Annotated in this window: 93 protein-coding genes, 7 tRNA genes and 1 pseudogene (1 of these 101 running past the window's edge); 78 read left to right on the plus strand and 23 right to left on the minus strand. The window is 53.9% G+C overall.

Annotated features, from left to right (window positions below):
• The 5 genes from HPY65_08940 to HPY65_08960 all read left to right on the plus strand — a co-directional run.
• Nucleotides 1-295, plus strand: the end of a protein-coding gene (locus HPY65_08940) for an N-acetylmuramoyl-L-alanine amidase (GenBank protein ID NPU84605.1). 392 nt of this gene lie to the left of the window's left edge; the window shows 295 of its 687 coding nt (coding positions 393-687); its start codon lies beyond the left edge, outside the window; its stop codon occupies nucleotides 293-295.
• A gap of 41 nt (nucleotides 296-336) precedes the next feature.
• Nucleotides 337-1,059: a ribonuclease PH gene (gene rph, locus HPY65_08945; GenBank protein NPU84606.1), complete on the plus strand. Its 723-nt coding sequence runs from the start codon at nucleotides 337-339 to the stop codon at nucleotides 1,057-1,059.
• Nucleotides 1,056-1,658: an XTP/dITP diphosphatase gene (locus tag HPY65_08950; GenBank protein NPU84607.1), complete on the plus strand. Its 603-nt coding sequence runs from the start codon at nucleotides 1,056-1,058 to the stop codon at nucleotides 1,656-1,658. The genes rph and HPY65_08950 overlap by 4 nt, the downstream gene beginning before the upstream one ends.
• Nucleotides 1,659-1,667: 9 nt before the next feature.
• Nucleotides 1,668-1,744: transfer RNA gene (locus HPY65_08955), tRNA-Pro, on the plus strand.
• A 217-nt stretch (nucleotides 1,745-1,961) separates the two neighbouring features.
• The gene (locus HPY65_08960; GenBank protein NPU84608.1) at nucleotides 1,962-5,105 is read left to right on the plus strand and encodes a PAS domain S-box protein; all 3,144 of its coding nucleotides are present in this window, start codon (nucleotides 1,962-1,964) and stop codon (nucleotides 5,103-5,105) included.
• Between the two features lie 117 nt (nucleotides 5,106-5,222).
• Here the strand turns inward: HPY65_08960 and HPY65_08965 are convergent, their stop codons facing one another.
• Nucleotides 5,223-5,501, minus strand: coding sequence for a hypothetical protein (locus HPY65_08965; protein ID NPU84609.1), 279 nt, complete (start codon nucleotides 5,499-5,501; stop codon nucleotides 5,223-5,225).
• 477 nt (nucleotides 5,502-5,978) lie between these two features.
• On the opposite strand from HPY65_08965, the gene HPY65_08970 reads away from it, so the two are divergent.
• The 10 genes from HPY65_08970 (at nucleotide 5,979) to ubiG (ending at nucleotide 14,843) form a co-directional block, all read left to right on the plus strand.
• Nucleotides 5,979-7,478, plus strand: coding sequence for an NAD(P)/FAD-dependent oxidoreductase (locus HPY65_08970; protein ID NPU84610.1), 1,500 nt, complete (start codon nucleotides 5,979-5,981; stop codon nucleotides 7,476-7,478).
• A gap of 284 nt (nucleotides 7,479-7,762) precedes the next feature.
• Nucleotides 7,763-9,271, plus strand: a complete 1,509-nt coding sequence (locus HPY65_08975; GenBank protein NPU84611.1) for an NAD(P)/FAD-dependent oxidoreductase — start codon at nucleotides 7,763-7,765, stop codon at nucleotides 9,269-9,271.
• Nucleotides 9,272-9,292: 21 nt separating this feature from the next.
• Nucleotides 9,293-9,442, plus strand: coding sequence for a hypothetical protein (locus HPY65_08980; protein ID NPU84612.1), 150 nt, complete (start codon nucleotides 9,293-9,295; stop codon nucleotides 9,440-9,442).
• Nucleotides 9,443-9,534: 92 nt separating this feature from the next.
• Nucleotides 9,535-9,744: a hypothetical protein gene (locus HPY65_08985; protein NPU84613.1), complete on the plus strand. Its 210-nt coding sequence runs from the start codon at nucleotides 9,535-9,537 to the stop codon at nucleotides 9,742-9,744.
• 143 nt (nucleotides 9,745-9,887) lie between these two features.
• Nucleotides 9,888-10,631 carry a FadR family transcriptional regulator gene (locus HPY65_08990; GenBank protein NPU84614.1) on the plus strand — a complete coding sequence of 248 codons (744 nt, stop codon included), beginning with the start codon at nucleotides 9,888-9,890 and terminating at the stop codon, nucleotides 10,629-10,631.
• Between the two features lie 289 nt (nucleotides 10,632-10,920).
• Complete coding sequence (locus tag HPY65_08995; GenBank protein ID NPU84615.1) at nucleotides 10,921-12,255, plus strand: butyryl-CoA:acetate CoA-transferase; 1,335 nt, start codon at nucleotides 10,921-10,923, stop codon at nucleotides 12,253-12,255.
• A gap of 262 nt (nucleotides 12,256-12,517) precedes the next feature.
• A complete protein-coding gene (locus tag HPY65_09000) occupies nucleotides 12,518-13,096 on the plus strand; it encodes a class I SAM-dependent methyltransferase (GenBank protein NPU84616.1) in 579 nt (192 codons plus the stop codon).
• A gap of 114 nt (nucleotides 13,097-13,210) precedes the next feature.
• Nucleotides 13,211-13,660, plus strand: coding sequence for a MarR family transcriptional regulator (locus tag HPY65_09005; protein ID NPU84617.1), 450 nt, complete (start codon nucleotides 13,211-13,213; stop codon nucleotides 13,658-13,660).
• Nucleotides 13,661-13,673: 13 nt separating this feature from the next.
• Nucleotides 13,674-14,021 carry a DUF4405 domain-containing protein gene (locus HPY65_09010; protein NPU84618.1) on the plus strand — a complete coding sequence of 116 codons (348 nt, stop codon included), beginning with the start codon at nucleotides 13,674-13,676 and terminating at the stop codon, nucleotides 14,019-14,021.
• 12 nt (nucleotides 14,022-14,033) lie between these two features.
• Complete coding sequence (gene ubiG, locus HPY65_09015) at nucleotides 14,034-14,843, plus strand: 3-demethylubiquinone-9 3-O-methyltransferase (GenBank protein ID NPU84619.1); 810 nt, start codon at nucleotides 14,034-14,036, stop codon at nucleotides 14,841-14,843.
• Between the two features lie 75 nt (nucleotides 14,844-14,918).
• Here ubiG and HPY65_09020 read toward each other — a convergent pair whose 3' ends face one another.
• The 9 genes from HPY65_09020 to HPY65_09060 form a co-directional block, all read right to left on the minus strand.
• Entirely contained in the window at nucleotides 14,919-17,915 is a 2,997-nt protein-coding gene (locus HPY65_09020; protein NPU84620.1) for a GAF domain-containing protein, read from the minus strand.
• Between the two features lie 81 nt (nucleotides 17,916-17,996).
• The gene (locus tag HPY65_09025) at nucleotides 17,997-18,605 is read right to left on the minus strand and encodes an OmpA family protein (GenBank protein NPU84621.1); all 609 of its coding nucleotides are present in this window, start codon (nucleotides 18,603-18,605) and stop codon (nucleotides 17,997-17,999) included.
• Nucleotides 18,605-19,084, minus strand: a complete 480-nt coding sequence (locus HPY65_09030; protein ID NPU84622.1) for a hypothetical protein — start codon at nucleotides 19,082-19,084, stop codon at nucleotides 18,605-18,607. The genes HPY65_09025 and HPY65_09030 overlap by 1 nt, the downstream gene beginning before the upstream one ends.
• A 130-nt stretch (nucleotides 19,085-19,214) precedes the next feature.
• Nucleotides 19,215-21,356, minus strand: coding sequence for an adenylate/guanylate cyclase domain-containing protein (locus HPY65_09035; GenBank protein ID NPU84623.1), 2,142 nt, complete (start codon nucleotides 21,354-21,356; stop codon nucleotides 19,215-19,217).
• A 210-nt stretch (nucleotides 21,357-21,566) separates the two neighbouring features.
• Nucleotides 21,567-21,788: a hypothetical protein gene (locus tag HPY65_09040; GenBank protein ID NPU84624.1), complete on the minus strand. Its 222-nt coding sequence runs from the start codon at nucleotides 21,786-21,788 to the stop codon at nucleotides 21,567-21,569.
• A gap of 71 nt (nucleotides 21,789-21,859) precedes the next feature.
• Nucleotides 21,860-22,489, minus strand: a complete 630-nt coding sequence (locus tag HPY65_09045) for a TetR/AcrR family transcriptional regulator (GenBank protein ID NPU84625.1) — start codon at nucleotides 22,487-22,489, stop codon at nucleotides 21,860-21,862.
• A gap of 151 nt (nucleotides 22,490-22,640) precedes the next feature.
• Nucleotides 22,641-23,546 (minus strand): GGDEF domain-containing protein, encoded by a 906-nt coding sequence (locus tag HPY65_09050; protein NPU84626.1) that lies wholly within the window; start codon nucleotides 23,544-23,546, stop codon nucleotides 22,641-22,643.
• A gap of 21 nt (nucleotides 23,547-23,567) precedes the next feature.
• Nucleotides 23,568-24,110: a cation-binding protein gene (locus HPY65_09055; GenBank protein ID NPU84627.1), complete on the minus strand. Its 543-nt coding sequence runs from the start codon at nucleotides 24,108-24,110 to the stop codon at nucleotides 23,568-23,570.
• A 28-nt stretch (nucleotides 24,111-24,138) separates the two neighbouring features.
• Nucleotides 24,139-24,837: a Crp/Fnr family transcriptional regulator gene (locus HPY65_09060; protein ID NPU84628.1), complete on the minus strand. Its 699-nt coding sequence runs from the start codon at nucleotides 24,835-24,837 to the stop codon at nucleotides 24,139-24,141.
• A gap of 89 nt (nucleotides 24,838-24,926) precedes the next feature.
• Between HPY65_09060 and HPY65_09065 the strand changes: the two genes are divergently transcribed.
• On the plus strand, nucleotides 24,927-25,715 hold the full coding sequence (locus tag HPY65_09065) for a 4Fe-4S binding protein (GenBank protein ID NPU84629.1): 789 nt from the start codon (nucleotides 24,927-24,929) through the stop codon (nucleotides 25,713-25,715).
• Here the strand turns inward: HPY65_09065 and HPY65_09070 are convergent.
• Together HPY65_09070 and HPY65_09075 are read right to left on the minus strand one after the other, a co-directional pair.
• Nucleotides 25,668-26,588: a radical SAM protein gene (locus HPY65_09070; protein ID NPU84630.1), complete on the minus strand. Its 921-nt coding sequence runs from the start codon at nucleotides 26,586-26,588 to the stop codon at nucleotides 25,668-25,670. The two genes, HPY65_09065 and HPY65_09070, sit on opposite strands and share 48 nt — an antisense overlap.
• 26 nt (nucleotides 26,589-26,614) lie before the next feature.
• A complete protein-coding gene (locus HPY65_09075; protein ID NPU84631.1) occupies nucleotides 26,615-26,827 on the minus strand; it encodes a hypothetical protein in 213 nt (70 codons plus the stop codon).
• Nucleotides 26,828-27,009: 182 nt separating this feature from the next.
• On the opposite strand from HPY65_09075, the gene HPY65_09080 reads away from it, so the two are divergent.
• The 12 genes from HPY65_09080 to HPY65_09135 all read left to right on the plus strand — a co-directional run bounded on the left by HPY65_09080 (nucleotide 27,010) and on the right by HPY65_09135 (nucleotide 35,007).
• The gene (locus HPY65_09080) at nucleotides 27,010-27,369 is read left to right on the plus strand and encodes a winged helix-turn-helix transcriptional regulator (protein NPU84632.1); all 360 of its coding nucleotides are present in this window, start codon (nucleotides 27,010-27,012) and stop codon (nucleotides 27,367-27,369) included.
• 79 nt (nucleotides 27,370-27,448) lie between these two features.
• Nucleotides 27,449-28,504 carry a permease gene (locus HPY65_09085; GenBank protein NPU84633.1) on the plus strand — a complete coding sequence of 352 codons (1,056 nt, stop codon included), beginning with the start codon at nucleotides 27,449-27,451 and terminating at the stop codon, nucleotides 28,502-28,504.
• A 9-nt stretch (nucleotides 28,505-28,513) separates the two neighbouring features.
• Nucleotides 28,514-29,020, plus strand: coding sequence for a thioredoxin family protein (locus HPY65_09090; protein NPU84634.1), 507 nt, complete (start codon nucleotides 28,514-28,516; stop codon nucleotides 29,018-29,020).
• Nucleotides 29,020-29,253, plus strand: a complete 234-nt coding sequence (locus HPY65_09095; GenBank protein NPU84635.1) for a thioredoxin family protein — start codon at nucleotides 29,020-29,022, stop codon at nucleotides 29,251-29,253. The genes HPY65_09090 and HPY65_09095 overlap by 1 nt, the downstream gene beginning before the upstream one ends.
• A gap of 56 nt (nucleotides 29,254-29,309) precedes the next feature.
• Nucleotides 29,310-30,422 carry an arsenic resistance protein gene (locus HPY65_09100; GenBank protein NPU84636.1) on the plus strand — a complete coding sequence of 371 codons (1,113 nt, stop codon included), beginning with the start codon at nucleotides 29,310-29,312 and terminating at the stop codon, nucleotides 30,420-30,422.
• Nucleotides 30,423-30,458: 36 nt separating this feature from the next.
• Complete coding sequence (locus HPY65_09105; GenBank protein ID NPU84637.1) at nucleotides 30,459-31,376, plus strand: universal stress protein; 918 nt, start codon at nucleotides 30,459-30,461, stop codon at nucleotides 31,374-31,376.
• Nucleotides 31,369-31,761 (plus strand): zinc-binding protein, encoded by a 393-nt coding sequence (locus HPY65_09110; GenBank protein ID NPU84638.1) that lies wholly within the window; start codon nucleotides 31,369-31,371, stop codon nucleotides 31,759-31,761. The genes HPY65_09105 and HPY65_09110 overlap by 8 nt, the downstream gene beginning before the upstream one ends.
• Before the next feature lie 39 nt (nucleotides 31,762-31,800).
• Nucleotides 31,801-32,160, plus strand: a complete 360-nt coding sequence (locus tag HPY65_09115) for a thioredoxin family protein (protein ID NPU84639.1) — start codon at nucleotides 31,801-31,803, stop codon at nucleotides 32,158-32,160.
• Between the two features lie 14 nt (nucleotides 32,161-32,174).
• Nucleotides 32,175-32,879 (plus strand): cytochrome C biosynthesis protein, encoded by a 705-nt coding sequence (locus tag HPY65_09120; GenBank protein ID NPU84640.1) that lies wholly within the window; start codon nucleotides 32,175-32,177, stop codon nucleotides 32,877-32,879.
• 9 nt (nucleotides 32,880-32,888) lie between these two features.
• A complete protein-coding gene (locus HPY65_09125; GenBank protein ID NPU84641.1) occupies nucleotides 32,889-33,626 on the plus strand; it encodes a sulfite exporter TauE/SafE family protein in 738 nt (245 codons plus the stop codon).
• A 29-nt stretch (nucleotides 33,627-33,655) separates the two neighbouring features.
• On the plus strand, nucleotides 33,656-34,072 hold the full coding sequence (locus tag HPY65_09130) for an arsenate reductase ArsC (GenBank protein ID NPU84642.1): 417 nt from the start codon (nucleotides 33,656-33,658) through the stop codon (nucleotides 34,070-34,072).
• A 149-nt stretch (nucleotides 34,073-34,221) separates the two neighbouring features.
• Entirely contained in the window at nucleotides 34,222-35,007 is a 786-nt protein-coding gene (locus tag HPY65_09135) for an NAD(P)-binding domain-containing protein (protein NPU84643.1), read from the plus strand.
• 26 nt (nucleotides 35,008-35,033) lie between these two features.
• Here HPY65_09135 and HPY65_09140 read toward each other — a convergent pair whose 3' ends face one another.
• Nucleotides 35,034-36,023 (minus strand): cation transporter, encoded by a 990-nt coding sequence (locus HPY65_09140; GenBank protein ID NPU84644.1) that lies wholly within the window; start codon nucleotides 36,021-36,023, stop codon nucleotides 35,034-35,036.
• Between the two features lie 217 nt (nucleotides 36,024-36,240).
• On the opposite strand from HPY65_09140, the gene HPY65_09145 reads away from it, so the two are divergent.
• From HPY65_09145 to HPY65_09165, 5 genes are all read left to right on the plus strand, one after another.
• Nucleotides 36,241-36,480 (plus strand): hypothetical protein, encoded by a 240-nt coding sequence (locus tag HPY65_09145; protein NPU84645.1) that lies wholly within the window; start codon nucleotides 36,241-36,243, stop codon nucleotides 36,478-36,480.
• Nucleotides 36,477-36,740, plus strand: a complete 264-nt coding sequence (locus HPY65_09150; protein NPU84646.1) for a carboxymuconolactone decarboxylase family protein — start codon at nucleotides 36,477-36,479, stop codon at nucleotides 36,738-36,740. The genes HPY65_09145 and HPY65_09150 overlap by 4 nt, the downstream gene beginning before the upstream one ends.
• A 22-nt stretch (nucleotides 36,741-36,762) precedes the next feature.
• Entirely contained in the window at nucleotides 36,763-36,960 is a 198-nt protein-coding gene (locus HPY65_09155) for a hypothetical protein (GenBank protein ID NPU84647.1), read from the plus strand.
• Between the two features lie 3 nt (nucleotides 36,961-36,963).
• Nucleotides 36,964-37,506, plus strand: a complete 543-nt coding sequence (locus HPY65_09160; protein NPU84648.1) for a sigma-70 family RNA polymerase sigma factor — start codon at nucleotides 36,964-36,966, stop codon at nucleotides 37,504-37,506.
• Between the two features lie 168 nt (nucleotides 37,507-37,674).
• On the plus strand, nucleotides 37,675-38,754 hold the full coding sequence (locus tag HPY65_09165; GenBank protein ID NPU84649.1) for a thioredoxin domain-containing protein: 1,080 nt from the start codon (nucleotides 37,675-37,677) through the stop codon (nucleotides 38,752-38,754).
• A 119-nt stretch (nucleotides 38,755-38,873) separates the two neighbouring features.
• Here HPY65_09165 and HPY65_09170 read toward each other — a convergent pair whose 3' ends face one another.
• The 4 genes from HPY65_09170 to dprA form a co-directional block, all read right to left on the minus strand.
• Nucleotides 38,874-39,692: an EamA family transporter gene (locus tag HPY65_09170; GenBank protein ID NPU84650.1), complete on the minus strand. Its 819-nt coding sequence runs from the start codon at nucleotides 39,690-39,692 to the stop codon at nucleotides 38,874-38,876.
• A gap of 77 nt (nucleotides 39,693-39,769) precedes the next feature.
• Nucleotides 39,770-41,080, minus strand: coding sequence for a methylenetetrahydrofolate--tRNA-(uracil(54)-C(5))-methyltransferase (FADH(2)-oxidizing) TrmFO (gene trmFO, locus HPY65_09175; GenBank protein NPU84651.1), 1,311 nt, complete (start codon nucleotides 41,078-41,080; stop codon nucleotides 39,770-39,772).
• Nucleotides 41,081-41,114: 34 nt separating this feature from the next.
• Nucleotides 41,115-43,481 (minus strand): type I DNA topoisomerase, encoded by a 2,367-nt coding sequence (topA, locus tag HPY65_09180; GenBank protein ID NPU84652.1) that lies wholly within the window; start codon nucleotides 43,479-43,481, stop codon nucleotides 41,115-41,117.
• A 3-nt stretch (nucleotides 43,482-43,484) separates the two neighbouring features.
• A complete protein-coding gene (gene dprA, locus HPY65_09185; protein NPU84653.1) occupies nucleotides 43,485-44,684 on the minus strand; it encodes a DNA-protecting protein DprA in 1,200 nt (399 codons plus the stop codon).
• 152 nt (nucleotides 44,685-44,836) lie between these two features.
• On the opposite strand from dprA, the gene HPY65_09190 reads away from it, so the two are divergent.
• The 4 genes from HPY65_09190 (at nucleotide 44,837) to HPY65_09205 (ending at nucleotide 46,925) form a co-directional block, all read left to right on the plus strand.
• Nucleotides 44,837-46,576 carry a hypothetical protein gene (locus HPY65_09190; protein NPU84654.1) on the plus strand — a complete coding sequence of 580 codons (1,740 nt, stop codon included), beginning with the start codon at nucleotides 44,837-44,839 and terminating at the stop codon, nucleotides 46,574-46,576.
• Nucleotides 46,577-46,664: 88 nt separating this feature from the next.
• Nucleotides 46,665-46,741 (plus strand) — tRNA-Arg (locus tag HPY65_09195).
• A 10-nt stretch (nucleotides 46,742-46,751) separates the two neighbouring features.
• Nucleotides 46,752-46,828 (plus strand) — tRNA-His (locus HPY65_09200).
• A gap of 20 nt (nucleotides 46,829-46,848) precedes the next feature.
• Nucleotides 46,849-46,925 (plus strand) — tRNA-Arg (locus HPY65_09205).
• A gap of 121 nt (nucleotides 46,926-47,046) precedes the next feature.
• On the opposite strand, the gene HPY65_09210 is transcribed toward HPY65_09205, so the two are convergent.
• The 3 genes from HPY65_09210 to HPY65_09220 form a co-directional block, all read right to left on the minus strand.
• A complete protein-coding gene (locus HPY65_09210; protein ID NPU84655.1) occupies nucleotides 47,047-47,553 on the minus strand; it encodes a hypothetical protein in 507 nt (168 codons plus the stop codon).
• Nucleotides 47,554-47,781: 228 nt separating this feature from the next.
• Complete coding sequence (locus tag HPY65_09215; protein ID NPU84656.1) at nucleotides 47,782-48,816, minus strand: PAS domain S-box protein; 1,035 nt, start codon at nucleotides 48,814-48,816, stop codon at nucleotides 47,782-47,784.
• Between the two features lie 77 nt (nucleotides 48,817-48,893).
• Nucleotides 48,894-49,235, minus strand: a complete 342-nt coding sequence (locus tag HPY65_09220) for a hypothetical protein (GenBank protein NPU84657.1) — start codon at nucleotides 49,233-49,235, stop codon at nucleotides 48,894-48,896.
• 169 nt (nucleotides 49,236-49,404) lie between these two features.
• Here HPY65_09220 and HPY65_09225 point away from each other — a divergent pair, with 169 nt between their 5' ends.
• From HPY65_09225 to HPY65_09400, 36 genes are all read left to right on the plus strand, one after another.
• A complete protein-coding gene (locus HPY65_09225; GenBank protein NPU84658.1) occupies nucleotides 49,405-50,922 on the plus strand; it encodes a hypothetical protein in 1,518 nt (505 codons plus the stop codon).
• Nucleotides 50,923-51,102: 180 nt separating this feature from the next.
• A tRNA-Lys gene (locus HPY65_09230) sits at nucleotides 51,103-51,178 on the plus strand.
• A gap of 656 nt (nucleotides 51,179-51,834) precedes the next feature.
• Nucleotides 51,835-53,160, plus strand: coding sequence for a PAS domain S-box protein (locus HPY65_09235; protein NPU84659.1), 1,326 nt, complete (start codon nucleotides 51,835-51,837; stop codon nucleotides 53,158-53,160).
• 297 nt (nucleotides 53,161-53,457) lie between these two features.
• A complete protein-coding gene (locus tag HPY65_09240) occupies nucleotides 53,458-53,946 on the plus strand; it encodes a response regulator (GenBank protein ID NPU84660.1) in 489 nt (162 codons plus the stop codon).
• A 214-nt stretch (nucleotides 53,947-54,160) separates the two neighbouring features.
• Nucleotides 54,161-54,772 (plus strand): hypothetical protein, encoded by a 612-nt coding sequence (locus HPY65_09245; protein NPU84661.1) that lies wholly within the window; start codon nucleotides 54,161-54,163, stop codon nucleotides 54,770-54,772.
• 13 nt (nucleotides 54,773-54,785) lie between these two features.
• The gene (locus HPY65_09250; protein ID NPU84662.1) at nucleotides 54,786-56,060 is read left to right on the plus strand and encodes an outer membrane beta-barrel protein; all 1,275 of its coding nucleotides are present in this window, start codon (nucleotides 54,786-54,788) and stop codon (nucleotides 56,058-56,060) included.
• An 18-nt stretch (nucleotides 56,061-56,078) separates the two neighbouring features.
• Entirely contained in the window at nucleotides 56,079-57,539 is a 1,461-nt protein-coding gene (locus HPY65_09255) for a hypothetical protein (protein NPU84663.1), read from the plus strand.
• A 2-nt stretch (nucleotides 57,540-57,541) separates the two neighbouring features.
• The gene (locus HPY65_09260) at nucleotides 57,542-58,456 is read left to right on the plus strand and encodes an AAA family ATPase (GenBank protein ID NPU84664.1); all 915 of its coding nucleotides are present in this window, start codon (nucleotides 57,542-57,544) and stop codon (nucleotides 58,454-58,456) included.
• A gap of 6 nt (nucleotides 58,457-58,462) precedes the next feature.
• Nucleotides 58,463-59,362 (plus strand): polysaccharide biosynthesis tyrosine autokinase, encoded by a 900-nt coding sequence (locus HPY65_09265; GenBank protein NPU84665.1) that lies wholly within the window; start codon nucleotides 58,463-58,465, stop codon nucleotides 59,360-59,362.
• 92 nt (nucleotides 59,363-59,454) lie between these two features.
• A complete protein-coding gene (locus HPY65_09270) occupies nucleotides 59,455-60,597 on the plus strand; it encodes an exopolysaccharide biosynthesis polyprenyl glycosylphosphotransferase (GenBank protein ID NPU84666.1) in 1,143 nt (380 codons plus the stop codon).
• A 73-nt stretch (nucleotides 60,598-60,670) separates the two neighbouring features.
• The gene (locus tag HPY65_09275) at nucleotides 60,671-61,675 is read left to right on the plus strand and encodes a Gfo/Idh/MocA family oxidoreductase (protein ID NPU84667.1); all 1,005 of its coding nucleotides are present in this window, start codon (nucleotides 60,671-60,673) and stop codon (nucleotides 61,673-61,675) included.
• Nucleotides 61,676-61,724: 49 nt separating this feature from the next.
• A complete protein-coding gene (locus HPY65_09280) occupies nucleotides 61,725-62,201 on the plus strand; it encodes an N-acetyltransferase (GenBank protein NPU84668.1) in 477 nt (158 codons plus the stop codon).
• Between the two features lie 36 nt (nucleotides 62,202-62,237).
• Nucleotides 62,238-63,266, plus strand: coding sequence for a GNAT family N-acetyltransferase (locus tag HPY65_09285; GenBank protein NPU84669.1), 1,029 nt, complete (start codon nucleotides 62,238-62,240; stop codon nucleotides 63,264-63,266).
• Nucleotides 63,267-63,442: 176 nt separating this feature from the next.
• Complete coding sequence (locus HPY65_09290; GenBank protein NPU84670.1) at nucleotides 63,443-64,717, plus strand: nucleotide sugar dehydrogenase; 1,275 nt, start codon at nucleotides 63,443-63,445, stop codon at nucleotides 64,715-64,717.
• 63 nt (nucleotides 64,718-64,780) lie between these two features.
• A complete protein-coding gene (locus tag HPY65_09295) occupies nucleotides 64,781-66,943 on the plus strand; it encodes a glycosyltransferase (GenBank protein ID NPU84671.1) in 2,163 nt (720 codons plus the stop codon).
• A 17-nt stretch (nucleotides 66,944-66,960) separates the two neighbouring features.
• Nucleotides 66,961-67,857, plus strand: coding sequence for a glycosyltransferase family 2 protein (locus tag HPY65_09300; GenBank protein NPU84672.1), 897 nt, complete (start codon nucleotides 66,961-66,963; stop codon nucleotides 67,855-67,857).
• A 7-nt stretch (nucleotides 67,858-67,864) separates the two neighbouring features.
• Nucleotides 67,865-69,040 carry a hypothetical protein gene (locus tag HPY65_09305; GenBank protein NPU84673.1) on the plus strand — a complete coding sequence of 392 codons (1,176 nt, stop codon included), beginning with the start codon at nucleotides 67,865-67,867 and terminating at the stop codon, nucleotides 69,038-69,040.
• 5 nt (nucleotides 69,041-69,045) lie between these two features.
• The gene (locus HPY65_09310; GenBank protein ID NPU84674.1) at nucleotides 69,046-69,918 is read left to right on the plus strand and encodes a hypothetical protein; all 873 of its coding nucleotides are present in this window, start codon (nucleotides 69,046-69,048) and stop codon (nucleotides 69,916-69,918) included.
• A gap of 56 nt (nucleotides 69,919-69,974) precedes the next feature.
• Complete coding sequence (locus tag HPY65_09315; protein ID NPU84675.1) at nucleotides 69,975-71,810, plus strand: hypothetical protein; 1,836 nt, start codon at nucleotides 69,975-69,977, stop codon at nucleotides 71,808-71,810.
• 246 nt (nucleotides 71,811-72,056) lie between these two features.
• Nucleotides 72,057-73,058 (plus strand): hypothetical protein, encoded by a 1,002-nt coding sequence (locus tag HPY65_09320; GenBank protein NPU84676.1) that lies wholly within the window; start codon nucleotides 72,057-72,059, stop codon nucleotides 73,056-73,058.
• A 90-nt stretch (nucleotides 73,059-73,148) separates the two neighbouring features.
• Nucleotides 73,149-73,224: transfer RNA gene (locus tag HPY65_09325), tRNA-Glu, on the plus strand.
• Nucleotides 73,225-73,264: 40 nt separating this feature from the next.
• A complete protein-coding gene (locus HPY65_09330; protein NPU84677.1) occupies nucleotides 73,265-74,350 on the plus strand; it encodes a hypothetical protein in 1,086 nt (361 codons plus the stop codon).
• Between the two features lie 31 nt (nucleotides 74,351-74,381).
• Entirely contained in the window at nucleotides 74,382-75,059 is a 678-nt protein-coding gene (locus tag HPY65_09335; protein ID NPU84678.1) for a GNAT family N-acetyltransferase, read from the plus strand.
• Nucleotides 75,060-75,131: 72 nt separating this feature from the next.
• Entirely contained in the window at nucleotides 75,132-76,280 is a 1,149-nt protein-coding gene (locus tag HPY65_09340; GenBank protein NPU84679.1) for a hypothetical protein, read from the plus strand.
• A gap of 6 nt (nucleotides 76,281-76,286) precedes the next feature.
• Nucleotides 76,287-76,362: transfer RNA gene (locus HPY65_09345), tRNA-Glu, on the plus strand.
• 36 nt (nucleotides 76,363-76,398) lie between these two features.
• The gene (locus HPY65_09350; protein ID NPU84680.1) at nucleotides 76,399-77,757 is read left to right on the plus strand and encodes a hypothetical protein; all 1,359 of its coding nucleotides are present in this window, start codon (nucleotides 76,399-76,401) and stop codon (nucleotides 77,755-77,757) included.
• Between the two features lie 125 nt (nucleotides 77,758-77,882).
• Nucleotides 77,883-79,223, plus strand: a complete 1,341-nt coding sequence (locus HPY65_09355) for an O-antigen ligase family protein (GenBank protein NPU84681.1) — start codon at nucleotides 77,883-77,885, stop codon at nucleotides 79,221-79,223.
• A gap of 27 nt (nucleotides 79,224-79,250) precedes the next feature.
• Nucleotides 79,251-80,750: a lipopolysaccharide biosynthesis protein gene (locus HPY65_09360; protein ID NPU84682.1), complete on the plus strand. Its 1,500-nt coding sequence runs from the start codon at nucleotides 79,251-79,253 to the stop codon at nucleotides 80,748-80,750.
• 165 nt (nucleotides 80,751-80,915) lie between these two features.
• Nucleotides 80,916-81,920, plus strand: coding sequence for a hypothetical protein (locus tag HPY65_09365; protein ID NPU84683.1), 1,005 nt, complete (start codon nucleotides 80,916-80,918; stop codon nucleotides 81,918-81,920).
• Between the two features lie 33 nt (nucleotides 81,921-81,953).
• On the plus strand, nucleotides 81,954-82,883 hold the full coding sequence (locus HPY65_09370; protein NPU84684.1) for a glycosyltransferase family 2 protein: 930 nt from the start codon (nucleotides 81,954-81,956) through the stop codon (nucleotides 82,881-82,883).
• A 159-nt stretch (nucleotides 82,884-83,042) separates the two neighbouring features.
• On the plus strand, nucleotides 83,043-84,092 hold the full coding sequence (locus HPY65_09375) for a hypothetical protein (protein ID NPU84685.1): 1,050 nt from the start codon (nucleotides 83,043-83,045) through the stop codon (nucleotides 84,090-84,092).
• Nucleotides 84,093-84,181: 89 nt separating this feature from the next.
• On the plus strand, nucleotides 84,182-84,673 hold the full coding sequence (locus HPY65_09380) for an acyltransferase (GenBank protein NPU84686.1): 492 nt from the start codon (nucleotides 84,182-84,184) through the stop codon (nucleotides 84,671-84,673).
• Nucleotides 84,674-84,679: 6 nt separating this feature from the next.
• Nucleotides 84,680-85,513: a hypothetical protein gene (locus HPY65_09385; GenBank protein NPU84687.1), complete on the plus strand. Its 834-nt coding sequence runs from the start codon at nucleotides 84,680-84,682 to the stop codon at nucleotides 85,511-85,513.
• 18 nt (nucleotides 85,514-85,531) lie between these two features.
• Nucleotides 85,532-86,464: a metallophosphoesterase gene (locus tag HPY65_09390; GenBank protein ID NPU84688.1), complete on the plus strand. Its 933-nt coding sequence runs from the start codon at nucleotides 85,532-85,534 to the stop codon at nucleotides 86,462-86,464.
• 91 nt (nucleotides 86,465-86,555) lie between these two features.
• Nucleotides 86,556-87,659, plus strand: coding sequence for a DegT/DnrJ/EryC1/StrS family aminotransferase (locus tag HPY65_09395; GenBank protein ID NPU84689.1), 1,104 nt, complete (start codon nucleotides 86,556-86,558; stop codon nucleotides 87,657-87,659).
• A 188-nt stretch (nucleotides 87,660-87,847) separates the two neighbouring features.
• Nucleotides 87,848-88,897, plus strand: coding sequence for an outer membrane beta-barrel protein (locus tag HPY65_09400; GenBank protein ID NPU84690.1), 1,050 nt, complete (start codon nucleotides 87,848-87,850; stop codon nucleotides 88,895-88,897).
• A 148-nt stretch (nucleotides 88,898-89,045) separates the two neighbouring features.
• On the opposite strand, the gene HPY65_09405 is transcribed toward HPY65_09400, so the two are convergent.
• From HPY65_09405 to HPY65_09415, 3 genes are all read right to left on the minus strand, one after another.
• Nucleotides 89,046-90,143, minus strand: a complete 1,098-nt coding sequence (locus HPY65_09405) for a hypothetical protein (GenBank protein NPU84691.1) — start codon at nucleotides 90,141-90,143, stop codon at nucleotides 89,046-89,048.
• Nucleotides 90,144-90,327: 184 nt separating this feature from the next.
• The gene (locus HPY65_09410; GenBank protein ID NPU84692.1) at nucleotides 90,328-91,692 is read right to left on the minus strand and encodes an aminotransferase class III-fold pyridoxal phosphate-dependent enzyme; all 1,365 of its coding nucleotides are present in this window, start codon (nucleotides 91,690-91,692) and stop codon (nucleotides 90,328-90,330) included.
• A gap of 114 nt (nucleotides 91,693-91,806) precedes the next feature.
• Nucleotides 91,807-94,089 (minus strand): tetratricopeptide repeat protein, encoded by a 2,283-nt coding sequence (locus HPY65_09415; GenBank protein ID NPU84693.1) that lies wholly within the window; start codon nucleotides 94,087-94,089, stop codon nucleotides 91,807-91,809.
• Nucleotides 94,090-94,242: 153 nt separating this feature from the next.
• Here HPY65_09415 and xrt point away from each other — a divergent pair, with 153 nt between their 5' ends.
• From xrt to HPY65_09440, 5 genes and pseudogenes are all read left to right on the plus strand, one after another.
• Nucleotides 94,243-95,106 (plus strand): exosortase, encoded by an 864-nt coding sequence (gene xrt / locus HPY65_09420; protein NPU84694.1) that lies wholly within the window; start codon nucleotides 94,243-94,245, stop codon nucleotides 95,104-95,106.
• A 106-nt stretch (nucleotides 95,107-95,212) separates the two neighbouring features.
• Entirely contained in the window at nucleotides 95,213-97,372 is a 2,160-nt protein-coding gene (gene prsK / locus HPY65_09425; protein ID NPU84695.1) for a PEP-CTERM system histidine kinase PrsK, read from the plus strand.
• 52 nt (nucleotides 97,373-97,424) lie between these two features.
• Nucleotides 97,425-98,780 carry a PEP-CTERM-box response regulator transcription factor gene (gene prsR, locus HPY65_09430; GenBank protein NPU84696.1) on the plus strand — a complete coding sequence of 452 codons (1,356 nt, stop codon included), beginning with the start codon at nucleotides 97,425-97,427 and terminating at the stop codon, nucleotides 98,778-98,780.
• Between the two features lie 293 nt (nucleotides 98,781-99,073).
• Nucleotides 99,074-99,910, plus strand: coding sequence for a PEP-CTERM sorting domain-containing protein (locus HPY65_09435; GenBank protein NPU84697.1), 837 nt, complete (start codon nucleotides 99,074-99,076; stop codon nucleotides 99,908-99,910).
• 166 nt (nucleotides 99,911-100,076) lie between these two features.
• A pseudogene (locus tag HPY65_09440) lies at nucleotides 100,077-100,250 on the plus strand (group II intron reverse transcriptase/maturase).
• The last annotated feature ends 31 nt before the right edge of the window (nucleotides 100,251-100,281 follow it).

A 100,281-nucleotide genomic window follows, 5' to 3' on the forward strand; every position in this document is an offset into this window, starting at 1 on the left:
CGGGAACGGCGGAGACTCGAAGGCGATCCTGAAAGACATGGCGAAGAACAGGTACCTGAACGAAAGCGTTCGCCTGGCGCGGGCCATCGAGAAGAATCTCTCCACGGTTTTCCCGAAGGCCAACCGGGGCCTCCGGGAGGCTCCCGTTCCCCTGCTGGAAGGCCTGACCGTGCCGGCCGTGGTGGTGGAGATCGGGTTTGCCACCCATCCCGAAGACAGCAAGCGGCTCCTCGAAGACGGCACCCAACAGGCCATAGCCGCCGCCCTCGCGAAGAGCATCCGCGAGGTCCTCTGAGAAGAGGGACGGCGTAATAAACTGATGGAAGCGAATTGAATATGCGAACAGACGGCAGAAAACTCCTTGAATTGCGTCCGGTCCGCATGACCGTCGGCTACCTGGACCACGCGGAGGGTTCCGTCCTCATCGAGATGGGGGCCACGAAGGTCCTCTGTACGGCCTCCCTGGAGGATGGCGTCCCGCCGTTTCTGAGGAACACCGGGAAGGGCTGGCTCACCGCCGAGTATGCGATGCTCCCCATGGCAGGGACCACAAGGACACCCCGTGAGTCGACCCGCGGCAAGGTCGGCGGGCGCACCCACGAGATCCAGCGGCTCATCGGCCGGTCGCTCCGGGCCGTGACCGACCTGAACGCCTTCGGCGAGCGCACGATCTACATCGACTGCGACGTTCTCCAGGCCGACGGCGGAACCCGTACGGCCTCCATCACGGGGAGCTTCGTGGCCCTGGTGGAGCTGTTCCGGAAGATGAAGGAGCGGGGCCTGGTGGACCGTATCCCAGTTGAAGATTCTGTCGCGGCGGTCAGCGTGGGCGTGCGGGACGGCGAGATCCTCCTGGACCTGAACTATCCCGAGGATTCCCGGGCGGACGTGGACATGAACGTGGTGATGACCGGAAGCGGGCGATTCATCGAGGTACAGGGAACGGCGGAGGAGTCTCCCTTCGAGCGGGAGCTTCTGGATCGCATGCTGGAGGCGGCCTCCGGCGGAATCCGGGCCCTCGTCGATGCGCAGCAGGCGGCCCTGGGGGACCGCCGTTGAAGACCGTTGTTTTCGCATCCCGCAACCGGGGGAAGATCCGGGAAATTCGGGCCCTCCTGGCAGGACTGCCGATTTCGCTCCTCTCGCTGGACGATTTCCCCGATGCCCCGGACGTAGAGGAAGACGGCGAAACCTTCCTGGCGAATGCACAGAAAAAGGCACTTGCCATTGCCCATTATACCGGCCATCCGGCCCTGGCCGACGATTCTGGCCTTACTGTGGACGCCCTGGACGGCGCCCCGGGAGTCCATTCGGCCCGGTATGCCGGGGAGAATGCCGACGATGCAAGGAACATCGAAAAGCTGCTCCGGGAGATGAAGAACGTTCCGAAGGAGGGAAGAAACGCCGCCTTCCGGTGCATCCTGGTCATCTGCGAGCCCGACGGATCCTGCGAATCCTATGAAGGCGCCTGGGAGGGGATAATCGCGGAGACACCCGATGGAGACGGAGGGTTCGGGTACGATCCGGTATTTTATGTTCCCGCCCTTGGGAAAACGGTGGCTCGCCTGTCTCTGGAGGAAAAGAACCGTCTCAGCCATCGAGCCCGGGCCTTCGGCAAATTCAGGGAGGCCCTTGAGAGGCGGCTTCAGAACCGCTAGCAAATGAATCGGGGCGTAGCGCAGCCTGGTAGCGCGCTTGCTTTGGGAGCAAGATGTCGCAGGTTCGAATCCTGCCGCCCCGACCATATGAACGAAGAAAGGCTGCAAGTCACCTTGCAGCCTTTCTTCGTATGGCCGATCCGTCCCGTCGGGTTTGCAATCATTATTGATTTGACGTTCCCGGCCCATAGGTTTAAAAAGTCAATATAGACGGCTGGTTTCACGGATCGACAATCTGATGGGGGAAACGAGCGCGCAGCGATGCACCGGCCGGCAACGTGGATCGCAAAGGGAGGACATCCAGTGACAGATCAGGGTCTGCTCAGAGAGAACGCCCTGCTGAGGCAGCGGATCAAGGAGCTGGAACAGTCGGAATCCATCCTCCGGCGGGCGGAGGAAGCACTCCGTGCATCGGAGATCAAATTCCGCATGCTGCACCGGAGCATGATCGACGCTTTTGCCGCCGTTGACATGCAAGGCCGTATTCTGGATTACAATCCCACCTTTCTTCGCATGCTCGGTTATGCACCCGACGAGATCAGAAGGATGACCTACGAGGACATCACGCCCGGGAAATGGCATGCGATGGAGAAGGCCATTATCGAGAGCGAGGTACTCACCAGGGGCTATTCCGGTATTTATGAAAAGGAGTACCGCAGGAAAGACGGGACGGTCTTCCCGGTGGAGCTGCGGACCACGCTCCTGAGGGATGCGGATGGCGACCTTTCCCTCATGTGGGCCATCGTCCGTGACATCTCGGAACGCAAGCGGACGGAAAAGGCCCTCCGGGAAAGCGAGGAGCGGTTCAAATCCTTTGTATCGACGAGCCAGGACTGGATCTGGGCCATCGATTCCGAGGGGCGCCATACCTTCAGCAACGATGCGCTGGATCAGATCCTGGGGTATCGCCCCGGCGAAATCGTGGGGCAGGACCTGCTCCATCTGCTTCACGAAGACGACTTTGCCCATGTCCGGGAAACCCTGGACCGGTGCCGTGCAGAGAACACCGGCTGGAAGAGTCTCGTTTTGCGCTGGAGGCATCGGGATGGAAGCTACCGCTACCTGGAAAGCAATGCGGTTCCGATCCTCGACGCCGCGGGAAGCCTGCAGGGCTTCCAGGGTTCCGACCGCGACATCACGGAATGGAAGCGGGCGGAGGCGACGCTCCTCGAGAGCGAGGAGAAGTTCTCCCGCGTGTTCCGCATGAGTCCCGACATCATGACCATCACCCGGCTCAGAGACAGCGTCTATGTCGATGTGAGCGACGAGTTCACCCGGCAGACCGGCTATGCAAGGGAAGAAGCCATCGGCAGGACCCCCTTTGACCTCGCCGTATGGATCGATCCGTCGGACCGCGAACGCGTATTGGAAAGCCTGCGTGCCGATGAGGAGATGCAGGCGCGGGAATACCGGTTTCGACGCAGAAACGGGACAATTTTCACCTGCGAGATGACGGCCCGCATCATCACGATCGGCGGTGAACGGTGCCTTCTCGGCATGTACCGGAATGTCACGGAAAAAATCGAGGCTGAGAGAGCCCGGCGGGAGAGCGAGGAAAAATTCCGGTCCGTGGTCGAAAAGTCCCTGGTCGGGATCGCCATCATCGACGACGCCTCCCGATATGCATACGTGAACGAGGAGTTCTGCCGTCTTTCCGGGTATTCGGAACAGGAGCTGCTGGGCAGGCACTCCGATTTTTCACTGACGGAAGAAAGCCGGAAAATGATGACCGAGCGTTTAGAGCGCCGTCTTCAGGGGGAGGACGTCCCTTCCCATTACGAATTTTCTTTCTTGCGGAAAGATGGTGCAAAGCGTACCGGCGAGGTGCGCAGTGCGTTGTATTTGGATTCATCGGGCCGTATGAAAGCGATCATTCAGGTCATCGACATCACGGACCGGAAGAACACGGAGGAGTCGCTTCTCCTGATGCAGTTCGCAATGGACAACGCCCCGGACAGCATCTTGCTGGTGGATCATGACGGCGGCATCGAATACGCGAACAATGCCGCCTGCACCTCCATGGGCTATTCCCGGGAAGAACTGCTGGGGATGACGGTGTTCGACATCGACCCGGATTTTCCCATCGAGGGGTGGGAGCAGCATAAGATGGATGTCCGGCGCCTGGGCAGGATGACCTTTACCAGCAACCATCGGAAGAAGGATGGACAGCTGTTCCCCGTCGAAGTGAACACGAATTATTTTGATTACAAAGGCAATTTTCTTTCCATCGCCTTTGACCGGGACATCACCGGGCGCAGGCAGGCGGAGGAGGAGAGGCGCCTGCTGGAGGAGCGGCTGAACCGTGCCGAAAAGATGGAGGCCCTGGGAAAGCTGGCGGGAGGCGTCGCCCACGACCTGAACAACACCCTGGGCGTCGTCATCGGGTACACGGAGCTGCTCCTGAACAGCCTCGACGCCGACAGCCCGGTCCGATCCCGCCTCACGAGCATCATGCAGGCCGGCGGCCGGGCCGCGGCGATCGTCCAGGATCTCCTGACCCTGGCGAGGAGAGGAGTGACCGGGAAGGAGGTCCTGAATCTGAATCGGATCGTGGGTGATTTTCAGAAATCCCCGGAGATCGAAAACCTGGCCTCCCATCATCCCGGCGTTCGTTTCCGCATCGACCTCGAACCGGACCTGCTGAACATTTCTGGATCATCGGTTCATCTCGCCAAGACGCTGTTCAACCTCGTCTCGAATGCCGTCGAGGCCATGCCGGGAGGCGGTCTGCTGACGGTCATGACGGCCAATCATTGTCTGGACAGGCCGCTTTTCGGATACGAGCAGGTCCGGGAAGGGGATTACGTGGTTCTTGCCGTCTCCGATGCCGGGGAGGGCATTTCAGCCGCCGACCTGCCGCACATTTTCGAGCCGTTCTATACAAAGAAGGTCATGGGGAGAAGCGGAACGGGCCTGGGGCTGTCAGTGGTCTGGGGCACGGTGAAAGATCACGACGGCTTCATCCATGTCCAAAGCGGGGAGGGGAAAGGCAGCACCTTCACCATCTACTTTCCCGTCACAAGAGAGGAACTGCCGGTCGCGGCCGTATCCACGCCCGTTTCCGAATACATGGGCCGGGAGGAGTCGATCCTGGTCGTGGATGATGTCAGGGAGCAGCGGGAGTTGGCGGCGGAGCTGCTCAGGAGCCTCCGCTACCACGTGGATATCGTCTCCAGCGGGGAGGAGGCTATGGATTACCTGCGGGAGAACAGAGCGGACCTGGTGCTCCTGGACATGATCATGGACCCGGGGATGGACGGGCTGGACACCTACCGGCACATCCTGGAGATCAACCCGAAGCAGAAGGCGATCATCGTGAGCGGCTTTTCGGAGACGGACCGCGTGAACGAAGCCCAGGCCCTCGGCGCGGGCGAATATGTCCGCAAGCCCTATGTCGTCGAGAAGCTCGGCCTGGCGGTCAGGAGAGAGCTGGACCGGACCGCGTGACGCCTGGAGTGCTTCTGTCCGATCCGGCTGCGTGCCATCCCTTGTGACGGCAGGCCCGCCCGGATCAGAGCGTGATCAGCAGGAACATGATGGTGTAGTAAAGAATCTTCATGGTGTTTAGAAAGGCAGTCCCCTCATCGATCCAGGTTTCGGCCCGCCATGATTGATCTCCACGAGCCTGCGGATCCAGCTGTTGGTTTTCCTGATATTCTGAAGAAGAGCCCACTTGAGGAGGTCGGATTCGGCCTGTAGCCCGCGGAGCAGAATCCCGTTCCCGTGCATGTCCTGGTACCGGACCGTCGCCCGGATGCAGTCACTGCCCCGCGCACTCTCCCTGATCCGGTCCATGCTGTTTTTCCAGATGGATGCCCTGTTGGCTAACGGTTTATCCGCCATGTACGTACGTTTCCCCTTGCCCGCTTCCTTGCCGTAACTCGCAGCGTTCGATTTTCCCCCTCGCCGGTCCTTTCCGGCGAAGGCTTTGCAGTGGTCCCGCTACTCTTTTCGGCTCGAAGACCCGATAACTTTAACGGGTATACGGGGATGGTCCGGTCTTTTCCACAACGAAGAGGAATCGGATGCCCAATCCCGGATGGCTCAAGCGAACATCCGGACCGTTCCCCCCATACAACTTCCATGGGAATTTCCTCCGAAGAGAATCAATCGGATATCATTGGGAATTATTAAATGCCGTGAAAAACCCCTTGACCGGGGGCGGATCTTTTTGTAGTTGGCAGGTGGTAATACCACAGCGTTGGCATGATGACCGGCCACAAGAAGGTCGCCGGCCATGCCGTCGTCGGAATCATGATGCTGCGGCCGCTTCGGGAGACGCGCTTCAAAGGCATGGGAACTTTCACAGGAGGCAATCAAATGGCGGATTACGATGTCATCGTCATCGGCGCCGGATGCGGCGGCCTGAGCGCGGGTGCGCTCCTGGCCAGACAGGGCCGCAAGGTGCTGGTGGTCGAACAGAGTGGTCTCATCGGGGGCTGCTGTTCGACCTTCGAGAAAGACGGCTTCAAGTTCGATCTGGGCGCATCCCTGATCGAGGACGCCGAGGTGATCAACTGGTGTTTCCAGCGCCTCGGCACGACCCTTCAGCAGGAGGTCGACCTGGTGTCCTGCGATCCCGTCTACGACGTCATCCTCAAGGACGGCACCAGGCTCAAATACCCCATCTCCAGCGAGGAATCGGCGAAGAACATCGGTGCCGTCGCCCCGGGGGACGTCAAGGGCTGGCATTCCTACGCCGAGTACATGCAGGGATTCCTCGACGCCGCCCTGAAGGGATTCTTCGTGGCGCCGGCAAACACCAATGCCGATCTCGTCCGGCTGTTCCGCAAGACCCCGCAGCTCCTGCGCTACGGCCCCATGTTCCTGAGCAGCTACCAGGGTGTGATCGAAAAGTACTTCAAGGATCCGCGCATCCGGGAGTCCATCGCGTTCCAGAGCTTCTACGGCGGCCTGCCGCCCAACACTTGCCCGGGCTACATTGCCATGGTTCCCTGGTCGGAGCATGCCGGGATCTACTACAGCAAAGGGGGCATGATCGGCATCCCCCGCGCCCTCGAGCGCTGCGGCGGGAAATTCGGCATGACCGTCCGCCTGAAGACGCGCGTGGACAGCGTGATCATCCGGAACCGGCGCGCCATGGGCGTGGTCCTGGCCGACGGCACCGAGATCACCTCCGATCTGGTCGTATCGGACATCAACGCCAAGCTGCTCTATCTCGAGATGATCGGTGAGGAGCACCTGCCCTGGCTGGCGCGCGTGGGAATCAAAAGCTACGAGTACTCCATGTCGACACCCATGCTGTACCTCGGCGTGGATTACAGGCCGCCCCTGGAGGGGCATCACACCCTGATCACCCGGCCGATGGACGAGCTGAACGACTACTGGTGGAACGTTTACAAAAAGGGCCGCTTCGGACAGGAGCATTTCGGCATCGTCAGCTGGACCTCGCATTCCGATCCCGGACTGGCCCCGGAGGGCCAACACGTCCTCGTCCTCACCCTCCAGCCCGGTCCCTACCGGCTTCGGGGAACCTCCTGGGACGAATGCAAGTCCGCCCTGATCGAGCAGGTTATCCGTTACATGTCGGACCGCTACATCCCGGGTCTGGCCGAACACGTCAAAGTGGCGGAGCTCTCCACTCCTCTCGACTTCGAGCGGCGCCTGCTGTCCCCCGAGGGGGCCATCTATGCCCTGCGGCAGGATCTCACCAGCGGCGTTACCTTCCGCCCCTCGGCGAAATCCAAGAGCATCAAGGGCCTTTACCTGGTCGGCGCCTCCACACATCCGGGCGGCGGCGTGCCGACGACCATCGCTTCGGGGATGATCGCGGCCGACCTGATCCAACAATACGAGTAGGAGGACGGCAATGAAGAAAAAGCTTCTGATCGCCGGAGCGGCCCTGGCCGTTATCATTTACCTGAAGCAGCCGGAGCGGAAAAAACGCTTCCTCAAGGAAATCCTTCGCCAGGTGCCTTTTCTCATCCCGCGCTACTTTGCGTAGGACGGGCCCGCCGCACGGCGCTGCGCGAGGGATATGGCGATTCGCCGGACGAACGCCGCACCCGGACGGCTGAAGCATTTTACAACATACGAGGTCGAAGACCCGTGCGAGACCTTATTGGAAAGGAGTTGCAGAGATTATGGCAGATTATGACGTAATTGTGATTGGTGCCGGACTGGGAGGCCTCTCCTCGGGGGCGCTTCTGGCCCACCATGGGCTGAAGGTCCTGGTCCTCGAACAGAGCGACCGCATCGGCGGATGCTGCTCGACCTTCGAGCGGAACGGCTATCGCCACGACGTCGGGGCCTCCATCGTGGAGATTACGCAGCCCATCGAAACGGTTTTCCGAAAGCTGGGAACCCACTTCGACAGGGAGGTGGAATTGCTCCCCTGCGATCCCATGTTCTCGGTCATGTATCGCAACGGCGAGCGCGTCACGATCGAGAAATCCATCGAGGCCACCGGCAGGATGATCGCCTCCATGTCGCCGGAAGACGGAAGGCGATGGTTTGAATTCTGCGATTACTGCAGTGACATGATGGATGTTCTCCTGGACACCATCCTGTGCAGTCCTGCCGACACGATGGGCGACATGGCCCGGATGATCAGGAAAAACCCGGCGCTGCTTCGCTACCTGCCCACGTTCATGACCACCTATCAGGACCTCATCCAGAAGTACTTCAAGAACGAGCGGGTCCTCGGGACCATGGCCTATCAGTCCCTTTACATGGGCATGCCCCCCGCCCTCTGTCCCGGGGCCTTCGGCATGATTCCGTACAGCGAGCATCGCGGCATCTGGTATCCCCGGGGCGGTATGATCCGCATCCCCGAGGCCCTGCTCCGGTGCGGCCGGAAGGACGGTCTCGAGATCCGGATGAACAGCACCGTGACGAGCGTGATGGTCCGCAACGGCCGCGCCCAGGGCGTCGTGCTCGCAGACGGCGGGGAGATCAGCTCGCGGATGGTGGTTTCCAACATCAACCCCAAAATGCTATACCTCGACCTCATCGGGGAGGAGAACCTGCCCTGGCTCACCCGCTCCGGTGTGAAAAGCCTCAAGTACGGAAAGGGGCTATGCATGATTTACGTGGGTGTGGACTGCAAGCCGCCGCTGGACGCGCATCACAGCTTCACGGCCGTTTCCATGCAGGAGGTCAACGATTTCTGGACCAACAACGTCGAGACGGGCGTGATGCTGCCGGCAAGCACGAATTACGGCCTGGTCTGCTGGCCTTCCCACTCCGACGACAGCCTGGCACCGGAAGGACACCATGTCATCAACGTGATCCCGGAATCCTTCTATCACCTGAAGGGGACGGACTGGGACTCCTTCAAGGACCAGTTCGTCGACGAGTATCTCGACTATATCTCCGAAAAGCTGGTGCCCGGGCTCCGGGGACACATCGTTCATGCGATCGCCGCCTCGCCCGTGGATTACGAGAGGAATCTGAACCTGCCGGAGGGATCGATCTACTGTTTCCACCAGGACGCCTCGCACCAGGCGGTCTTCCGTCCCTCCTCCAAGTCGAAATGCATCGAGGGCCTGTATCTGACGGGATCGGGGACCCATCCCGGCGGCGGCGTTCCCACGACGGTCGCCTCCGGTTACATCGCCTACAACCAGATCGTGAAATACGAGAGATTATAAGACGTCGAAAGGAGAGCACGAATGACCAAGAAAAAGAAGTTCGGCCTGATCATGACGGCGATTGTGGTGCTGGGAATCGTTTTCTATTGCGTCCTTCCCCCGCACAAGAAGCAGCAGTTGCGCTTCCTCCTCAAGCAGGCGCATTCGCTGCCCGGCCGTTACATGGTGTAGGATACGCACGGATTCTGAAACGGTACGCGGGCGCCGCGCCGGCGCAGGCAGGTCGCGGCGCCCTTTTCGGCAGACACAAGGAAGGTGGATTTATGGCGGAGCAGATATTGCCTTTTTTCTGGATGGGTGTGGCCTTGATGCTGATCGTCGCTCTGGCGGTGCTCACCATGACGCTGTGGGAGGTCCGCAAGACGGTCAAGTCCCTGTCGATCATCAGCGACCGTGTCGCATACCTGACGGACGTCAAGGCCTGGATCGGTCTCCTGACGAGCTGGAGAAGAAGGAAGGATCCGAAGAAGTGAGGAAGTGACTTTCCTTCGGGAAATCACGGTTGAATTGTGATAATTGACGGTTATCACGCTCACGCGAAGAAGAGCGGCCGCGTCCGAGCATGCCGCTTTTTTATTAACGTTGAAGAATCCTTCGTTAGCGGGTTGTTTTGTCCATGAAGACGCTGCTGTCGCCGATCCGGGCCAAAAGTCTGAAAGAGGTGTTCATCGAGCGATTCGAGTCGCTGATCCTGTCCGGCAAGCTCGAAGCGGGCCAGAAGCTGCTTTCCGAGCGCGAGTTGGCGGAAGCCCTCGGTGTCAGTCGGCCCGTCGTCCATGAAGGCCTGCTTGAACTTGAATCCCGCGGCCTCGTGACGATAAAACCCCGGGTGGGAACGGTGGTCAACGACTACCGGACCAACGGATCCCTGGCGATTCTCGACACCCTGATGAATTACTATTCGGGAGCGCTGGAGACGAAGCTGCTCGACAGCATGGTGGAAATGCGCATCCTCTTCGAGACGGAGACGGTCCGCCTGGCCGCGCTGAACCGGACGGAGGAGCAGCTCCTGGGCTTTCGTCAGTTCCTGGAAGAGTGGGAAAGCATCGACATGAACGACGTTGTCGCCACGACCAGCCTGTATTTCCGCTTTCATCACCATGTGGCCATGGCTTCGGGCAATCTCTTCTACCCGCTTCTCCTGAATTCGTTCAAGCATGTCTATGTCAACATCTCGCGACAATCCTTCATCGACGCCCCGTTCATGACCCAGGTGTCTTCCTTCCATCGCAGGATCGTCGAGGCCATCGCCGCGCAGGATTCACAAGCGGCGGTCGAGGCGATGAAAGACCTGATCGTCTTTGGCGCCGGGCACCTGAAGTCCCTGATGAATAAGGGTGAACGGGAAGAGGGGAAGTAAGGACCGCTCCTCCCGCCGGTCGATCCGTGCGTTTCCCCGGCCGTTGATTTGCCCGGCACGACAGCATAATTCCTGTTGACTGAAACGGCCGATATCCTTATATTCCCCCGCAGTAAAAAAAGTTCCTTCAAGAACCATTCTGTTATTGCTGGAAGCTCCATGATCCCCCCCTCGATTTTCCAGATGCCGCCCCGCTTTCGCGAAAACGAATCCACAAAGTGGCCGCCAAGCACAAGATTCCTGTGCTATCAGCCACTTGAATAAATAAAAAAGAGAGACGATGTGACCCATGCAAGAACTGAACAGAAAAAAGTACCGGGAAAAACTGAAAACCGCCGCGGAAGTGGCGGGAATGATCAACTCCGGGGATGAAATCTTCTTTGCGGAATTTACCCTCCGGCCGGAATCGCTCGACGAAGCCCTTGCCGCGCGCGTGGAGGAACTGACGAACGTCAGGCTCGACGGTGTCTGCATCACCAAGGTCCCCAAATTCATTGAGGCGGACCCCCATCGAAAACATTTCATCTATGACGACTGGCATATTTCCGGGGTCGGCCGGAAACTGTATCAACAGGGGCTCTGCAGCTACATCCCCCTGACCTACCATCAGGGGCCCCGGATCATCCGGAAGTACCGGGACTACGATTACGTCTTCGTCAGTGCCAGGCCCATGGATTCGCAGGGATACTTCAATTTCGGCATATGCAATTCCCTGACGTCGGCGGCCATTACAAAAGCGAAGAAGGTGATCGTGGAAGTAAACGAGAACATGCCCCACTGCCTGGGCGGAAACCAGGAGTCGGTCCACGTGTCGCGAGTCGATTACATCGTGGAGGGGAAGAATCCGCCGATTCTCGAGGTTCCTCCGGCCCCCCCGACGGAAACGGACATCCAGATCGCCCGGCACATCATGAAAGAGATCGAGGACGGTGCCTGCCTGCAGCTGGGCATCGGCGGACTGCCCAACGTCATCGGCGCCATGATTGCCGACAGCGATCTCTCCGACCTGGGCATTCATACGGAAATGCTCGTCGATTCCATGGTGGATCTCTACAACACCGGAAAGATCACCGGCAACCGGAAGACGACGGACCGCTTCAAGATGGTTTACACGTTTGCCATGGGGACGAAGAAGCTCTACGACTTTCTCCACAACAACCCGGCCTGCGCCTCCTATCCCGTGAATTACACCAATGAACCCCGGGTCATTGCCGTCAACGACAAGGTCGTCGCCATCAACAACGCCATCGAGGTCGACCTGTTCAGCCAGGTCTGTTCCGAGTCTTCGGGGACTACGCACATCTCCGGAACGGGCGGACAGTTCGATTTCATCTTCGGCGCGTTCAGTTCCCGGGGCGGGAAGGGGATCATCGCCCTGAGTTCGACGTTCACGGATAAGAAAGGCAGTGTTCACTCGCGTATCGTCCCCACGCTCAAACCGGGGTCGATCGTCACGGTTCCGCGTTCCTGCGTCCAATACATCGCCACGGAGTTCGGCATCGTACAGCTCAAGGGGAAATCTACATGGCAGAGGGCGGAGGCCCTGATCAGCATTGCCCATCCCATGTTCCGGGACGAGCTGACCAGGCAGGCGCGGGAGATGAAGATCTGGCTCGACCGGTAGCGGTGCGGCATTGAATTTCCGGGGCAGGCGACGATCCGCCCCGTTCGGTCAAAGAAGCGGGTTGAGCGGGCGACGCTCAATCCGCTTTTCTTATCTTCGGGAAAAGCGTAGATTCGCCTGGCGATCCATTGTGTCCATCCGTGTTTTTATGCATGCTTCAGAGGATATGCGGCGGATTCGGATTGCCGTTGAATCCCGGAAGTCGTCAGGCACAGAGCGTGGCGGCCGGGTGATCGTCCGGCGGGAAGGAAAGAGGTTTGAAATGAAGGGAATCCTCGATGTGCTTTTCGTCAGGGGCAAGCATGTATGTCCGTGGTGGCTGTGCCGCAGTTTCGACAACCCGCTCCGCCGGCTTTTCCAGGACCCGGAGAAAATCCTTCAACCGCATGTAAAACAGAGTTTTACCGTAATCGACGTCGGTCCGGGGATGGGGTATTTCACGATCCCGCTGCTCGGCCTCGTCGGCAGCGGCGGGAAGGTCGTTGCCCTCGACATCCAGAAGCGGATGCTGGATGCCCTCCGGCAGCGGGCCGATCGGGCGGGCCTCAGCGGGAATCTCGTCACGCACCTGGGCAAGCCCGGAGATCCCGATATGCCCGATTCCGCGGATTTCATCCTGATCTTCTGGATGATTCACGAAGTGCCGGACCAGCAGGCCTTCCTGTCCGATCTCAAGGCCTGTCTCCGGTCCGGTGGTCGCATGCTGATCGCCGAACCCCGCCTCCATGTCAGTGCAAAACGATTCCAGTCGACCCTGGATACGTCAGAGCGTGTCGGGCTGACCCTGGTGGCACGTCCCGAAATATCTCTGAGCCGGTCCGCTCTCTTTGCCAGGGACTGATTTCTCCATCCGATGAACCCACCCACTACTGAAGCAGTCCGTCGCATGAATTAATCGTTGACTAAGTCAATGACCTATGCAATGAACGAGGCAATGGAAAAGACAGGGGACACAATGAATCCGGAAATCCTGGAGCACAGGGGGGATGAGCTTCATCTCCTGAGGGAGCTTTATCGCACGCAGCAGGCGATGCTGAATGTCATCCCTCGGATCATCGGAATATCGTCCTCCAGGCTTGCTCTTTTGCGGCTCCTGGCCGTCGAGATGCCCAGGGAGGCCGGCGTCATGGAGATCGCCCGCCGGCTGGGCATCAACGCCGCCGCCGTGACCCGGCTCGTCCGGGAGATGGAGGAGCAGAAGTGGGTGCAGAGACGGTCCGATTCCAGGGACGGCCGCCGCAATTTTGTCAGCCTGACGGCGAAGGGAAGGCTCCAGTTCCGGAAGATCCACGAGCGCATGCATGCCTTCGAGCGCTCGGTGGGGGAGAAACTCGACCTGGAGGACGTTCAGGCGACGATCCGGGTCCTTGGAGCGCTTCGCGGCGCTCTGGACCAGTACAGATAAGGGAGAAAGGACGATGAAAACGAAAACGGAAAAACCCTTCAACAGGAGAGCCTTTGCCGCCTTGGCGGCGGCCTTCTCCGGACTGGGGCTTCCCCTCACGGGGTATGCCAATCACCTCTATCAGTTTTCCCCCGTGTCAACCCAGCGCCATGCCTGGATGGCGGCACACAACGTGTTCGCGGTCCTTTTTCTCGTCTTTGCCGTCTGGCACATCTTCCTGAACCGCCATGCCCTGCTCCGGCATGCGAAAGGGGCTGTCCGGAACATTCCTTTCCCGAGCAGGGAAGCGATTCTGGCAAGTGTCATTGTCGCCTCGGTTGTGGTCCTGTTCGTGGGGCACGCCTTCGTGGCGGGAGGATGAGAGGCGCCGGCCATGCAGGTGAACAATGAGATTTACAGCCGGCGGGGACACGCCTGGTGGGACGACGATGAAGGCGAATTCGCCACTATCCGTTTTTTCATCAATCCCGTGCGATTCGGCTATTTCCGGCGGATCCTGGAGAAGGAGAGTGACGGGAGACCGGCATTCCGGACTGTCCTCGACGTGGGGTGCGGCGGAGGGCTGCTGTCGGAGGAGTTTGCCCGAGCCGGTTATGAAGTGACCGGCGTGGACCCGGCGTGGCCGTCCATCGAGGCGGCGCGGGAGCACGCTGCCGCAGGCGGGCTGCAGATTGATTACCGTTCGGCCGCGGGCGAGCAGCTTCCTTTCGGGGGCGGGAGCTTCGACATCGTTCTGTGCTGCGATGTCCTGGAACATGTCGAAGAAGTCGGGCGGGTGATTGCTGAAATCGCGAGAGTGCTCAAACCCGGCGGGATCTTCTGCTTCGACACGATCAACCGGACGTTCCGGAGCTGGGTCGCCGTCATCAAGATCATGCAGGACTGGCCGTCGACGGCCTTCGCCGAACCGAACTCCCACGTTTGGAAGAAGTTCATCCGTCCGGCGGAATTATCCGACCTGCTTGCCCGGCATGGACTTGTCCAGCGGGACATTCGCGGCATCGCCCCCCACGGCAATCCGATCGGTATCTGGCTCAATTTCAACAGGCGCGTCCGGGGCAGGATCTCGTACCGGGAGTTGGGGCGGCGCCTGGGCTTGTGCGAAAGCGTCGATACAAGCGCTTCCTACATGGGCTATGCCGTCAAGGGGATGAATGAACGAATGGAGCCGGCAGCTTCCTGACTCCGCCCGGTGCTGACCTCTGCCGAAAGAACGAGCGGCCCCCTCTCTGTCCTGATGGTTCCCATCCCCGTTTTTTCAGCCCAGATATTGCGAAATGTCGACCTCGTCGATCTGCTCGGGTTTGAGAAAACGCTTCGCATACCGCAGATACACGCCCGAGCGGAGGAAAAGATCGAACAGCGCCGAATCGATGTGCCGGTCTTTTTTGAAAAAGGACAGGATTCTAATCGACTCGGACAACATCTTGGCCTTTTTGTACGGGCGGTCGGAAGCGGTCAGGGCCTCGAAGATATCGGCGATGGCCATGATGCGGGACGGGACGGACAGATCGCTTTCGGTCAGGCGGCGTGGATATCCGGAACCTGTCAGCGTCTCGTGGTGGGCGCCGGCGTACTCGGGAACCCTGCGCAGTTCCCTTGGAAAGGGCAGGGCATCCAGCATGGCGATGGTCTGGATGATGTGCTCGGTGATCTTGAAGCGCTCCTCTTCGGAAAGCGTGCCCCGCTCGACACACAGATTGATTATCTCACCGAAGTTATACAGGTTTTTCGGAACCTGCACTTTGAAGCCATACTTTGGATCGAAGATCCTCCTGTCGCTCCGCGGAATGATGTGGCATGGCTTGTCGGAGAGCAGGGTCTCGACCGCCGGCAGCTCGGGGGCGGGCATGCCTTCGTGGCGCCGCAGTTCCTCCTCTGACAGGCCGAGGCGGTCGTCGAAATGACGGAGCCAGGTCCGGCCGGCGATCCTCTTGATCCGCACGATGCGCTCCGGGTCCATGAACTCGCCGCCGATGTTGCATTCCGCCACGAAGGCGAAATCGTCGATCAGCCCGGCGCGCCGCTCGCGGAATTCCCTGACGGCGGCTTCCGGATCGACGCCGCTCTGGATGGCCTTGAGGCAATCGATTTCCGCGTCCCTGAGCAGCACCTCGAAACGCATGCGTATTTCGTGGATGCGGTTGTAGATCGTCTCCAGCTTGGTTGCCTTGTCGACCACGTATTCCGGCGTCGTGACCTTGCCGCAGTCATGCAGCCACGCTCCGATCCGGAATTCCCGCCACTCTTCCTCCGAACGGAAAACGAAACCAGCCAGCGGTCCCTCCGTTACACGGGAGGCCTCCTCCGCCAGCATGATCGCCAGCTCCGGCATCCGTTCGCAATGGCCTCCGGTATAGGGACTCTTGGCGTCGATGGCGCCGGCTACCAGCCTGATCAACGAATCCATCAGCACCCGCTGGGCCTGCAGCAGATTGTGATTCTCCAGTGCGACCGCCGACTGCGAGGCCAGCGCCTCGACAAACCCCACCAATTCCCGGGGAAACGGAATCACCTCCCCCGTATCCGGGTTCAGGGCGTTCATGAACTGCAGGACCCCGATCACCTCGCCTTCGCGGGGCGACATGGGGACGGTCAGCATGGAGATGGTCCGGTATCCCGTTTCTTCATCAAAGCGGTGCGACCCGCTCATGTCGAACTGTGTTTCGGAGTAGACGTCGTCGATGACGACGGTTTCATCATGCACCGCCGCGTAGACCGAGACGTATTGCTCGTTCAGTGATCCCGTGGCCGGATCGCGGAGCGGGATCTCGAACGAGGGGAGCGTATCGTCCTTTGTACGCAATGCAAATGCCATCGTGCCCCTTTCCGTTTTCAGGTACATCGTTCCGGCGTCGCAATTGCACAACTGCCTGCCGTTGAGGAGGATATGCCGGAGCAGTGCCTGTCGGTTGTGCTCCCTTGAGAGCAGGATTCCGTTCTCCACCAAGCTGGCGAGCTTTTCTTCCGCTACGGTCAGGGCCCGGGTGCGCTCGCGGAGTGTGCTCTTCATGACCCGGTGGGCCTGGTCGAGCGTGTCCACCTCATACAGGATGGAGGCGATTTTTTTAACTTCGCCGGAAAAATCCAGGTTCTTGATTCGTTCCGCGTCTCCTGCAAGGGCGGACAGGGCTCGCCCGACCCGGCGTGCGCCAAGGACGGCAAGGGGGATCACGACCAGCAGAAAGACGACCGTTACCAGGATGACTTGGTTCCGGGCCTCGACAATCAGACCGGAAAAGTCGGTCATCGGCGCAAAGGCGCCGATACGGAATTCGACCCCTGTTGCGGCGTGGTACGTGTGGTTTGCAAACACGAAGGACTCTCCCCCGACGTCGACGACCCGCGCTTCTCCCCTCTCATTCCCGCCTTGCCACGATTCCAGGACGGCGAGATGAGGACTGGCCGTCTGGGAGATCGGTGTCAGTGCAGCCACTCCTGTCAGGTTGTAGGCCCGGGATGAACTGTGGAGGGCCAGGATCCGGTTGTGGTGATCGAGAATGACGATTGCGCCGGCCGGCGTCATCGGGATTTGTGTCAGAAAATTCCGCAACCCTTCCAGGCTCAGGTCCGCCCCCAGCACCCCGATTCCACCCCGGAGGGGACTGGAAACCGTGATGCCGACTTCCCGGGATGAGGCAAATACATACGGGTCCGTGATCGCGACGGGCGGATTCGACTTTGCCCCTTCGTACCAGGGCCGCTGGGTAGGGAAATATTTGGTCCGTCCTTCCTTTGAACCGATAACCTGCCGGTCGGAGGACCAGAATTGCCAGGATTCCAATCGTTTGTCCCCGGTGGTCCGGGCGATTCTTCGCACCGCAAGCCGGGTGTTCGCAGGGGCCGACAGGGCGGCCAATATGCGAGGGTTATCGCGGACATTGATCACCTGGAAGAAGTCGTCGCTCTCGAGCCCGAAATAGACGGAATACAGGTTCTCTTCGCTCTCCAGCTCGGACATGAAAGTCACCAGCATGTCCTCGCCGTTCAGGCGTCCTCCCCGGAGATAGCTTTCGCTCCTTGCGGCAGCCTGAACTGCGACGCATCGACTTGTCCCCCCGATGAGGGTCTGGAGCCGCTCCACGCCGGTCTGCGTGATGAGGATAAAGCGCTGCTTTGCGCTGTTTTCCGCCATGGAATTGAACTTGTCGATAACGACGGTGAGAACCGAAGCGGTAAGCGTAAAAACGAAGCAGAGCAAGGCGATGACGGCCCAGTTTTGGAAACGCAGCTTCAGGTTTGAAAAGAGAGCCATGGGATTTCCTTTCTATGGCGTCCGTCATGCGGGCCGGCCCGCCTCCCGGCAGTGTCTCACCGGTAACGGGAGGAAGCAACGTCAGCGAACGGTGATCTCCACCCGGCGGTTTTTCGGTTCGGGCGTGTTGTCCGGCGTGGGGATAAGGAGATTCCGCTCACCATGGGACGTGATCGTCAGGTCGTGAACCTGCAGGCCCGCCTTCCGGATGATTTCCGCCACGGACTGCGCCCGCTGCAGCGCAAGCTTTTCATTGGATTCGCTGTTCCCTACCGTATCGGTATGGCCGATCACCGATACGTCAGGCGCCGGCCGGTTTCTCGTTGCCTCCAGGATCGCCGGGATCAGGGCCTGGGACTCACCCGTCAGCATCGTTCCCCCGGCCCGGTAGTAGAGCATGAAGCTGACCGGCAGAGGCGGCCGGGTGGCGAGGGCCTCGCCGAAATCCCTCTGGATCCGGTCTTCTCCGACCGCGTACGGGGTGGATGTCGATCCGTCCAGGTCGGCGCCGGTGCGCGGCTTGTCCAGCAGCACCTCGCCCTTTTCCCCGCTGACCGAGATCTGTCCTGACGTTCCGTCCGCGTTGTCCATCAGGACGACGTAGGACTTCGGAGCGGGCTTCGGTGCCGTCGCGCAGCCCGCCGCCAGCAGCACGATACAAATGATCAGGACCGTCTTTGAGATGCTCATCATGGCTTTTCACCTCCGTTCTGCGGCTCGACCCTGACCAGGTAGCGGGTACCGCGGATTCCGATCGTTCCCGTCGGCGTCTTCATGCGGACGGAGTTCGGCTTGAGCCTGGCAATCACACCCGAGACGACCTGCAGGCTGCCTTTCGACACGGTGGTGCCGAACTTGAGGTTGTCATTCCCCGGCGCGTAGAGATACTCGTCTACCGTCAGGGCGGTGTCGGGCCCGAAGGACATCACGGTGTTGTCCTTGAACGTAACCCCCATGCTCCCGTCGGGGCCGGTCTTCAGCGTGTTTCCCATCCTGATCGGCGTGCCCGGCGCGGCCCGGACCGGCTTCCCGCCGTCGATCACGAAGGCCCCGCCCTTGACCGTCTTGACATATCCGATGGAGTCCTGATCCCCCGCCCATGCCAGGGCCGGGAGAAGTAGGACGACTGCCATGACGAATCTCAGCATGGTGTCCCCTCCTGCATGCATTTCTTGTGTTTTCCATCCTTCCGATCCGCGCGAATATCCGCGTCACGGGATTCTGATGCGGTTGTCCTCGTCGGTTGCCAGGTGTCCGGGGATATGCCTTCCCCCGCTGCCTCTGTCATGAAGCCCGGTTCTATTTTTCCGCCAGAACGATGGTGTCTCCTGACTCGCCAGCCCGCAGGCGTTCCAGGTGAAGGCGAACGAGAGGATCGAGCGGCCTTTCGGCCGCCAGGCGCTCGAACGCCGCCCCGGCACCCGGGTCACTCCGGCGCAGCCTCTCGAATGCCTGCTCGTAGGCGCAGTCGTGCTCCGATGCCTCGCCTTTTCCGCCGGATGCCGCCAGCGGCTCATAGACCGCCAGGGGGCGGGTCTTCCCTTTCAGGACCAGAGCTCCCACGGGCCGGACCGCCGCGTCCGGGCAGCCGGCGAGGGTGGCCTCGGAGACGCAGATCCGTGTTCCCAGGTACTTGTTCACGCCTTCGAGACGGGAGGCCGTGTTGACGGCGTCGCCCAGGGCGCGGTAGTCGAACATGGTCGTTCCGCCGAAGTTCCCGACGATGACCTCGCCGGTGTGGACGCCGATGCGGGTCTGCCCGAAGGCAATGCCCTTCGCGTTGAGGTCGTCCGCGTACCGCTCCGCGAACGCATGCATCTCCAGGGCGCACTTCATGGCCCGCTCCTGGTGGTCCGGCTGCACGACCGGCGCCGAAAACATGATCGCCACGGCGTCGCCGACGATCCGGTCCAGGGTCCCGCCGTGCCGGAAGGCGGTGGTGACCATCTCATCCAGGTAGGCGTTGAGGACCGAGACGGCGTCACCGGGGTCCATCGATTCCATGAGGCTTGTAAAACCGGCGAGATCCGTAAAGATGAAGCTGCATACCCGGCGCTGTCCCCCCAGTTCCAGCTGGTCGGGGTGCTCGACCAGGTAATCGACGCGGTTGGGCGACACGTAACGCGAGAAGGCCTCCCGGACCCACCGCTGGCGCTGCTCGCTGGTCCGGTGACGGACGACGCTCCCCACGATGAAGGTGACCAGGAGCGCCAGGGCGGGAGTGACGGGGTCCAGGAGCAGGCCGTAACGGGTGAAGGCGATCCAGGCGCCCCCTCCGGCGGCCAGGAGAACGGCGGCGGTCACTCCGGCCGATACAAGGGCCTGGGTGGACAGGGCGATGATTGCGACGAGCAGGCCGCCGATGAAGATCACCAGCGCCTCGATGGCTCCCGCATGGGACGGGCGTTTCAGGTACGTTGCCGTCAGGATCTGTTCGAGGGCCTGGGCATGGGCCTCCACCCCGGGGATGATGGTTCCCATCGGACTGAACCGGAGATCCATGAGTCCCTGGGCCGATGTTCCGACCAGGACGATGTGTCCGTCGATATGCTCTTGGGACGCCTCTCCCGCAAGCACTTTCCAGGCGGGAAGGGATCGGTCCGGAACGGGCCGGGTATAATGCACCCAGATTTCCCCCTGGGGCGTCGTTGGCACGGTAACGCCACCGGTCCGGATTTCCTCCACGCCGGTTCCCTTTTGGGCTCCGGTCTTCACGATGTAATTCATCCCGCCCTGCGCTACCCGCAGCGACTCGGCGATGAGGGACGGCATCGCCTGGTCCCGCAGGCGGACCAGGAGGGGCACCCGGCGGACGACCCCGTCCGAGTCGGGGATGAACGTCAGGGCGCCGTTGCCCGCCGCCGCGCTTTCCAGGAGCGGGATTGCCGTTACCGAGCTTTCAAAGGGATGTAGAGAAGGGAGGGGGGAGGGGCCGGAAAAGACGAATCGAAAGGGTTGCGCCGGCAGCGGACGCTCCGGGCCGTCCCGTTGGGCCGCGAATCCGAGGACGACACGGCCGTGGCGGATCGTCCGGGCCAGAGCCTCGTCGTGGTCGGTCAGGCCCACCAGGCGCTGGCGGAGGTCTTCCGGAAGGTTCCAGGCGGCGGCCATGGACTTCGGCGACGTCCGGTCGGGCTCTGCGAAGATGATGTCCATGCCGATAGCTGCCGCGCCGGCCTGCTGCAGCCTTTCGATCATGTCGGCGACGTGCGTGCGGGGCCAGGGCCATTGCCCGATTCGTTTCAGGCTTTCTTCGTCGATGTCGATGATGCGAACGGGTGCAGGCTGGTAAACCCGCGGATGCCAGTGCTGGTATTGGTCGAAAACAGCGTTTCGCAGGACCTGCAGAGGGAGAGGTTCCAGGAAAAAAAGGACGGCCCCGAGGAAGATGGTGGCAAAGGGAATAATCATGACGGGAGTGATCCTGCGAAAAGGTGTCATGGTCCCTGCGGCCTTTAAAAAAAGGGAAAGGGGAAAAGATCGTATTTTCCTTTTGGCGGGAGAAGAATACAGAGAAAGCTTCTTTGTGTCAATGTTCCCATAAACCACACATTATTTGCTTATGCAGGATCCCGAGGAGCGAAACGAAAAAAGGCCGCCCCACCGGTTCGGCGAGGCGGCCCTGGGAAAGGAGAGAACAAGCAATTCTCTCTAGGCAGCTTTTCTCATCGATTTGGGGGCAACTGCATTATGAAGCGCATCCTCGTCGGACCAGACACGCTCGAAGCCGCTTTCCAGTTTGGAGGCCGACAGACCGGCTCGGACCGGCTGCTCGGTAATGCCGTGATTGGTTTCCCCGTATCCCGCCTGAGACAGCGAGTCGCTGTCTGACCACACGCGTTCCATTCCTGTTTCCAGCATCTTGATTTCCATCGTAAATCTCCTCTCTGTATCCATATATTACCGCGGTCATTATGTAACCGCGGTTAGTTGGCGGCAAAAAATTATTCCTTTTTCAAGCCCTTCAAAATCAGCTCGACTGCGGCATCGATCGTCGGTTTGCGATAGTCCTTGCTGTCGGAGTCCATTCTGTTTTCCTGATATTGGATAACGCCCATGAAGCAATTCCACAGGATGATGGACACAAGCCTGGCATCGGGACCGTGGAAAATGCCCTGATCGATCCCTTTTTGAACGGCCTGCTCCATCTGATTGAAATTGGAGCGCATCAGGCTCTTCAGGGTATCCAGGCGGTTTTTTGGCAGAAGTCTTTTGAATTCGGCGGCGTTGTAACGGGATACGAGGTGATATGAGCCTGGATTGCTGAAGAAAACATCCCGGGTGGCGTCGATGATTTTCCTGACGGTGATTTCTGCCGGTTCTTCCCTGTTTTCGGCAATTTTGATCAGGCGGCGGCTCAGTTCAGCGAGAGCCGGCTCCACGATATGATAATAGAGATCATCTTTGCTCTTGAAGTAAAGGTAGATCGTGGCTTTGGATATCTCAACCTGGCGGGCGATTTCATCCAGAGACGTTTCGGCGTATCCCTTCCTGTAAAAGAGCTCGGCCGCAGTCTCCTGAATCTGCTGACGTCGCGATTCTTTTTCTCTCAGCTTGCGCTCCGCGATGCCCATTTTGATCGTTCACCTGGAGTGAGGATGACAACGCTCTGAGTAACCACGGTCATATTGTTACTGCGGTCAGTTAACGCTCAGGGGACACTCTTGTCAAGAAGTTTTTTTTGCTCATGGAATGAAGTATCCGGAGGGCCGGCCGGTGATACGATCAGCCGGCGGTGATCGCCCGGTTTCGTCCTTCGGCTTTTGCCCGGTAAAGGAGTTCATCTACCCGGGTGATGAGGGATTCCGCCGAATCGTTCCTGCGTGCCATGGAGGCGCCCATGGAGACGGTAACCAACAGGTTGCAATTCCCAACCCGCAGAAAGGAGGTCTCCACGAGAACACGCAGCTTGTTGGCGGTAGGTTCCAATTCCCTTTCATCGAGATGCTGAAGGATCAGCAGGAATTCCTCTCCGCCCCACCGGCCTGTCGTATCGGAGGAGCGGATGTTTTCCTTCAGGGTCCTGGAGACCATTTTGAGCACTTCATCTCCGATCATGTGACCGTGCGTATCGTTGACATTCTTGAAGTGGTCGATGTCCGCGAAGACCAGGGCGAATGGGAAGCCGTGACGATGCAGATCCTCGAAGCAGGAACGGATTTTCATGTCCAGGAACCGCCGGTTGACCAGTCCCGTCAGAGGATCCAGGAGGGCCGCTTTTTTAAGGTCCTCGATGTATTGCATGACGGCCATGTCCGACGTGATCTCCCGGAAGATCTCGACGACCCCGACGGGCCTTCCCGTATGGTCCGGAATAGGGGAGACATGGACGTTTACAGGAACGCGGTGGCCTTCCCTGTGGTGGAGGAACACATCGGCCTCCCGGCTTTCGGCGTCGGTCAGCGTCTGCAGGACGGGGCAGCCGCCTTGGCAGAGCGGCGTTCCGTCCCCATCGACGTGCACCAGGATGTTGTCCCGGCAGCCGGATCCCAGAACATCGGAGGCGAGATACCCCGTAATCCGTTCCGCACCCCGGTTCCAGTAAGTGATCGTCCGGTTTGTGTCGAGGAAGTAGATTCCGTCGGACATGTTGTCCAGAATCCGCTCGCAAAAGAAATCGAGGGTCTGCATGGCCGGTCCTTCCTTCCTGGGTCAGAGCCGTCCGGCTTCGAAAGCATCCACCGCCCGGTTGTACTTTTCGTGGATCATCTTCCGGTCGAACTCCCAGAATTCCTCCAGCATGGCCTTTTGCTCGTCCTCGCTGAAATAGGAAAGGATCGGATAGAAGAATCCCTTGTCCTCCTTGGCGATGTGCTTCGGGTAGAACTCCGTCAGCCACCGGAGGCATTCGACCACCGTGGCCACGGCAGAGGTGTCACCCTTCAGGTATTGTTCCTTGGCCGCCACGAGGCGGGCTACGGTCTTCCGGCCCTGCCGGTGTTCCTCCATCAGTTCGTCCATGATCCGGGCGTGCTCGGGGGTCAGCTTTTTTTTCTTCATTTCCCGGAACAGGATGTCTTCTTCCTTGCCGTGGTGGGTCCGGTCGGCGTAGGTCCGGATGAAGTCCACCGCGACGTCCACCGCCACCGGGTTGACCGTGTTCTCGCGGTTGATCCGCTCGATCTCGACCTTTACGGCCCGGATCATCCGTTCGATGAGCCGGTGCTCCCACATCAGGGGTCCGATGGGTTTCATGGCATTCCCTCCTTTCCGGATGGTTGGTTCAGGGAAGTTTTTCTCCCTCCGAGGCGATGGCCTCCAGGCTTTCCCGGTCGAGAATCGCGATCCGGGCGCCCTGGGTGCGGATCAGGCCCCGGCGGCTCATTCGCGCCAGGATTCGTGAGAGGGTCTCCGGGATCGTCCCCAGGAGCGCCGCCAGTTGGGCCTTGGAAAGATCCAGTTCGACGGTATCCTTTGTTTCTCCACCGCTCCGATAGAGCAGGTAGGCCGCCAGCCTCCCGGGGACCTCTTTCAGGGACAGGTCCTCCACCATGCGGGTGAAGCGACGGAGCCGGACGGACAGAACCGCCAGCATCCCCAGAGCCAGGGACGCATCCCCGCGGATCAGCCCCACAAAGTCCTCCCGGGGGAAGAACAGGAAGGAGCAGGCCCTTTCCGCTGCGGCATGGGCCGGATATCCCTGGCCGGTAAACACGGCCACCTCTCCGAAAATTTCGCCGGAGCCGAACAGGTGCAGGATCTGCTCCTTGCCTTCCGGCGACAGTTTGAAAATCTTCACGCGGCCGGAAAGGATCGCAAAAAATCCCTTTCCGTCTTCCCCTTCAGAAAAGATACGCCTGCCCGCTGGAACCGTCCTGGAGACGGCGATTCCCGCCAGCGCCTCCAGGTGGGGCCGGGGCAGGCCCGCAAAGAGGGGGATCAGGGAGAGCCGGCCGGTCCGGTCGATGGCTGGTTTTTCCATGGCTGAAAAAATACCATCGCTCCTTGACTTAAGTCAAAGACGTTCTGAAAAGCGGTGGTTAAAATATATGAAAAAACGGAGGAATCGACATGAACACCACCCGGAAGATCATTCGCATCGACGAGGAGAAGTGCGACGGCTGCGGCCTTTGCGTGACCGCCTGCGCCGAAGGGGCGATCCGCATCATCGATGGAAAGGCCCGGCTGGTCTCGGACCGCTACTGCGACGGCCTGGGTGCCTGCCTGGGCGAATGTCCCCGGGGCGCCCTGGAGATCGCCGAGCGGGAGGCGGAGGCTTTTGACGAACAGGCCGTCCTGGAGCACCGGAAGCGGGAGCCGGCGGCGGAGGAAGCGCCTCCGGAAACCCTGGCCTGCGGCTGTCCCGGCACCCATCTCCAGACCTTTCTCCGGACGATCTCCTGCGAAGAGGCGAATCGACCGGTGACATCGAGCCACGAATCTTCGGCCCTCGGACACTGGCCCGTCCAGATCCGTCTGGTGCCGCCGACGGCGCCGTTCCTCCGGGGAGCGAGCCTCCTGGTGGCGGCGGACTGTGTACCCGTGGCGTATCCGGCCTTTCACCGGGACTTTCTGCAGGGCAGGGTGGTCCTCCTCGGCTGCCCCAAGTTCGACGATCCCGGACCTTACATTGAGAAGTTCGCCCGGATCTTTGCCGCCAACGAGATCCGCGACATGACCGTCGCCGTCATGGAGGTTCCCTGCTGTCAGGGGCTGCCCATGATCGTCCGGAAGGGGATGGAAATGGCGGGGAAAGACGTACCGCTGAAGAAAGTCGTTATCGGGACGGATGGAACCATCCGGGGTGAAGCGTCAAAGCCGGCGCCGCCGCTCCCGATTATCGAGGCGGTGAAGGCCTGAGTCCCGGGCGGCCCGGACGGCGGAGGCGTATTCCTGCGCCGTGATGCGGCGGTTGATGAGGGGATCCGCTGCGCCCCGCCCGCAGGGATGGTACTGGTCCATCACGTTCACATAGGTGTATGGGGAGAGACCGGCCAGGAAGGCCATGACGTCGGTCGTGCCGGCGGCCCCGCCGGGCATCACCAGGTGGCGCACCAGGAGCCCCCGGACGGCAATTCCTTCGCCATCCAGATATAGATCCCCCACCTGGCGGTGCATCTCCCGGATCGCCTCGCAGGCCCGCTCCCGGTAGTCCTTCACGCCGCAGAATCTCTCGGCCCAAGCATTGTCCCAGAACTTGAAGTCGGGCATGTAGATGTCCACGATACCGTCCAGGAGGCGGAGGGTCTCCACGCTGTCGTAGCCGCCGGTGTTGTAGACGAGGGGTACGGAGAGTCCGTGCTCGGAGGCAATCATGAGTCCCTCGAGAATCTGGGGAACCACGTGGGAGGGGGTGACGAAATTGATGTTTGGGCAGCCCCGCTCCTGGAGGCTCAGCATCATCGCCGCCAGGTGGATCGGCTCCAGGTCGTCTCCCGCCCGGCTGTGGCTGATGTCGTCGTTCTGGCAGAAGGTGCACAGAAGATTGCAGGAGCTGATGAAGATCGTCCCCGATCCGCCGGATCCCACGAGCGGCGCCTCTTCCCCGAAGTGGGCGTGGAAGCCGGCGATACGGGCCTTCCGGCCTGTGCGGCAATAGCCCGTCTCGCCGGCCAGCCGGTTCCTGCCGCACGATCGCGGACACAGGCGGCACTCCTCGAGCCCCCGGACGGCCGCCTCGGTGCGCCGTTCCAGTTCGCCCCGCCGGTAAAGCTCCCGGTAAGACGGTTCCATGTTCCCCTCATGATGCGGGTTCTATCTTACTCAGCCGGCGGCAGACGCTTCTTCAGCTCCTCGATTTCCTTCCGGAGCGCCCGCAGCTCCTCGCGGATCTGACGCAGGGCCTCGTCGCCGAGGTTGATTGTCGAGGTTCCCTGGTTGCAGGACCGGGTGATGAAACGACGAAGGATGAAAAACAGGATCCCCAGGAGCAGAATCCAGAAGAGCGGCATGATCCACCAGCCTCCATCCATACGTTTTTATCCTCTCCGGCCTTGGCGGCCTCCCTCCATATTTTTTCACGAACTGTAGCACAGCCCGCATCCGGCATGCCATGGGGAAGGTGGAGATCAGGGAAAACGTGACCGGAAGATTACGGCTTGACAGGAAATGGAGGATTCATATATTGCCAATTAGCAATATGGAGGCAGATGTTATGGAAGCGTTCGTCAGTGTGATGAAGGCCCTTTCCGACCCGAACCGGGTTCGGATCGTCAAGATGCTCCAGCAGCGGATGATGTGCGTCTGCGAGCTGCAGGCAGCCCTCCGGCTGGCCCAGCCCACGGTCTCCAAGCACCTGAAGATCCTCGAAGAGGCCGGGCTGGTGAGCCGCAAGAAGGACGGGCTCTGGGTCAACTATGCCGTTTCCGACGGCAGCCGCAGTCCCTATGCGGCGAGCATGCTGGGCAATCTCAGGCACTGGCTCTCCGAAGACCGCGAACTGATGGATCTTCTGAATACGATCGCGGACCTCGACCGGAACGTCCTGTGCGCCAGGGAGACGCCGGCCGTCTGAATAGCCTTTTAACGATTTACTGAGATTCCCGACCCCGGATCGGGAAATCCATCCGATCATACGGAGGAAATAACCAATCATGCAGTTCCTCATCGACCTGGTCGTTGCGGGGCTCCTGGCCCTGCAGGATTACGTGGCCACCCACGTCCTCACCTGCCTCATCCCGGCTTTTCTCCTGGCCGGGGCCATGGTGGCGTTCATCAACCAGCAGGCGATTCTCGAGGTCCTGGGAGAGAAGGCAAACAAGCTGAAATCGTTTTCCCTGGCCGGCCTGGCCAGCTTTTTCGTGGCCGCCTGCTCCTGCACCGTCATCCCTGTCTCCAGCGGCCTGTACTACAGCGGTGCAGCGGTCGGCGTCGCCTTCATCATTCTTTGGGTGGCCCCGTCCGCGAACATCCTGTCGCTGATCTACACAGGCAATATCCTGGGTTACGAGATTGTCGTCGCCCGGGTCGTTGCGTCCCTCCTGATGGCCTTCGTGGTAGGTTACATCATGACGGTATTCTTCGGGAAGGAGAAGCGGGAAACCGTCGCCGCCTTCCGGGCGGAGGACGCAGCTCAGGCCATTGTGGCCCGGCCCCACCTGATCCTCCTGGTCCTGATCCTGCTGTCGCTCCTGCTGCCGAACTACATCGGACAGACGGGGGCCTATCTGACCAAGGTCATCATCTGGGGAGTCGCCACCCTCGTCCTGGCAGCCTATGCATGGAAGGCCCTGTCCAGGGAGGAAATCGCCTCCTGGCTCCGGGAGAGCTGGTGGTTCATCCGGATCATCTTTCCCCTCCTGTTGGGCGGTGTCTTTCTCGTCGGTGTCATCGGGAAACTTCTCCCGGAGGAGTGGATCCGGGCCTGGCTGGGTGGTAACGGGGTCACGGCCTCTTTCCTGGCCACCATGATCGGCGCCGTCAGCTACTTCGCCACCATGACGGAGGCGCCTTTTGTCGACACGCTCATGAAACTCGGCATGGGCAAAGGGCCGGCCCTGACGCTGCTCCTGACGGGACCGGGACTGAGCCTGCCCAACTGGATCGCCATCGCCCGGGTCTTCGGCGTGAAGAAGGCCGTCGTCTATGTGATCACGATCATCATTCTGGGAACCTTCATGGGCTGGTTCTTCGGGAATTTCATTCTTTGAGGCGGTATCGTGAGCGAACGGGATATCGTCCAGGTCCGGATCGACGGTGCCCTTGTCGGGATCGTCGGCCTGAATGCGATCATGGCGGGACTGGCTGCCGACGGCAAGGGCCGGACCGATGAAGAAATGAAGGAAGAGCTTCTCCGGAGAGTCGGAGAAGGAAATTACATCCCCCGGAAGGCCGGAACGAAATACGGCGATGCGCTTCTCCGGGAATTCCGGAAGTTCCGGGGGGAGGAAGTAGAGGAAGATGCGCCGCAGGGTGTGCGCGTTCAGATCCTCGGACCCGGCTGCGCCCGATGCTGGCAGCTGGAGAGGGATGTCCGGGACGTGATGGCGGAACTGGACCTGGCGGGCGAACTGGTCCACGTGGATGACCTCAGGGAAATCGCCCGCTCCGGTGTCCTGGGAGCGCCCGCCCTGATCGTAAACGGCCGGGTGCTGGCGGTGGGAACCGTCCCGTCGAAAAGCGATATCCGGAAATGGCTTACTGAGATTCAACAGGAGGTGACGTGATGGAAATCAAGGTATTGGGACCCGGCTGCGCCCGGTGTGTACAGGTGGAGAAGCTGGTCCAGGAGGCACTGAAGGAGGCCGGCCTCACCGCCGACGTCTCCAAGGTGAAGGATATGAAGGAGATCGCCTCCTTCGGGGTCTTCGGCACGCCGGCTGTCGTCGTCGACGGGGAGGTGAAGTCCGTCGGGAAGATCCCGACCAAGGACGATATCAAGAAGTGGCTGAAGAAATAAGCCCGTCGATTGCTTGATCGACGGATCGGGAAACACGCAAACGACAAGGAAACGTGATGAGAAAATATCTGGAAAAAGTTCAGGATTTCCGGCTTCTGCCCATCTTTGTCATCGTCAGCATGGCCGTGGGCATCGCCATCGGGAAGGTGTACGGCATTTCGAACTTTGCCCTGACGCCGCCCATCGATGCCATCAAGGCCATCTTCGCGGGGACCTATTCCTTCACCCTCGCCAACAGCCTTGCCCTGGGCGTGGTTGTCGGCCTGTTCCTGATGATGTATCCGGCCATGACCAATGTCAAGGTCGAGGACCTGGGGAAGGCGGCGACCTCTCCGAAGCAACTGCTCCTGGTTTTGTTTTTCAACTACCTGGTCGCCCCATTCTTCATGCTTTTCCTGGCGAAGGTCTTCCTGTCGGGCTACCCGGATCTCTATGTCGGCCTGGTGCTTTACGGCCTGGCCCCCTGCATCGCCATGGTCATCGTCTTCACCTTCCTGTCCCTGGGCAACAACGCCCTGGCCATCGTTCTCGTGGCCATCAACTCGATCTGCCAGATGCTCCTGATCCCCGTGTACGCGAAGCTGCTTTTGGGCGAGGTGTCCTTCGACGTCTTCCTGGTCGGAGAAAGCGTCCTTCTCTATCTGGGCGTTCCTCTGGCGGCTGGATTCCTGACCCGCCGGATCGCCGTGAAGAGACTGGGCGAGGAGGGTTTCAAGCATTTCAAGACCTACCTGGATTCCCTTTCGATCATCGGCCTTCTCTTCACGCTGATCGTCATGTTCGCCCTCAAGGGAGACCTGATCCTGGAGAACCCCATGCTGATCGTCCACATGGCCGTTCCCATGACGCTGTTTTTCTGGATCATGTTTGCCGTCGTCTACCTGGTGAGCTGGAAGATGGGACTGAACTACGAGGATTCCGTGGCCGTGGCCTTCAATTCGACGGGCCGGGACTTCGAGATCGCCATCGCCATTGCCATCACGGCCTTCAACCCGGTCGTGGCCCTGGCAACGGTCATCGGCCCCCTCATCGAGGTCCCCGTCATGCTGGTACTGGTCTGGGCGGCCCGCCGGTCGAAGGCAAGACTGTTTGCCGAAGCACCGGTTGCCGTGGAGGTCGTTCCGGAAAGGGTCCGAAGCTCCAGGGCGAAAAAGAGGAAAAGGAAGTAGGACGTTTGCTGCGTTTTTCGAGAGGGGACGCACTGCGTGTTTGAAAAGGTTCTCTTTCCGGTCGACTTCTCCCGCCACACGGAGAGGATCGTACACCGCATCCCGGACCTGGAGGGGACGGGCCTGCAGACAGCCGTATTTCTACACGTGATCGATCCGGTGAAGGCGGCCCGGTGGACCGACGTGGATGAGCCTGCCCTCGAACGGTACAAAACGGAAGCGGACGACAGGCTGAAGGATCTGGTGGAACCGCTGAGGACGCGGACGACGATCCGGATCCTCCGGCTTGTCGCCGTAGGAACGACGGAGCGGGCAATCATTGATGCCGCAGAGGACCAGGGGGCTTCGCTCATCATGATGGGCGCCCACGGAAGAAGCTACATCCGGGGAGCGCTCCTGGGAAGCGTGACCAGGAACGTCCTGCGACGGACCCGGACGCCGCTCTTGATCGCCCGGTTCGAGAACCCGGAGGCCCAGGTAGAGAAGGATCCAAACTTTTTCCCGCGGGATCCCTGTGAGAAAATTCTGTACCCGACCGATTTCTCCGAGAATGCACTTCGGGCATTCCGTTCGGTCCGGACTTGCCGTCCGGGAGCCGCCAAAGAGGTAATTATCCTTCATGTTCAGGACAGCCGCTCCCTGCTGCCTTACCTGAAACACCGGATGGAGGAGTTCGACCGCGTCGACGGGGAGAGGCTGTCGGAGCTGAAGCGCCAGCTGGATTTCCTGGGGTTCGCCGTCCGCACGGTTCTGAAGACGGGTGTGCCGGCCACGGAAATCAGCCGTCTCGCCGATGAGGAAAACGTCACGATGATTGCCATGGCCTCCCATGGGAAGAGCAATGTCCGGGAAGCGCTGCTGGGTAGCGTCGCCGAGGCTGTCGTGGAGCACCATGTCCGCCCTGTCCTGGTCATTCCCAGGGAGTTGGGTCATGAAAGGAGGGAATATGGCTGAGAACTGCTGCAGCGATGGAAGCAAGCGTATGATTGTCTGGTGCGCCGGGGCCTCGAACGTAGGCCAGATGACGCACCATCTCGCCGTGGAACTGGCCGGGGAAGGGCAGGGTCGGCTGTTCTGCCTCGCCGGCATTGCGGCCCACCGCAGCGGCTTCGTCCGGTCCGCCAAGGACGCCGAGGATATGATCGTCCTGGACGGCTGTCCCGTCGGCTGCGCCGCGAAGATCCTGGAACACGTCGAGGCGCCCGTGATGAACCACTTCGTCGTCACGGCAATGGGCGTCGAGAAGGCCTTCGGTGGGGAGCTCAAGAGGGAGGACATCGACCAGGTCAAGGCGTCGATCCGGGCCGCTCTGGCGGCGAATGAAAATCCAGGCCAATGAAAGGGTAACGACTTGAAGATGCATGCACCGATTCGAACGATGGGAATCCTCGTTGCCGCAGCGGCGCTTATTTTCATGGGCATCTGCCCTGCTGCCGCCGACTTCAGGAATCTCCCGGTGAAGGGCATGGTCACCATGGTGGACCTTGGGGCTGCCTCCTGCATTCCCTGCAAGATGATGGCTCCGATCCTCGACCGGCTGGAGAAGCGTTACAAAGGCAGGGCCGCCATCGTCTTCGTTGACCTCCGGCACGAAAAGGAGGCGGCACAGAGATTCGGGATCCGGGCGATCCCCACCCAGATCTTCTTCGACGGTCACGGCAAAGAGGTGGTGAGACACCTCGGTTTCATGAGCGAGGAGGCCATCGTGGCCCAGCTCAAGGCAATGGGTGTGCAGTAAGGAAAGGTTTCTTCATGGAGTCCGTATTCCTGACGGTCAACGAATGGATGACAGGCGCACCCGCCTGGGCGGCTCTCGGCGCTTTCCTGTGGGGCATGGTCAGCGTCCTCTTCAGCCCCTGCCATCTGGCCTCCATTCCGCTGATCATAGCCTACGTCGGAGGCCAGGAGCGGCTTCTCCAGCCCCGCGAAGCAGCCGGTTACGCCGGGGTATTCACGGCGGGCCTGTTCATTACGATCGCCCTGATCGGAGCGGTCTGCGCCGTCCTGGGCCGGATGCTGGGGGATGTCGGCAGTTTCTGGCAGATTCCCGTAGGGCTGGTGCTCCTCTGGGTGGCCCTGGGCATGATGGGAGTCGAATCCTGCTCCGCTTCGAGCGGACTTCTCTATCGTCTGCGGCTTCGTGGGATCGGGGGCGCGTTCCTCCTGGGCCTCGCCTATGGTGTCCTGTCCGGCGCCTGCACCTTCGGCTTTATCGCTCCGATCCTGGCCCTGATTGCCATTCAGAAACAGATTGCGACGGGCCTCGTGCTGATCGTCCTGTTTGCGCTCGGTCACTGTCTGCCCATTGTCCTGGCGGGGAGTTCCAGCGCCTTCGTCCGGAGGCTGGTCGAAGACCAAAACTGGCAGGGGGCGGGTGCGTGGTTCCGCAAGGGAGCCGGGGCTCTCATTGCCGTCCTGGGGGTTTATTTTATCGGCAATCCGTTCTGGGGAAACTAGAGGCTGACCATGAACACGACGATCGTTATGGTCCTCGGTCTCGGGATTCTGGCCTTTGCCTCGGGAATGGTGGGGCTCGGGGTGGCCTTTTCGGCGGTGCCGTTTCTGGCCTTCTTTCTTCCAGACCTGGTCCACCAGGTTCAGCCGCTGAGTCTGCTCCTGAACGGAATCACGGCCCTGTTTGCCGTATTCGGGTTTGCCCGGAGCGGTTACGTGGACTGGCGGAAGGCGATCACTCTTTCCGTCGTGACCACGCTGGCCGCCCCATTCGGGTCCTGGCTGGCCCAGTCAACGCCGGTCATGATCGTTTGGACGGCGTACCTGACCTCGGTCATCTTCCTGGCCTACCGCCTCTTCCGGCCGGTCCAGGCGCGACCGGGGAACGAGAATTTCCGGCTGGTCCTGATCCTGGCAATACCCATTTCCGTCTTAAGCGGCCTCCTCGGGATCGGTCCCGGATTTCTCCTCATGCCGACCTTGATCCTGGTGGGGTTCGATCCGAAGAAGGCGGCCGGAATCAATGCTTTCGCCGTGACGCCCCCTTCCTTTTCGGCCCTGATTCCCCACCTGGCTACGGCCCGCTTCGATTTGGGGTTGACGTTGAGTCTGCTGTTCGCCGGAGCGGCCTGCGCCTTCCTGGGAGCGCGGCTGACGAGCCTCTATGTTCCCGGAAACCGGATCCGCCAGTTCTTTGGTGTTTTGATCGTCGTCATGACCCTGTACAAGATTTACACGCTTCTGGCCTGAAACAACCGTCTGTAATGACCGGAGGAAAGATGAAAAAAGTCCTGTTCATATGCACCCATAACGCATCGCGTTCCCAAATGGCGGAGGGATTTCTCCGGTCCCTGAGAGGGGATCGCTACGAGGCCTTCAGCGCCGGGACAGAGCCCCGGGGGATTCATCCCTATGCGGTCAGGGTCATGGCGGAAGCCGGCATCGATATGGGAGGCCAATGCTCGAAGAGTGTCGACGAATTTCAGAACTCGTCATTCGACGAAGTCATCACGGTTTGCGACTCTACCCGGGAATTCTGCCCCGTCTTCTTCGGCGGGGGGAGCCGGCGGCATCAAAGCTTTCCGGACCCGTCCCTCCTTCAGGGGACCGAGGAGGAAATCCTCGCGGGCTTCCGGTCCGTTCGGGATGCCATCCGGAACTGGATCGAGGCGGAATTCAGCGCGGATGAGGCATAAAAATACCCGGAAGGAATTCCGCCGAGGCATTGGGCCCGCCTCGAATGAAGGCGGATTGATCCATTCGGAATCGTTGTCTTGAGGGGTGCATCGTTTTCCGTATCGCATCCATGAATGCGGGTTCTGCCCGACGAAAGGAGATTAAATTCATGAAACACAGGTATGAGTCACTCGGATTCATCGGCGGGGGTAGAATTGTCCGGATTCTTCTGGGAGGGCTGTCACGAAAAGAGATGCTGCCGGCGAGGGTTATTGTCAGCGATACCAGCCCCGACGTCCTGTCGGCACTCAAGGCAGGATTCCCCGGTGTCGGGACGTCCGGGGCGGACCCGAAGCGTCCCGCCGCCGCGGATCTGGTTTTCCTTGCCCTTCACCCGCCGGCGGTCATGGGTGTCCTGGGCGGGATCGCGCCGATCCTCGGCAGGAATTCGGTTGTCGTCTCGCTGGCGCCGAAACTGACCATCGGGCAGCTCTCGAACGGACTGGGCGGATTCCGGCGGATCGTCCGGATGATTCCCAACGCCCCATCAATCGTCAACAAGGGGTTCAATCCCGTCGCCTTTGATCCCGCTTTCGATGGCGAGGAGAAAAAAGCCATTCGGAAGTACTTTGAAACACTGGGAGATTGTCCGGAGGTGGAGGAGGGGACCCTGGAGGCATACGCCGTCCTGACCGCCATGGGTCCTACATATCTGTGGTTCCAGTTGAACGAACTCCGGATGCTCGGCGAGTCCTTCGGCCTGTCGCCGAAGCAGGCCTCCCGGGCGCTGAACAAAATGGTGAAAGGCGCGGCGAAGATCCTCTTTGATTCCGGGATGTCCCCCCAAGAAGTCATGGACCTTGTACCGGTAAAGCCCATCGGCGAAGACGAGGAGGCGATCCGGAAAATCTACCGCACGAAACTGGAAGGGCTCTACGCGAAACTGAAGGTGTGAGCGGCTCATCTTTTGCTTTCGCCGGGTCACCGGATTGCCGCCGCATCGCCCCTTCCGTTCTTGCGCTGGATCTCACGCCGTTTGTCCGGCGATAGCAGGCAGCCTTCCAGGCAGTGGCCGACACAGTCTCCGTTGCATGGCTCGACGTGGATCGTGACGCTCGTCTCGGGGTATTGCCGCTCGATGAGGTTGGACAGGTCCTCCGTTATTTTGTGTGAGCTTTCAACGGACATATGAGGATCCATCTGGAGGTGAAACTCGACAAACCGGAAATGGCCGGATTTGCGGGTCCGCAGGTGGTGAAAACCGTGCACGACGGGCCTCTGCTCCAGGATTCGCCGCCGGATCCAGTCTTCCTCTTCCCGGGGGAGATTGACATCGAGAAGATCCCGCGCCGATTGCATGGTCAGGTCGTAGGCTGCCTTGATGATCAGGAGGGCGACGCCGATGGCCGCCGCCGGGTCAAGCCAGTTGAGGTTCATGTCTGGGAAGATCCAGGAAGCCAGCCAGATCAGGGCCAGGCTGGCCATGACACCTGCCGAGGTGTAGACGTCCGTCCGCAGGTGCCAGGCGTCGGCCTGAAGGGCGATGGAATCGGTCTTCCTGCCCACCTTGAAGAGCTTCTCCGAGACGACGATATTGGCGCAGGCGGACAGGAGCATGACGCCCACGCCCCATCCGATGTCTTCGATGGGCTCCGGATGCAGGATCTTCTTCACCGCTTCGAAGATGATCCAGCCGGCGGCGACGAAGATCAGCACGGCTTCGATGGTTCCGGAGATGTTTTCGATCTTGCCGTGACCGAAGGGGTGCCTGCTGTCCGCCGGCAGGCTGGAGGTCTTCACGGAAAACAGGGCGATCACCGCCGCCAGCCAGTCCACGCCCGAGTGGATCGCCTCGGAGATGATCGAGACCGAGCCGATCATCAGGCCGATCACGAGCTTCATCACGACCAGGATGGAATTGGATGCGACGGAAAGGAGCGCCACGCGCTCCTTTTGTTTCTGGGTATTCATAGCTGATCCTCCGGAACTGCGAGTCCGCGATTATAGGCACATAGGGAATATTTTCCACATATTTGTGACCCGGAAGCCGCGGGTCTGCATGGATGACCGGTGAGCCATGGCCGCTCCTGCCGAATGGAGCATCCCCGGTATAAAGAAAGTGACCGTGTATCCATTCCGTCTCCGAACCCGTCTAAGTCAACAAAATGCATGAAGGAGGTAATAAAATATGCCCGGATGGTTTGCAGAAACGTGGCCGGCAGCCGCCGGATGGTGGTGGGTGATCCCGTTGCTCTGCATGACGCTGTGCGTCCTGATGTGTCTTCTGTTCCGGTCGAGAATGGGCACGGGACGGTGGTTCTGCTGCATGGGCCCCCGGAGGGACGATCTCGAGGAGATCAAAAAAGAACTTGCCGGTTTGCGGGCGGCAATCGGCCGGACGGGCGGAGTGCCGGGAGGGGATAAATGAACGAAAGGATAAAAAAACTGATCGCCGTCGGGGCCTCGGTGGGAGCCAACTGCCATCCCTGCCTGGAGTTTCATGTCGTGAAAGCGCTGGAAATGGGCATCGACCGGGAGGAGATCGAGGCGGCCGTCGAAGTCGGAAAGGTTGTCCGGCGAGGGGCTGCGGGCAGCATGGACAAACTGGCTCTGAATCTGGTCCGGGATCGTCCCAGCGCAGCCTCCTGCAGTGCCGGGGCCTGTTCCGGCTCCGGTTGCTGCTCCTGAAATCCCATGCTATGAAATAAACATGAAAGAAGAAAACAGGGCAGTCGGCGAATATCGTTTCGAGGATATTTATCGGGAGTTCCAGCCCCGCATCCTGCGCTACCTGGCCCATATGGTCGGCGAGAGCGAGGCGGAGGACCTGAGCCAGGAAGTATTTTCCCGCGTGAACTCGGCATTGAAGGAGTTCCGCGGGGAGGCACGGATGTCCACGTGGATCTAACGGATCGCGACGAACGCGGCACGGGACAGATTCCGCAGCCGGTCCGCAGATTCCCGCAGGCAAAGCCCGTTGCCCGTCGACAACATCGAGGAAGCTGTTGAGAACCACGATCCATGGACGGGAGAAGAGCCGCGGAGCAGCGAAGGGAAGGTCATCCGGCGGGAGATGAACGGCTGCATCCGGGAGATCATCGGGACGCTCCCGGAGACCTACCGGTCGGTCATCATTCTGGGCGACCTGGAAGGGATGACGGACCGGGAAATCGCCGACGTCCTTGGAATCCGGATCGAGGCGGCCAAGATCCGGCTGCACCGCGCCCGGGCGAAACTGCGGGAGGAACTGGCCTCCGCCTGCGTCTTTTACCGGGACGACCGGAATGAATTGGCCTGCGATCGGCGGAACCCGCCGCTCCGGATCTCGGAGAAGCCCCCCGGACCGGAGGGCGGACATTCCCGGCGTGGTTCTCTTTCCGCGGTGCAGGACAAATACGGGACAAAAAACACGGGTGGACGCAAAGCCGTAACCATAAGGGAGACGAAGCGGTGAAATCATGATTCCCGATCCCGCCGCCTCCGCTTGGTCTCTGAACCATGGGATCTCCCAGAGTGGGGAGGGTCTTTACAAAAACGCCAAAACATGCGAAAAGCCACGCCTGTGAGAAGCCTGTCCAGCGATGCCGTTTCTGAAGAAAAAACTTCCTGGCGAGAGATCGCAATGCTAACTGCAAACACAATCGTTCAACAGAACGGAAGTCCGGTATGGCGGAGCATCCTGACGGTCCTCCTTGCCGCGGCGGGAATCGCCGTCATGGTTTACTACAATCTCTGCGACACCGATTGCAGCTACCTCAAGGGAGAGCTTCTGGGAATCGACCTGAAGTACCTGGGGATCGGCTTCATGGCGGTCCTCATCGTCCTGGTCATGGTTCGGCAGTCCTGGCTGATCCGGATCATGCTGGCCGGCGCCTTGGGCGGGGAGATTCATCTCATCGCCTTCCAGGCAAGGGAGGACGTCTTCTGCCCCTTTTGCCTGGCCTTTGCGGCGATTCTGCTCATTTCCTACGCCGTCCAGTACGAACGTCCGGCCGGCGGAAGCAATGCATTTCGTAAAATCCTGTATCTGCCCGGGGAGGTTGTCATGCCGTTTCTGAAGAACCTGCGCCTGCCCCTGATCGGCTTCGTGCTGGCGGGGTATCTCGTCATGATCTCCTTGTTTTCAGGCTCTGTCACGCCCGCCTACGGCGCCGAAGGCTCCCCGGTTCCCTCTTTCGGGAAGGGGAATGTTGAAGTCCTCGTCTTCACGGATTATTTCTGTCCCCCCTGCCAGGCCGTGGAAAAGGATCTGGAGCCGGCCCTGGAGGAAGTCCTGAAAAAAGGGAAGGCGATGGTGACGTTCGTTGACATGCCCATCCACGCGCAGACGCCGCTTTATGCGAAATACTTTCTTTATGCCGTTCGTGCAGGGAAAGATTATCGGGAAGCCATGCAGGCCCGCCATCAATTGTTCGATCTGGCGAAGGGAAGCGCTCCTGGATCCGATGCCGATCTGACGGGGGCTCTCCAGGCCCGTCATGTGCGTCTGGCGCCTCATGACGTGAAACCCACCCTCCAGGCCTGGGATGGGATCATCCGGCATTACCGCATCACTTCGACGCCGACGATGGTGGTCCGGTACTCCGATACGGACGTCCGGACCTACCGGGGATCGATGGAGATCCGGAACGGACTGGAATCACTTCGGAAAGCGCTGGCGCCGAAGAAGGCGCCGAGGAAAGCGAGAAGAGCAAGGGCTTGATAGTCTTCCCCCATGATCGGATGCTTGCACGAACCTCTGCCGGCCGGCAGGGGTTTTTTTTTGCCACGCTCTGCAAACAGCCGGTCCGTCCGATGCGCGCGGGGGGTGTTCTTATTTCTTTACGGTATTTTCAGGATCTGAGACTGGCGGTAACCGATGTATGTAAGGAGTCCGAGGGCGATGAGGATCAGAACCATGCCCGCCCCTTCCCATGCCGAAGGCCGCTCGCCCAGCTGGATGAAAGAGGCTGTCATGCCGATGACCGGTGTGGCCAGTGTCCCCATGCTGGCCGCCCCGGCCGGGAGTTTTTCGAGGATGTAGAACCACAGGAGAACCGCAATGGCGTTGCTGAACACGCCGCTGTAGACCAGGGCGGCGACGAAGGGCGGCGTCCAGCGGACCGGCTCTTCGGGGACGACAAGGGCAAGCACAACCAGCGGGATGGTGCCGAAAAGCATCTGCCAGGTCGTCAGCGACACGAGGTCGAATTGGGTTCTCTTCCGCATCACCTTCGTGACGATGGCACCCAGGCCCCAGGCGACTCCCGACACGACGGCCAGGATTTTCCCCAGGGCAGATCCGTGCATGTGTCCGGGATCGAGGATGATCAGGAGCCCAGCGAAGGCCAGAACGGTCGGGACCCACTGGTTCCCGCGGATCCGTTCCCCCAGGATGGGCCAGGCGAGGAGGAGCACCCAGAAGGGCATCGTGTAGACGAGAATGGCCGTCCGTCCGACCGAGCCCAGTGCCAGGGCCCAGGTGACGGCGCCGATCGTGACGGTCGTGCCGATCAGTCCCAGGAGCAGAGTCTGGAGCGGCCGGCGGGGGCGTAGGCCATGGCGGCGCCAGAGCAGCAGGCCGAAGAGGCAGACCACGCCGACAACCATCCGGAGGGCGGCAAAGTCGAAGGGGCCGGAGTACTTCAGGGCCTCCTTCATGACGACCCAGTTGTAGCCCCAGAGGCAGGAAAGGGCGATCAGGGCCGTCAAGGCGGGATTCAGCAAGATCCTTTTGATCAGAGGGATCTTTTCCACAGCTCCAGTGCCTCCAGAGCCCGCCGGGCATAGGCCTCCCCGCGAAACCGGCGGCGGAGCCTGAGGCCCAGGGGGGTGAACAGGCCGAAGTTGACGTTCATGGGCTGGAAATCCTTTTTCCCCGGTTCCGTGATGTGGTGAAGCAGCGAGCCGATTGCCGTTTCCTTCGCCGGCGGGGGGAGATCCCTTCTCTCCAGACGGAACGCGACGTTCAACCCCGCGAGCAGGCCCATGGCCGCCGACTCGATGTATCCCTCCACGCCGGTGATCTGGCCGGCGAAGAAGATTCCCTCCCGGTCCCTGAGCTGAAGGGAAGAATCCAGCAGGGAAGGGGAGTCGATGAACGTGTTCCGGTGGATGCTCCCGTACCGGGCGAACCCGGCATTCTCCAGACCGGGAATCATCCGGAAGATCCGCGCCTGCTCCGGCCATGTAAGCTTTGTCTGGAAGCCGACGAGATTGTAGAGCGTTCCCTCCAGGTTTTCACGCCGGAGCTGGACGACGGCGAATGGGGGACGACCGGTGCGGGGATCCGTCAGCCCGACGGGCTTCATGGGACCATAGGCCAGAGCCAGAGCTCCCCGTTTCGCCAGGACTTCCACGGGCAGGCATCCCTCGAAGAACCGGGTCTCCTCGAAGTCGTGGAGGGGGACTTCCTCCCCTGTCGTCAGGGCGGTGTGAAAACGTTCATACTCCTGACGGTCCAGCGGGCAGTTCAGGTAGTCCCCCTCGCCGGCATCGTACCGGGAAGCGGAAAAGACGCGGGTGCGGTCGATGGTTTCGGCCTCCACGATGGGGGAGATGGCGTCGTAGAAGTGGAGATAGCCGCGTCCGGTGAGGCGGGCGATGGATTCGGCGAGGGCGTCCGAGGTCAGGGGGCCCGAAGCGAGAATAACCGTCCGGTCCTCAGGGATTTCCGCCATTTCCCGGCGCAGAAGGCGAAAATTCTCTTCTTTCCCCAGGGCTTCCTCGATCCGGCGGGAAAACAGGATCCGGTCCACCGCCAGGGCCCGGCCGGCGGGAACGGCCGTGGCATCGGCCGATTCCATCAGGAGGGAGCCCAGCCGGCGCATCTCCTCCTTCAGGAGGCCCGGGGCGTCCTCGACACGGCCGGAGCGCAGGGAATTGCTGCAGACCAGTTCCGCCAGGAGGGGCGAACGGTGGGCCGGCGAATACCGGGAAGGCTTCATCTCCCAGAGCTCCACCGGGTGGCCCCGGCGCAGGAGCTGCCAGGCGGCTTCACAGCCGGCCAGGCCTCCGCCGACGATGATCGTGGGCTGGCGCGTCGTCATGGAGATTTCCGTCGCTCGCGCGGGGAGGACCCGGTCATGACTGCGGGGGAAGCTTCTGGATGTTCTTGCACGCCGGATAGCCGGTACAGCCGAGGAATCGTCCGAAGCGGCCCCGGCGGATGGCCATGGGCTTGCCGCATTTTTCGCAGGCGATGTCGGTAAGCTCCGGCGGCGGCGCCGGCGCAGCGGGGGCGCCCGACCGGGTCTGCCGGACGATGTTCTTGCACTCTGGGTAACCGGAGCATCCCAGGAACGGGCCGAAACGCCCCCGGCGGGTTACCATGGGCTTTCCGCATTTCTCACAGACCGGCGCCAGGGCTCCCTCCGCGGCCTCCTCCGGCCGGGCCTCGTCGCGGGGATTCACGGTGTTCTTGCACTCGGGGTAGCCGGAGCAGGCCAGGAAGGGACCGAATCGACCCTGTTTGAGAATCATGGGCTTGCCGCACTTGTCGCAGGTCTTCCCGGTCTCGACCGCTGTCGCCTCGGCGGGGACGATCTGGCCGTCGTCGCCGCGGGAAAAGTTCGTCGTGTTCCGGCAGGCGGGGTAGTTCGAGCAGGCCAGGAATTCGCCGTTTTTCCCCCACTTGATGACCATGGGGCTCTGGCATTTGTCGCAGACGACGTCCGTCGGGATCTCCTGGCCCTTGACCCGGCGCATCTGCGCGCCCGCCTGCTTCAGCTCCGCCTCGAAGGGAGAGTAGAAATTCTGCAGGATGTCGAGCCGGTTGCTCTTGCCTTCCTCGATCCCGTCCAGCTCGTTCTCCATGGAGGCCGTGAAGGCCACGTCGAGGATCCGGGGAAAATTCTTCACCAGGAGGTCCGTCACCAGCATGCCCAGCTCCGTCGGGGAAAACCGTCCCTTTTCGAGGCGGACGTATTCCCGCTCCTGGATGGTGCTCAGGATCGTCGCGTAGGTGCTGGGACGGCCGATTCCCTTTTCCTCCAGTTCCTTCACCAGGGAAGCCTCGGAGAAGCGGGGCGGCGGCTGGGTGAATTTCTGCTCTTTCCGGACGGGGGGAACCAGGTTGAGGGCCTCTCCCTGTATGACGTCCGGCAGGAGGCGTCCGTCTTCCGGCTCGTCCTCGCCGTTTCCGTTCCCATTCCCGTTTTCCTTGCCCTCGGTGTAGACGGTTGTAAAGCCGGGGAACTTCATGACCAGCCCCTGGGCCCGGAGCTGGCAGCGGCCCGCTTCCACGTCGATGATCGTCTGGTCGAAGACGGCGGGGTTCATCTGGCTGGCCACGAAGCGGTTCCAGATCAGGTTGTACAGCTTGAACTGCTCGTCCGTGAGGTACTCCCGGATGTCCTGGGGCCGGTAGGCCATGGAGGCGGGCCGGATGGCCTCGTGGGCGTCCTGGGCCGAGCCGGATACCTTGTAGGCCCTCGCCTTGGCCGGAAGGTAGGCGGGATCGTAATTTTCAGCGATGTAGGCCCGGACTTCCTTCAGGGCGTCGTCGGCGACGCGGACCGAGTCGGTTCGCATGTATGTGATGAGCCCTACGGAGCCTTCCTTTCCCAGCTCTACCCCTTCATAGAGGCGCTGGGCCACGGACATCGTCTTCTTGGCGGGAAAGCGGTGCCAGCGTGATGCTTCCTGCTGGAGCTTGCTGGTGGTGAAGGGAGCGGGAGGGGTCCGCTTCACTTCCTTTCGCTCGACCCGGGAGACAACCGGCGCATTCGCCTCGATCTCGGCAACGACCTTCTCCGCTTCCTCCGCGCTGGTCACCCGGGCCTTCTTTCCGTCGAGCCGGAAGAGCCTGGCCTCGAAGGACGCCGCCTGCCCGTTGGCGAGCGTCGGCTCCCGTTTCCGGAGGAGGGCCGCAATGTTCCAGTATTCCTCGGACACGAAGGCCAGGATTTCCTGCTCCCGGTCACAGATCAGGCGGACCGCGACGGACTGCACGCGGCCGGCGCTGAGTCCCCGCTTCACCTTGTCCCACAGCAGCGGGCTGATCTTGTAGCCAACCAGCCGATCGAGAATCCGCCGGGTCTGCTGGGCCTCGAACTTGTTCATGTCCAGCGCCAGCGGCTTGCTCAGGGCCTCCAGAACGGTATTCTTCGTCAGATCGTTGAAGAGCACACGGTAGACGGTCTTGTCCCGGCCTCCGATTTCCTGGGCGATGTGCCAGGCAATCGCCTCTCCTTCGCGGTCGGGGTCCGGCGCCAGGTAGATCCTGTCTGCCTTCTTGGCCGCCTTTTTCAGATCGGCGATGACCTTCTTCTTGCTGTCGATGACCTGGTAAGTCGGCTCGAAGCCCTTCTTGACGTCGATGCCAAGGGTGTTTTTGGGCAGGTCTTTCACGTGGCCTACGGAGGCCGCCACTTCGAAGTCATCGGACAGATACTTCCGGATGGTTTTGATCTTGGCAGGTGATTCTACAATGATCAGGGAACGGGACATCCGTCACTCCTTGCGTATGAATTTTTTCCCCGGGAGCTGTCGAATGGCTCCCTTGATTTCGAGCCCCATTAAAAGGCCCAGTACATCGTTTGCTTTCCCCCCGGATGCCCGGATGATCTCATCCGCCGGGATCGGAATGTCCGATAGAAGACCGAGGAGCGCTTCCTCCGGTCCGCTGAGGGGCGTGGGCGGCGTCTTCTGCCTTCCTTCCGGGCCGGCCATAGAAGGTTCCGGGTCCCCGGCCTTCATGGCGAATGGCCCCGGAGTTGGTTTCTTCAGGGCGGAAAGGGCGTCCGGCCCGGTTTCGCCCGGTTTTCTTCGTTCCAACTGGGGAAGGATCTCCTCCAGGATGTCGTCGACGGATTCGACGAGCTTCGCGCCTTCCTTGATGAGGCGGTTCGTGCCCTTGGAGCCGGCGGCATCAACGCTTCCCGGGACGGCGAAGACGTCTCTCCCCTGTTCCAAGGCCAGCCGGGCCGTGATGAGGGATCCGCTTTTTTCCGTCGCCTCCACGACCGTCACGCCCAGCGCCAGTCCGCTGATGATGCGGTTGCGGGCCGGGAAGTGGGACGCATTCGGAGGCGTGCCGAAGGGATATTCGGTGATTACCGCGCCCCTACGGGTGATTTCCTGAAGCAGGGCGCCGTTCTCCGGCGGATACGTCACGTCCAGTCCGCAACCCAGAACGGCGATGGTGCGGCCTTTCCCGGCCAGGGCGCCCCGATGGGCCGCCGTGTCGATTCCCCGGGCCAGTCCGCTGACCACGGTTACGCCGCGCAGGGCCAGCTCCCGGGAGAGCCGCTCGGCCGTATAGCGGCCGTAGATGCCGGCGGCCCTGGATCCCACGACCGCCATACAGGTTTCGTCCGCCTTCAGTTCGCCCTTGACGTACAGCAGGGGCGGAAAATCGTAGATCTCAAGCAGCCTCACCGGATAGGACGGGTCCGTGCAGGGCAGGATCGTGACTCCCAGGGAGTGGGCTTTCTCCAGCTCCGCCTCCACCTGGTCCCATTGCCGGAAGTCCTTGATCTGCCCGGCCGCCTTCGCTCCTACGCCGGAAAAAGCCTTCAGGGCTTCCGGGGGGGCGGAAAAGACCCGTTCGGGGGAGCCGAAGGCTTCCAAAAGCCGGATGAAGCCGATGCCGCCGACCTTTTCAACCCGGTGCAGGGCAAGCCAGTACTTCAACATTTCAGGGTGGTTCATATCTGTGAGGAGGACCCGGCTTGTCGGCACCCGGAAGGCGCGTTACGTATACAGAATGATTTTCCAGTGTCAAGTATTTTAAAAAAGGGAAAAAGCATTGCGAAATTTGCATGTTTCAGATACACAGGGTCAGTTTTCAAGAGGATCCTGCCATGGCGTCCCGTCGCTTTTTCTCAAAAATCGGTCTTTTGCTGCTGGCTGTCGGCTGGCTGTCGGTCCATTTCCTCCCCTGCATCCGGGAGGCTTCGGCTGGGCCCCCGAAATCGGCGGTTCCGGCAAGGGTGCGGACCATAGCCCAGGGACCTGTGGCCGTACCGCCACTTCTTACCGTTTCCCCCCGGGAAATCGATTTCGGCCCCATCGGTTCAGGCAGTCCGGAAACGGGCCTGTTCGTGCTGAAGAATATGGGCGGAGGATCGCTCCAGTGGACCCTTTCCCCTCCCGAGGGATGGAACTGCTCCCCCGAACAAGGACTAAGCGGTCATCTGGACGTCCGGGCGGCGGAGATCCCAATCCGGCTCAAATACGCCCGGGAGGTGGCAGAAAGCGCAGGAAATTCAGGGAAGGGGGGCCCCATGCCGCTGGCCCTGTCACTGGACTTCGGGGCGCACTCCATGACCTGCAGACGGGAAGCCGAGCCGGGTGTTCACCGCGAGATCATCCGGATCAATTCCACGGGCGGAAGCCGCAGTCTTTTTTTCCGATACCACGTGATCCATCCTGAGATGCAGCCCCTCATTCATCTAAATCCGCTCCGCCTTGATTTCGGAACCGTCGGCATCGGGGAGCGTGTCACCAGAAGGGTGGAGCTCACGAACCATGGAAAGGACGTCCTCAAGTGGTCCGTTGACCTTCAAGGGAGTCCGGCACAGGAAAGCGCCTTCTGGCCGCCGCCGGGCCGGTACGTCTCCTTCTTCAACGAAGCCGCGAAAGGTAAGGGTTCCTACGCGCCTCCGGCGACCCTGAAGGCGGGAATCGATGTGTCCGGGGCGGTCTGGATGGAAGAGGAGGGATATCCCGTTGGGACCGGCCGCGGGAACAGCCTGAAGATAAAGTTCTCGGGAACCGGCATCACGCTTTATTACTGGAAAGATCCGGACGGGGGGGATCTGAGCGTTCTCCTCGACGACCGGTTTCTGCAGACGATCCGCTGCCGGGCGGAGGAAAGAGAATCGGCGGAAACGCTTCTGGCGCAAGACCTGGCCGACGGTCCCCATACGCTGTCTTTTGTGAGCACGGCGGGACGGGCCGTCCTGCAGGGTGTGCGGATTGCAGGGAGGCAGGTCCAGAAGGGACCGGCGGGCTGGATCACCGTCTTCCCGAAATCCGGGAGAACGCTGCGGGAAACGGATTACATCAATGTGGTCGTCAATCCGCAGCATCTGAGCCCCGGATGGTATGCCGACCAGATCCTCTTCACCTCCAACGGGGGGGACAAGCTCATGGAGATTTCCCTGGAGGTGACAGCGGAGAATGTGTCCCGCCTGCTCGATGTCTATCGCTATGTCCGGGGCACGGATTATTTCCTCACGACGAATCCCCAGGCCGAGCAGTCCCACCTGCAGGCGGGGGCGTATGTGAGAGAGGGGCTCGCTTTCCGGCTCTTCAGTCCGGGAGCGCCGGGGACGACGAGCTTCTACCGGTGGTACAACCCGAGGAAGGGGGACCGCTTCTATGGTTATGACCTGCAGGGTGGCGGCAAGAACCTGCAGGGATATATATTCGAAGGATCCATCGGGAACATCGCCACGTTCCGCCTGGCCCAGTCAAGGGAGCTCTACCGATGGTATCATCCTTCCCGCGGCGTCCATTTCTTCACAACGGACCCGAACGGCGAGAGCATGCAGAAGAAGGGTTACCAGTTCGACGGCATCGCCGGATACGTGCGGTAAAGCGCCGGGGTTTCGTCTTGACAAAAAAAAACAAAGGGGGTAATGAGCATCCTCCTTTCAGAAGACCTGGAGGAAACTGCTGCCGTATGCGCCTGTAGCTCAGCTGGATAGAGCAACGGACTTCTAATCCGTAGGTCGCGGGTTCGAATCCCTCCAGGCGTACCAGATATTCGTGGTGGGTGTAGCTCAATTGGTTAGAGTGCCGGGTTGTGGCCCCGGAGGTTGAGGGTTCAATTCCCTTCACTCACCCCATTTTCCCATTTTCCCCCTATGCGCCCGTAGCTCAGCTGGATAGAGTCGCAGGCTTCGAACCTGTTGGTCGCACGTTCGAATCGTGCCGGGCGCGCCAAAAAAGCCAAGGAGATGTCGATCCGGGTCGACGTCCCCTTGGCTTTTTTACTTTCACGGCTGCCTTTCTCCCTTTTCGGGGATTTGTCCTCCGTACGTCGACGGATGCAGGAATCAGCTCTTTATTTATGGCTACCGGCCGAAATGTCGATGCGGAAGAGGTTCGCACCCAGGCAATGGGTGTAGCTGGCCTGACAACTTGATCGAGGGTATATGTCGAGGATGATGTTCAGTTCTCCGTTCGTCCCGTTGGCTCCGGTTCGAATCCGGCGCAGAAACTTACCGCCTGCATGAATGCTTTTCTGAATCCTGGGACTAAGTTTTGCATTCTTGAGGATCACGCTTATCTTTGGCTCATCTCCATCCAGCTTAAGCAGGAACGCTGGTTTCTGATAGCTGTCAAATTGGATGAAGACACTTTCCGTCCCACCCGACTCAAGTTTCATGCGGATGTTTTTCACCAGGATGGGGCCGTTTTGGCTGAACAATTTCAGCGACGAATCCTTTCCTGAAGATTTTCGATGCCCGTGAACCGGTGAAGCAGCCGCCACATCAGAGGAATTCGATGCCACGGGATGGATGGGCGCAGCGGTTGGATGGCTGGGGTCACTCTTGGCGCGGAATGTCATATTTTCTCCTCGATATCTTTGCCCTGGTTCCGTAGACCGTCCACTGTGAGGCTCCGCCGGCCGACCCACTTGCTCATGCATGTAACCCATCGAAAATAGACAAATGTACCATGCATCCGTAATGACCGCGCCGGGATTGAAACAACCAAAAGAGTGCACAAAATACTGGAAAACGATGAATGAACAATATGGAATAATATGGGATATTACATGTAGAAATAATACATATTATACGATGGATAGAAGGTAAGAGCGAAGGTTTGCTTTTGCTTTGACCAAACCAAGTTTCCTCCGGATATGATTGCGGTGTGTCTCGACGGTTACAGGGCTGATGCCCATCAGTTCGGAAATCTGTTTCGTTTTCATCCCCCCGCGAATCATCTCGGCGATCCGGATTTCCCTGGGGGTGAGGTTGCGATGTGCTGAATGGAGGGTGTACAGATAAGGAGAGGCGATGTCTTTCAGGTTCGACTCCAGGATGGCCAGATAGGCCATGCCTTTCTTGTCCATCCCGCCGGCCTTCAATTCCTCGATAATCGGAAGGATGAGGTCGTTTACGTTCAACTGGAGCCTTTCTTCAAGATGTTTCTGATCATCCGTCCGGCGATTCACCAGGATGCGGAGAGCCGTGTTGGTCTCTTCCAGGTCCGCTGTCCGCTCCCGAACGCGGGATTCGAGTTCTCGGAGCGTCCTCTGGAGTTCCTCTTCCACTTGTTTCAGGTCTGCAATATCCTGCACAAATCCTTCATAATAGCGGATTTTGCCGTCTTGATCCCGGACGATGCGCACGTTGTTCAGGATCCAGCCGATGGTTCCGTCCTTGCGTCGGATCGACGTCTCGACGGTGGCGCACTCGCGCCCATTCAGCAACGCGATGATGCGGGATCGATCCTCGGGATTTGCATACATCTGCTTTCCGATGTCCGTGACGGAACGGATGACCTCCTCCGGCGAGTCGAATCCGAAAATGCGGGCGAAAGCATGATTTACTTTGAGGTATCTTCCCTCCGGACTGCTTTGATAGATGCCCATGATCGCGTTTTCGAAGATGGCCCGGTAGTTCGATTCACTGTCCGGAGGCACGCTCCCGTACTCCTTGCGATCATTTGTATCGGTCTGAATTTTACGGCAATGCCGGGCGCCATCCGAAAGGTCTTCCTCCACCTTGCCCGGGCCGGCTGATGGATTTCGCAGGACTCGGGTCTCATCGATCAGCACTTCTCCGGTTTTGCGCTCGCCGTCCGCCATGGGCATCGCCTCCATCACCCGCTTCCCGGCTGGAAGCACGAAGCGGGGTCCAAGGAATGAAAATGAACCGTCTTGATGCTGATCCGGACTGCTCATTCAGGGTAAAAAGCGGCCGCATCGTAGAACATGCCCGCTTTTCCGGCAATGATTATTGGGAAGAATGTCCACCTGGGATTCGCGTCCATGGAACGGGAGAATGAAGCCTGCACTGCTCTCTCTGTTCCGAATGCGCCTGCAGTACGGATGCACCCGTTGCGGTTCCGGATGGAGGATTTCATGGGTACCCATCCAATGATTTCCGTCCCTTCCTTGACAGAAGCCTTTGCATCCGTTAAGAAAAAACTTCCGGTTCGGCGGGTCTCCCTGCCGACTGTCCTGATGAATCGACTTGTCGATCTCTTTTCTCCGGCGGGACCGCCTTCTGTGACGATCATGACGTTTCCCGCGCGTTCGATAATGTGCAGCCCGGTCCCTTTTTATTGATGCTTATCGCCCGCTCCTGCTTTTCATGCCGCCCCGTTGACGAGACCGGAGGCAGGGGTTGTTATTGAACGGGGACGAGGGGGCAGAACACACTTCAACATCAGCAGGAGGAAGATGCAAATGACTACACCGGTGCAGCAGAAAATCAGGGACAAAAAAAGAACACCGGAGCAGATTGCCGATATGGTCAAGTCGGGCGACTGGATCAACCATGGCAGCGTCGGTGGTGACTCCACGGTCTGCACCGAGGCGGTGGCCAAGCGACTTGGTGGTGGACTCGGCCAGTTGAAGAACATCGAATTCTGGATGTATGCGATGTTCTACCCCCACCTGGAATTACGACAGCTCGATCCAATGCAGGAATATCATGCCATCCATGAATTTTTCTTTTTCCCCTGGAATCGCAGGGCCCGCGACACACACAACGTCTCCGACTGGGCGCAGTGGGGCTGGGCCTACGGGATGTGGGCCCACCACTACCGGTTTGCAAACGTCGCGAGGGAGAAGCGGGGCATGGACTGGTGGTTCAACGCCGCCACGGCTCCCGACGAGCGCGGCTATTTCAACATGTCCTACGGGACGAATAACTGCAATATCTTCCGGCAAACGGCGAAGAAGATCGTCTTCGAAGTCCGCTCAGACTATCCCTGGGCGGAGGGCGGCCGCTTCAACACGATTCATATCGACGAGATCGACTACTGGGTCGAGGTGGACTGCGAGAAGTACCGCTGGCCGCAAATCAATGAGAAAGTCATCAAGGCCAAACCCGAAGAAGAGGCCGTTGCGAGGAACGTCATGAAGATCATGCGGGACCGGGACGTGATCCAGCTGGGCATCGGCTCGCTGCCCTCAGCCTGCGTCGCCGCCATGTCGGATGCGGGATTCAAGGATCTGGGGATCCACACGGAGATGATGAACGTCGGCCTCATCAAGCTCATGGAATCGGGGCAGGTGACAAACGCCTACAAAAGCATCGACCGGGGAAAGAGCGTCTGGTCCTTCGCCTTCCCTGTGGATGTGGACTGGTATTACAACACGATTCACCGGAACCAGGCCATGGCGGTCTATGACATCGACTACACGAACAACATGAACATCCTGACCAGGATTGACAATATGATCGCCATCGACAACTGCGTGGCCGTGGACCTGCTGGGCCAGCAGTGCTCCGGATTTTATGAAAAGCGCCCGATTTCTTCCACGGGCGGCTATTTCCAGTTCGTTACCTTCTGCGCCCAGTCCCGGGGCGGAAGGGGCGTCGCCTCCATGACCTCCCGGAGCAAGCACGGAACATCCCGCATCGTTCCGTTTCTTCCGGAGGGTTCGACCGTGGATGTGCCGGCCCAGTTTGCCAACTACGTCTGCACCGAATTCGGCATTGTGAACCTCCGCGGCCTCAGCGGTTATGAGCGTGCAGCGGCCCTTATTTCCATCGCTCATCCGGATGACCGGGAATGGCTGGAGAGGGAAGCCCGTGAAAACGGTCTCCTGCCACCGAAGTTCCCCGTCAGCATGCTTCCCGTGGAGGGCGGCGGACGCCGTTACCCGTCCTACGATGAAAGGCGAAGATACAAGATCCCCATGGGAAGCGCTGTCTGGGGCTACGATTGGGATGAGGGATTCCAGTCCGGGAAATAAGGCGTTCCCCGATTCTGCGCAACGGGTCAGGAGGCCCGGTCCGGGCCGGGCATCCAATGCTTTGGGGAGATTCGGGAAGTGCGGCGGGGAAAATGTGGCTGCCGGAAAGAGAAAGAAAAAATGCTTGCAATGCCTTTTAGATTACGTTAAAGGGCTCGTCCGTTCCGAATAAACAAACACGGGCCCTTAGCTCAGCTGGTAGAGCAGGTGACTCTTAATCACAAGGTCGTCGGTTCGATCCCGTCAGGGCCCACCATAAATACAAGGGGTTAGGCGCATAGCTTAACCCCTTGTGTTTTTTTGTGTGGGGGTCTGTGTGTGGATTTATCCGCGCCGACTGCTTCTTCGTACTTCTCAATCGCCGCACGTTTCATAGCGCCAAGGCTGTGAAAGTATATTTTGTCAATCGGCATTGAGAACACCGTAGGCATGCAATTTTGGCCCAGTGAAATTCCGGATCTTTCTCAAGATCTGATGTGATCGATTTGCCATCCCGATGGATCGATAACCGAGTTTCACAAAGGGCCTCCACAGCAAGTATCTCCCCGCAGCCCTCCTTCCGCCCGATTGCCGGCAGAGTAGAGAACGGATAGGGGTGGGTCAATTTTAGATGCCGATTACATCCAAAGGTAGATCATGATTGCATGCCGATTCACAATTCGACGAACTTATCCCCACAGCCGCTTTATCCGCGAGGGCACAAAAAAATCTCAAAAGGATACTTTACGATTCAACAGCATAAGTGAAGCATATCTACACTGACATTGGGATGTAATATTGCTGATATTTGTTGATGTTTTGACTGATTTCTGTTATGCCTCCCCTAATTCAGCATAAATTTGAATGGTTAAAGCCATCGCTATCCAATACATGATGTCACCCATATCTATCACTTTTGGAGGTCGAGAAAGCATGAAGGCATCCGGCAAAACCAAGAAGCAATTGCTAGAGGAGATCGCTGCTATGAAGATGCGGATTTCCGAATTGGAAGGAATACAAAAGGGGAGGTTGCAGCCGGACTTTGGGGAGAAGATTGGCCGCTATTTCCCAAAGGCGAACCACATGCAGGAGGCCATTTATGTCGTCTTCGACAGAAAATACGAGTTCATCAACGATCAGTTCTCCCAGATGTTCGGTTACACGTCAGAGGAGATATGCCATACCAACTTTGATCCCATGAATTTGATCGCGCCGGAATGCAGGGGCCTTATCCGGGAACAGTATCGTCAAGGGACGCGCGGCGAGTTTTCAGCCCGACAGTTCGAATACACCGGCATGAAAAAGGACGGCTCAAGAATCGAGTGTGAGTCATTTGTTCTCTTCGTTCCCTACAAATGGGGAGTTGCCATACATGGCATGCTCCGCAACATCAGCGTGCAGAAGCGAATCAGCGAAGAATTGCAACGGCACCGTATCGACTTGCAGATTGTCCTGAATTCCATTCCGACAAGCATATTCTATACAGACAAGGAGCACCGCTTTATCCGGGCCAACAAGGCCTTCTGTAAAGCTCTCGGCTTCCCGCTGGAGGAGATCCTCGGCAAGACATTCACGGATCTGTTTCCGAATCTGCCGGCAGAGCAGCTTTCGAACTTCTTTCAAGTGAATGCTGAAGTCATGTCTTCTGGAATTTCGAAACGGGGTTTCATAGCTACTTTACCCAGCATACGCGGGAGACGCTGGCTTCAGGTCGACCGGATGCCCTGCCGGGATGATGATGGGGACATCGTCGGTGTTATCTGTCTGGCCATTGACATCAGTGATCTCAAGGAAACGGAAGAGAAACTTTGGTATATGAGCTTCCACGATGTGCTGACCGGCCTTTACAATAGGACCTATTTCGACGAAGAGTTGAATCGGTTGGCAAATGGAAGGCAGTTCCCTGTCAGCATTATCACTGTAAAGGTGGACGACCTGCTTGCAGTCAATGAGAACGAAGGCATCGCCGCGGGGAATAATCTTCTGAAGCAGACTGCAAAAATCCTGAAAATCTTCCGGAACGAGGATGTGGTCGCCAGGGTTGGCGGTGATGTATTCGCAGCTCTCATGCCGTCGTCGGACCAGTCGGTCGTAGAAAATATCATCCAGAGGCTCAAGAATAGCATCAAGGAGCACAACAAGAGAAACAAGGGTGAAATGTTAAACCTATCTTTAGGATTTGCAACTGGAGAAAAAGGATGCTCACTGTTTGATACACTGGTACAGGCGGAAGCCGACATGAGCAGGAATAGAGGTTAGCGGAACGGTATATACATCTACATGAACCAATTGCCGCGTTTTTAAGAGAACCAAATTCTTAGGGCATAGTGGATGGTTTGGGATGTATTACTTAAAGAACATGACCAATCAAGTGCTCGTAGAAAACTGTCGGGCAACTCTATGAAGAGGAATATTGATTCTACCGTTGTTCTGACGGATGATCTTCTAACGAGATAACAGGAGTTAAGCCCTAAGCTACAAGAGGTATGTCTCAACGATCATATTGATTTCAGCATTGATCATAGCAACAAAAAACTGTTGCGCAGAGTCGGATATATGGCTTTTCAAAAAAAAAGAACAACCCGGGTATTGGTTGTCGACGATGAAGAAAGCATGCGGGAAATCCTTTCAGACTTCCTAAGCAGCTTAGGTTACAAAGTTGTATGTGCAACAAATGGCGAGGAAGGTTTGACGGAATATAGAGAAGATCACTTCGATGTCGTCATATCAGATCTCATGATGAGCCCAATGAACGGGCTGGAATTACTGAATCAGATCAAAATCATCAATCCGACGGCAATTTTCATTATGATCACGGGTTATCCGTCCATCGATACGGCCATGGACGCGATCAAGAAAGGTGCCAACGATTATATCATTAAGCCCTTTAACCTTGATGAGATCAAGATGAAGGTTGAACGGGCGATTTTAGAACGTTCCCTCAAAGGAAGGCTGAAAAACGTTCAGGGGATTGTCTGGTGTCTTTTGATTTCAATTCCCGTTTGGCTCATCCTCGGAATTGTCTTGGCTAGATTGCTGAAATGACGTGCCAGTCTCTCTTACATATCCTCAGCACCTCTCGTTAAAGCATGTGGACGCACATCATGCGCGGCTAACACTCTACATATCGGAAACCCCTTCATTGATTATTGTAAAATAGCAGCATTATGTTGCTGAAATAATTCTCGACTTGTAATACCGATTTTGATAATTGGTAAAAAAATTGTTCGACAAAGATTGATTTGCATTGGAGGGAATCATGAAAAAAGCATGGGCGGTCTCCCTAATCATGATAGGGGTCTTCTTGGCGACAGCGCCAACCACCAGTTTTGCCCAAGACGGCAAGGCTCCGCTACCCCCCCCGAAGGAAAAGGCAGCAGTCGCTGCCGACAGCGATCAGTATATCATCGGTCCTGAAGATGTCCTGCTGGTCTATGTTTGGAGGGAAGACTCGATCACCAAGACGGTGCCGGTGCGAATCGACGGAAAAATTTCCCTTCCCCTCGTGAACGATATCCAGGCCGCAGGTCTCACCCCTCTCCAATTGAAGGAAGCGCTGACGGATAAGCTCAAGACCTTCGTGGAAAATCCAACGGTTACAGTAACAGTCATGGAGGCAAACAGCTACAAGGCCTATGTTTCCGGAGAAGTGAAAAAACCAGGTGTTTATGTCATACGCAGTGACATGACCCTGACCAAACTCATCATCATGGCCGGCGGATTCACGGAATGGGCTAACCAAAAGAAAATCATGATCATTACAAAAGAAAAAGGCAAGGAGAAGAGAATAACGGCAAATTATACGAAGATTATCGACGGAGAAGAGCCGGATAATATGATCAAGAGTGGCGATACAGTCATCGTGAGATGAAAGGGGAGCCATCATGAATCCGAAGAAATGTATTCTGTTTTTTTTGAGTTGTTTGCTTTGGCTGAGTTCGGCACCGCTTGTCCAAGCGGCGGACCTGCTCTCGAAATTCCATCCTTACCTCAGCATCAAGGAGCAATTCAGCAATAACCTGGACCTGACATCGACGAACGAGAAAAAGGATTTCTACACCACCGTTCAGCCCGGAATCAAATTTTCCAACATGGATGAAAGGGGGGGATTGGATCTGGATTACTCCCTCGGGGCCGTGTTCTACTCGAAATACACCAACTTGAACTACATCAGCCATAAGGCCTCGATGAATGCAAAATACATGACATCGCAACATATCAATTTTTATCTCAAGGAATCTTTCATTCGTTCCGAAGATACAAGGGAAAGCGAATATTACACAACGACGGAGGAGAACAAATACGTACTGTCCACACAGAGGGAGAGGGCGGTTTACTGGCGTAACGTCTTGTCTCCGACAATTGAATACCAGTTCGGGCCGGAAAACCGCCTTGGCCTCAACTACCGCAACAATTTGTATCGAACGGACAGTTCTTCGGGTAATGACAGCCATGAAAATTTCGTCAATCCTTTTTTTACTTACTGGTTCGACAAGCGAAACGGGATCAGTCTTGACTATGGCTTTACCAAGGGAGACTTCGAGACGAGTCCGGACCTGACCGGCCACCGGGCAAGTGCCCGTTACACCAACCGTTTCAGCGAGAGAAGTTCCATCTTCGGGGAATACGCTTATTCCAAGCGGGTGTTCGATTCACCCGGTGTTGATTATGACATTCACGAACCTATCGTGGGAATAACCTATGCGCTGACTCCGACCCTGAATGCATCCGCGCAGGCTGGCTATTTCTGGAAAGTGCCGGAGAGCGGGTCCCGGAAAGACGGGTTTTCGTACAAGGCTGATCTGAAGAATATCGATCCGCGGACTACTTTCCAGATCAGTATTAAGGGCGGTTATACGGAAGATTTCTTTACCTCGGAGAATCTGGGTTTCAACCGGTATCACCGGGTGACCGGCTCTGTAACACACATGCTGGACCGGCACATCTCCATCGGTGCTTTCGGAAGTTACGAGAGGGCGGAATTCGACCAGCCGGAGCACAAGGACGATATCTGGGGGATCGGCGCCAGGGCATCGTACTCACCCCTGAAGTGGCTGACGCTTGCTCTGGAAATCTCGCGCAGGAACAGGAATTCCGACGTGTCCACATACGATTACACCGAGAACAGGGGAATGTTAACGGTTACAGCCACTTATTAATAAGGAGCGCGCAAACCCATGATCAACCCGGCCAAAGCATACACGGCAGCCGATTACATCGAGATCCTGCGGCGCCGGATCTGGTATATCGTGATTCCTTTTGTGCTGATTGTGACAGGCGCTGTGGGGTACACGATTTTCGCCCCCCGCCAGTACAAGGCCAGTACGCTGATCCTTGTTACCCCGCAGAGGATCCCGGAAGCGTTCGTTCAGGCCACGGTTACGTCAAAGGTCGAGGAGCGGTTGCAGTCGATCGCCCAGGAGGTATTGAGCCGAACCCGCCTGGAGCAGATCATCAATGACCTGAACCTTTACCAGAAGGAGCGGAAGTCTCTCTCCCGTGAAGAAATCGTCGCTCTGATGCAGAAGGACATCAAGATCGAGCTCCCGACGCGAAAGGATGAATCGAAGGGGTTCTTTACGATCAGCTACATCGGACGCGACCCGAACATTGTCACGACTGTTGCCAACCGGCTTGCCTCGCATTTTATCGAAGAAAATCTGAAATTGCGTGAACAGCAGGCCGTGGGGACGACGGAGTTCCTGACCGTCGAACTCACGGAGGCGAAGAAAAAGCTGGATGAAATGGAAGCCGCCGTCACTCAGTACAAGCAGCGCCACATGGGAGCCCTGCCCCAGCAGATGGACGCCAACCTTAAAATCATGGAGCAAATGCAAAACCAATACCAGAGACTGAGCGAAAGCCTTCGGGCCGCCCAGGATCGGAAGCTTTACCTTCAGAAGCAGATGTCCGACTTGGATTCGCCCGTCAGCATGCCGGGGGGCAGAACACCCGGCTCTGACCAGCAGTATGATTCGTCCTCCGGAGCCGTTGACAGCAGAGGTTCCTACGAATCCCAGAAGGACATGCTGACCAGACAGCTCGAAGATCTTAGGACCCGGTACACGGAAAGCCATCCTGACGTCGTCGCCACCAAAAAGAAGCTGAACGACTTGGAAAGGAAAAAGAATCTGCCCTTATATGACGTAAAGAGACAGCCAAGATACAGGGAATTGGCCAATCAACTGGCTTTGACCAGTGCGGAGATTGCGCGCGCCCAGGAAAGCGAGCGCAATCTCATGTCCGAGATCAGAAAATACCAGGGCAGGGTCGAGATGACACCGGCCCGGGAACAAGACATGGCCTCGCTCTTGAGAGAGCACCAAATGACGAAAGAGAACTACGAAAGGCTTTTGAAAAAAAGCCAGGAGGCACAGCAGGCGGAAAACCTTGAACGGAGGCAGAAGGGCGAGCAGTTCCGGATTATCGATCCGGCCCGCACCCCCGAAAAGCCTTTCTCCCCGGATATTCCCAGGATTCTCCTCATCGGTCTTGTGGCCGGCATTGTTGGTGGCTTCGGAATGGCGTTCTTACGGGAACAGTTGGATCGCTCGTTCCATGATTCCGGAGATGTCGAGGTCACCCTCGGACTCAAGGTCCTAGCAAACATTCCCAAGATTGAAGAGGGAACGACCTGATCATGTACAAGAAGTTCTACGGGTTCAGGGACAGACCCTTCGAAATAACGCCGGATCCTAAATTTGTCTATTTGAGCGAGAACCATCAGGAGGCACTCGCCCATCTGCAGTATGCGGTGCAGGAGGGAAAAGGCTTCAGTGTCATTATCGGCGAGGCTGGAACAGGGAAAACAACTCTCGTCCACATGCTTCTCAGCAAGCTCGACGGCCATGTTCGAACCTCATATATCTTCAATCCCGTATTGGATCGAGGTGATTTCCTCAACTACATTTGTGACGATCTGGGTATAAAATCGGATGGAATGAAGTCTCGGGGGCAGAGCTTGGCGGCCCTGCACAACTTCCTCCTCGAGTGCTTTGCCCGGGATGAGAAGGTGTTTCTCATCATCGACGAAGCCCAAAGCATGGAGCCGGAACTGCTCCAGGAGGTTCGACTTCTGACGAACCTGGAGACATCGAAGCAGAAGCTGCTTCACGTAATTTTACTGGGGCAGCCCGAACTGAGCAGAATCCTGGCTGAGCCGCGGTTCCGCCCCTTGAAGCAGCGAATCACAATCCGGTATCATTTGAAACCACTCAGTCTGAAGGAAACAAAGGCATACATCGAGCACCGTCTCAAGAGAGCTAGAGCGAGAAATATCCATATTTTCGATAACAGCGCGATCAAGGAAATCTATCAATATTCCAATGGTATTCCACGCTTGATCAATATTGTCTGCGACAATGCCCTGCTCACGGGATTTTCAATGGAACAGGGCCGGATCGGAAAAGGCATTATCGAAGATGTTGAAGCTGTTTTGGAGGGTTCGAAAAAGAGAAGAACAGGTAAAACGCTGTGGCTTCTTCTCGTTATGTTTCTTCTGATTGTCGTTCTGGCTTTTATTTATCAGGAATCGATCCTCAAATTATGGAGATGACCGCTCATGGGCAGAATGTTTGATGCACTTCAGAAAGTTGAACGGCAAAAGCATCAGGAAGAGCTCAAGGTAGAGCCCCCTAAGATCAAGCAGGAAGATCTTTACCTCGACAACAAACTGGTTTCTTTCTTCGCACAGTCTTCCATGGCGGCCGAACAGTTCAGGAGGCTCAGACAGCATATCATCAAGCAGGGAATCGAAGGCTCCCCGAAGACGATCATGCTCACGAGCACGGTGGCAGGCGAGGGGAAAACCCTCATCGCTACTAACCTGGCTGTCATGCTTGCTACCGAGTTGCACAGCCATGCATTGGTTGTCGATTGCGACCTCCGAAATCCAGCGCTTACGCACTGGTTCGGTTTTCGCGAGGCCAAGGGGCTCTCCGACTACCTGAAGGGAGAGGCTCAACTGACGGACCTGTTGATCAGCACCTCTATCGAAAAGCTCAGCATTCTGCCGGGTGGCTCGATTCAGGACAACCCGGTCGAGCTGATCGGATCCAACAGAATGAAATCCCTCGTGACGGAGCTGAGGTCGCGATATGCGGACCGGTATATCATCCTGGATTGTTCTCCAGTCCTGGCGACAACCGAACCGAGTGTCCTGAACGAAATGGTCGACGGCATCCTGTTCGTCATCAAATCCGGCCATACAGCCCGGGAATCGGTTCAGCAGGCCCTTGCGCTGCTGGACAGGAACAAGATCATAGGCGTGGTTCTCAATGCCATGGAGTTCAGAACAACGGCCATGACGCGCAGGTATTTCGGGACAAACCGCTACTACTACGATTACCGTTACTCGAAAACTCACCCGGAACCGACCGCTTGGTCGAAAATCCGGGCCTTGGCAGGGGACGCAAAAATGGTCTTTGGCAGGTTACGGGCCGGGAAAAAGGAAGATCTCTGAGTATTAGAGAGGAGGCCAGCAGAGATAAGTTCAATGGGATTCACCATATAGAAGGCCGACATTCAATCTCCGGATCGAAGTAAACGGTGATTATGGATCAGCAGGCAAAGCCATTCACAGCGGAATCTGACACGGTGGACAATATTTTAGCCAGCGGGGAACACGATTGTCCATTTTACAGCAAAAGCCATTTTCATCACCTCCTTCGGGTTGAAAGACAAAGAACAGAACGATCCAGGAAGCCTTTCCTTCTTATTCTCCTCGATATTTCCAAGGCTGTAAACGAACCGAACCCGAAAGAGATTCTGAACAGAATTGATTCAGCCCTGAAGTCAACCCTGAGAGAAACCGATATCCGTGGCTGGTATGATCGCAACCGGGTCATCGGGATTATTCTGACGGAAATGACATCTATGGAGGCGCCGTTGGTTGAGGGTATCATCCGCATCATCTATGGGCGGTTGAGTCAGAAGCTGTCCAGGAAACTGCTCGATAAGATTGAAATATCATTTCATGTCTTCCCGGAGCAGAAGGATGATGCATCCAGTGACGTGAAGTTTTCCAACAAGCTGTATCCGGACCTCTTAAAACGGGACCAGAATCAACAGTTTTCGCGGACAGTGAAGAGATTGATCGACGTATCCGTCAGTGCGACACTTCTTCTGTTGCTGTTACCCGTGTTTCTGGTGATTGCAGCAGCCATCAAGTGGACGTCCAATGGCCCGGTCTTTTTCAGGCAGGATCGATTGGGGTACAACGGCAAAGGTTTCACCTTTCTGAAATTCAGATCCATGTCTGCCGACAACGATCCTGCAGCACATCGGGCCTATATGAAGAAATTTATAGCCGAGCAGCAAAGCGCAGCAGTGGAACCTGGAGTATTCAAGCTGAAAGATGATCTCCGCGTCACCCCGGTGGGAAAGTGGTTGAGAAGGACGAGTCTGGATGAGCTTCCTCAGTTGATCAACGTCCTGACAGGTGATATGTCCCTCGTGGGACCGAGACCTCCTATCCCTTACGAGTGCGATCTATACGACATATGGCACAGGAGGAGGCTGCTTTCGTGCAAACCCGGGATCACCGGGCTTTGGCAGGTAACAGGGAGAAGCCGAACGACCTTCGATGAAATGGTGCGCCTTGATCTCAAGTATATCAATGAATGGTCATTGTGGCTCGATCTCATGATTCTGTTGAAAACGCCAAGGGCTGTTTTGACGGGAGATGGAGCGTACTGATCATGGCCCGCCTGTTTCTCCAATTTCAGGAGTCACAATTAGTCATTAACCAATTTGCTGGAAGGAGATTGTTATGCTTCGCATGGGCGTTATCGGTTATGGGTACTGGGGACCCAATATTGTAAGGAACTTCAGCGCTGCCAATGGGTCCATGGTCTCCATGGTCTGTGATATGAATGCCCAGACCCACAAAAAGGTCAAAAAGGCATATCCGCATATCCGGTTGACCACGGATCCCGCATTGTTGATCAAGGACCCTGAAGTCGATGCCGTCGCCATCGCCACACCGGTGTTTACACACTTTGAACTGGCCAAGATGGCGCTGCAGGAGGGCAAGAGCATCTTCGTCGAAAAACCGTTTACCTATACGGTTTCCGAAGCGGAAACCCTCATTGAACTGGCCCAGAAAAAGAATCTGAAAATCATGGTGGATCACACCTTCCTCTACACAGGCTCCGTCAGAAAGATCAAGCAGCTGATCGACGACCATGTCCTCGGGGATCTCTATTACTTCGATTCCGCCAGGGTAAATTTAGGTCTTTTTCAGCACGACGTTAATGTTGTCTGGGACCTTGCCCCCCATGATATATCCATCATGCATTACGTAATCGGCGACAAGCCGCAGGCCGTCGTGGCAACGGGAGCAGAACATTTTGGCCGCAAGCTGGAAGACATCGCTTATCTGACTATCTATTACCCCCGCAACGTCATTGCCCACATCAATGTAAACTGGCTCTCCCCGGTGAAGGTCAGACTGACGTTTATTGGCGGGAAAAAGAAGATGCTGGTCTGGGATGACGTTGAACCGGACGAAAAAATCAGGATCTACGACAAGGGTGTCGAGGTCCGGACAAAAGAAGGCCAATACAACCTGCTTGTCGCTTACCGCTCGGGGGACATGTGGGCGCCAAAGATTGAACAGACGGAGGCGCTCAAGCTGATCGCGGAGAAATTCGTTGATTACGTAAGCAATGGGGGAACCGTCGTGAATGACGGTTTGGCCGGCTTGAACGTGGTAAGAATGCTGACTGCGGCCAATGAATCACTGAGCAACAAGGGCAAAATGGTCTACCTGTAACCCAACGCACCAATTCGGGCGTTGTATTCTCATTCAAGGTGTTACGATAATGGATTACCTGTGCATATCTGAAGACGTCAAACTTGGAGAAAATGTAAGGTTATCCAAGTTCATAAACCTCTATGGCTGCACGATCGGCGAGAACACCAAAATCGGCGCCTTCGTGGAAATCCAGAAAAACGCCACTGTCGGCAGGAACTGCAAGATTTCCAGCCACACATTCATCTGCGAAGGCGTGACGATCGAAGACGACGTCTTCATCGGCCACGGCGTTACGTTCGTCAATGACTCCTATCCGCGAGCCACTGCGGCCGACGGCAGGCTGCAGACCGAAGCGGACTGGACCGTGGAACCCACCCTGATTCAGAAAGGTGCGTCGATCGGCTCCGGTGCAACGATCCTTGCCAATGTGACAATCGGCGAAGGTGCGATCGTGGGAGCCGGAAGCGTCATTACGAAGAATGTGCCGCCGAAGGCCATCGTCGCCGGCAACCCTGCCAAGGTTCTGAGGATACAGACAGAGTGATGTCGGGGCATATTCAGCGGTTGGCAGACGCAATCAATGAATGATCCGAAGGTTGTCGATCCTTCCCGGCAGAGCGACTGGAATGAGGTCCTCTGCCGGATTCCAGGGAGTTCCTTCTTTCACACATCGACCTGGGCTCACGTCCTCCAGGAATCCTACCATTACGAACCCCTTTATTTTGCGATCCGTCAGAAAGCTGACCTGATAGCCGTCCTCCCTGTAATGGAAGTAGACAGCCCACTCACGGGTAAAAGAGGGGTTTCCCTGCCCTTCACCGATTACTGCGAACCGATTGTCTCGGATCATGCACAATTCGGGGAGCTCTTTGCCGCTGCAACCGCTCTGGGAAGGGAACGCCGCTGGCGCTACCTTGAATTCAGGGGGGGGGGGCGTTTCTTGAGCGAAAAGGAGCCTTCCGAATGGCATTACAGTCACACCCTTGATCTCACTGCGAAAGATATCAAGTCGCTTGCCGATGCCACCCGCCGGAACATCAAAAAGGCCGAAAAGCAGAACCTTGACGTAAGCATCTCGACATCGCCGGACGCCATGACGACGTTCCAACGTTTGAATGCGATCACCAGAAGACTCCACGGACTCCCTCCCCAGCCCTGCCGTTTCTTTCAACGCGTTTACGACCACGTACTTTCCAAAAAAATGGGGTTCATCGTTCTGGCATCGCTGAAGGGAACGGCAATCGCTGCCAATGTCTATTTTACATTCGGGGATCAGATTCTCTATAAATACGGTGCCTCGGACCGGGCTTTTCAGCACCTTCGGGCGAGCAACCTGGTCATGTGGGAAGCCATCAAGTGGGGCCGTGATCACGGGTACCGGGTCCTCCATCTTGGCCGCACGGAGCCGGGCAACAAAGGGCTCCGGCAGTTCAAGGCGGGATGGGGTGTGCAGGAAGGGCTCATCCGGTATTACCGGTACGATCTTCGAGAGAATGCGTTTGTCAAAACACCCGAGGTCGTCAAGCCGATATACCAGAAGATATTCGGCAAGCTACCCATACCGATTTTGAACCTGCTGGGAAGCTTGCTATATCGCCATATGGGATGACGGCTTTTCTGTTGCTAAAGGTTAGATGATACTTATATACTCCGCGGCGTTGTGAACACCTTTTCCGATCATCATGAAAACAAAGACCGGTTCTTGGGTGTACCCGTGTAACTGAAAGGGCGGAGCTTTATAAATACTTTGTCAGAAAAGGGGAAAAATTGTCTCTCATCAGAAAGATCGAGAATAAGACTGCAACGATCGGCGTCATCGGCCTTGGCTATGTAGGCCTGCCCCTTGTGATTGAATTCTGCCGGGCCGGGTTCAACGTCATGGGATTCGACGTGGATGAACAGAAGATATCCATGCTCAGACAGGGCAAAAGCTACATCAAGCACATCAACCCGGCGATTCTTGTTCGTGATTTCGGGGACCGTTTCCGCCCGACGAGTGATTTTTCGTTGCTTCGCGACATGGACTGCATTCTCGTGTGCGTTCCCACACCGCTCAATCGGAACCGCGAACCGGACATGCAGTATGTTTTCAACACTACGCGAACCATAGCGACATATCTTCGTCGGGGCCAGTTGATCGTCCTGGAATCCACTACCTATCCGGGAACCACCGATGGAGACATGCGAAAGATATTGGAGACAACGGGGCTGAAAGCGGGCGAAGATTTCCATCTGGCCTTTTCGCCGGAGAGGGAAGACCCAAACAACCGTGATTTCAGTGTACGAACCATTCCCAAGGTGGTGGGGGGCTACACGAAGGAGTGTCTGGCCGTAGCAACCGCCCTCTACGGAACGATTGTCAGTCAAACCGTGCCTGTCTCCTCTCCCAAGGTGGCCGAGGCGACCAAGCTCCTGGAGAACATTTACCGTTCCGTCAACATTGCCATGGTCAACGAACTCAAGATGCTTTTCGACCGGATGGGCATCGATGTCTGGGAGGTAATCGAGGCGGCAAAAACAAAACCGTTCGGGTTCCATGCCTTTTATCCCGGTCCGGGGCTGGGCGGCCACTGTATCCCCATCGATCCCTTCTACCTCACTTGGAAAGCACGGGAATATGACTTCAGCACCAGATTCATCGAACTGGCGGGCGAGATCAACACCTCCATGCCGGATTATGTCGTGCTGAAAGTCATGAAGGCTCTGAACGAACAGGAAAAGACGATCAAAGGATCAAAGATACTGATCCTTGGCCTGGCCTACAAGGCAAACGTGGACGATGACCGCGAATCGCCTTCTTATAGCCTCATGGAAAAGCTGGAAGAGCTGGGGGCGGAGGTATCATACAATGATCCCCACATCCCCGAGATCCGAATGACCCGCGAACATCCGCATCTTGCCGGCCGGAAATCCATGGAGATCAGCAATCTCTTTGATTTGCTGCTTATTGCCACGGCCCATGACGAATACCAGGCTGTCGATTTCCAATCCCTCGGCATTCCCGTCGTTGATACGCGCAATGTAATCCGCGATAAAAGCGTTATGCTTTATAATGCATGATGATGGTCTATCTCCCATGTTATTCACACTTCTGGCTGTCGGCCCTAACTCTTTTCTGAGCATATGATACCGGACAAAACATATTACGTATTCAAACGGGTCATGCCCAGACCGCTGCAGATTTTATTGCGGAGAATCTGGATTCAAATGAAGCAAGCGAAATACGAACATGTATGGCCCATTTTAAAAAACGCGTGCATACCCCCGGAAGGATGGTCGGGATGGCCTGACGGCAAGAAGTTCGCTCTGGTCCTCACACACGATGTCGAAAACCATGAAGACCTTGAAAAATGCTCGCAACTGGCACAAATGGAAGAGCGGCTTGGATTCCGCTCCTCCTTCAATTTTGTGGCGGGGGATTACCACGTCCCCGATGCATTGAAGCTGAGCCTGACCGATAGAGGCTTCGAAATCGGCGTTCATGGCCTGCATCACAGCGAAAATCCGTTTCGCTCCGAATCGGTCTTTCGGAAGCAGGCGGTCGAGATCAACCGGACCCTGAAAGAATGGGGTGCCGTGGGTTTCCGCAGCCCCAGCATGTTTCACAACCTGGAAATGCTGCATCATCTCGACATAGAATACGATGCATCCACCTTCGACACGGACCCATTCGAACCCCAACCGGACGGGATGGAAACGATCTTCCCCTTCTGGGTGCCCAACAAGGACGGGAAAAAGGGTTACGTGGAACTGCCCTACACGTTGCCGCAGGACTTCCTGCTGTTTATCCTCATGCAGGAGAAAAGCATCGACATCTGGAAGAAGAAGCTGGACTGGATTGTAGAAAAGGGCGGAATGGCCCTGTTCATTGTGCATCCGGGATACATGAGTTTCAACGGGGTCGCGGGTCTTGACCAGTATCCGGCAAGTTATTACGAAGATTTCCTCAAGTACATCAAATCCAAATACGAGGGTCAGTATTGGCAGGTTTTGCCACGGGACATGGCTCGTTTCTGGGTGAATAAAGGAAAACTCCCGATGGCAGCGTCAGCCAGCAGTGCTTCCATGTCTATGTTACAGAAAGCTAAAGTTTTTCCCCGTTCTACCCTTCGGCCGATTCATGCCTGCATGCTCGTCTACTCATTTTATGAATCGGACAACCGGGTTATGCGGTATGCGGAGGCCCTGGCTAAGCGCGGGGATTCGGTCGATGTCATTGCCTTGGGGAAAGAAGGGGCACTCCCTTATGAGGAGATCCGGGGAGTCAAGGTCTACCGGATACAAAAGAGGATGATCGATGAAAAAGGCAAGATCTCCTATCTGTTGAAATTGATCACATTCCTGTTTAATTCTCTGGCCTTCTTAACAAGAAGGCACCTGAAAAAACCCTATGATCTGATCCATGTTCACTCTGTTCCGGATTTCGAAGTCTTCGCGACCATCTTCCCGAAATTGCAGGGTGCAAAGATCATCCTGGATATTCACGACATCGTGCCCGAGTTTTATGCAAGCAAATTCCATGAGACGAATAAAAGCATTCTCTTTAAGGCACTCGTGATGCTGGAGCAGCTTTCCAGTAAATTTGCCGACCATGTCATTATCTCCAATCATATCTGGGAGAAGACGCTCCTCTCCCGCTCCGTCAAAAGGGATAAATGTACAGTTGTCATGAATTACCCGGACGAATCCATATTTTATCAAAGGCCTCGAGACAGAAATGATGACAAGTTCGTCATGATTTATCCGGGCACGCTGGGCTGGCACCAGGGATTGGACATCGCCATCCAGGCCTTCGCAGCGATCAGAGATAACGTCCCAGAGGCGGAGTTCCATATTTACGGACGCGGACCTGAGAAAAATAACCTGGAGAACCAGATTATCGAATTGGGATTGGAAAACAGGGTGTTCATCAAAGAAACGGTCCCTATCGATCAGATCGCCAATGTGATGGCCAATGCCGATCTCGGAATCATCCCCAAACGCAACGACCCCTTTGGGGGCGAAGCATTCAGTACCAAGATTCTTGAATTCATGTCCCTGGGGGTACCTTCCATCGTGTCCAGAACCAAAATCGACCAGTTCTACTTCGATGAATCGGTCTTAAAATTCTTCAATCCGGACGATGCGAGCGATCTGGCTCAGTGCATGCTTTCCTTGAGAAATGATAAGCAGTTGCGCGACCGGCTCTCATCTGCTGCCTTTGAGTTCGTAAAGGATTACAGTTGGGAGAAAAAGCGAGGGGAGTATTTCAATCTCGTCGATGGTCTGGTTGGAAATAAGTCATAGAAAGAAAAAAGGCCTCTATGGATAACAATAATTATACATACGTCCTTATTACGCCTGCACGAAACGAAGAAGCGTTCATCGGCCAAACCATAGAGTCAGTCATCTCACAAACCATTTTACCCAAGAAATGGATCATCGTGAGCGATGGATCGACCGACCGGACGGACGAGATTGTTACCCAACATTTGGCAAAAAACCCATGGATCGAATTGTTGCGGATGCCTGAACACAGGGATCGGCACTTTGCAGCCAAAGTAAGTTGTTTTAATGCGGGCTATGACAAAGTAAAAAACATCCCCTACAATATTATTGGCAACCTGGATGCTGATGTTACATTCGACTCAACTTATTTCGAATACATCCTTTCAAGGTTTATAGAGGATCCAAATCTAGGTGTAGCTGGAACACCATATTTAGAAAGGGGTTCTCACTCTTATAAGGATAGTTATGTTGATATTCACCATGTACATGGCCAGATCCAAATGTTTCGACGGCAATGCTATGAGGATATAGGAGGTTACACACCAATCAAGGGTGGCGGTATAGACTGGGTAGCTGTGACAACGGCAAGAATGAAAACATGGAAGACATATTCATTTCAAGACAAGGTATTTATTCACCATCGTAGAATGGGAACGGGGGGAAACAGTGTATTAGAATCCCAGTTCAACTATGGTAAGAAAAATTATTTTTTAGGCAGTCATCCTTTATGGCATCTATTCAGATCTTTGTATCAGATGACCAAGAAGCCTTACGTAATAGGAGGATTGTTATTACTGGCTGGCTATAATTGGGCCTTTTTAACAGGAGTTGAAAAACCGATCAGCAATGATTTGATAAAATATTATAGAAAAGAACAAATGGATCGATTGAAAGAATTAGCATTTAGGACATTTAGATTAGACCGCAAATAAAAACGTAATGAACACACCATTAGAAAAAAGCATTTTAAAACTTGAAAAGTGGGTAGAAGATCATAACTACAAAGGTTACGATCCCGCCGACGGCCTCACATCCTACTTAAGGCCTTTGACCTTTGGCAATCTGTTTCTCGATCGTCTCCTCATGCAGCTCATCTGGCGAAGCCCAATCAACCTCCGACCGCTACTGGGCGTTAAGCCTCTCGACTCCAACATCGGCCGCGGCTACATGGCTTGGGGCTACCTGATTATGTTCCAACTGACGGGTGACCAGGCTTACAAGAACAAGGCGGTTTCATGTCTTGAGTGGCTCAGTCATAATAAAGCGCCGGGTTTTGAGCACTACAGTTGGGGTAAAATGTTTGACTTTGCCAGTCGTGGTGGCCGGCAGGGCAAATATGAACCGATCACCGTATGGACCAGCCTGATCGGGCAAGCATTTCTCGAGGCCTATGAAACCATTGGTGATGAAAAATACCTCAATATTGCCGACAGCATTTGCCAGTGGATTATAGAACGCCCCAGAAATAAGACAGATTCGGGCTTCTGCATCAATTACACACCCTTCGGTGAAGGTGATTGCACCATACACAACCAGAGCATGCTGGCTGCATCCATGCTTGCACGGACCGCTAAGCATAATCATAACAAAGAATATATAAATGTCGCTAGTGAAGCTATGAAATATACCTGTACCCGCCAATTGCCGGACGGGGCATGGTATTACGGAGAAGACCCCAAGTATCATTGGATCGACAATTTTCACACAGGATACAATCTGGATGCTTTAAAGTGTTATATTGAAAGCACAAACGATAAAACGTATGAAAAAAACTTAAAAAAAGGCTTTGATTTCTTTAGAAAAGCTTTTTTTGAACCAAACGGAAGGCCAAAATATTATCACAACAGAACATATCCAATAGACAGCCAGTGCTGTTCACAGGCAATCGAAACGTTGGCCAATTTTTCCGATAATGATCCATCGTCGTTGGAACTGGGAGTGCGCGTTGCAAGCTGGACGATTGAAAATATGCAGGATCGAACCGGCTGTTTCTATTTCATGCAATACCCGATGATGACTCTGAAAGTGCCGATGATTCATTGGGCACAGGCGACCACATACAAGGCATTGGCGGTTTTACTATTGAAAATTAAAGAGAAAGAAACCAGCAGGTAGGAAAAGTGGTTGTTAATGATAAAGAAATAAAAGTATCAGGCAAAATTATCAAGATAGCCGAATTGAAAGAAGAATGGGATGTCGATATCGAGGATCCGGAAACATTCATCAGGGATCTTAAAAGAAACGGCATCAAAGCGGATATTTTTACCTTCATGCAGAGGCTTCCTGAATCGAAACCGCGATTCAATTATTATATGGAATGGGACAGCATCGCCGCCATCCCGATTACGACATATGATTACTGGATAAAAAAGCAGGTTGTCCAGAACTCACGAAAGAAGATCGGCTTGGCCCAGAGAAAAGGTGTTACAGTAAGGCCGATGGATTTTAATGATGAACTCGTAAAAGGTATTTTGGATATCTACCATGAAACACCTTTGTTACAGGGCAAGCCCAACCGGCAGTATAGGACAGATTTTGAAACGGCAAAACGATTGAATTCTACCTTTTTGGACAGGGCACAGTTCATAGGTGCCTTCTACGAAGGCGAACTCATAGCATACATTAAATTGGTAAGAGCCGGAAAATTCATGAGAACCATGGGAATTCTGGCAAAAACAGCTCATCGTGAGAAGGGCGCGATGAATCTCCTGGTGGCGAAAGCGGTGGAAATATGTGTCGAAAAGAAGATGCCGTATCTCATCTATGCAAAGTTCAAGTACGGGAAAACGGGTAGTCTAACGCTTATGGAATTCAAGAGAAATCTTGGATTTGAGAGCATTATTCTGCCGAGATATTACGTTCCTCTAAATATTATCGGGAAAGTGATATTGAAATTAAAATTACACCGTGAGATGGTCGAATACTTACCGGAAAAAATGGTAAGAAAACTGCTTGAAATGAGAACCCGTTGGTACGAGAAGAAATATTCCTGAAAATGGAAGGTAACAAGGTCAATAGCAATCTCAATCAATAGAAGGCGGAGTTCAACGTGCCGGGCATAACAGGCATTATAAGCAAAAGCCTGCAAGAGAAAGACAAAATGGACCTGCAGCTTATGGTCGAGTCCATGTTGCATGAATCTTTTTATGTCTCCGGTACATATGTGAACGACAAGATCGGCGTATGTGCCGGCTGGATTTGCCATGAAGGTTCTTTTTCGGACTGCATGCCTGTCTGGAACGAGAAAAAGAATATTGTAATGATATTCTTTGGCGAGAATTTCACGGACCTGGAATTGTTTGACCAGCTGAAAGCAAAGCATCACCGATTTGATAATTCTAATGCCAGTTATATTATCCATTTATACGAAGAATACGGTGTCGATTTTTTGCGAATGATGAATGGCTGGTTTAGCGGGATATTGATAGATATACGGGCTGGTAAAGTTATCATATTCAATGACCGTTATGCATTGCAGAGAATCTTCTATTACAAAAGCAAGAACGCATTCTACTTCGCGTCCGAAGCAAAGGCACTGCTGAAAGTATGTCCTGAATTGAGAGAGATAGACCTGAAAGGGTTGGGTGAAATGATCAGCTGCAACTGCACCTTGGAGCATAGGTCATTATTCAGGAATGTCTTTCTGTTGCCAGGCTCCGCCGCGTGGTGTTTCGAACAGGATGGCAGCTTGAAAAAAGACTGCTACTTCGAGACGGGGACTTGGGAAAATCAGCCATGGCTTGAAAAAGATTTTTTTTATGAAAGACTGAAGGAGACTGTCTCAAAAATTCTACCCCGCTATTTTCGCTCCACGCAAAAAATTGGAATATCCTTGACCGGGGGCTTGGACACCCGCGTTATCATGGCAAATATGGACATGCCGGCCGGAAAGTATCCGTGCTACACGTTTGGCGGCATGTACCGCGATTGCTATGACGTGAAAGTGGCACGAAAGGTTGCCGAGACCTGTCAGCAAGCGCACCACACATTATATCTCGACAACCAATTCCTAGAAAACTTCAATAAGTATGCAGAAAAGACCAGTTACATTTCTGATGGATACTTTGATATCTCGAATTCATATGAGATCTACCTGAATAACCTAGCCAGAAAAATTGCCCCGATCCGCATAACGGGAAATTATGGCGGCGAAATTCTGAGAGGCATCGAGGGCATGTTGAGAGCCAGTCCTTTCAACGAAGAACTATATAGTCCTGATATAAAAAAAAATGTTCGGGATGCTGGTGATACCATAGCCGCCTTGTACCGGTCGGCAGGGCATCCCATGACAACGAATCTTTTCAGGGAAATACCTTTATTCCGCAATCATGGATTTGTATGTGAGCAGTCTCAATTAACGCCTCGTACTCCTTATCTGGATAATGATCTTGTCTCATTAATGTACAGGTTTCCCGTTTCTTTTCGAAGCACTAAAGATCTGACACTTCGACTCATCAGGGATGGAAACCAGACTTTGGGAGAAATACCTACGGATCGAGGTGTTGGTGGAAATGCAACTTTTCCGATGTCGTCATTAATGAAAGCGTATTATGAATTTCTGTTCAAAGCCGAGTATGCTTATAATTATGGAATGCCACAGTGGCTGGCCAAAATAGATCATGTATTTATGTCTATGCACTTTGAGAAGTTATTTCTTGGTCGTCATAAATTTGCCCATTTCCGTATATGGTACCGTGATGAACTGGCAGATTACGTAAAAAGTATATTGCTGGATGACAAATCGTTGGCAAGGCCTTATTTAAATAGGAAGGAAGTAGAAAAAATGGTACACGGCCACACAAAAGGTGATGCAAATTATACAACTGAGATTAGCAAGCTATTAAAATTAGAACTGATTCATAGACTCTTCGTTGAAAAGAATTGATATATTCACTTCTATTGTAAGCATGACTATAACTGATAAAACGTCACCATCATCTAGCAGTCCAAGACATCAGCCACCCAAGCCGAAGACAGGGGTTCGAATCCTTTTGGGGACGCCAAAAAAATACTTTTTCTTAAGGTTTCATTGTTTATGACAACGATGTCGAGGCTGTCTGGCAGATTGACCATAATTAGCCACAACATTTATCGGATTCTCTCCGATCCGGCGCGGAAAAGCATGCCCCAGATGGGCTGGGAATTTCTCCAGTGCAGTATAGCATCGAGAAGCATTGCCATTCATTACCTCACCAGCTTTCTATATCGACGGCACATTCACAACATTTATGACTATGTTTCCAGAAGAGAAGCGGATGAAGTTCAGGAGAAGATCAATGATCCAAAGCTCTCCGACATCGTAAGCAATAAATTGTCTTTTCTTGAGCATTTTGAAAGGGGCGGCTTTCCCGTTCCCCGCCTCCTCGGCTATAACATATTGAACAAGATGTATTTTAAAAATGATAATCAGTGGAAATCCAAAGATTTATCTTCGTCGGAGAAATTGAAGGAGTGCATGGAATGCCTTCTGGAGAATTGGAGAATTGAAGAGCTTTTCATGAAACCGATCCGCGGGAGTCAGGGATCCGGTGCAAATAAAGTCGATCGTAACAAACTTCATTCGAAAATCGATATCGAGGGCTTATTCCAATCAGTCATTTCAAATTGCTACGTGTTTCAAGAGGTTGTGGGTCAGCATCCTGATCTCTCCATTCTCAACCCGAGCTCTCTGAATACCATGCGCATTGACACATTCAGGGCACCAGGATCGAAAGCTGAGATCCTTTCCGCCTTTCTCCGTGTGGGGGGCAAGGAAAATATTGTGGATAACGTTTCAGCGGGAGGTGTGCTTGTTGGTGTCCATTTGGATAGTGGAAGACTCAAGGAAAATGCTCTGAATTTTCTTCATGGTTCGAAAACATTTGGAATATTTAAAGTCAATCCAATCAATGGGATTCCTTTTGATGGCTTTCAGGTACCCCTTTTTGATGAAGTTAAAGAAACCATCATACGAGCGGCTGAATATCTTCCATCGGCTTTGATCGGTTGGGATGTGGCTGTTTCATCTTCAGGTCCCACGCTGATGGAAGCGAATGTTCTCTACTACGGACTTACGAGCTCTGATATTGCCTATGGAGGATACAAGAAAAATCCTGTCTATCAAAAAGCTTTAGTGCATGCTAAACACATATAGAATAATGCGCTTCATCAAGTTATTATTTAACTTTCCATAGAATTAGACATCTCTAAGAAAACCAGTACTTCATGTTGATGCAATGACAATGTCCCCATCGTCTAGCGGTCCAGGACATCGGCCACTCAAGCCGAAGACAGGGGTTCGAATCCTTTTGGGGACGCCAATCATGTTTATCGAAGCTTCACAGTTTTATAGAGAAAATCATGGGTCTCTCTGAAAGACTGACCATTATCCGACACAACTTTCATATGATTCTCTCCGATCCGGAGCGAAAAAGCGTTCCCCGGATGTGCTGGGAATTTCTCCAGTGCAGTGTTGCATCCAGAAGCCTTGCCATTCATTACCTGACCAGCTTTTTATATCGACGCAGCATCAATAACATTTTTGACTATGTTTCCAGGAAAGAAGCGGATGAAGTGCAGGAGAAGATCAATGATCCGAAGCTTTCCGATATTGTAAGCAACAAATTATCATTTCTTGAACATTTTGAACGAGGCGGCTTTCCTGTTCCCCGCCTTCTCGGCTACAACATACTGGGCAAGATGTATTTGAAAATTGATCATCAGTGGGAGTCCGCCGAGTTATCCTCGCCAGAGAAGTTGAAGGAGTGCATGGAATGTCTTCTGGAGAGTTGGGGCTTTGAAGAGCTTTTCATGAAACCGATCCGTGGGAGCCAGGGATCTGAGGCATATAAAGTCACCCGAGACCACCTTCACAAGCGGACCGACATGGATAACCTGTACGATTCTGTCAGCAAAAATTATTTTGTTTTTCAAGAGGTTGTGGATCAGCATCCGGATCTTGCCATTCTCAACCCAAGCTCCCTGAATACCATGCGGATTGACACGTTCAGGGCGCCGGGAACCAAAGCCGAAATCCTTTCAGCCTTCCTCCGCGTGGGCGGTTTGGGGAACTGGGTGGACAACACTTCAGCGGGTGGTGTGTTCGTCGGTATTCATCTGGAAAGCGGCAAACTGAAAAAAGTTGCAATGAACCTCCTTCACGGATCTCAGATATTTGGAACATTTGAAGCCAATCCGGTAAATGGGTTTGTTTTTGAAGGATATCATGTGCCGCTGTTTCGCGAAGTGAAAGAAACCGTCATGCGCGCGGCCGAATATCTGCCATCGGCCTTGATTGGATGGGATGTGGCGGTCGGCCCCTACGGTCCTGTACTGATCGAAGCGAACTGCCTTTATTACGGACTCACAGGTTGCGATATGGCGTATGGAGGGTACAAGAAAAATCCTGTTTATAAAAAAGTATTGGCCTATTTAAACAAACGATGATGTGAATCGACTTTCAAATTCTAACACGAACATGAAACACAAGAAGGTCTTCACATTAACGACATCGCTGCAGATGAATCATGAAGATCAGGCGCGATTGGACTTCAAGCCCGTCCCTGATCTTGAAATTGTTCGTGCTACACAGGAGGATGCCAATACAATCAAGGAATTTTATCAAGGTATTGGAGAGAATCATTTATGGGTTGATCGAAGAGGCTGGGAAATAGATGATTTTGAAATGCAAATAGCGCAAGAGCGAACCATTATATGGCTGGCGAGGCTGAAAGGGAGGCCCATCGGATTTCTGGAAGCCTACCATTATCCAGACAACCGGATTCAGATCATTTTTCTCGGCATTCTCGATCAGTATTCGGGACGCGGGATCGGGAAGCATTTGTTGAGCCATGGAATCTCTTCTGCCTGGCAACGCAGACCAAGCAAAATGATCGTTCATACAAGAAGTTACGATGGGGAGCATGCCCTAAATAATTATGTAAAACGCGGATTCCAGATAACCAAAGTGCGTCCACAGATCATAGCTGTGCCACCGGCTATGCAAGAAACAATTACGAAACTGATCATCACTGCCAAACGGCGGGGTGTTTATCCTTCGTTCGCAAAACGCCTGGAGGCCCGCTTGAGGCAATGTTTTCTAGGGCGCAGTGCGCGATGGATTTTCCATAACGTGATGAAGAGCAACAGCCCATAAAAAATCTTGTAATACCCTTGCAGATAAGAATATTTGTCATTCTGTGTCTTTTAACCATAGTCAGTTAAAATTATGGATAAAAAAAAGATCGTATCCCGTTTGCTAAGAATAATCAGAAATGGGAGAATCGTTTATTCAGACGAGGAGAGAAAATCTCTGCAACAAATTACAAAAGAATTTTTTATATCATCTTTAAAATCTCGTTCAATAGCTTCTTACTACTTCACAAGCCTTCTCTATAAAAAAAATATTATAAATTATCTCGATTATATAAGTCACAAGGAGTGGCAGTACATGCAGCGAGTTATGTGTGATGATTCTACACATGCCATACTCGGGGATAAATTATATTTTCATAAGCACTTTGAAGGTTTTAACATACCGATGCCCCGGTTGCTTGCGTACAACCTGCGGGAAAAAGTTGTTGTGTCTGGTGAGAAAGGATGGACTTCACATGAAGTAACAACACCCGAATCTCTTGACATTATCTTAAAAACACTATTGTTCAGATCATCGAATCACGCAATCTTCATGAAGCCGACCCTTCTTTCCGGTGGTCACGGAATCGTAAGATTTTCTGATGAGAACGTTTCTCTTCAGAAGCACCAGCTAACTGATTTATTGGAGAAAATCACGTCCGATTCGTACATATTCCAAGACGGAGTAAAGCAACACGGCGATTTGGAAATGCTTAATCGGACGACATTAAATACGATCAGAATCGACACATTTAAAGCTTGTGGACAAAAACCTGAAATCATCTCTGCTTTCATTCGAATTGGTAGAGAGGGGAGCTTTGTCGATAACATAACGGCAGGAGGTTTCTACGTCGGTATCAATATGGAGACTGGAAGGTTAAGACCTTATGGGGTTCTTGAGATCCCCGATGGGGGAATGCTGCTGACGCATCACCCGGTTTCCGGCATGAAGTTCGAGGGCTTCCTCATCCCATATTATGAAAAGGTCAAGTCATTGGCGATAGAAGCCGCCGATTGCCTTCCCCAATCGCTGATTGGTTGGGATATCGGCGTATCAGAAAGTGGTCCTGTCTTGATAGAAGGCAACACGGTTTATTACGCAATGCAGTGCAGCGATGTTGCATATGGCGGATATAGGAATAATCCGGTTTACAATAAAGTAACGGATTATGTTACGAACAAAAAAAGAAAGACGTCGTATGCAAGGATTAGCCATGTTAATCTTAGCGCAATATGTTTTTGATAGAATGTCCCCATCGTCTAGCGGTCCAGGACATCGGCCACTCAAGCCGAAGACAGGGGTTCGAATCCTTTTGGGGACGCCAAAACAAAAGTTTTCCAGAATCTACCCGATAATCTTCATGGCGTTGTTTTTCTGTACTGCAATCTCATCAAATGTAAATGCCGGAATGGTCCGTGCCGAGAGCTGTTCGCAAGAGCATATCCTGACAGCAATCCAATCGGCTGAAACAGGCGATACCGTCGTCGTCCCTCCCGGCTTGTGCACATGGACTGCCGGCATCAAGATTCCGGAGGATAAGAAAATAACCCTGAGAGGCGCAGGGATTGATAAGACGATACTACATGTTGGCGACCCGGGCAGAACGAGAGTGACTTTGAGTCTGGGACGATCCGGGTCCAGAATAGAGGGCTTTACTTTTGACAACATGTTTTTAAAGATGAACGGTACAGGTTTTCGGATTGATCACAACAAATTCTATTCAGACAAAGGTGGTCGCACAGGCATTATTGCGGATGAAACCGCTGGAAAAGCGTATGAAATACCAACGGGCCTCATAGACCATAATCAGTTTTACAACGGCCGCATCATTGCACATGGTGGCGCTATGCTGGCAAATACAGAATGGACCCTGCCGACGGGTTTGGGAACTGGTGAAAATGCCGTTTATATTGAAGACAACATATTTATCAGGACGGCGTCTCCGGCGGGGAATGCAATCGATGGCAGCTATGGGGGCGCATATGTATTTCGGTACAATACGGTAGACGGTAATTATCTCGAAGCTCATTCTGTACAGGGGAACAATCGCGCTCTCAAACGATGGGAAATATACGGCAACGCGATCAACAAGGTTGCCGGAATCGTAAATTATTACGCTACCCGCCTAAGAGGGGGGACAGGAGTCGTTTTTTATAACAGCTACAAGGGGAACTGGAATCGTAGATTTGTCGCCCTCGATAATGTGCGTTGTTATAAAGATGCAGGGGAAGGAAAGTTATGTGATGGCGGTTCCAAATGGGACGGGAATGAAGACAAGACGGGTTATCCCTGCCGCGATCAGGTCGGGATGGGCCCCGATTCCGTATTATGGGTCACTTCACCACCGGGGGAATTCACGCAAGTGCATCAGCCTGCCTACTTCTGGATCAACAGGGGCGATTCGGGCAATATCAAGGTGGACGTTATCAACAAAAGCAATGACCACATAAAAGCGAACAGGGATTACTATGAATATTCGGAAACTTTCGACGGCACATCGGGCGTCGGTTGTGGGAGACTCGAAAACCGGCCCGCTTCGTGCGCGACGGGAGTGGCTTACTGGGCAACCACCCAATCATGTTCCAGTATGAAAGGTATGGTAGGAAAAGAACCGCCCACACCGATCACGGGAACTCTTTATAAATGCACTGCGCCTGATACCTGGAAGGCTTATTATACACCCTATCCTTATCCCCACCCGCTGAATAAACCCGATTAGAAAAATTTAAGTAGGATATACCGCAGAACGCAATCATGACACAATGGTTCAAGGTACTATAGACGGATGGGTTTTGATAACAACAAGCTTATTTTCGGACCGAATCCTGCCATAACGAGATCAACATGCAACCCCAATTAGCAGCATTACTCACGGTTGTTTTAATTATTTATCTGTTCTGGATGGACAGGAATAATAACAAAGGCTTTTCCAAAGCTTTGTGGGTTCCCTTCGTCTGGATGTATTTTACTCGATCACGCAACATATCCGAGTGGTTAGACCTTCAAACCCCGGATCCTTCCTTATCCATGACTTCCATTATCGAGGGCAATCCTTTAAATAGAAATATATATACTGCTCTGTTAATTCTGGGCATCTTTGCTCTGATAAAGCGGAAAATCGATTGGCGAACGATATTTGTTAAAAACTCTTGGATTTGGCTTTATTTCATCTTTGGTGCTATCAGTATTTTCTGGTCTGATTATCCTTATGTTTCTTTCAAAAGGTTGATCAAGGCATCGTGTGTTGTAATCATGGCATTGGTAATCTTAACCGAGGCGCGTCCCTATTTGGCGATCGGTCTTATCCTGAAGCGCCTTGCTTTTATCCTTTTACCGTTGTCCGTGCTTTTCATAAAGTATTACCCGGAATTTGGTCGCGCCTACCACCATTCAACGGGTGAATTGATGTCAACAGGTGTTACGAGTCATAAGAATGCCCTGGGTGCATTATGTCTGGTCTCGGGGATTTATTTTTTGTGGAACTTGTTTTGGGGAGGAAAGAAAGAAGGTGACGCGGGACCGCGTCTGCACTTCTCCATATACATGATCATGTTCGTTATGCTCTTCTGGCTGTTCCGCATGGCAAACAGTGCAACCTCTCTGGCCTGCATGGTTGTTACCATACTTCTTTTTACAATTGCCAAGCATCCTGCATTTGTTCGGAATCCCTCGAAGCTCATTGTTTTCGGTATTGTATGTGTTGTCATAGCCGGTCTATCGGAAATGACTTTCGGTATTAAAGAGTATGTGATTGAGCTACTGGGCAGGAAGCCAGATCTGACCACTCGAGTTCCCATGTGGGAGCACGTACTTAATCTAACTGTTGATCCTATATTTGGAGCGGGCTACGAAAGTTTCTGGCTGGGAGAGCGCTTGGCAATCATACAAGCGCGTTGGGGCGATATTGTCCAAGCGCATAACGGCTACTTAGAAATGTACCTGAACATGGGCCTAGTCGGTGTTTTTTTCATCATATGTTGGATCTTCTCAGGCCTCCTAAGTGTGAATCGACACCTCAGTATTGACTACCCGTCAGCGAATCTACGGCTCTGCTTGATTGTCGTTGTTGCATTATACAACTACACGGAGGCGACTTTTTATGGACCTAACGTCATGTGGTTGTTGTTCTTTATAGGAATTATCACTCTTCCAAATTATAAGCCAAAGATTAATCAGAATGTTTGATAATATTCAAGAAGATGAATTTATCCGATGAGCGATAATTATGGGGAATTGAGCGCAACCGGCCTGAAAAAAAAAGCGGTGAAAGGGGCCGGGATTAATGTCGTTACACAATTTCTAAATTTCATATTTCATTTTATTGGAGTCATCATCCTTGCACGGTTGTTGACGCCGAAAGATTTCGGCCTTGTCGCAATGGTTACAGCATTCAGCCTCTTGCCGATGAATTTTGGCCTCAATGGCTTTTCAGAATATATCCAGCAAAGGCAGACCATAAGTAGTAAAGAGATCAATTCGATTTTCTGGGTACACTTTTTTATAGCATCATTTTTTGCCTTGGGTTTTGTCGTCTTCGGGTACTTTCTTGTTGATTTCTATTCAGAACCCGCATTGAGTAGCATCTCCGCCGCTTTTGCGTCGAGTTTCATCCTTGTAGCCTTATTCACCACCCCCAGAGCCCTGCTAAGAAGGGAGATGAAATTTGCATCCATCGCCGTTGTGGATCTTGTTACGGGTATCTTATCCGTCATCTTCTCCATCCTGGTTGCATTGGCCGGGATGTCTTATTGGGCCGTCGTTACCCGACAGCTTATGATCCCCGTCTTGATCGCAATCGCAACATGGTTCACGTTGTCTTGGCGGCCGGGCAGGCCGCAAAACCTTTCTGCTGCAATTCCCGGTCTGAAATTTGCGGTGAAGGTATATGGCAATTTCTCAATAGATTATTTCACAAAAAGCTTTGATAGAATGCTTCTCGGTAAATTTCATGGGTCTGCTATACTGGGTAATTATGAACGTGCATATCATTTGTCTTCCATGCCTGCGCAGCAAATCATTTTTCCTCTGACCACCGTAGCCCTTTCAACGCTGAGTCGTTTGCGGGATGATAGGGAACGCTATTTTCAATATTATACAAAGGCCGTTTCCATGGTTGCTTTTATCGGCACATTGGCGGCTGTTGTTCTGATGCTTTCGTCCCGTGATCTTGTCCCGCTGCTTCTTGGACCGGGATGGACCGAAACGGGGGAAATACTCATGGCTTTCAGCCCCGGAATCGCGGCGATGCTCGTTTATGCCACGATATCGTGGCTTCATCTCTCACTCGGAACGCCGGGAAGATGGCTTCGGTGGAATATCCTGGCAACGATCGTCACCGTAGTGTTCTTCGCTGCTGCGGCGCCATTTGGTGCTCTCGCGATGGCAGCATCCGTCTCTTTGGTTAAGTTTATACTTGTCCTGCCGGGCCTTTGGTATGCCGGACGACCAATAGAGATGAACATTGCCGCCTTGTTGCGCAGCATAATGCCTTATTTCTTGGCAGGAATTCTTGCATCTGCAATATGGCTTTCCCTTCCTCTTATTTGGCCGTATTTTAACGTATTGTACGATCATCTCAGCCTATTTTCTCGAGTTCTAATGATTGTAGTTATTATTCCTTTGCTTTATATTGGGATAGTAGTAATTCTTCAGCGCAGCTTTAGTTCAATATATGAATTGGTGGATCTTGTAAAAATATTCCTGAAACGGTAATGACAAAATATTGTTATTTTTTGTGTTGCTGGTTTCAATTGGCTATAGAACTGACAGCCCAATTCGGGCATAATAAATATTTATTATCTGTAGTATTTTAACGGGTTTGTGAATTCGTTGTATTTATAATTTATCAGCATAATTACTAGGTAAAGAACCATCATTATGGATACAATAAATATGAAAGCTGAGGGGCGGATTGATGCAATAGATTTTTCAAAGGGGATTCTCGTGTTTTTCATGGTCGTATATCACAGTCTTAATCACCTTAAATACGGATCACTGCCTCATGAGTATATGGCCTTTCTTCCACCGTCATTTATAATGATTACAGGCTTTATTATAACTCAAATATATCTTCCCAAGTACAGACTTGATGCAAATGGTTTTAGAACAAGGTTGGCTTCAAGAGCATTAAAACTTTTGCTAATATTTACATTCTTAAACTTGTTAGCTCGTATGATGAAGCCAAAATTTAGTTTAGGCTATGTTTTCGAACTGGAGGATTATTGGGCGGATTGTTTAAGTATTTACGTCATTGGCAGTCCGAAGATGGTAGCATTCGAGGTACTTCTTCCTATTAGCTATATACTCCTCCTATCCATCGTTATATCGATGTTTAAACTATTCACCCCTATCTTTATTTCAATCTTTACAATGTTTATATTCGGACTTTGCATTTTTTTAAAATATCATGGCATTTCTATCTATAATTTAAGCTTTATTAGTTTTGGTCTTATCGGTATGGCTGTTGGATTTATACCTCTTTTGCATATTAATCAATTGTCAAAAAGGTGGACATTTTTATTCTTATTATTGGTGCTTTACGGTTTTATTTATTGGGGCGGGGGAGATTATTACCATATGCAAATTCTATCGGCACTAATAAGTATTCTAATCTTTTATGTAATAGGTTGTAAAACAAATGCAAAGTATAGTATCGCAAAGTTGATAATATTGCTTGGGCAATATTCACTATTTAGTTACATTATTCAAATTCTATATATAAGGTTGTTTGTGTCATTGACAGCCACTCAAACAGCTAAGTTAAATATGGCAATAACAATCATTATAGTGACTATTGTCATGTCAGCAACAGTAATTATATTAGAATATGCTCGAGAGCAATCTAGAGTAATAAATCGCATTTATAAAGTCGTATTTGCTTAGAGATAAATATCAATCTTATAATTGAAGACTATTATGAGCAAGGGAAGAAGAAAAAAAAATGAAAGTCATATCTCTGTTTGCATTTGTACATATAAGCGTCCTGAAATGTTAAGTCATGCTTTAGAAGGTATATTGAAACAAGTTGTTGATGATGGATTTACGTATGAAATTGTCATTGTGGATAATGATCGCACTCGGTCTGCGGAACCTGTTGTTCTCCAACATCAAAACAAATCAGTCATACCAATCATGTACTCGTGTGAAACGGAGCAAAACATCGCTCTCGCGAGAAACAGGGCGATTAGATTATCTACGGGAAACCTCATTGCCTTCATAGACGATGATGAATGCCCGGTAAAGGAATGGCTTGCACGGCTATACAATGCCAAAATGGATTATAAAGCAGATGGTGCCCTTGGTCCTGTGTTGCCCGAATTTCCTCCCGAGTCACCACGATGGCTAAGGGAAGGAAACATTTTTAACAGAAGGCGGTTTTTGACGGGAACGAAACTGACTGTTCGCGATACACGTACTGGAAACGTATTGCTCTCTCGTTCAATGTTTCCAGAAAATGAAATATGGTTTGATCCGGCTTTTGGTCTGACAGGTGGAGAAGATGTAGATTTTTTTAGACGGCAAATTTCGTTGGGCCGTATATTTGTGTGGTGCGACGAAGCGGAAGCTTATGAAACGGTAACGGCGGATAGGTGCAAAAGTTCATTCCATCTTAAGAAATATTTCAAGATAGGTGCACTGAATGGAGAGAATCTCCGTAAAGATGGTTTTTCGGGATTCATTGGTTTTTTTAAATGCATTCTTTCTGTGCTTGTCTGGTCAATATCGTTCATAGCGTTATTACCGCTTGGAAAGCATCGATGGATATCACCAATCCTTAAGCTTTCGTATTCATCGAGTTGCGTTCTGTCTTATTGCGGGATACAATTAGAGAAAAACAGGTACTGAATTTGACGTTGTCCGTGTTAATGGGGATGTTACACAGTACCCCTATCATTATAGGCTTTAAATATGCGATGACGTAATGGCACAATAGAATGAATAGAAATTTTCGATGGTCTCATTAAAGGAGATATTCAGCATATGAATTCATGCACAAGATGCTTATTGAAAACAGAAGTGCCTGGCGTACTTGTCGATGAAAAGGGGATCTGTTCTGTCTGCCGGGACTACGATAAGAATTGGGGCGATTGGGAAAGCAAAAAAGAAGATAAACTAAAAGAACTTGAAGGCATTCTAAATAGAGCAAAAGCAAGAAATCAGATGTATGATGTTCTCGTGCCAATATCGGGGGGGAAAGACAGCATTTACGTTCTTTATTTATGCAAGAAACGTTTCAATCTCAAGTGCCTTGCTGTAACATGGGATAATGGGTTTCTGACAGATCATGCAAGAGTCAACATAAAAAATGCCTGCGATGTGCTTGGCGTTGACCATTTATATTATGGTTTGAGTAAACCGCTACTGATGAAGCTTTATAGACATTTTTTCTTGAATACTGGTTTTCTCTGTCCCGTGTGCATGAAAGGCATTGGCACCACCATTTTCAGGACCCAGATTGCTTTCAATATTCCTCTTGCCATAACGGGTACATCAAGACGCTCAGAGGAATATGTCAATCCGGCATATTTCCTCGATGGGAGCTACAGTTTTTTAGAGAATGTTTTAGAGAATACCCCTCTATTGAAAGAAGCCGAAGTCTTAATGCAGCCAATGGGGTTATTCAAGTCACCGCCTGCTATCAAATTACCCGATTATATGGATTGGGATTATGATTTGATTTATAAAACGATTACAAGCAAGTTGGGATGGACAGCGCACAGTCCTGACGCAGAGCATTCGGATTGTAAAGTCGACAATATCATTCACTATATAAGATACCGAAAGTTTCCGGCGTTGATTCCTGAGATGCTTCGTTTCAGTAAACTTGTAACTTGTGGTCAGTTGGACAGGCAGGAAGCGGAAAAGCGTCTTGCCGAAAAAAGGGAATCTTTGAAAGAACCGTCCAATATGGATTTTTTCTTGAATGCTTTAGATATCAGCAGGGATGATTTCGAAGGGGTAGTAACTGATCCGATGAAGCACATGAAATACAGGAAGGAGCGAAGCAGAGTAGTACGCAGGCTTAAAACATTGAAAAAAAAATTCTATCCCTGATTGTTTGCTTATCAGATGAGTTAATAAATAGCAGGAAGAAAAGCTTCTTGTAATATTCATAAATGATTGAAAGCAGGGGAACTGGGGCTGTGGAAGAAACCTTCATACGAGGGATTTTCAATCGGGTTCTTCACCTGATGGCACGGAATTGTCCCGGCGCTTCCACTCTGAGACCGTTTCTGCATAAACTTCGCGGTGTAAAGATTTATGGCAATGTATTTATAGGAGATGATGTTTACTTGGAAAATGCACATCCGGATTGCATTGAAATACACGATGGTGCTCAAATTGCTTTAAGAACAAATATCATTGCCCACTTTAGAGGAACTGGCAAAGTAATTATTGGGAAAAACGTGTGGATTGGCATGAGTTGTAACATTGCTTCAATACCAGGTCAGATTTTAAATATCGGCGAGGGAGCTGTTGTGGGTATGGGATCAACTGTAACAAGGGATGTTCCTCCCTTCACATTTGTAATGGGTTCTCCGGCAAAACCTAAATATAGAGTAACTATTCCGATGACTTTAGAAACAAGTTTTGAAGACTGGAAAAATGGACTAATTCCCATCAAAGAGGAGTGAGGAAAAATGCCTGATCAAGCATACCATGCATCAGTCATAATTGATGACCCGCTCTTGAGGGAAAACTATGGTTTCTTGAACTTCAGGAAGTTGCTCGAACTGATGGATAAACATAATTTTTTCACGTCGATTGCGTTTATTCCGTTCAACTATAAAAGAACAGACGAAAAAATTGCCTATTTGTTTAGAAACAGACCCGATAGGTTCTGTTTGTGTGTTCATGGATGCGATCACGAAAAAGGAGAGTTCGGGAATAAGGATTCGAATTATTTGGACATGAAAGTGACATTGGCCACTGCGAGAATGATTGAACATGAAAGGAGAACAGGTATACCATTTGAAAGAGTCATGGTATTTCCCCAAGGAATATTCTCGAATGCAGCATTGGAAGTGTTGGCGAAAAACGGGTATTGGGCGGCTGTGAACACAGAGCCTTTACCGGTGGATGGTTCATTGTCCTCAAGCTTTCCATTTTTCTTACGGTACAAACCTGAAGATGTTGCAGATGTGATTTGTGATCCCATATTCATTGTGCTCCATCACGATTATTTTAAAAATGGCTATGAAAAACTGGGTGTTTTGGTTGATGAACTGAAATCACGTATCTCAACAATAAAATGGGATAGCGTCGGGAATATTGTACGATCTATTGTGACAACAAACCCGGCTACATTAAATCCAGCTGGTGTCGATCTGAGCGGTAGAGAATATTTTGGCTATAAAGAGATTATAAAAAAATCTGCAAGAAGATATGCATCTGAATTCAGGGATAATTATGTTTGTAAGAACGATTATCTGCTTAATATTGTAAAAAAAGTCAGAATTATGATTTCAAACTGAAGGCAGATCCAAAGAGGCATGTTTACGACAGTTGAAAAGTTCAATCTTATAACATGGGCATTTCTCCTTCTTTCCTCGGCTATTTTAATTTTTACCTGCTTTCAATGGTTCAGAAAGAAGAGGATACCTCTTTTTAATAAACTGGCTATTATCGTCGTCTTTATAGGAACGGTAGCTATTGCCGATGCCTATTGGATCGAGCCGAACTGGCTTCAGACTGAACAGGTCGTGATCCACGACCCGGAGTTGGCCCAGGTTTTGGAAGGAGTGCGGGTTGTTCAGATTTCTGATATCCATCTTCAGGGCGGAATTGGATACCGTGAAAGAGACCTGATTGCCAAGGTCAATGCGTTGAAGCCGGACCTCCTTTTCATTACCGGCGACTTTTTCAGTGACAAGCAGAAGAGTGAAATGGCGATAGAAGTGTCGGCGCTTACAGAATTGATTCGCAGCTTTAGAACAACAACGGGTATCTTCGGAGTTACTGGAAATTATGATTACCCTCTGAACAATCCAGCAATTATGAGCGAATTCAGAGCTGCCGGGATCGACATCCTCATCAATGAAAACCGGGCGCTGAGTTTGCCCAATAATAAGATCCTGTATATCGCGGGATTCCATTATGCATGGAACAGGCGACCCAAATCAAAGACGTTCAGCGGTATCCCGTTGGGTGCGCCGATTGTTTTGCTGGCCCATGAGCCCGACCATTTCGGCGAGACCATCGGAGCGCAGGTGAATCTCCTTTTGGTCGGCCACACACATGGTGGGCAGATCCGAATCCCCTTCCTGACCGAGAGATCCAAATCAGCCCAAAAGTCAGCCTTTATGAGCGGGCTCTATGATAAAGGCAAAACAAAGATGTATGTAAATCGGGGGATCGGGACCACAAGAGTCCCGGTCCGCTTTTTCTGCCGTCCCGAAATCACAGTCCTCACGGTAACAAAATAAGGGACAGGATTTCCCCAAGGGACAGTTTCGCAAATACACATAACAGGGGCAGCCCCCCGAAAATATTACGCCACGGAGGAGAACAAACATGATGAACATCCCATTCGTCGATCTGAAAAGCCAGTACAACAGCATCAAGGAAGAAATCGATCAGGCAATCACCGCCGTAATTTCAAAGACGGCATTTGTCGGCGGTCCCTTTCTGCAAAGTTTCGAGGAGGCCTTTGCAAAGTTCTGCAACGTGAAAAACGGCATTGGCGTCGCGAACGGAACGGACGCTCTTTATATAGCCCTGCGAACCTTGGGCATTGGGAAAGGTGACGAGGTCATCACCGTGGCGAACAGCTTTATCGCCACATCGGAGGCCATCACGGCGGCTGGGGCGAAAGTCGTCTTTGTGGATATCAACCCGAAGACCTACAATATCGACACGAACAAGATCGAAGAGAAGATCACACCCAAAACCAAGGCCATCATTCCCGTTCACCTTTATGGCCAGCCGGCGGACATGGATCCTATCCTGGACTTGGCCAAGAAATACAATCTCAAGGTAGTTGAAGATGCGGCGCAGGCGCACGGCGCCATCTACAAGGGGCGTGTCATCGGATCCATGGGCGACATTGCCTGCTTCAGCTTTTATCCGGGAAAGAATCTGGGCGCCTATGGGGATGGGGGGGCCATTGTCACAAACAACGATGCCTGGGCAGAGAAGGCAAGGATGATCGCCAACCACGGCCGCGCCGGTAAATACGACCATGAACTGGAGGGGGTCAACAGCCGCCTCGATGGTATCCAGGCAGCTATCCTGGAAGCCAAGCTGAAGCACCTGCCGGCATGGAGCGAAGCACGCAGGAGAAACGCCTATTGCTATAACAAGTATCTTGCCGACGCCGGCGTGGTTATACCGCAGGAAATAGACGACGTGACGGCCGTCTATCATCTCTATGTGGTTCGGGTGCAAAAGGGATCGCGCCAGAAGCTCCAGGAACACCTGCAGAGCAAGGGCATTGCATCGGGCATTCATTATCCCATTGCTCTTCCAAATCTGCAGGCTTATGCGTATCTCGGCCACCAAGAAAGCGACTTTCCCGAGGCCACGAAGGCCTCCCAGGAGATCGTTTCACTGCCGATGTTCCCGGAGCTCACAGAAAGCCAGATCCAGTATATCGCCCAAGCAATCAAGGAATTTGCTTAAATATGTGGGATGACCCTCCGGCACGATTGTCAAATCGTGCCGGAGGGCTTTGAAGGCTTCATGCTTTTTGAATATGGAATTACTTATGTTTTTTGCTTGAAAAGTATGATAAATTCCGTCAACCTTGTAAGGCACCGGTATAAAAAGAAACAGTACTGATGGATTCAATTCGACGGGAGGGAGCACTTATGGAGAAAAAATTCGGAAAAGGTTTGATCGGGCTGGTCGCTTTTCTGGCCGCAGTGTTGTGTATGGGAAGCTTGGCCTATGCAGCCGATTATGATGACAAGGACTTTTCGTTGCGGTTCCCGGCCGCACTGAGCCGTTTCTCTTCATACGCAGATGTAGCCGCAACAGGCGGTGCATCGGCCGGAAGCAAGTGGCAGTCATCCTCAAATCCGGCCGCGCTTGCCTGGCAAAGCCTGACGGGGACCTATCGTGTGTCATTGAACCCGCAGTATTCAGCCATCATGTTTAAAGAAGGCACGAATCTGCATGTCATAACGGGATCTGTTACCAAGGAGTTAGAAAAATATGGGACCCTTCAATTTGCTTATGCAAAGGCCAGAAGCAATGGTGATGATACGAAGCAAGGTATTGGGTTTCACTACGACATGAACTATGTCCAGCTTCAATACGGGAAGCGTTTTTCGGAAGATTTTGCGTTAGGGGCAGGTTTCAATTATTCGTCGTCGGAAGTCGATAACAAGTACGGTGTTTTGAGGCTCGCAAATTCAACAAGTGACACCTATGGTGTTAGAATCGGTGGTCTTTATCGCATTGCGGGAAATCTCCTTGGAGGCTTGGTTGTTGATTATTCATCATCACCGTCATCAACAAAGTATTACGATACAACCGGCTTATTCGGACCTGTTTATATACAGGTAAATGATACGACAAAACAGTTCACCCTTCGTGTCGGCCCTTCGTATGAGTACATGAAGGATTCCACTGTCAGTCTTGATTATCAGTATGGCTTGTTCAAAAACGACACGGGCAACATGGAAGCTCATCGCGTCTATGCGGGAATCGACCATCGGATCGTGGATGCATTGTTTATCCGTGGCGGTATTGCATTCGATCGCAACGGTTTTACGGGCTGGACCTGCGGACTGGGCATATATCCGACCAAGCAGATCAGCATCGATCTGGGGTATCAATACAACATGTACCCTGAATTGGAGTCTGAATTTGGCCGGTCGCATGCTCTGGTCATATCGCTGGGGGTGTCGTTCTAACCAGACCTCAGAACGCGTAAGGCACAGCAACCTACAAAAAAGCCTCCTGTGCTGTCAGCCATAGCAGGTTGACAGCCAGGAGGCTTTTTCGTCTCTTCGATATCATCTCATTTGATTCATGATAATCGGGAGTCGGATTGTATCAGTGTTATCTCATGTTAGCGTATTTCAAGGCTTTTTGATAAACAGGATTTTTCCTGTAACCTCCATAGGCTATATCGGACATTGTAAGTCCATAGTAAAGACAATTTGCCTCGATCAGGACAGGTCCGGCAGGACCGACTGCCACATCCCATCCAATCAATGCCGGCGGCAGCGATTCCGCAGCCCGTGTGACGGTTTGTTTAACCTCATTAAAAAACGGGATCTGAAAGCCTTTGAAAAGAATGCCATTCAAAGGATTGGCTATGAACGTTCCAAATACCCTGGACCCATGAAAGAAGTTTTGAGCTTTTTCTTTGAGATATCCATTGTCCAAGTGGATACCTACGAAAACTCCGCCTGCTGAAACGGCGTCTATATAATTCCCCCCGCCACCCACGCGTAGCAATGCTGAAATGATCTCCGCCTTGTTGTGCGGCGCTCTGAACGTGTCTATCCGCATGGTATTCAAAGATGTTGGGTTAAGTCTGGACAACTCGGGATGCTGAAAGACAACCTGCTGATAGACGTAGCTGTTTTTACTGACTGAAGAATATAGCCGTTCTATATCTAGAGTTGTGTTCAACTGCTCGCGATTGACCCTAAAAGCTCCTACACCTTGAGTCCCGAGCATGGGTTTTAGAAAAATATCCTCGATTCTCCCGTTTGCCATAATATGGTTGAGCGACTCTTTCATCGATTGTGGCGAGGATAAATCGTTGATGCTCCAAGTCTCAGCTTCTTTAATATGCATTTTATCCAATAGATTATAACCAAGAAGGCGAGGCACAGGAAAACCGTTACGTTCGAAATGTTCCATAAATGACAACTTATTGGTTATGAAGTAACCAAGTTTCGGGTTGTTGATCCTGTCCTGTACTTCAATTGCCTCTCTCTTGGAAACGTAATCTAAGAAATTGTGAACATCACGTCGATACATGAAACTGGTGAGGTAATGCAATGCTATGCATCTTTTCGAAATAGTGCACAAGAGAAACTCCGAACACATTTGCTGCAGGTCTTTTCGCTCCGGATCGGAGAATACCATCCCGAGATAGCGAAAATTATTGAGCATCTTTCTCGTTAATCCTTTTATTTTCAACATGAATCGAGGAACCCCCCAACAGGATTAAAACCAGAATTTCAAATACGGCGGTTTTCTGATGAGATGAACAATTTCTTGGTAATTATGAACAATTCTGCAATCAGCCTTGTTTAAAAGATGTCTATGGACCTGAACGGCGGAAAAATATTTAATAAAAAAAGGATTATCCATAAGTTGGTTCACGTTAATTCACGGTTTCCGCATCTGCAATTCTCAGGGCACGATCAAAGACATCCACAGCCCAATCAATTTCATCCTTGGTAATGGTCAGAGGAGGAGCCATCATAATCACACTAGCTACGCCTGGCAGACAGTAAATACCCTCCTTCATCGCCTCAGCCAAAACCTTCAGCTTGGCTGTCGGTTGCCTTGGTCCCTCGACCAAGCTATCATGCAAAGGTTCTTTTGTGCGGAGATTTCTTACCAATTCCAATCCTACAAACAGCCCCTTACCGCGGACATCGCCGATAGAAACATGCTTCTGCTGCAGTTCTTTCGCTTTCTCCAGGAGATAATTTCCCATCTCCGCAGATCTTTCGATGAGACCATCCGCTCGATAAGCTTCGATCGCTGCTACGCCGGTGGCCATGGCCAATGTATGTCCACTGTAAGTGTGGCCATGGACCACCGGATTTCTTTCAAACTTTTCCGCTACCCAGGATCTAACGCTCGTGGCACCCAGAGGGACATATCCGCTCGTAATTCCTTTGGACATGGTAATTATATCGGGAACGACTCCCCAGTGTTCAATGGCAAACCATTTCCCTGTACGTCCGAAACCGGTCATCACCTCGTCGCACATCATGATGACTTCGTATTTATCACAAATTTCTCGTATTCTCTGCCAGTAGCCGTCCGGTGGGACAAGGACGCCATTGGAGCCGACGATTGGTTCGGCTATGAAAGCCGCAACCCTTCGGGTGCCACCTTCTAAACGGATGACCTCCTCAACGTGCTTGGCACATTGCAGATCGCAGCCGGGATAGGTTAATCCGAACGGACATCGATAACAATAGGGGTCCAGGCAGTGGATGATACTTGGGATTGATGGTTCGCAGGCCCAGTTTCGATAATCGTTGGAGAGAGCCAGCGCGCCCATTGAAGAGCCATGATAAGATCGCCATCGGGCTATGATTTTTTCTTTTCCCGTGGCAAGGCGAGCGAGTTTTATTGCGCTCTCATTAGCGTCAGCTCCGCTCGTCGAAAATAAGGTCTTATTAATGTCACCGGGAGTAATCTCGGCAAGTAACTTTGCCAGTTTTGCTTTTGGCTCGGTGGCAAAGGGCGAGGCTGCAGCGGGCAAATTTGCTGCCTGGCGGGAGATCGATTGGAGTAACCTCTCGTCAGCATGACCCAGATTACAAAAAACAAACATCGAACTAAAATCTAAAATTTTTTTACCAGAAATGTCGTAAACATAATTCCCTTTTGCATGGTCAATAATCACCGGGGACAACCCTTTTTGCGGTACCCAAGGGTAAAGAACATGATTCTGTTCATATTGACAAATGGTTGCAGCGTTCAATCGGCTTCCATTTGTGAGATTCATTCTTAAAGTGTCCTCCTTTTTACAAATATCTATTCCGATCCTCCTTTTGAGGTATGACTGAAAGCTGTAGATAGCTTCTCAGCCTGTTACCCAGGCAGATGGCAAAAGTTTTATTCATTTCAAAGCACTGAGGGTTGCCCTTGCTTCATCGGCGCCCGAAAAGGCCGGGTCGAGCCTGAGCGCTTCGCTCAATTCCTTTTTTGCCAGGTCACGGTTGCCGTTTTTGTAATAAGCCATGCCCAGATGGTAGCGAATCAGGGGCTGATTGGAATACTTCTCTGCAGCTTCCTTTAAATACACAATCGCCCTGCTGGGGACATTCTTCTTGTAATAAATCCAGCCGAGCGTATCAGAGATATTGGGATCCTCCGGTGCCTGTTCTTTCGCCTTTTGCGCCATGTTGAGGGCCACGTCGATGTTTCCGCCCCGTTCCGCATAGAGGTAGGCCAGATTGTTCATGGCCGGCGTAAAGTTGGGATTAATCTTTAATACCTTTTCGTAGGTCTCTTGCGCTTTGGCCAGGTTCTTTTGACTTTCATCGATCATCCCGAGAGCCATGAGGGCTGAAAGGTTGTTCGGTGTCTTCTTGATAACTGCCTCATATTCTGCCTTTGCCTTGTCCACCATTCTTTGCTGAATATAGAAATTACCAAGGGCGGTTTGCAGCGAGGGCAGGTTGGGGGCAAGCTCGACTGCTTTTTTCAGGTTGGCTTCCGCTTTTGCGACATCCTTGCTGGCTGCATAAAGCCCCCCAAGCAGATTGTAAAAAAAGGGATTCTTTGGACTGATGCTGATCTGTTGTTCCACTCTCTGTATGGCCTTTTGGGGTTCTCTTCGGCTCATATGAACCGAGACGATGAGCTGCAGAGGATCCAAGGCATTGGGATGTAAAGAGATGGCCTTTTCGAACTTGGCCAAGGCGTCCTTTTCTTTCTTCTGAATCAGGAGTATCCGACCCTGCTGAGTATAACCGATAGGATTATTGGGGGCGATCTTGACAAGATTCTCGAATACCTTGGTTGCCTCTGGAAGATTTCGTTTCACCAGATAGCTATTGCCGAGCAGAAGGTGGGCCTCCATGCTCCTCGGATGGGAGTTCAGCACAGCCTTGATATCGTCGATGGCATGGTCGGCGTTACCTTCCCGAAGGTAGATCTCTGCCAGGAGTAGGCGTGGTTTTTCCATCCTGGGATTCAGTCTGACAGCCTCTTCCAATGAAGCCTTCGCCTGTTGCACATTCCGGTTTCCGAATTGGGCCATGGCGATCAGGTAATGGGTTAAGGCATCTTTGGGATTATCCTTGGCATAGGCCTGAAAAAGATTCAGCGCCTCGTTATACTGATTGCGGCTCAACAGGATTCTTCCCTTGAGGAGCATTGCCTCATGGCTTTTGGGATTGATTTTCAGAATGTCTTCCGTCCATTTCAATCCCTCGTCAAATTTCTTTTCCTGGATGTAGAAATCGGCCAATCTCGCGAGAGCCTGAATATTTTTTGAGTCTTTTGACACGGCAGCCTTGAAGGATGCCTCGGCCTTGTCTTTCTTGTTCCAGGCAAAATAAAAATTCCCCAGATGAACCTTCAGGGAAGACTCGTCGGGTGAGAGTTCGGTTGCCCTGATAAACTGTTTTTCCGCCTCCTCCGGTCTGTTTACTGCCGCATAATAATTCCCCAGCATCACGGCCGCTTTGGCTTCTTTCGGCGCAATCCGTGTCGCTTCGACATACTCACGCTCCGCCAAATCCTTTTTGCCCGTTCGCAGATAGAATTCGGCCAAGGCAAAACGTGCCTTCAGTTCTTTTTCGTCAACCTTTATGGCCGCTTTGAGCATCTCTTCGGACTGGGACAAATCTTTCTTCAGGAAATAAAGGTTTGCCAGATGTAGATAAGCCTCCAGTTTCTTGTCCCCACCAGTCGCCTTCCGGCTCTCTTCGATGGCCTGATCAAGATTCTTCTCCGTCAGGGCAATGTTACTGAGCAGCAGGTGAGCGGAAGAGTTGTTCGGATCCTTTGCCAGAATAAATTGCGCTTGTTCTCTGGACTTCTTCTGATCCCGGGCCATGAGATATATTTGCCCTAACTGGATCCGGGCATCGATCAGATTGGGATCCAATTCGACCGCTTTGGACAGAACAGCATAGGCCTCACGGATCATCTTCATCCGCAGGAAGGTCATGCCCAATTTGTAATAGGCCTTTGCATGCTTGGGATCCAACTTGATTACATTCTTGTATTCGATGGACGCTTCCTGCAGTTTATTGCTCTGAAAATACTGTTCCCCTTTTTTCATGTGCCGTTCAATCTTCGCCTCTTTTGTGCACCCTGCCGTAACAAAGCACAAAGACAGGATTATCAGCCCGCAAATGAGAACCAAGGTGTTTTCTCTTTTACAATTCATAGCATATCTCCTTTGGGTGATGCTTTCGGCGATGCATTCGAAATACCTTTTTACTTAATTATTAATGCTGCTGGACATAAATATGTCGTTTTGCTAATACACTAAATCGAACGATAACTCCATACATGAAATATCTTACCCAGGTGGTGTCTAATGAACGTTTCGAAACCCGAAGTGATGAGGCATATCCCTTTTATTCTTGGAGCTCTTGCTGCGTTGGGAATGGATTATGGACCAACGAGAGACCTTTTTGCCTCCAGCTTCAAGAGGGATTATCATACTCTGATCCCCTTTATTCCCCTCATAACGATCTATCTCCTATATCAGAAAAGAAAAGAAATTCGAGATAAAATGCAATATTCGTACAAACTGGGGGCGGCTGGAGTCATTGCCGGTGTTGTCGGTTATGCCATTGTGTTGTTCTTCGGGAGGGGGCTCAATCCGAATGACTATTCGACAATCGTCACCTTGTCTTCCCTGGTGATGTTATGGGGATCTTTTCTCTTTGCATACGGCAGGAAGGCATTTACGGCCGCGCTCTTTCCCCTCCTGTTTCTTCTTTTTGCGGTCCCGGTTCCGGCTTTTATCATGAACGAGATCATCACCTTTCTGCAGATCGGCTCCACGGAGTTCGCTAACCTTCTGCTATGGGTATCGCAAGTCCCTTATTACAGGGATGGTTTTGTATTCCAACTGCCGGGCGTGATCGTCGAGGTGGCGCCGCAATGCAGCGGAATTCGATCGGGGCTGGCACTGTTCATCACCGCCCTGTTGGCCGGTTACCTCTTTCTCGATTCCTGGTGGCGGAGGGTCGTCCTGATCGTCTGCGTGTTTCCGATCACGATGCTCAAAAACGGCATTCGCATCACCACGCTGACTTTGCTGGGTGCTTACGTGGACCCGCGGATTCTGCAGAGCTCTCTGCACAGGGAAGGAGGCATTCCTTTTTTCATCCTCGCGCTGCTTCTGATGGCGCCGATCCTTTTTTTCCTGAAGAGGAGGGAGGGAAAAGCATAATATAAATGCTGATCAGGATGGACAGCCGGCATGGCAGTAGCGGCCATGATAAAAAGTTTTCTGTTTGCGGGTAGAGGGTAGGGTGAGGGTGTGATATTCTGATCTTATGAATTTCAATGTATCGATATCTCTTATTGCGGCGGTGCTGACCACGGGAATTGCCATCCTGGCCTTGTGGCGCGATACCCGTTCTTTCGTTCACCGCATATTTGCTGCCGGAATGGCGGTGTTTGCTCTAGAGGCGGGGCTCAGCGGGCTCGCCTACATGGGACAGTCGCTCAATGAGTTCCTCTATTGGCGGCGATCCCAGTTTCTGCTTGCTTCCCTCCTGCCGGCACTCTGGCTTCTCTTCAGTGTGAGTTTCGCCCGGGCCAATTACCAGGAGCAGATATCAAGATGGAAATGGGTCCTGATTTCCTCGCTGGTGCTCCCCGTTACCCTGGTTGTCCTGTTCGGGCATGGCTTCTTTGCGGGGCCTCTGGTTCTGACGCAGGCACCGACTCTATATTTGCCAATCGGCCCGGCCGGTTACGTGTGGCACCTGCTGTGGGTCATCATTTCGGTGATCATTCTCATGAACCTGGAGCGGACATTTCGTCATGCCACCGGTCATATGCGCTGGCAGACGAAGTTCATGTTCCTCGGGATTGGGGGGATCTTCGGAACCATGCTTTTCACGCACAGCCAGACCGTTCTTTTTAAGGGCGTTAATACAGGCCTCGATGTTCTCGACCTCGGAGCGCTTCTGGTAGGTGATCTCCTGATTCTTCGCTCCCTGTTTAGGGGAAAGCCGCTGAATGTCTCAGTGCAGCTCTCCCATGCGTTTCTATACAATTCATTCACCGTCCTCATTGTCGGGGTGTACTTCATCACCGTGGGCGTTTTGGCATGGGTTGCCGTTCGCTTCGAGTGGATCCGCAATATCCATATCGCCATATTCCTTGTCTTCCTGGCCATTATGGGAATTGCCGTCATCCTGCTGTCAGACCGTCTGCGGATGATGAGGAAACGCTTTGTCAGCCGCCATTTCAAGCGTCCCCAGTACGACTATCAGAAGATCTGGGAGGGTTTCACCACACAGACTACTTCGGTAACGCAGACACGCGAGCTTTGTGATGTCGTCGTCCGGATGGTTTCGGAAACGCTGGAGACCCTTTCCGTCAGCATCTGGCTCGTGGATGATAAGCAGGACAGGCTGTCGTTCGGCGGCTCGACGGTGTTTACCGCCGCGCAGGTCATGGACTCGAGGCTTTTCGGAGAGGGAGGCAGGCAACTGATCAGGGCCATGTCCGATCAGACAATGCCGGTGGACCTGAACGGACGCGAGGACGACTGGGTGGCGGACCTGAAGCGAATCTATGGATTCGAGGAAACCAAGGAATCCAGGATCCGATACTGTGTGCCTCTGAGTGCCGGCGGCCAGCTTGTTGGAATCATGACCCTGAGCGAGAAGGTGTTTTACGAAGCCCTATCCTTTGAAGAATCCGAACTGGTCAGGACCGTTGCGAACCAGGCGGCGGCGGGCCTGCTGAACCTCCGGCTTTCGGAGCACCTTCGGGAGACGCGTGAACTGGAAGCCTTCCAATCCATGTCCGCTTTTTTCATGCACGACTTGAAGAACCTCGCGTCGAAGCTCTCCCTTGTGACCCAGAACCTGCCCATTCACATCGATAATCCGGAATTCCGGACCGATGCGCTTCGCACGATCTCCCAAAGCGTCGAGAAGATCAATTCCATGAACAGCCGCCTCACCCTGTTGAGCAAGGAAATGATTCTGTCGTTCAGCCGGATCGATCTGAACGAATTTGTCAAGAGTTCTGTCTCCGATGCACAGAGCTACCTCAAGGCGACTGTATCCCTTGATCTGGGTACCGTACCGGTCCTGTCAATCGATCCTGAGCAGATGCATAAAGTGCTTGAAAACCTCCTGATGAATGCATCGGATGCCATGGTGGCGGCTGGGCAGATCGGTACCAGCAACCCGAAGAATGAGGCTGGCAATCCGGGCGAGGCAGGGCAAATATCCGTCGCGACGCGCTGCCAGGACAGCTGGGCGGAGATCTGTGTCCGTGATAACGGTTGCGGGATGTCCAGGGAATTTGTCGAGAAGTCTCTTTTCCGGCCTTTCCAGACAACGAAGAAAAAGGGGATGGGAATCGGCCTTTACCACTGCAAGACAATCATGGAGGCTCATGGAGGCCGGATCGATGTTGAGAGTGAAGTAGGGCGGGGAACGACATTCAGGGTCCTGTTGCCCATGAAATAGAAATACAGTTCCGCTGTTTTCAGAAAAATCCCGGGAGGAACATATCAGAGTCATGAGAAAGCAAAAGCTTCTGATCATTGATGACGACGAGGATCTGCGCACCCAAATGAAATGGGCCCTGGCGCAGGACTATGATGTCGTGCTCGCAGAGGACCGAGCCAGCGCGGCAGCCGCGATGAAGAAGGAAAAACCCGCGGTGGTTACCCTGGATCTCGGCCTCCCTCCCGTGCCTGCAGGCGTCGAGGAGGGGTTTGCCGTTCTGGACGATATTCTCAATGAGCACGGCCAGACGAAAGTGATCATCATCACCGGGCGCGGCGAAAAGGAAAATGCTCTGCGCGCTGTTGAAAAAGGGGCCTACGACTTTTTCTATAAACCGATTCTACTCGACGAGCTAAAGATCGTGCTCCGGCGCGCATACCATCTTTCCCAACTCGAACGGGAACAGAGGGATCTGCAGAGGCGGCTCAGCGGTGACACCTTCGAAGGGATGCTGGGGACCTGCGGAAAAATGCAAGAGGTATTTACAGTTATCCGCAAAGTGGCGACGACGGATGCCCCTGTTCTCGTTATGGGCGAAAGTGGCACAGGCAAGGAACTGGTCGCCCGAGCCATTCACCGGCTCAGCATGCGCCAGAATGAGCCGTTCATTGTGATCAACTGCGGCGCCATCCCCGAAAACCTAATGGAAAGCGAACTATTCGGCCATGAAAAGGGTGCCTTCACCGGAGCACACATACAACGCAAAGGGCGATTCGAAATGGCCGAGGGGGGTACCCTTTTCCTTGATGAAATCGGCGAGCTTCCTCTTCCCTTGCAGGTGAAACTGCTTCGCTTCCTTCAGGATCGTGTTATCGAGCGGGTCGGAGGACGGGAGCTGATCGAATTGGATAACCGAATCATCGCGGCCACTAATCGTGATCTGAAAGAAGGTATGAAAGACGGGACTTTCCGAGAGGACCTCTACTTTCGCCTTGGTGTTATTACAATGTTTCTTCCCCCCTTGAGGGACAGAGGAGGGGATGTAATCCTCCTGGCCAAGGCCTTCCTGGACCGTTATGCGGACGAAAGCAGAAAGAAGATCAAGGGTTTCACAGACAAGGCCATGGATGCTATTGAACAGCATCCTTGGCCCGGAAATGTTCGTGAAATGGAGAATCGGATCAAGCGCGCCGTGATCATGGCTGAGGGTTCGAAGATCACTCCAGTGGATCTGGAGATGGGGGTGCCTGAACTGAGGCACGAAAATTTAGGACTGAAAGAGGCACGAGAAATCATTGAAAGAGAATTGCTTACAAAAGCCATCGCTCGAAACGGTGGAAACCTGACCAAGGCTGCCGCTGAGCTTGGAATCAGCCGCCCAACCCTTTACGACATGATGGAAAAGTTTGGAATGCCGAGGACTTAAGGTGGGTGTCGGGACCTTTTACAAAGCAAAACCGGCTCATTGTCGGCTCTTGGTATTGATATCATTGGAATAATCAGGTCGTGAGGCCTGTGCTGCTCCTTCAATGGCGTCATAATTGTCGGGTTTGTTTACATATTGAATGCAAGAATGATCCATACGCTTCTGTATAGCGTCATGATAACAGTATGTTATAGTTGTTGGCACTTCAATTGCATCTTGTTGCTCGAAAGCGGGAGTTTTGATGTTCAGGTCTTAATGATCAAGTGCAATTCAAATCCTTAGAGGAGGGTCATATGAGAACAAGGTATATAAGAAAGGCAATGTTCTTTGTGGGGCTGGTGATCGCGATCTGTGCTATTGCGATGCCGGCGAGTGCAACGACTTTATCCTATTCACAGTCCACAGGTTTTAGTGTTGCGGCCGGAACGCTTGCTTCCGATGACGCATCCACACCGTTTAATGATATCAAATGGTATCAGTACAGTTCCATTCCGCTGCCTCCCACTGGTTACTACAATACCATCTTTTGGGGGGTGAATAACAACAATGGTGGATTGAAGACCAGTGATCCTTGGGGGAACGCTCAGTATAGCGCCCTGAGACTGCTTGGTCAGGCTGGAACGGTTTCGACGGGCGATTGGACCACGGACGGCTGGGGTGATTGGGCAACGATCACGACCCTCTACCACCAGAACAAATCGATCTCGAGTACCTTCTACACGCTGGCGTCCGCCATTATCTACTCCGAGCTCACTATCGGAACAGCCATGGATGCTAATGCAATCCCGATCACCTTCAATGAGACGCTGAACGCGGGTACTTGCGCCGGGCCATCGGGTATGGGAACGTGCCCCGATGAATTCACTTTCTTGGCACTGGGTTTTGCCCCGGTCACCTTCTGGATGGATGGATACAAATACGAGGCAGCTTTCCAGTTGGCGGAATTTGATAATTCGCAGGTGATTTGCGATGACGATGGTAATTGCTCAGTCTGGACCGCCGAAAACGAGACGAGTTCAATGAGCGTTCAGATGGCAATTCGCATGGTCCCCGAGCCCGCAACCCTTGCCCTGCTCGGTATCGGTCTGCTCGGTGTCGGAATCGTCTCGCGGCGCCGCAGGAAAGGTTAATCTCCAGCAAACACTTGGTTCATTGCAAAACAAGAATAAGAAAGGCGGCCTTCGGGCCGCCTTTCTTTGTTTGGTGCGCACGGCATGAGCGTACCCTTAGCCTGGTAATACGGGGCGTACCGCAGGAGTGCGAGGTGAAGCCGAGCAGGAAGCGGAGCGTGATGAGGCACGGAGGCACGTAGAAGACGGCTACCGGGTGGTGGTCGATGTGGATTTGGAGAGGTTCTTCGATCGGGTCAATCAAGACATCCTGATGGATCGGCTGTCGAGGCGCGTCGGGGATAAGGCCGTTCTGCGGCTGATCCGTCGCTACCTGGTGGCCGGGATCATGGATGGGGGGTGATCCTGGAGCGGTATTAGGGGGGGACGCC

This window comes from Syntrophaceae bacterium, from assembly GCA_013177825.1.
Lineage (GTDB): Bacteria > Desulfobacterota > Syntrophia > Syntrophales > PHBD01 > PHBD01.

Coding starts and splice junctions, on each gene's coding strand:
- rph (NPU84606.1), top strand. CDS start 337: ATGCGAACAGACGGCAGAAAACTCCTTGAATTGCGTCCGGTCCGCATG.
- HPY65_08965 (NPU84609.1), bottom strand. CDS start 5,501: ATGGCGGATAAACCGTTAGCCAACAGGGCATCCATCTGGAAAAACAGC.
- HPY65_08970 (NPU84610.1), top strand. CDS start 5,979: ATGGCGGATTACGATGTCATCGTCATCGGCGCCGGATGCGGCGGCCTG.
- HPY65_08975 (NPU84611.1), top strand. CDS start 7,763: ATGGCAGATTATGACGTAATTGTGATTGGTGCCGGACTGGGAGGCCTC.
- HPY65_08980 (NPU84612.1), top strand. CDS start 9,293: ATGACCAAGAAAAAGAAGTTCGGCCTGATCATGACGGCGATTGTGGTG.
- HPY65_08985 (NPU84613.1), top strand. CDS start 9,535: ATGGCGGAGCAGATATTGCCTTTTTTCTGGATGGGTGTGGCCTTGATG.
- HPY65_08990 (NPU84614.1), top strand. CDS start 9,888: ATGAAGACGCTGCTGTCGCCGATCCGGGCCAAAAGTCTGAAAGAGGTG.
- HPY65_08995 (NPU84615.1), top strand. CDS start 10,921: ATGCAAGAACTGAACAGAAAAAAGTACCGGGAAAAACTGAAAACCGCC.
- HPY65_09000 (NPU84616.1), top strand. CDS start 12,518: ATGAAGGGAATCCTCGATGTGCTTTTCGTCAGGGGCAAGCATGTATGT.
- HPY65_09005 (NPU84617.1), top strand. CDS start 13,211: ATGAATCCGGAAATCCTGGAGCACAGGGGGGATGAGCTTCATCTCCTG.
- HPY65_09010 (NPU84618.1), top strand. CDS start 13,674: ATGAAAACGAAAACGGAAAAACCCTTCAACAGGAGAGCCTTTGCCGCC.
- ubiG (NPU84619.1), top strand. CDS start 14,034: ATGCAGGTGAACAATGAGATTTACAGCCGGCGGGGACACGCCTGGTGG.
- HPY65_09020 (NPU84620.1), bottom strand. CDS start 17,915: ATGGCTCTCTTTTCAAACCTGAAGCTGCGTTTCCAAAACTGGGCCGTC.
- HPY65_09025 (NPU84621.1), bottom strand. CDS start 18,605: ATGAGCATCTCAAAGACGGTCCTGATCATTTGTATCGTGCTGCTGGCG.
- HPY65_09030 (NPU84622.1), bottom strand. CDS start 19,084: ATGCATGCAGGAGGGGACACCATGCTGAGATTCGTCATGGCAGTCGTC.
- HPY65_09035 (NPU84623.1), bottom strand. CDS start 21,356: ATGACACCTTTTCGCAGGATCACTCCCGTCATGATTATTCCCTTTGCC.
- HPY65_09040 (NPU84624.1), bottom strand. CDS start 21,788: ATGGAAATCAAGATGCTGGAAACAGGAATGGAACGCGTGTGGTCAGAC.
- HPY65_09045 (NPU84625.1), bottom strand. CDS start 22,489: ATGGGCATCGCGGAGCGCAAGCTGAGAGAAAAAGAATCGCGACGTCAG.
- HPY65_09050 (NPU84626.1), bottom strand. CDS start 23,546: ATGCAGACCCTCGATTTCTTTTGCGAGCGGATTCTGGACAACATGTCC.
- HPY65_09055 (NPU84627.1), bottom strand. CDS start 24,110: ATGAAACCCATCGGACCCCTGATGTGGGAGCACCGGCTCATCGAACGG.
- HPY65_09060 (NPU84628.1), bottom strand. CDS start 24,837: ATGGAAAAACCAGCCATCGACCGGACCGGCCGGCTCTCCCTGATCCCC.
- HPY65_09065 (NPU84629.1), top strand. CDS start 24,927: ATGAACACCACCCGGAAGATCATTCGCATCGACGAGGAGAAGTGCGAC.
- HPY65_09070 (NPU84630.1), bottom strand. CDS start 26,588: ATGGAACCGTCTTACCGGGAGCTTTACCGGCGGGGCGAACTGGAACGG.
- HPY65_09075 (NPU84631.1), bottom strand. CDS start 26,827: ATGGATGGAGGCTGGTGGATCATGCCGCTCTTCTGGATTCTGCTCCTG.
- HPY65_09080 (NPU84632.1), top strand. CDS start 27,010: ATGGAAGCGTTCGTCAGTGTGATGAAGGCCCTTTCCGACCCGAACCGG.
- HPY65_09085 (NPU84633.1), top strand. CDS start 27,449: ATGCAGTTCCTCATCGACCTGGTCGTTGCGGGGCTCCTGGCCCTGCAG.
- HPY65_09095 (NPU84635.1), top strand. CDS start 29,020: ATGGAAATCAAGGTATTGGGACCCGGCTGCGCCCGGTGTGTACAGGTG.
- HPY65_09100 (NPU84636.1), top strand. CDS start 29,310: ATGAGAAAATATCTGGAAAAAGTTCAGGATTTCCGGCTTCTGCCCATC.
- HPY65_09110 (NPU84638.1), top strand. CDS start 31,369: ATGGCTGAGAACTGCTGCAGCGATGGAAGCAAGCGTATGATTGTCTGG.
- HPY65_09115 (NPU84639.1), top strand. CDS start 31,801: ATGGGAATCCTCGTTGCCGCAGCGGCGCTTATTTTCATGGGCATCTGC.
- HPY65_09120 (NPU84640.1), top strand. CDS start 32,175: ATGGAGTCCGTATTCCTGACGGTCAACGAATGGATGACAGGCGCACCC.
- HPY65_09125 (NPU84641.1), top strand. CDS start 32,889: ATGAACACGACGATCGTTATGGTCCTCGGTCTCGGGATTCTGGCCTTT.
- HPY65_09130 (NPU84642.1), top strand. CDS start 33,656: ATGAAAAAAGTCCTGTTCATATGCACCCATAACGCATCGCGTTCCCAA.
- HPY65_09135 (NPU84643.1), top strand. CDS start 34,222: ATGAAACACAGGTATGAGTCACTCGGATTCATCGGCGGGGGTAGAATT.
- HPY65_09140 (NPU84644.1), bottom strand. CDS start 36,023: ATGAATACCCAGAAACAAAAGGAGCGCGTGGCGCTCCTTTCCGTCGCA.
- HPY65_09145 (NPU84645.1), top strand. CDS start 36,241: ATGCCCGGATGGTTTGCAGAAACGTGGCCGGCAGCCGCCGGATGGTGG.
- HPY65_09150 (NPU84646.1), top strand. CDS start 36,477: ATGAACGAAAGGATAAAAAAACTGATCGCCGTCGGGGCCTCGGTGGGA.
- HPY65_09155 (NPU84647.1), top strand. CDS start 36,763: ATGAAAGAAGAAAACAGGGCAGTCGGCGAATATCGTTTCGAGGATATT.
- HPY65_09165 (NPU84649.1), top strand. CDS start 37,675: ATGCTAACTGCAAACACAATCGTTCAACAGAACGGAAGTCCGGTATGG.
- HPY65_09170 (NPU84650.1), bottom strand. CDS start 39,692: ATGAAGGAGGCCCTGAAGTACTCCGGCCCCTTCGACTTTGCCGCCCTC.
- trmFO (NPU84651.1), bottom strand. CDS start 41,080: ATGACGACGCGCCAGCCCACGATCATCGTCGGCGGAGGCCTGGCCGGC.
- topA (NPU84652.1), bottom strand. CDS start 43,481: ATGTCCCGTTCCCTGATCATTGTAGAATCACCTGCCAAGATCAAAACC.
- dprA (NPU84653.1), bottom strand. CDS start 44,684: ATGAACCACCCTGAAATGTTGAAGTACTGGCTTGCCCTGCACCGGGTT.
- HPY65_09190 (NPU84654.1), top strand. CDS start 44,837: ATGGCGTCCCGTCGCTTTTTCTCAAAAATCGGTCTTTTGCTGCTGGCT.
- HPY65_09210 (NPU84655.1), bottom strand. CDS start 47,553: ATGACATTCCGCGCCAAGAGTGACCCCAGCCATCCAACCGCTGCGCCC.
- HPY65_09215 (NPU84656.1), bottom strand. CDS start 48,816: ATGGAGGCGATGCCCATGGCGGACGGCGAGCGCAAAACCGGAGAAGTG.
- HPY65_09220 (NPU84657.1), bottom strand. CDS start 49,235: ATGATCGTCACAGAAGGCGGTCCCGCCGGAGAAAAGAGATCGACAAGT.
- HPY65_09225 (NPU84658.1), top strand. CDS start 49,405: ATGACTACACCGGTGCAGCAGAAAATCAGGGACAAAAAAAGAACACCG.
- HPY65_09235 (NPU84659.1), top strand. CDS start 51,835: ATGAAGGCATCCGGCAAAACCAAGAAGCAATTGCTAGAGGAGATCGCT.
- HPY65_09240 (NPU84660.1), top strand. CDS start 53,458: ATGGCTTTTCAAAAAAAAAGAACAACCCGGGTATTGGTTGTCGACGAT.
- HPY65_09245 (NPU84661.1), top strand. CDS start 54,161: ATGAAAAAAGCATGGGCGGTCTCCCTAATCATGATAGGGGTCTTCTTG.
- HPY65_09250 (NPU84662.1), top strand. CDS start 54,786: ATGAATCCGAAGAAATGTATTCTGTTTTTTTTGAGTTGTTTGCTTTGG.
- HPY65_09255 (NPU84663.1), top strand. CDS start 56,079: ATGATCAACCCGGCCAAAGCATACACGGCAGCCGATTACATCGAGATC.
- HPY65_09260 (NPU84664.1), top strand. CDS start 57,542: ATGTACAAGAAGTTCTACGGGTTCAGGGACAGACCCTTCGAAATAACG.
- HPY65_09265 (NPU84665.1), top strand. CDS start 58,463: ATGGGCAGAATGTTTGATGCACTTCAGAAAGTTGAACGGCAAAAGCAT.
- HPY65_09270 (NPU84666.1), top strand. CDS start 59,455: ATGGATCAGCAGGCAAAGCCATTCACAGCGGAATCTGACACGGTGGAC.
- HPY65_09275 (NPU84667.1), top strand. CDS start 60,671: ATGCTTCGCATGGGCGTTATCGGTTATGGGTACTGGGGACCCAATATT.
- HPY65_09280 (NPU84668.1), top strand. CDS start 61,725: ATGGATTACCTGTGCATATCTGAAGACGTCAAACTTGGAGAAAATGTA.
- HPY65_09285 (NPU84669.1), top strand. CDS start 62,238: ATGAATGATCCGAAGGTTGTCGATCCTTCCCGGCAGAGCGACTGGAAT.
- HPY65_09295 (NPU84671.1), top strand. CDS start 64,781: ATGATACCGGACAAAACATATTACGTATTCAAACGGGTCATGCCCAGA.
- HPY65_09300 (NPU84672.1), top strand. CDS start 66,961: ATGGATAACAATAATTATACATACGTCCTTATTACGCCTGCACGAAAC.
- HPY65_09305 (NPU84673.1), top strand. CDS start 67,865: ATGAACACACCATTAGAAAAAAGCATTTTAAAACTTGAAAAGTGGGTA.
- HPY65_09320 (NPU84676.1), top strand. CDS start 72,057: ATGGGCTGGGAATTTCTCCAGTGCAGTATAGCATCGAGAAGCATTGCC.
- HPY65_09330 (NPU84677.1), top strand. CDS start 73,265: ATGGGTCTCTCTGAAAGACTGACCATTATCCGACACAACTTTCATATG.
- HPY65_09335 (NPU84678.1), top strand. CDS start 74,382: ATGAAACACAAGAAGGTCTTCACATTAACGACATCGCTGCAGATGAAT.
- HPY65_09340 (NPU84679.1), top strand. CDS start 75,132: ATGGATAAAAAAAAGATCGTATCCCGTTTGCTAAGAATAATCAGAAAT.
- HPY65_09350 (NPU84680.1), top strand. CDS start 76,399: ATGGCGTTGTTTTTCTGTACTGCAATCTCATCAAATGTAAATGCCGGA.
- HPY65_09355 (NPU84681.1), top strand. CDS start 77,883: ATGCAACCCCAATTAGCAGCATTACTCACGGTTGTTTTAATTATTTAT.
- HPY65_09360 (NPU84682.1), top strand. CDS start 79,251: ATGAGCGATAATTATGGGGAATTGAGCGCAACCGGCCTGAAAAAAAAA.
- HPY65_09365 (NPU84683.1), top strand. CDS start 80,916: ATGGATACAATAAATATGAAAGCTGAGGGGCGGATTGATGCAATAGAT.
- HPY65_09370 (NPU84684.1), top strand. CDS start 81,954: ATGAGCAAGGGAAGAAGAAAAAAAAATGAAAGTCATATCTCTGTTTGC.
- HPY65_09385 (NPU84687.1), top strand. CDS start 84,680: ATGCCTGATCAAGCATACCATGCATCAGTCATAATTGATGACCCGCTC.
- HPY65_09390 (NPU84688.1), top strand. CDS start 85,532: ATGTTTACGACAGTTGAAAAGTTCAATCTTATAACATGGGCATTTCTC.
- HPY65_09395 (NPU84689.1), top strand. CDS start 86,556: ATGAACATCCCATTCGTCGATCTGAAAAGCCAGTACAACAGCATCAAG.
- HPY65_09400 (NPU84690.1), top strand. CDS start 87,848: ATGGAGAAAAAATTCGGAAAAGGTTTGATCGGGCTGGTCGCTTTTCTG.
- HPY65_09405 (NPU84691.1), bottom strand. CDS start 90,143: ATGTTGAAAATAAAAGGATTAACGAGAAAGATGCTCAATAATTTTCGC.
- HPY65_09410 (NPU84692.1), bottom strand. CDS start 91,692: ATGAATCTCACAAATGGAAGCCGATTGAACGCTGCAACCATTTGTCAA.
- HPY65_09415 (NPU84693.1), bottom strand. CDS start 94,089: ATGAATTGTAAAAGAGAAAACACCTTGGTTCTCATTTGCGGGCTGATA.
- xrt (NPU84694.1), top strand. CDS start 94,243: ATGAACGTTTCGAAACCCGAAGTGATGAGGCATATCCCTTTTATTCTT.
- prsK (NPU84695.1), top strand. CDS start 95,213: ATGAATTTCAATGTATCGATATCTCTTATTGCGGCGGTGCTGACCACG.
- prsR (NPU84696.1), top strand. CDS start 97,425: ATGAGAAAGCAAAAGCTTCTGATCATTGATGACGACGAGGATCTGCGC.
- HPY65_09435 (NPU84697.1), top strand. CDS start 99,074: ATGAGAACAAGGTATATAAGAAAGGCAATGTTCTTTGTGGGGCTGGTG.